73 protein-coding genes, 1 tRNA gene and 1 riboswitch are annotated in these 97,373 nt (G+C 65.6%); of the genes, 33 read left to right on the top strand and 41 right to left on the bottom strand.

The features are described from left to right. Positions 1-534: 534 nt before the first annotated feature. The 3 genes from F8S13_22070 to F8S13_22060 are packed head-to-tail and all read right to left on the bottom strand — an operon-like array spanning position 535 to position 2,139. Positions 535-1,008: a hypothetical protein gene (locus F8S13_22070; GenBank protein KAB8140930.1), complete on the bottom strand. Its 474-nt coding sequence runs from the start codon at positions 1,006-1,008 to the stop codon at positions 535-537. Positions 1,009-1,060: 52 nt separating this feature from the next. Further along, the gene (locus F8S13_22065; GenBank protein ID KAB8140929.1) at positions 1,061-1,762 is read right to left on the bottom strand and encodes an FKBP-type peptidyl-prolyl cis-trans isomerase; all 702 of its coding nucleotides are present in this window, start codon (positions 1,760-1,762) and stop codon (positions 1,061-1,063) included. 26 nt (positions 1,763-1,788) lie between these two features. Then, entirely contained in the window at positions 1,789-2,139 is a 351-nt protein-coding gene (locus tag F8S13_22060; GenBank protein KAB8140928.1) for a hypothetical protein, read from the bottom strand. Positions 2,140-2,522: 383 nt separating this feature from the next. On the opposite strand from F8S13_22060, the gene recA reads away from it, so the two are divergent. From recA to F8S13_22040, 4 genes are all read left to right on the top strand, one after another. Next, entirely contained in the window at positions 2,523-3,590 is a 1,068-nt protein-coding gene (recA, locus tag F8S13_22055; GenBank protein KAB8140927.1) for a recombinase RecA, read from the top strand. 81 nt (positions 3,591-3,671) lie between these two features. Beyond that, entirely contained in the window at positions 3,672-4,343 is a 672-nt protein-coding gene (locus F8S13_22050; protein ID KAB8140926.1) for a regulatory protein RecX, read from the top strand. 45 nt (positions 4,344-4,388) lie between these two features. Beyond that, on the top strand, positions 4,389-5,066 hold the full coding sequence (locus tag F8S13_22045; protein KAB8140925.1) for an MBL fold metallo-hydrolase: 678 nt from the start codon (positions 4,389-4,391) through the stop codon (positions 5,064-5,066). Positions 5,067-5,534: 468 nt separating this feature from the next. Then, positions 5,535-7,202 carry a CTP synthase gene (locus tag F8S13_22040; protein KAB8140924.1) on the top strand — a complete coding sequence of 556 codons (1,668 nt, stop codon included), beginning with the start codon at positions 5,535-5,537 and terminating at the stop codon, positions 7,200-7,202. A 75-nt stretch (positions 7,203-7,277) separates the two neighbouring features. On the opposite strand, the gene F8S13_22035 is transcribed toward F8S13_22040, so the two are convergent. Together F8S13_22035 and F8S13_22030 are read right to left on the bottom strand one after the other, a co-directional pair. Further along, the gene (locus F8S13_22035; GenBank protein ID KAB8140939.1) at positions 7,278-8,231 is read right to left on the bottom strand and encodes a sigma-70 family RNA polymerase sigma factor; all 954 of its coding nucleotides are present in this window, start codon (positions 8,229-8,231) and stop codon (positions 7,278-7,280) included. A 459-nt stretch (positions 8,232-8,690) separates the two neighbouring features. Continuing rightward, positions 8,691-8,767: transfer RNA gene (locus F8S13_22030), tRNA-Pro, on the bottom strand. Positions 8,768-9,177: 410 nt separating this feature from the next. Then, positions 9,178-9,309, top strand: a riboswitch (FMN riboswitch). A 166-nt stretch (positions 9,310-9,475) separates the two neighbouring features. Here F8S13_22030 and F8S13_22025 point away from each other — a divergent pair. The 3 genes from F8S13_22025 to F8S13_22015 all read left to right on the top strand — a co-directional run bounded on the left by F8S13_22025 (position 9,476) and on the right by F8S13_22015 (position 12,261). Further along, complete coding sequence (locus F8S13_22025) at positions 9,476-10,294, top strand: ABC transporter permease (protein ID KAB8140938.1); 819 nt, start codon at positions 9,476-9,478, stop codon at positions 10,292-10,294. Positions 10,295-10,406: 112 nt separating this feature from the next. Then, positions 10,407-11,441, top strand: a complete 1,035-nt coding sequence (locus F8S13_22020; protein KAB8140923.1) for an ABC transporter substrate-binding protein — start codon at positions 10,407-10,409, stop codon at positions 11,439-11,441. Positions 11,442-11,607: 166 nt separating this feature from the next. After that, positions 11,608-12,261 carry a pyrimidine 5'-nucleotidase gene (locus tag F8S13_22015; GenBank protein KAB8140922.1) on the top strand — a complete coding sequence of 218 codons (654 nt, stop codon included), beginning with the start codon at positions 11,608-11,610 and terminating at the stop codon, positions 12,259-12,261. A gap of 69 nt (positions 12,262-12,330) precedes the next feature. Here the strand turns inward: F8S13_22015 and F8S13_22010 are convergent, their stop codons facing one another. Beyond that, complete coding sequence (locus F8S13_22010) at positions 12,331-13,269, bottom strand: aldo/keto reductase (GenBank protein KAB8140937.1); 939 nt, start codon at positions 13,267-13,269, stop codon at positions 12,331-12,333. A gap of 240 nt (positions 13,270-13,509) precedes the next feature. Between F8S13_22010 and F8S13_22005 the strand changes: the two genes are divergently transcribed. Continuing rightward, positions 13,510-14,496 (top strand): glycosyltransferase family 2 protein, encoded by a 987-nt coding sequence (locus F8S13_22005; GenBank protein KAB8140936.1) that lies wholly within the window; start codon positions 13,510-13,512, stop codon positions 14,494-14,496. Then, positions 14,487-16,586 (top strand): glycosyltransferase family 39 protein, encoded by a 2,100-nt coding sequence (locus F8S13_22000; protein ID KAB8140921.1) that lies wholly within the window; start codon positions 14,487-14,489, stop codon positions 16,584-16,586. The genes F8S13_22005 and F8S13_22000 overlap by 10 nt, the downstream gene beginning before the upstream one ends. A gap of 55 nt (positions 16,587-16,641) precedes the next feature. Here F8S13_22000 and F8S13_21995 read toward each other — a convergent pair whose 3' ends face one another. Beyond that, entirely contained in the window at positions 16,642-17,898 is a 1,257-nt protein-coding gene (locus tag F8S13_21995) for a cysteine desulfurase-like protein (protein ID KAB8140920.1), read from the bottom strand. A 196-nt stretch (positions 17,899-18,094) separates the two neighbouring features. Here F8S13_21995 and F8S13_21990 point away from each other — a divergent pair, with 196 nt between their 5' ends. Then, positions 18,095-18,904 (top strand): PIG-L family deacetylase, encoded by an 810-nt coding sequence (locus tag F8S13_21990; protein KAB8140919.1) that lies wholly within the window; start codon positions 18,095-18,097, stop codon positions 18,902-18,904. A gap of 86 nt (positions 18,905-18,990) precedes the next feature. On the opposite strand, the gene F8S13_21985 is transcribed toward F8S13_21990, so the two are convergent. The 5 genes from F8S13_21985 to F8S13_21965 all read right to left on the bottom strand — a co-directional run bounded on the left by F8S13_21985 (position 18,991) and on the right by F8S13_21965 (position 25,160). Continuing rightward, positions 18,991-19,608 carry a M23 family metallopeptidase gene (locus F8S13_21985; protein ID KAB8140918.1) on the bottom strand — a complete coding sequence of 206 codons (618 nt, stop codon included), beginning with the start codon at positions 19,606-19,608 and terminating at the stop codon, positions 18,991-18,993. A gap of 6 nt (positions 19,609-19,614) precedes the next feature. Then, complete coding sequence (locus F8S13_21980) at positions 19,615-20,280, bottom strand: hypothetical protein (protein ID KAB8140935.1); 666 nt, start codon at positions 20,278-20,280, stop codon at positions 19,615-19,617. 455 nt (positions 20,281-20,735) lie between these two features. Further along, entirely contained in the window at positions 20,736-21,269 is a 534-nt protein-coding gene (locus F8S13_21975; GenBank protein ID KAB8140917.1) for a hypothetical protein, read from the bottom strand. 316 nt (positions 21,270-21,585) lie between these two features. Beyond that, positions 21,586-22,539: a translation initiation factor eIF-2B gene (locus tag F8S13_21970; protein KAB8140916.1), complete on the bottom strand. Its 954-nt coding sequence runs from the start codon at positions 22,537-22,539 to the stop codon at positions 21,586-21,588. A gap of 194 nt (positions 22,540-22,733) precedes the next feature. Then, on the bottom strand, positions 22,734-25,160 hold the full coding sequence (locus tag F8S13_21965) for a response regulator (protein ID KAB8140915.1): 2,427 nt from the start codon (positions 25,158-25,160) through the stop codon (positions 22,734-22,736). Positions 25,161-25,536: 376 nt separating this feature from the next. Between F8S13_21965 and F8S13_21960 the strand changes: the two genes are divergently transcribed. Beyond that, a complete protein-coding gene (locus F8S13_21960; GenBank protein ID KAB8140914.1) occupies positions 25,537-26,790 on the top strand; it encodes a PDZ domain-containing protein in 1,254 nt (417 codons plus the stop codon). Positions 26,791-26,862: 72 nt separating this feature from the next. Here the strand turns inward: F8S13_21960 and F8S13_21955 are convergent, their stop codons facing one another. Further along, complete coding sequence (locus F8S13_21955) at positions 26,863-27,936, bottom strand: hypothetical protein (GenBank protein ID KAB8140913.1); 1,074 nt, start codon at positions 27,934-27,936, stop codon at positions 26,863-26,865. A 1,009-nt stretch (positions 27,937-28,945) separates the two neighbouring features. Between F8S13_21955 and F8S13_21950 the strand changes: the two genes are divergently transcribed. Together F8S13_21950 and F8S13_21945 are read left to right on the top strand one after the other, a co-directional pair. Next, positions 28,946-30,472: a serine hydrolase gene (locus F8S13_21950; protein ID KAB8140912.1), complete on the top strand. Its 1,527-nt coding sequence runs from the start codon at positions 28,946-28,948 to the stop codon at positions 30,470-30,472. A gap of 205 nt (positions 30,473-30,677) precedes the next feature. Next, positions 30,678-31,937 carry a glycosyltransferase family 1 protein gene (locus F8S13_21945; protein ID KAB8140911.1) on the top strand — a complete coding sequence of 420 codons (1,260 nt, stop codon included), beginning with the start codon at positions 30,678-30,680 and terminating at the stop codon, positions 31,935-31,937. Between the two features lie 100 nt (positions 31,938-32,037). Here the strand turns inward: F8S13_21945 and F8S13_21940 are convergent, their stop codons facing one another. Both F8S13_21940 and F8S13_21935 read right to left on the bottom strand, forming a co-directional pair. After that, positions 32,038-32,928, bottom strand: a complete 891-nt coding sequence (locus F8S13_21940; GenBank protein KAB8140934.1) for an RluA family pseudouridine synthase — start codon at positions 32,926-32,928, stop codon at positions 32,038-32,040. A 26-nt stretch (positions 32,929-32,954) separates the two neighbouring features. After that, a complete protein-coding gene (locus tag F8S13_21935; protein ID KAB8140910.1) occupies positions 32,955-33,671 on the bottom strand; it encodes a PIG-L family deacetylase in 717 nt (238 codons plus the stop codon). 461 nt (positions 33,672-34,132) lie between these two features. Between F8S13_21935 and F8S13_21930 the strand changes: the two genes are divergently transcribed. Together F8S13_21930 and F8S13_21925 are read left to right on the top strand one after the other, a co-directional pair. Then, positions 34,133-34,990: a hypothetical protein gene (locus F8S13_21930; GenBank protein KAB8140909.1), complete on the top strand. Its 858-nt coding sequence runs from the start codon at positions 34,133-34,135 to the stop codon at positions 34,988-34,990. 23 nt (positions 34,991-35,013) lie between these two features. Beyond that, entirely contained in the window at positions 35,014-36,075 is a 1,062-nt protein-coding gene (locus F8S13_21925) for a threonylcarbamoyl-AMP synthase (GenBank protein ID KAB8140908.1), read from the top strand. Positions 36,076-36,683: 608 nt separating this feature from the next. Here the strand turns inward: F8S13_21925 and F8S13_21920 are convergent. Next, entirely contained in the window at positions 36,684-37,151 is a 468-nt protein-coding gene (locus F8S13_21920) for a GNAT family N-acetyltransferase (protein ID KAB8140907.1), read from the bottom strand. Positions 37,152-37,263: 112 nt separating this feature from the next. On the opposite strand from F8S13_21920, the gene F8S13_21915 reads away from it, so the two are divergent. Then, complete coding sequence (locus tag F8S13_21915) at positions 37,264-37,701, top strand: hypothetical protein (protein KAB8140906.1); 438 nt, start codon at positions 37,264-37,266, stop codon at positions 37,699-37,701. 9 nt (positions 37,702-37,710) lie between these two features. On the opposite strand, the gene F8S13_21910 is transcribed toward F8S13_21915, so the two are convergent. From F8S13_21910 to F8S13_21845, 14 genes are all read right to left on the bottom strand, one after another. Then, positions 37,711-38,001, bottom strand: coding sequence for a hypothetical protein (locus F8S13_21910; protein KAB8140905.1), 291 nt, complete (start codon positions 37,999-38,001; stop codon positions 37,711-37,713). Between the two features lie 118 nt (positions 38,002-38,119). Beyond that, positions 38,120-38,461 carry a hypothetical protein gene (locus F8S13_21905; protein KAB8140904.1) on the bottom strand — a complete coding sequence of 114 codons (342 nt, stop codon included), beginning with the start codon at positions 38,459-38,461 and terminating at the stop codon, positions 38,120-38,122. Next, the gene (locus F8S13_21900; GenBank protein ID KAB8140903.1) at positions 38,458-40,053 is read right to left on the bottom strand and encodes a UDP-2,3-diacylglucosamine diphosphatase; all 1,596 of its coding nucleotides are present in this window, start codon (positions 40,051-40,053) and stop codon (positions 38,458-38,460) included. The genes F8S13_21905 and F8S13_21900 overlap by 4 nt, the downstream gene beginning before the upstream one ends. Further along, positions 39,942-40,595: a phosphoribosylanthranilate isomerase gene (locus tag F8S13_21895; protein KAB8140902.1), complete on the bottom strand. Its 654-nt coding sequence runs from the start codon at positions 40,593-40,595 to the stop codon at positions 39,942-39,944. The genes F8S13_21900 and F8S13_21895 overlap by 112 nt, the downstream gene beginning before the upstream one ends. Positions 40,596-40,663: 68 nt before the next feature. Continuing rightward, a complete protein-coding gene (locus F8S13_21890) occupies positions 40,664-42,703 on the bottom strand; it encodes an NYN domain-containing protein (protein ID KAB8140901.1) in 2,040 nt (679 codons plus the stop codon). A gap of 439 nt (positions 42,704-43,142) precedes the next feature. Then, positions 43,143-44,606, bottom strand: a complete 1,464-nt coding sequence (locus tag F8S13_21885) for a deoxyribodipyrimidine photo-lyase (GenBank protein KAB8140900.1) — start codon at positions 44,604-44,606, stop codon at positions 43,143-43,145. A gap of 90 nt (positions 44,607-44,696) precedes the next feature. After that, complete coding sequence (locus tag F8S13_21880; GenBank protein KAB8140899.1) at positions 44,697-45,611, bottom strand: carbohydrate ABC transporter permease; 915 nt, start codon at positions 45,609-45,611, stop codon at positions 44,697-44,699. 19 nt (positions 45,612-45,630) lie between these two features. Next, a complete protein-coding gene (locus F8S13_21875) occupies positions 45,631-46,590 on the bottom strand; it encodes a sugar ABC transporter permease (GenBank protein ID KAB8140898.1) in 960 nt (319 codons plus the stop codon). 62 nt (positions 46,591-46,652) lie between these two features. Beyond that, entirely contained in the window at positions 46,653-48,185 is a 1,533-nt protein-coding gene (ngcE, locus tag F8S13_21870) for a carbohydrate ABC transporter, N-acetylglucosamine/diacetylchitobiose-binding protein (GenBank protein KAB8140897.1), read from the bottom strand. 427 nt (positions 48,186-48,612) lie between these two features. Continuing rightward, positions 48,613-50,265: an ABC transporter ATP-binding protein gene (locus F8S13_21865; GenBank protein ID KAB8140896.1), complete on the bottom strand. Its 1,653-nt coding sequence runs from the start codon at positions 50,263-50,265 to the stop codon at positions 48,613-48,615. Then, positions 50,262-51,035, bottom strand: a complete 774-nt coding sequence (locus tag F8S13_21860; GenBank protein ID KAB8140895.1) for an energy-coupling factor transporter transmembrane protein EcfT — start codon at positions 51,033-51,035, stop codon at positions 50,262-50,264. Before F8S13_21860 ends, F8S13_21865 begins: the two co-directional genes overlap by 4 nt. A gap of 53 nt (positions 51,036-51,088) precedes the next feature. Then, the gene (locus tag F8S13_21855; GenBank protein KAB8140894.1) at positions 51,089-51,928 is read right to left on the bottom strand and encodes a hypothetical protein; all 840 of its coding nucleotides are present in this window, start codon (positions 51,926-51,928) and stop codon (positions 51,089-51,091) included. A 212-nt stretch (positions 51,929-52,140) separates the two neighbouring features. Continuing rightward, entirely contained in the window at positions 52,141-53,373 is a 1,233-nt protein-coding gene (gene tgt, locus F8S13_21850) for a tRNA guanosine(34) transglycosylase Tgt (protein ID KAB8140893.1), read from the bottom strand. Positions 53,374-53,375: 2 nt separating this feature from the next. Continuing rightward, the gene (locus F8S13_21845; protein ID KAB8140892.1) at positions 53,376-54,446 is read right to left on the bottom strand and encodes a ParB/RepB/Spo0J family partition protein; all 1,071 of its coding nucleotides are present in this window, start codon (positions 54,444-54,446) and stop codon (positions 53,376-53,378) included. A gap of 203 nt (positions 54,447-54,649) precedes the next feature. On the opposite strand from F8S13_21845, the gene F8S13_21840 reads away from it, so the two are divergent. From F8S13_21840 to F8S13_21820, 5 genes are all read left to right on the top strand, one after another. After that, on the top strand, positions 54,650-55,690 hold the full coding sequence (locus tag F8S13_21840) for a LacI family transcriptional regulator (GenBank protein KAB8140891.1): 1,041 nt from the start codon (positions 54,650-54,652) through the stop codon (positions 55,688-55,690). 253 nt (positions 55,691-55,943) lie between these two features. Further along, complete coding sequence (locus F8S13_21835) at positions 55,944-57,353, top strand: sugar ABC transporter substrate-binding protein (protein ID KAB8140890.1); 1,410 nt, start codon at positions 55,944-55,946, stop codon at positions 57,351-57,353. Between the two features lie 80 nt (positions 57,354-57,433). After that, positions 57,434-58,360, top strand: coding sequence for a sugar ABC transporter permease (locus F8S13_21830; GenBank protein ID KAB8140889.1), 927 nt, complete (start codon positions 57,434-57,436; stop codon positions 58,358-58,360). Between the two features lie 20 nt (positions 58,361-58,380). Continuing rightward, positions 58,381-59,280, top strand: coding sequence for a carbohydrate ABC transporter permease (locus F8S13_21825; protein ID KAB8140888.1), 900 nt, complete (start codon positions 58,381-58,383; stop codon positions 59,278-59,280). A 70-nt stretch (positions 59,281-59,350) separates the two neighbouring features. Further along, complete coding sequence (locus F8S13_21820) at positions 59,351-61,270, top strand: glycoside hydrolase family 127 protein (GenBank protein ID KAB8140887.1); 1,920 nt, start codon at positions 59,351-59,353, stop codon at positions 61,268-61,270. Positions 61,271-62,705: 1,435 nt separating this feature from the next. Here F8S13_21820 and F8S13_21815 read toward each other — a convergent pair. Further along, positions 62,706-63,620 carry a diacylglycerol kinase family lipid kinase gene (locus tag F8S13_21815; GenBank protein ID KAB8140886.1) on the bottom strand — a complete coding sequence of 305 codons (915 nt, stop codon included), beginning with the start codon at positions 63,618-63,620 and terminating at the stop codon, positions 62,706-62,708. Positions 63,621-63,847: 227 nt separating this feature from the next. Between F8S13_21815 and F8S13_21810 the strand changes: the two genes are divergently transcribed. Together F8S13_21810 and F8S13_21805 are read left to right on the top strand one after the other, a co-directional pair. Further along, the gene (locus tag F8S13_21810) at positions 63,848-64,417 is read left to right on the top strand and encodes a class I SAM-dependent methyltransferase (GenBank protein ID KAB8140885.1); all 570 of its coding nucleotides are present in this window, start codon (positions 63,848-63,850) and stop codon (positions 64,415-64,417) included. A 152-nt stretch (positions 64,418-64,569) separates the two neighbouring features. Next, the gene (locus tag F8S13_21805) at positions 64,570-73,167 is read left to right on the top strand and encodes a DUF11 domain-containing protein (GenBank protein ID KAB8140884.1); all 8,598 of its coding nucleotides are present in this window, start codon (positions 64,570-64,572) and stop codon (positions 73,165-73,167) included. Positions 73,168-73,248: 81 nt separating this feature from the next. On the opposite strand, the gene F8S13_21800 is transcribed toward F8S13_21805, so the two are convergent. From F8S13_21800 to F8S13_21780, 5 genes are all read right to left on the bottom strand, one after another. Continuing rightward, positions 73,249-73,947 (bottom strand): ABC transporter ATP-binding protein, encoded by a 699-nt coding sequence (locus tag F8S13_21800; protein ID KAB8140883.1) that lies wholly within the window; start codon positions 73,945-73,947, stop codon positions 73,249-73,251. Positions 73,948-73,952: 5 nt separating this feature from the next. Beyond that, the gene (locus F8S13_21795) at positions 73,953-75,008 is read right to left on the bottom strand and encodes an ABC transporter ATP-binding protein (protein KAB8140882.1); all 1,056 of its coding nucleotides are present in this window, start codon (positions 75,006-75,008) and stop codon (positions 73,953-73,955) included. Between the two features lies 1 nt (position 75,009). Continuing rightward, positions 75,010-77,913 carry an FtsX-like permease family protein gene (locus tag F8S13_21790; protein KAB8140881.1) on the bottom strand — a complete coding sequence of 968 codons (2,904 nt, stop codon included), beginning with the start codon at positions 77,911-77,913 and terminating at the stop codon, positions 75,010-75,012. A gap of 6 nt (positions 77,914-77,919) precedes the next feature. After that, complete coding sequence (locus F8S13_21785) at positions 77,920-79,548, bottom strand: HlyD family efflux transporter periplasmic adaptor subunit (GenBank protein KAB8140880.1); 1,629 nt, start codon at positions 79,546-79,548, stop codon at positions 77,920-77,922. Between the two features lie 227 nt (positions 79,549-79,775). Beyond that, positions 79,776-82,580, bottom strand: coding sequence for an extracellular solute-binding protein (locus F8S13_21780; protein ID KAB8140879.1), 2,805 nt, complete (start codon positions 82,578-82,580; stop codon positions 79,776-79,778). A gap of 210 nt (positions 82,581-82,790) precedes the next feature. On the opposite strand from F8S13_21780, the gene F8S13_21775 reads away from it, so the two are divergent. Next, entirely contained in the window at positions 82,791-83,600 is an 810-nt protein-coding gene (locus F8S13_21775; GenBank protein ID KAB8140878.1) for a hypothetical protein, read from the top strand. Here the strand turns inward: F8S13_21775 and F8S13_21770 are convergent. Next, a complete protein-coding gene (locus F8S13_21770) occupies positions 83,597-84,229 on the bottom strand; it encodes a haloacid dehalogenase (GenBank protein ID KAB8140877.1) in 633 nt (210 codons plus the stop codon). The two genes, F8S13_21775 and F8S13_21770, sit on opposite strands and share 4 nt — an antisense overlap. Positions 84,230-84,462: 233 nt before the next feature. Here F8S13_21770 and F8S13_21765 point away from each other — a divergent pair, with 233 nt between their 5' ends. Both F8S13_21765 and F8S13_21760 read left to right on the top strand, forming a co-directional pair. After that, positions 84,463-85,017 carry an inorganic diphosphatase gene (locus tag F8S13_21765; protein KAB8140876.1) on the top strand — a complete coding sequence of 185 codons (555 nt, stop codon included), beginning with the start codon at positions 84,463-84,465 and terminating at the stop codon, positions 85,015-85,017. An 82-nt stretch (positions 85,018-85,099) separates the two neighbouring features. Then, positions 85,100-85,573: an NUDIX hydrolase gene (locus tag F8S13_21760; GenBank protein KAB8140875.1), complete on the top strand. Its 474-nt coding sequence runs from the start codon at positions 85,100-85,102 to the stop codon at positions 85,571-85,573. A 43-nt stretch (positions 85,574-85,616) separates the two neighbouring features. On the opposite strand, the gene F8S13_21755 is transcribed toward F8S13_21760, so the two are convergent. The 4 genes from F8S13_21755 to F8S13_21740 form a co-directional block, all read right to left on the bottom strand. After that, positions 85,617-87,173 carry a methylmalonyl-CoA mutase gene (locus tag F8S13_21755; GenBank protein KAB8140874.1) on the bottom strand — a complete coding sequence of 519 codons (1,557 nt, stop codon included), beginning with the start codon at positions 87,171-87,173 and terminating at the stop codon, positions 85,617-85,619. 264 nt (positions 87,174-87,437) lie between these two features. Further along, positions 87,438-89,108, bottom strand: a complete 1,671-nt coding sequence (gene sppA, locus F8S13_21750) for a signal peptide peptidase SppA (protein KAB8140873.1) — start codon at positions 89,106-89,108, stop codon at positions 87,438-87,440. A 3-nt stretch (positions 89,109-89,111) separates the two neighbouring features. Then, positions 89,112-89,825, bottom strand: coding sequence for a response regulator transcription factor (locus F8S13_21745; protein KAB8140872.1), 714 nt, complete (start codon positions 89,823-89,825; stop codon positions 89,112-89,114). Positions 89,826-89,827: 2 nt separating this feature from the next. Beyond that, on the bottom strand, positions 89,828-91,453 hold the full coding sequence (locus F8S13_21740; protein KAB8140871.1) for a PAS domain-containing protein: 1,626 nt from the start codon (positions 91,451-91,453) through the stop codon (positions 89,828-89,830). A 135-nt stretch (positions 91,454-91,588) separates the two neighbouring features. On the opposite strand from F8S13_21740, the gene F8S13_21735 reads away from it, so the two are divergent. From F8S13_21735 to F8S13_21705, 7 genes are all read left to right on the top strand, one after another. Beyond that, the gene (locus F8S13_21735) at positions 91,589-92,071 is read left to right on the top strand and encodes an Hsp20/alpha crystallin family protein (GenBank protein ID KAB8140870.1); all 483 of its coding nucleotides are present in this window, start codon (positions 91,589-91,591) and stop codon (positions 92,069-92,071) included. 393 nt (positions 92,072-92,464) lie between these two features. Beyond that, positions 92,465-92,752: a hypothetical protein gene (locus F8S13_21730; protein ID KAB8140869.1), complete on the top strand. Its 288-nt coding sequence runs from the start codon at positions 92,465-92,467 to the stop codon at positions 92,750-92,752. Positions 92,753-92,852: 100 nt separating this feature from the next. After that, entirely contained in the window at positions 92,853-93,347 is a 495-nt protein-coding gene (locus F8S13_21725) for a roadblock/LC7 domain-containing protein (protein ID KAB8140868.1), read from the top strand. A 65-nt stretch (positions 93,348-93,412) separates the two neighbouring features. Then, positions 93,413-94,000, top strand: a complete 588-nt coding sequence (locus F8S13_21720; protein KAB8140867.1) for a gliding-motility protein MglA — start codon at positions 93,413-93,415, stop codon at positions 93,998-94,000. A gap of 98 nt (positions 94,001-94,098) precedes the next feature. Continuing rightward, positions 94,099-94,908, top strand: coding sequence for a DUF4388 domain-containing protein (locus F8S13_21715; protein ID KAB8140866.1), 810 nt, complete (start codon positions 94,099-94,101; stop codon positions 94,906-94,908). A 137-nt stretch (positions 94,909-95,045) separates the two neighbouring features. After that, positions 95,046-96,563: a bifunctional phosphoribosylaminoimidazolecarboxamide formyltransferase/IMP cyclohydrolase gene (purH, locus tag F8S13_21710; GenBank protein KAB8140865.1), complete on the top strand. Its 1,518-nt coding sequence runs from the start codon at positions 95,046-95,048 to the stop codon at positions 96,561-96,563. Between the two features lie 44 nt (positions 96,564-96,607). Continuing rightward, positions 96,608-97,231 (top strand): bifunctional phosphoribosyl-AMP cyclohydrolase/phosphoribosyl-ATP diphosphatase HisIE, encoded by a 624-nt coding sequence (locus tag F8S13_21705; protein KAB8140864.1) that lies wholly within the window; start codon positions 96,608-96,610, stop codon positions 97,229-97,231. Positions 97,232-97,373: the final 142 nt, after the last annotated feature.

The following is a 97,373-nucleotide window of genomic DNA, read 5'->3' as shown; positions in this document are numbered from 1 at the left end:
GGTACGTGTCCGTCATGGGGTGATCCTTTCGGGGCGTTGGCAGACGGTTCCCGCAAGAATCTTACCAGATCGGGCGCGTACCTTTTTCAGCCTCGAAACCCGCACATAGTTTCTGTACGGTAGTCAATCGGGTCGTAAGTATGAGCTATATTTATGATGAAATTGGTACGAATATAGGCTATATACAACTTTGGTGGTCAGATACCTGTCGTACCAATTGGGCACGTGCTGTTCGTACAGCTCCGTATACTTGGTTTTATTTATCGGCATCAACAGAACGGTTGTTGGATGGGCGCCGGTATGATGTGCCTTTCACCCCACAAGTCACAGAAGTAAGGACACCTATGGTTTATGGTTGGAATATGCAAGTGCGGGTTTGTGGGGTTTTTGATCCAGATGGTGCCATAATGTATAGTGCCTGTGTCGTTGGTTGAAAGATATTCGTTCGCTATAGATACATTTAAGCGGTGATTATTTGGATTGATTGTGCGCATCGGTGCGTTCTATTAGGGATACTCCGATGTTTTTTGCTCCCTACCGCCCACGACGCAGTGGCTCGGGCATCTGGGCCAGCCAGCCCAGGTCGAGCACAGCCCACAGCCCCACTAGGATGGCCTCGGCGGCGTCGTGGCGCAGCGCGGTGGGCTGGCTGGCCCCCGACCACGCGATCACGCGGCGGGCCAGGTCGTCGGCGGCCAGCTTGGCCTGCGCGCCGCTGCGCTGCTCGCGGTCGTACAGCAGCACCTGCCGCCACGTCTCGGCCCCGATCTGGCGCAGGCCCAGGCCACGCCGCGTCGCCTCGCGCTCCCAGGGCGTGGCCAGCTGGCCGCCGCCCTCGATCACCAGCCACGCCAGGTCGGGCACCTCGCCCACGATGGTGGGCGCGCCCTTGCGCAGCCGCGATGCCGCCCCGAAGTTGTGCGAGCGGTACCAGCGCAGCCGCCCGTCCTCGCCATAGAGCGCCAGGCCGGTGCGCAGCCCCAGGTCGATTGCCAGAAGTGTCGACATAAGAAAAGAGGGCCGCCAGCGCCACACGGTGCGCTGGCGGCGCGAGGAGCTGCTACTTCACGTCGAGCAGCTCGACCTCGAACACCAGGGTGGCGTTGGGCGGGATGACGCCGCCAGCGCCGCGCGCGCCGTAGCCCATCTCCGGCGGCAGCAGCAGCTGGCGCTTGCCGCCCACCTTCATGCCCGCCACGCCCTCATCCCAGCCCTTGATCACCTGGCCAGCGCCCAGCCCGAAGGTGAACGGCTGCCCGCGGTTCAGCGAGCTGTCGAACATCTGGCCGCTGGTCAGCCAGCCGGTGTAGTGCACGGTGGCCTGCTGGCCCTTGCGCGCCTCGGGGCCTGTGCCCACCTCTAGGTCGGCGTACTGCAGGCCGCGCTCGCTCACGTAGCTGGCCACCTTCTGCGGGGCCTCGGGCGGGCCTGCCTGCACGCCCATCAGCTCCACGTCGAAGTGCAGCGTGGCGTTGGGCGGGATGACGCCGCCAGCGCCGCGCGCGCCGTAGCCCAGCTCGGGCGGGATGACCAGCTGGGCCTTGCCGCCCACGCGCATCATGGCGATGCCCTGGTCCCAGCCCGCGATCACCTGGCCGCGCCCCAGCACGAAGGCGATCGGCTCGTTGCGGCTGTACGAGCTGTCGAACACGGTGCCGTTGGGCAGCGTGCCGGTGTAGTGAACCGATACCACGTCGCCCGCCTTGGGCTGCGCCCCGCTGCCCGCCTCGATCTCGATATACTCTAGCTTGCCAGCGCTCATCCGGTCACATCCTTTCAAGTCACGTATTAGTCATCATCGCGCATGTCTGCGCGCTCGGCCACATAGCCTACAAGGCTGCGCGCCCCCACATTATCGGCGACCAGCTGCCACTGGCCGTCGGCGTAGCGCTCGACGGTGAAGGCGCGCGCCTGCTCGTCGGCCAGCACGCAGCGTAGGAACGGCAGCGACCCGCTGCGCGGCGGCTGCCCCGAGCGCGGGCCGATGCCAAACGTCGCCAGCATGTCCTCCACATCGCTCTCAAAGCGGCGGAAGACCTCGATCATCGTCTCGGTATACGTCACGCGGAAGCTGCTGGCGTCGGCCCTGCGGCGCACGGCGTTATCCACAGCAGCAAACTCGCGATAGGCAACAGGCATAGCCGCCCTCCTTGTCCGAGGGAGTATAGCATATTCGCATGCCCCGCTGGAACGCTCAAGAAAGCCGAACGGCGTCTATGCGTTCTCCTTGCTACCTTGGTGGCAAATCGGGCTTTGTTCTCTTCGCGCCCTCGTGATATTCATCCTTTTTCTTGGTGTCTTGGTGGTTAATGAATTTTCGAGCCTTCGCGTCTTCGTGGTAAAGAATCTCCAGCACACACAGGCCGTGCAAAGCCGAAAACTTGTTCTTGTCTTTAGCGAACACTCGTGCTATAATGCCGACATATCCAAGCGCGTTTGCCGCGTTGACAAGCCTCGCGCGGTGTAGTAGAGTAACCTAAGGAGAAGCACGAGTGAGTACTGCAAACGGAGGGCTCCCCGCGATGGCCATTTCGCCAGAGAAAGAAAAAGCGCTTGCCGCAGCCGTCAGTCAGATCGACCGCAAGTATGGCAAAGGTTCGATCATGAAGATGGGCGAGGCTAGCTCGCGGCTCAATATCGAGGTCATCCCCACTGGGGCGATCGCGCTCGATATCGCGCTTGGCGTTGGCGGCCTGCCCCGCGGTCGTGTCATCGAAATCTACGGCCCTGAGTCGAGCGGTAAGACCACGCTCGCCCAACATATCATTGCCGAGGCCCAGAAGATGGGCGGCGTGGCCGCCTTCATCGACGCCGAGCACGCCTTCGACCCGCTCTACGCCCGCCGCTGCGGCGTGGATGTCGACAACCTGCTGGTCTCGCAGCCCGACTTCGGCGAGCAGGCGCTCGAGATCTGCGAGATGCTGGTGCGCTCGAACGCTGTGGATGTGGTCGTGATCGACTCGGTCGCCGCGCTCGTGCCCCGCGCCGAGATCGAGGGCGACATGGGCGACTCGCTGCCCGGCCTCCAGGCCCGCCTGATGTCGCAGGCGCTCCGCAAGCTCTCCGGCGCGATCAACAAGTCGAAGACTGTGGTGATCTTCCTCAACCAGCTGCGTATGAAGATCGGCGTGATGTTCGGCTCGCCCGAGACCACCACCGGCGGCCAGGCCCTCAAGTTCTACGCCTCGGTCCGGCTCGATATCCGCCGCATCGAGACGCTGAAGAGCGGCCAGGAGGCCATCGGCTCGCGCTCGCGCGTCAAGGTGATCAAGAACAAGGTCGCCCCACCCTTCCGCCAGGCCGAGTTCGACATCATGGCCAACGAGGGCATCTCGCGCGCGGGTAACGTGCTCGACATCGGTGTGGAGATGGAGATCATCCGCAAGTCGGGTGCGTGGTTCTACCTTGGCGAGGATCGCTTGGGCCAGGGCCGCGAGAACGCCAAGAACTTCCTGAACGAGAACCCCGCCCTGCTGGTGGAGATCGAGCGCCTCATCCGCGCCCAGGCCACCACCACCGAGGGCGCGTCGATCGTGGCCCCCGCCGCCGAGGGCGGCGAGAGCGAGGACGACTCGCTGTTCGAGGAGTAGCGACTATCTTTCGTGAGAAGAAAGTGAACTATCTGGCCGACACCCCGTCTGGCGGCTAGGTAGCTCACTTTTTTTAATGCCATGCCTGCAGGAAAAATAACCGCGCTCCGCGCCCAGATCAACGATCCCAAGCGGGTGAACATCTTCATCAACGGCTCCTTCTGCCTGGGCGTCAGCCTCGACACCCTGTCCAAGGAGGCGCTGTTTGTCGGCAAAGAGCTGACCGCCGAGGACTACGAGCGCCTCGCTGCCGCCGAGGGTGCCGACAAGGCCTTCCAGGCCGCCCTGCGCGCCCTGGAGGCACGCCCGCGCTCCACATCCGAGCTGCGCGACAAGCTGCGGCGCAAGGAGTACGCCCCCGAGGTGATCGACCGCGTGATCGAGCGCCTCACTGGCCTGGGCCTGGTGGATGACGCCGCCTTCGCCCGCCGCTGGGTCGAGAACCGCATGCTGATGAACCCGCGCGGCAAGGGCGCGCTGCGCGACGAGCTGCGGCGCAAGGGCATCGCCCGCGACACCGCCGATGTGGTGCTGGGCGACGAGGAGCTGCTGGGAGACCAGGGCGAGCAGGCCATGGCTGTGGCCCGCGCCGCGCTGCGGAAGTACGCATCCGCCCCCGACAAGATGACCTTCACCCGCAAGCTGGGCGGTTTTCTGCAGCGGCGGGGCTTTGGATTTGATACAATTCGACCCGTGCTCGACACGCTCTGGCACGAGCTACAGGAGCAGCGCGTTGGCGAGGACGAGTCCTAGCCCGCTGCGCCGCCTGCGCTATCTGCTGTTTTTTTGGAGTATTGTATGCCTGACATCCAGTTTCTTGGCCATTCCTCGTTCCGCATCCGTGGGCGCGATGGCATTGTGCTCACCGACCCCTACGATCGCTCGGTGGGCCTCGATATTGGCAAGCCGACGGCGCATATCGTGACCATCAGCCACGCCCACCCCGACCACACCAACGTCGCCGCCGTCAAGCCCATGCGCGAGAAGCTCTTCACCATCGAAGGCCCGGGCGAGTATGAGGTGGGCGGCGTGATGATCTCAGGCGTGCAGACCTACCACGATAAGAAGAAGGGCGAGGAGCTCGGCCGCAACACCGCCTATGTCGTTCACATCGACGATGTGGTGTTCTGCCACCTGGGCGATCTCGGCCACGAGCTGTCGGCCCGCCAGCTTGAGGAGATCGGCGCAGTCGACGTGCTGTTCCTGCCCGTGGGTGGCGGCGAGACCATCGGCCCCGCCGAGGCATCCAATGTGATCGGCCAGATCGAGCCGCGCATCGTGGTTCCGATGCACTACGCTCAGGAGGGCCAGCAGCAGAGCTTCACCACTACCCAGATCGGTACGCTCGATGCCTTCCTGCAGGAGATGGGCATCAAAGAGCCGCAGGTGGAGGACAAGCTCACGATCACCGCCACCAACCTGCCCGCCGAGGGCGAGCAGACCAGGATCATCGTCATGCGCCCATCAGTCTCATAGATAGCTGCGGAACCCTGGGCCAAGATGTGCTATAATACACGTCGGAGGTTCGTCGTATGGATTACATGGTTCGACAACATTGGCGTCTAAAGCGTCCTGTTGCCGAAGTGTCGCCTGCGAACGGCACCATTTTCGAGCTAACACAGCAGCACCGATCATAGAAGCCCGTGGGGGGGAGGGTGGCAACACCTTCCCCTCCCTTTTGCGTGCAAAATCTGCGCGTTTCGTGCGCGCGGGCCGGGCGGTATAGTACATCGAGCACAGCTGCTGTCAACGAGCACTGGAAGGAGCGGCCGTCACCGGCAAACAGATGCGGGAATGCATCAGGTTCTGCTTCAGCCAAACACTCAACACATACGGGTCGGTTCAGCCGAAGGGGTGAACGACCCGTTTTTTCATGGTCAGATAATGACGGCAACGGGCCAAAAACGTGAGCGCTATCGCGTATCAGGAGGAGCAGCAGAGGCTATGACAAAGTACATTTTTGTAACAGGCGGTGTCGCATCTTCGGTTGGCAAGGGTATTACGGTCGCATCGCTTGGGCGGCTGCTGAAGGCGCGGGGCATGCGCGTTTCGATCCAGAAACTTGACCCCTACCTCAACGTCGACCCCGGCACCATGTCGCCCTACCAGCACGGCGAGGTGTTTGTGACCGACGACGGTGCGGAGACCGACCTGGATCTGGGCCACTACGAGCGCTTCACCGACGAGAACCTCTCGCGGGCCAGCAATGTGACTACCGGCAAGATCTACTCGTCGGTCATCCAGAAGGAGCGGCGCGGCGACTATCTGGGTGGCACCATCCAGGTTATCCCGCATATCACCAACGAGATCAAGTCGCGCATCGCCGATGCCGCTGAGCACTCTAAGGCCGATGTGGTGATCTGCGAGATCGGCGGCACGGTGGGCGATATCGAGGGCCTGCCCTTCCTTGAGTCCATCCGTCAGATGCGTAAGGATGTGGGCCGCGATAACGTGCTCTACATTCACGTGACCCTGATGCCCCACATCGGCGCGACCGGCGAGGTGAAGACCAAGCCCACCCAGCACTCGGTGATGGAGCTGCGCCGCGTGGGCATCACCGCCGACGTGATCGTGTGCCGCGCCGACCACCCGATCAGCGACGACGTGCGCGAGAAGGTCGCGCTGTTCGCCGATGTGGATGTGGATGCGGTCATCCCGCTGGAGACGGTGGAGACGATCTACGAGGTGCCGCTGGTGCTGGAGAAGTGGGGCCTGGGGCCGTATGTGGCCAAGCACCTGAGCCTGCCCCAGGTAAACCCCGAGCTGGCCGAGTGGGAGCGGATCGTCCAGCAGATCAAGGCCCCGCGCCGCAGCGTGCCGGTGGCCCTGGTGGGCAAGTATGTCGAGCTGAAGGATGCCTACATCAGCGTGGTCGAGTCGCTGCGCCACGCGGCGGTGGCCCAGGGCGTGGATGTCGACATCCGCTGGGTCTCATCCGAGGAGCTGGAGCGCGAGGGCAGCGAGGAGCTGCTGCGCGGCGTGCACGGCATTGTGGTGCCGGGCGGCTTCGGCTACCGCGGCGTGGAGGGCAAGATCGCCGCCGCCGACTACGCGCGGGTGAATAACATTCCCTACCTGGGGCTGTGCCTGGGCATGCAGTGCGCCACCATCGCCTATGCCCGCCACGTGCTAGGCACATCGGATGCCAACAGCACCGAGTTCGTGCCCGAGACGGCCCACCCCGTGATCGACTATATGGCCGACCAGGTGGATCTGGAGAACAAGGGCGGCACCATGCGCCTGGGCAGCTACCCCTGTGTGCTGAAGCCTGGCTCGAAGGCCGCCGCCGCCTATGGCCAGCCCGAGGTGCAGGAGCGCCACCGCCACCGCCTGGAGTTCAACAACGCCTACCGCGAGCGGATGGAGGCGGCAGGTTTTGTGATCAGCGGCCAGTCGCCCGATGGTCGGCTGGTGGAGATCATCGAGCTGGCCGATCACCCGTGGTATGTGGCCACCCAGTTCCACCCCGAGTTCCTCTCGCGGCCCAACCGCCCGCACCCGCTGTTCTACGGCTTCGTGTCTGCCGCCGCCAGCACCTACGCCGAGGGCGATCAGCGCGAGCTGCCGCTGGTGGATTCAGTGCTGCGGGATGGTGCAGCCACGCTGGTGTAGCCCTTCCTGATGCGTAGAGAAGCCCCCGCTGGCAATGCCAGCGGGGGCTTCTTAACCCACAGTTGCGGGCCTGCGCTACTCCAGGTAGTCGCGTAGGTGCTGGCCGATCTCGGGCATGCGCAGGCGTCGCAGCGCCTCGGCCTCGATCTGGCGGGCGCGCTCGCGGGTCATCCCCAGCACGCGGCCCACCTCCTCTAGCGTGCGGCGCTGGCCATCCTGCAGCCCGTAGCGCAGGTCGATGATGCGGCGCTCGCGGTCGCTCAGGTGGTCGAGCGCACTGGCCAGGTCGCGGCGCAGCAGCTGGCGCGACGCGAACTCGGCGGGCGTGGTCTGCTCATCATCCTGGATGAAATCGCCCAGGGTGTGCTCGCCATCCTCGCCCACCGGGGTCTCCAGCGAGACTGGGCGGCGCGACGCCTCAAGCACGCGCTCGATGCGGTCGGGTGTCTGCCCCAGCGCCGTGGCGATCTCCTCGGCGGTGGGCTGGCGCTCTAGCGCCTGCGAGAGCCGCTCGGAGGTGCGCTTCACCTGGCCGACTGACTCGGACATGTGTACGGGCAGGCGGATGGTGCGCCCCTGCTCGGCGATCGCGCGGGTGACGGCCTGCCGGATCCACCAGGTGGCGTAGGTGGAGAAGCGGTTGCCTTTGTGGTAGTCGAACTTCTCAACCGCACGCATCAGGCCGATGTTGCCCTCCTGGATCAGGTCGAGCAGCGACAGCCCGCGCCCTACGTACTTCTTGGCGATGCTCACCACCAGGCGCAGATTGGCCTGGATGAGGTGCCGCCGTGCGTCTTCACCGTCTAGGATATCGCGCTGAAGCGCCATGTGGAGCTGGAGGCTGAGGCTCTGCTCCTCCTCTAGGCGCTTGGCTGCGGCCTTGCCGCGCTCGATGCGCTCGGCCAGCTCGATCTCCTCGGCGGCGTTCAGCAGCGAGACCCGCCCGATCTCGGTGAGGTAGTGCTGCACCGAGTCGAGGCTCGGCTCGTGGGGCGCGGCCTCGGCAGAGTCGGACGAGAGGTCTTCCATCTCGCCGAGAACAACATCGTCTATGTTTGGAAGTGACGCGAGGGCCACATCGTCAAGATCGTCGGGGCGGTCGTCGACATCCCATGGGTTTCGCTCGTCAATTGCCATTTTCCCCCCCATAAAGACATAGCGCGGCTCCCCGCCTAGGAGGAACCGCGCCCTCATGCTACTGAGACAAATGTGTTTGACACGCGAGGTCAAACGCTGAACAGTTTCCTGTTGTCAGAGGGTGCGTTGTGATCAGCAGCGTGTGGGCTAGCCATACACTGTTGGCTGAGTATACACTGATGGTTGTGAAATGTCAACGGAGATTTTGAGAAAGCAAAGCCGAAGACATGTCCAACGCGATCTTCACTAGTAAGACGTACTAGTAGAAGAAAAGGTTGCACATGCACTTTGCCGTGTTCTACCCCACGAGGAGAGGATCCCCGCCAAGATAGCTTGTATTGTAGAGAAGAGTGGTCGGGGCGGAGGGATTCGAACCCACGACCCCAGCGTCCCAAACGCTGTGCGCTACCAGACTGCGCTACGCCCCGATGGCCAAGAAGTATAGCCGAGAAGCCAAAACTTGTCAAACCAGCGCCTTGTGATGCGCTTACTGTTGTGTTCCCGTTGGGATTATCCTTTCGCCTTAATAAGATGGTATCTGGCCTGTGGGCCTTTTTGCTGCATGGGAATAAACGGGTGCGCTCCGGCTTTTTGGGGATAGCAAATCAGATAGAACATTGCCGCTTGTGTGTAGGCTATGTTTTTTGGGGTGATCAGTGCCCGAGATATGCTAGCCTACGCTTGAATTAAATGGGGTGTGAAAAATATGAGATTCTCCTCAAAAAGCATTGTATCGCGGTAAAGTTGTGATCATACCACGAATGTTGACCAAAGGGTGCAACTTTCACTATTTGACAAGTGCTTTTTTCGATGCTATGCTTCAGGCGAACATAAAAACACAGATCTTCGGGGCAAGGTGAAATTCCTGATCGGCGGTGATGGTGGCGTGCCACATAAGCCCGCGAGCCGAGAGGCAGGACTTGGTGAGAATCCAGGGCCGACGGTATAGTCCGGATGGAAGAAGATCGCACGGCGTGCCTAGGCATGCCGTCTTCGAGCTGTTGCTTACGCGATGATGCGAGGCAGCGCCGCTTGGCGTATGCTTCGCTTTCGTTGTGTGGCGGTATGCAGTTTGTGATGCCCCGAGGTCTCTGACCTTGGGGCTTTTTGATTGGGGTGAGGCGACCATGGATGTGATGCGTGGCCAGGTGCTGACCTATAGCCGGAGTTCGGCGCAGAAGCTGGGGCGGGCGGGCGATGCCGCGCGCAATGTGCCCTATGGGGTGTGGGCGCTGCTGTCGCTGCTGGTGGTGCTGGGGCTGTGGCGCGGGCTGGTGCTCTGGCAGGATTACCCCGCGTTTATCCTGCCCACGCCCGAGGCGGTGCTGCAGCGCTGGCTGATGGAGATGCAGCGCGGCACGCTGCTGGGCCACACCATGTGGACGCTGGGCGAGTCGCTGGGCGGCTTTGGGCTGGCGCTGGCGGTGAGCCTGGTGCTGGGCTATGTGCTGGCCCACGCGCCCCGGCTGGAGCGCATCCTGGCACCGCAGATCGCCGCCACTCAGGCCGTGCCGATCGTGGCGATCGCGCCGCTGATCATCCTCTGGATCGGCGCGGATATCCGCTCGAAGACCTTGATCGCGGCGCTCGTCACCTTCTTTCCCATTCTCAGCAGCACGATCGTGGCCCTGCGCAGCGTGCCTCGCGAGGTGATCGAGGCCGCCAAGCTGGATGGTGCGAGCCGCTGGGAGCTGCTGCGCGCGGTGGAGCTGCCGCTGGCGCTGCCGGGCATCTTCGCAGGGGTGAAGGCAGGCCTGGCGCTGGCCACCACCGGCGCGGTGGTGGGCGAGTTCGTGGGCGGCAGCACTGGCCTGGGCGCGCTGATCAACATCGCGCGCGGCCTGTTTGACACGCCGCTGATGTTTGCCGCGCTGCTGACGTTGGCGCTGCTGACCATGCTCTACTACCTGGCGGCGGCCCTGGCCGAGCGCCTGCTGATCCGCTGGGAGCCGTAGCGCCCCTCCTTTCCTCCCGATGCTGTGTTTGCCGCTGGCTGCGCTGGGCCGACGCCCGCGCTGGCCGCTGGCGGGTGTTTTTTATCCTATTACGTGTGAGGAGCAAGGCTGTATGCGATGGCGGGTATTTCCTCTGATGGTGGCGATGGCGGTGCTGGCGGCATGCGGGTCTACCGCCACAGGTGCGGCGACGGCGCTGCCTAGCGCGCCTGCGGCCACGGCTGGCGCGCTGACGCCGGTGACGATTGCGATGCCCTATGTGCCGAATGTGCAGTTTGCCCACTTCTACGTGGCGGTGGCCAAGGGCTACTATGCCGCCGAAGGGCTGGATGTGAGCTTCGACTATAAGTATGAGACCGACTCGATCCAGCGGGTGGCGCAGGGCACGGCGCAGTTTGGCATGGCGGGCGGCGACATGGTGCTGCTGGCCCGCGCGCAGGGCCTGCCGATCGTGACGGTGGCGACCAACAGCCAGCGCTTTGCGACGGTGTTCTACAGCAAGGCCGACCAGAAGATTGTGAAGCCCGAGGATCTGAGGGGCAAGTCGGTGGGTATTCCAGGGCGCTTTGGGGCGGCGTATGTGGGTCTGCAGGCCCTGCTGTACGCCACCAAGATCCCCGAGAGCGACCTGAACATCCAGGAGGTTGGGTTCAACCAGGTGGCCGCGCTAAGCGAGGACAAGGTGCAGGTGGCCAGCGGCTACGGCAACAACGAGCCGATCCAGCTGCAGCAGGCCGGGCTCGATCTGAATGTGATCAAGGTGTCCGACTACTTCCCGCTGGCCTCGGATGGGATCATCACCAGCGAGAAGCTGATCAGCGAGCAGCCGGAGCTGGTGCGTGGCTTCCTGAAGGCCACGCTGCACGGTATGCAGGATGCGATCAGCGACCCCAGCGGGGCGTTTGCCGCCAGCCTGGATTTTATCCCCGAGCTGAAGGGCGCGGATGCGGCGGGCCAAAAGCTGCAGCAGCGCGTGCTGGATGCCACGATCGGCTACTGGCAGAGCGATGCGACCGTGGCCCACGGCCTGGGCTACACCGAGAGCACCAGCTGGCAGGCGACCGCCACCTTCCTGCGCGACAGCGGGATTCTGAAGACCGATGTGGCACTTGATAAAGCCTATACCAATGACTTTTTGCCCAAGTAGCGAGCTAGGGGCTAGGCGCAGGCATCAGTTTGATGCCTGCGCCTTTTTTGTGCATTTTTGCGGTGAGATACGGCGCTGGCCTATTGCTTTGCCCGAGGAAATTTTGTACGCTGATACCACGGTGCAAAAGCTGCACTGTTGCTATAGAGGGTAAGGCAATAAGTCTATGACAATCTCACATATTCTATTCGATCTTGATAATACGCTCTATCCGAGCACTTCTGGCATCATGCCGATGTTTGATGTGCGAATCGCTGAGTATGTGCGAAATTTCCTGCATCTGGATGAGGAAGAGGCGCAGAAGGTCCGCGAGAGCTACTTTAGCACCTATGGCACGACGCTGCGCGGTCTGCAGCTGAACTATGGCGATATGGTGGATGTTGAGGACTATCTGCACTACATCCATGATATGGAGATCAGTGCTTTTCTAGCGCTGGATGCCGAGCTAGACACGCGGCTGGGCGGCATCGTCACGCCGAAGTCGATCTTCACCAACTCGCCGATCGAGCACGCCCAGCGGGTGCTGAAGGCGCTGGGTATCGAGCGGCACTTTGCGCAGATCTTCGACCTGCGCTACCACGGCTTCGACGCCAAGCCCAGCCTCTCGGCGTACGAGCGGGTGGTGGCGGCTCTGGGTGTGCCGCCCAGCGAGCTGGCGTTTGTGGAGGACACGCCGCAGAATTTAGTGCCCGCGCACCAGCTGGGGATGACGACTATTCTGCTGAGCGATGAGCCGAGCGCCCCCGACCACCCGCTGGCCGACTATGTGGTGCCCGACATCCTGGCGGCGCTGGGCGTGCTGAAGGAGCTGGAGGGCTAGGCTGGCTGTGTACAAGCTGTGGGAATGCGAGCGCCGCCGCCCAAACGAGGGCGGCGGCGCTTGTGCGTGCTAGCCCTGCGGGTCGGCGGTATCGAAAGGCAGGCTGGCCAGCTCATCCCACAGCTCTTGGGGGATGGGGTGGCTGGCAAGCTCCACGGTCTGCTGGATGCGCTCGGGCTTGGTCATACCGATCACGGTTGAGGTGATGCGCGGGTCGCGCAGCGAGAACTGGAGCGCGGCGGCGGCCAGGGGTACGGCGTAGCGCTTGCAGACGCCCTCGATAGTGAAGGCGCGCTGGATGACCTGTCCCTCGGCCTGCTGGTAGGCGTAGCGCGGGTAGGCCGAGGGGCCCTTGGCGAGGATGCCCGAGCCGTAGGGCGCGGCGTTCAGCACGGCCATGCCGCGCTGGGCGGCCATGGTCAGCAGCTCGTCGGCGGAGCGGTTGAGCAAGGTGTAGCGGTTGTGGGTGATCAGGGCCTCGAACATGCCGGTCTCGATGTAGCGCGCCATCAGATCGACGGGGCCTCCCGCCATCCCAACGATGCCGATCGCGCCCTGCTCTTTCAGTCGCAGCAGGGTCTCGGCGGCCCCGCCGGTTTTCATGATTTCCTCGTAGGAGGTGTTCTCGGGATCGTGCAGGTAGACGATAGGCAGGAACTCCATGCCCAGCAGGCGCTGGCTGCGCTCGATCGATCGGCGCATCTGCTCGCCGCTGAAGTCGCCGGTGTGCAGGTCGCGGTCGGCCTTGGTGGCCACTACCACGCCCTGGGGCAGGCCGCCGCGCCGCTGGATGGCCAGCCCGATGCGGCGCTCGCTCTCGCCATCGCCGTAGGCCGCCGCCGTGTCGAGGAAGTTGATCGGGCTGTCGAAGGCGGCGTCGAGCGTGGCGATGGCATCCTGCTCGCTGACGCCGTAGCCGAAGACCTCGGGCATGCTGCCCAGCGGGGCGCAGCCGATGCAGATGGGCGTGACCTGGATGGAGGATGGGCCGAAGCTGCGCATCGGCAGCGCGGCGTTGGTCTCTGCCATGGTGGCTCCTTTCGTGGCGGGTGTGTGCTGGATTGTAGTATAGCGCGGCGCGGCTGGCAACGCGGTGATTTCATCGGATGTCAAAGGGTCGCAAACATCATCTGAACATCCTTCTGCTACGCTGACGGCAGCAAAGAAGCCGTTGAACGCGATACCTGGGAGGATGAGATTATGACCGTCATACCTTCGCAGCGCCCGGTTGCGCTGCCTGCGCTGGTGATGCCAGCGGCAAGCGACGCGCCAACATTTTCTGTTGTGGTTCCTGTGCATAACGAGGCCGAGAGCCTGCCCGAGCTGCACCGGCGGGTGGCCAAGGTGATGGCTGCGCTGGGCGAGCGCTGGGAGCTGGTGCTGGTGAACGACGGCAGCCGTGACCAGTCGGCGGCGACGATCGCGGCGCTGTGCGCGGATGATGCGCATGTGCGCGGCGTGAGCCTCTCGCGCAACTTTGGCTTTCAGGCGGCGGCCACGGCGGGGCTGGATGTGGCGCGCGGGCGGGCGATTGTGATGATGGATGCCGACTTACAAGACCCGCCCGAGGTGATCCCCGACATGGTGGCGCGCTGGCGGCAGGGCTACGACGTGATCTACGGCGTGCGTAGCGAGCGGGCGGGCGAGACATGGTTCAAGCGGGCCAGCGCCAGCGGGTTCTACCGCCTGATCCGCGCGATCACGAATGTGGACATCCCGCTGGATACCGGCGACTTTCGGCTGATGGACCGGCGTGTGCTGGTGGCGTTGCGCGAGATGCCCGAGCACCATCGCTTTCTGCGCGGGATGGTGAGCTGGGTGGGTTTCCGGCAGGTGGGCGTGGCCTACAAGCGCCAGCCGCGCTTCGCGGGCAGCAGCGCGTTTACGCTGGGCAAGATGGTGCGATTTGCGCTGGATGCGATCACCAGCTTCTCGTATGTGCCGCTGCAGCTCTCGACCTACATCGGCTTCGCGCTGGCGCTGGTGAGCGTGCTGGCCATTCTGGCGGTGATTGTCCTGCGGCTTTTTGGGGCCGACCAGCCGCTGCTGGGGCAGGCCACCACGCTGGTGGCGGTGCTGTTCCTGGGCAGCATGCAGCTGATGGGCTTGGGCGTGATCGGCGAGTACCTGGGGCGCATGCAGGATGAGGTGCGCCATCGCCCACTGTATGTGGTGGATCGGCGCTGGGGCTTCGGCGACGCCGACGAGGCGGCGGGGAGCGCGCCATGGGAGTAGCGCGCTCGACCACAAGTGCGGCGGGCCGGAGCCGCGCGCTGGCGCTACCGCTGCGGCGCGATGCGCTGCTGCGCGGTCTGGGCCTGGGCGCGATTGTGCTGCTGGCCGCGCTGCTGCGCTTTTCGTACATGCATGAGCTGGGCAATGTAAACCACTACTACACAGCGGCGATCACCAGCATGATCCAGTCGTGGTACAACTTTTTCTACGTGGTGGCCGAGCCGGGCGGCGCACTGACCGTGGACAAGCCGCCGGTGGGCCTGTGGATGCAGGCGATTTCGGCCAAGATCTTTGGAGTGAATGCGTTTGGCGTGCTGCTGCCGGGCATCCTGTGCGGCCTTGGCTCGGTGGCCCTGCTGTACCACCTGGTGCGGCGCTCGTTTGGCACGGCGGCGGGCATGGTGGCCGCGCTGGGTCTGGCGCTTGCCCCGGTGGTGGTGGCGACCGACCGCAATAACACGATCGACAGCATGCTGATCTTCACGCTGCTGTGCGCCACATGGGCCTTCTTCAATGCCGCCGAGCGGGCGAGGCTAGGCTTTCTGCTGCTGGGCGCGGCGCTGATCGGGGTGGGCTTTAACATCAAGATGCTTCAGGCGTATATGGTGCTGCCCGCGCTGTATGTGATGTATCTACTGGGCGCGCGGCTGAGCCTCTGGCGCAAGCTGCTGCAGCTGGCGCTGGCCACGCTGGTGCTGCTGGCGGTGTCGCTTGCGTGGGTGCTGGCGGTGGATCTGACCCCGGCCAGCCAGCGGCCGTTTGTCGGCAGCAGCACGAACAACACGGTGATGGAGCTGATCGTTGGGCATAATGGCCTTGATCGGCTATATGGCATGGGCGGCATGGGTGGATTTGGCGGCGGGCGCGGCGGTGGGCCGAGCCAGGCTGGCCAGAGCGGTCAGGGCAATGCGCCGAGTGGCCAGCCTGGGCAGGGCCGCGATGGCGGCCAGGGTCGCGACGGGTTCGGCAGCCAGGGCGGCGGGCCGGGTCGCCAGCCGCAGGGCGGTGGCCAGGGCTTCGGCGGGCCGGGCGGCGACACCGGGCAGGCAGGCCCGCTGCGCCTGCTCACCACGCCGCTGAGCAAGGATGCGGGCTGGCTGCTGCCAATGGCGCTTATGGGTGCAATCCTGCTGGCGTTCAGCAGCCGCCCGCGCTGGCCAGTGGCACCCGCGCACCAGGCGCTGCTGGCCTGGGGCGGCTGGCTGGGCGCGGCGGGGGTGTTCTTCAGCATCGCAGGCTTTTTTCACGAGTACTACCTCTCGATGCTGGCGGTGCCTGCGGCGGCGCTGGCGGGCATCGCAGTGGCGGCGATCTGGCACCTGCGCGAGCGGCACCCCTGGCTAGCGTTGGGCGCAGCGCTGGTGGCGCTGGTGGCGACCATGTGGCTTCAGTATGCCACCGTTGTGCGCTACGTGGGCGCGCCCTGGTGGCTATGGCTGGCCGTGGGCATGGCTGGGGCGGCGGCGCTGGCGCTGCTGCTGGGCACGGCGCTGCGGCGGGCGGTCTGGGCGCGCTGGGCCGCGCTGGCGGGGATGGCGGGTGCGGTGGCGGCGGTGCTGCTGGTGCCGGGCGTGTGGTCATACCTCACCATGCGCAACCCGGTCGAGAACGCCTCGCTGCCTGCGGCCTATAGTGGCGAGACCCGCGCGAAGGATGGTGCGGCAGACCTGACGGTTGACCAGGAGCTGCTGGACTACCTGCAGGCCAACACGCAGGATACGCGCTATCTGCTGGCGGTGCCCAGCTCGATGCAAGGCTCGGACTATGTGATTGCCACGGGCAGGCCGGTGCTCTACATCGGCGGGTTTATGGGCAGCGATCAAGTGGTGGATGGGGCTGGCCTGAGGCAGTTGGTGGGTGCGGGCGAGCTACGCTACATCTACTGGCAGACGAGCGGCGGCAGGATGGGTGGCGGTTCGAGCGATGTCTCGTCGTACCTCACAAGCTCGTGCCAGGTGGTGCGGGGCTTCGAGACGGGCACACAGAACACTGGAGCGCCGGGTGGAACTAGCCGCAGCGGCAGCCAGAACGGCGGCATGGGCCGCATGCAGATAGCGCTCTACGACTGCGGTGCGGCGGCTTCGTTGTAGCAACATCTTTCGAGAAATACGGCCCGCTCCTCTCAATGGGGAGCGGGCCGTATTTTTATGCCGCCACGATCTCGTGCAGTGCCGCCAGCAGGCGATCCACCTCCTCGGCGGTGTTGTAGTGCACCAGGCCGATCCGTAGCATGCCGCCGCTTTCCTCCAGCCCCAGCCGCTCGCTCAGATTCAGCGCGTAGTAGTTGCCATCCCATGTGAAGATGCCGCGCTCGCCCAGCTGTTGTGCCAGCTCGGCGGGGGCGATGCCATCGATGCGGATGGCCACGGTGGGAGTGCGCTGGTCAAGACGCTCCGGCTCGCGGATGCCGTAGAACGCCAGCCCCGGTATGGCCAGCAGCCCTGCAATCAGCCGCTGGGCCAGGGCTAGCTCGTAGGTGTGGATGGCTGCCATGGCCGCCTGGATGGCCTCGCGGCGGCTGGCGGGAGCGGCGGGCGCGGTGCGGCGGCCCAGCTCGGCCAGATAGTTGACGGCGGCGACCACCCCGGCCAGGCCCTCGTGGTTCTTGGTGCCGGTCTCCCAGCGGTCGGGCGTGGCGTCGGATGCGGGGCGCACCTTGTAGGGCTGGAGCTTGGTTAGGTGCTCGCGCTTGCCGTAGATCGTGCCCATGTGGGGCGCGAAGAACTTGTAGGGCGAGCAGGCCAGGAAGTCGCAATCGAGCGCGCGCACGTCGATCGGGCCGTGGGGCGCGTAGTGCACCGCGTCGATGAAGCAGAGCGCGCCGACCGCGTGGGCCAGCCGCACCGCCTCGGCCACATCGCTGATGCTGCCGACCGCGTTGGAAGCGTAGCCGATCGCCACCAGCTTGGTCTTGGGCGTGATCTGCCTGCGCAGGTCGTCCATGTCCAGCGTGCAGTCCTCGGTGTCGATGTCCACCACCTTGATCACCGCGCCGCGCTCCTCCAGCGCTTTCCAGGGCGAGAAGTTGGCGTCGTGGTCGAGCCGTGTCAGCACGATCTCATCGCCGGGCTGGATGCCGCGCCCGATGCTGCGGCTGAGCGTGAAGGTGAGCGTAGTCATATTCGGCCCAAACACCACCTCATCGGCGTCGCAGCCCAGCATGTCGGCCATGGCTTGGTGGGCCTCGGCGATGATCGCGTCGGAGCGGGCGCTGGTGGCGAACGCGCCGTGGGTGTTGGCGTTGGCGTGGATGAGGTAGTCGCGGATGGCGTCGATCACGCCCTGGGTCACCTGGGTGCCGCCGGGGCCATCGAAGAACACGGCGGGCTGGCCGCCGACGCGCTCGGCCAGGGCGGGAAACTGCGAGCGGACCCATTCGATCTCAAAACTGGGGCTGGACATGCACAAACTCCTCGCTGTGTGCGGATGACGGCGCATAGTGCCTGGCTATGATACGGCCTAGGTTGTGAGCATGCAACCAATGCGGGAAATTGACGCCGATTTATTTGTTGACAAATAAAATCAACTATATTATATTTAAGCTGAGAATGGTGGACAGAACACCATCTTGTGATTAGTAAGGTAGACGAGGTACCCTATGCAATCTCTGCTGAATGCCCCCGTTCCCGAAAGCGTGCTTGTAGTCGCTGCTCACCCCGATGATATCGAGTTTATGGCCGGGGGCACGCTGGCGTGTTGGGGCATGCAGGGCGCACGTATCCACTACCTGCTGGTGACCGATGGCGCTGGTGGCAGCCGCGACCCCGAGCAGTCGCCCGAGGCGCTAGCGGCGCTGCGGCGGCTGGAGCAGCGCGAGGCCGCGCGGCGGCTGGGCGTGGCCTCGGTCACCTTCCTGGGCTACGCCGACGCCCATGTGGACGCCACCTACGAGCTGCGGGTGGCGATCGCCCGCGTGATCCGCCAGGTGCGCCCCGAGGCCGTGCTCACCTTCGACCCGCACCTGCGCTACCGCGCCAACCTGCTGAACCACCCCGACCACATTGCGGTGGGGGCCAGCACGCTGGGCGCGGTGATGCCGCTGGCCAACACCCACCTGGCCGCCCCCGAGCTGGCCGCCGAGGGCCTTGAGCCGCACGATGTTGAGCGCATCTACCTGTTTGAGACCGCCAGCCCAACGGCGTATATGCCGCTGGAGCAGCACCACCTGGAGCGCAAGCTCTACGCCTTCCAGGCCCACGCCTCGCAGCTGGAGAACTGGGATGGCGAGTTCGCCATCGCCGAGCGGGCCATGGACACCGCCGACGCCGCGCGCGCCCAGGGCCTCGATTGCATCTACGCCGAGGATTTCACCTGCGTGCAGCTGGCCGCGCCGCGCCGCACCTCGCCGCGCGCGGTGGTGCTGGAGCAGGTGCTGCGGCGGCAGCCTGCCCTAGCCGAGCTGCGGTGAGCTGATGCGCCTAGCCTGATAGGTATGCGAACGGGGAAGCCTGCGCGGCTTCCCCGTTTTTGCGTTTGGTTGAATGATGCGCTTCGTTAGGGAGAGGTCGTCGCACCATAGTCCAGCGGGTTCACATTCACGCCATCTTTCCAGACCTGGTAGTCTAGGTGCGGCCCGCTGGAGAGGCCCGTCGATCCTACGTAGCCGATCAGGTCACCCGCGCTCACCTGCTGGCCATCCGGCACCGCAAAGCTGGACAGGTGCGAATAGCCGGTTTTGAAGTGCGTGCCGGTGACCCAGATATGGTTGCCCGCCGGATAGGTGTTGGCAGAAATCTTGACCACGCCGCTGTGGGTGGCGTAGATCGGCGTATTGAGCGTGGCGTCGCGGTCGGCGCTGCCGTCGCCGTTGGCGTCGATCGCTAGGTCGACCGCGCCCCAGACATCGGCGGGGGCGTGGGTGCCCACCCCATAGCCCTGGGTCATCACCGTGTGCGGGCTGCGCAGCGGGCTGCCTGCGGGGGTGTCGTCGCCGCCCCAGGGCTGGGCCTGCCCGCTGAGTGGCTGGGCCTGCCCGCTGATGCCGCCGACCGAGCTACCGCCCCACGCGCTGATGCTGGGGGCGGGCTGGGCCTGAAAAAGGAGCAAGAGAACGGCCACAAGCGCCACGCCGATGGCGACCGTGCGGCCAAAAGATGGGGTGCTATCGATCATAGGCTACTAGCTGCGCCAGGCCTCCACCAGCTTCTCAACGCTGTTGACATAGTTATCGACATCATTTTCAAACGAAGGCGCGTAGATCGGGATGATCTGCTCGACCGTCTGCAGGCCGCGCCCGTTGACATACTCGACCGAGATCAGCCGATACCAGTCCTCGATCCCCTCTTGCCAGCTGCCATAGTCGCGGAAACGGCCATAGCACGTGTCGTAGCCAGCGCAGATGATGTTGCCGATGTTGTGGGTGGATGAGCCGTCGTCCTTCCAGCCCGCCCAGCCCTGGGCGGTGCCAGCGGTGGACTCGACCACGAAGAAGGCTAGCGCGTAGGCGGGGTCGATGTTGTACTTCTTGCCCAGCTCCACCCAGTCGTTGCCGGTGCCCTCGGCGGGCGAGCCGTAGTCGCGCAGCACGCTGTCGATCTTGCTGGCCGAGATGGTGGGGGCGCGCACGATCGAGTGCTCGCCCGCCGGAACGTTGCTGCTGGCCACCGCAGGCTCGGCCTCGTTGGTATCGGGCAGGTAGCGCCCGCTCATGGAGAGCTGGGGCGGCATGAGGTACATGATGATGATCGCCGCGCTGACGAAGGCCACCACCAGCATCACCCATGGCTTGCGGCGCATGTGGTCGTAGAGCGGCGGCTCGGGCACCGACGAGGCCCAGCTTGGCATCCCAAGCGAGTCGGGGCGCGGCAGCGCGGCGCGCGACTCGGCGATCGACCGGGCGCGCGGGCGCTCGACGGGCGTATCGAGGATGTCGCGGGCTGGGCGCGGTGGTGCCACGCGCTGCGGCTGGGGTGCGGCATAGGGTGGCTGCGCGGGGCGCTGCTGTGCTGGTGGTGCGGCGTAAGGCGGCTGCACCGGACGCTGCTGCTGCGGCGCTGGGCGCTGCTGCGGCGGGGGTGGGGCGTAGGGCGGCTGCGGCGGCGGGATGGGGCCGCGCCGCCGCTGCTCGGGCAGATCGTCGAGCAGATCCCAGGATGGGCGCAGCACCGATGGTGGCGGGCGCATCTCGGGCGTCTCGCGGTTGAGCATCCGGGTAAACTCTTCGCGCACCGCCTTGGGGTCGGCGGTCTCGGTGCGCAGGTCGGTTTTGGGCGGGGTGCGCTTGGGGCGATGTGAATCGCTCATTGCTGCCCTGCCTGGAGCGCGGCGCGCTCGTCGGCGGTCGGCAGCCGGAAGGTGCCATCCCGATTCAGGTAGACGATCTGCTCGCGCCGCACATCGACCAGCAGGTCGGGCAGGCCGTCGCCATCCATGTCTTTGATCGAGAGCGTCACCGGGGTCAGATCTTCATCTGCGCCGAAGAGGTAGGGGCCTGCGAAGCTGCGGGTCTGCGATGGGTCGCCGCCGGGGATCTCGATCACGCTCACCTGGCGGTTGAGGTTGACCGCCATCAGGTAGGTGGGCTTGCCGGGGGCATCGCCGTGCTGCACATAGGCCTCGATCCGCGAGGTGCGTGGCCGCCCGTAGCGTATATCATCGATAGTTAGGCTTACCTTGCTAACCAGCAGGCTCATGATCGCGTAGATCGCGATCGATGCGAGCATGAGGGTCAGCAGATACATCCCAACGTGAAGCTGCTCGCTCTGAGGGCGGCGCTTTGTCTGCACCTGCACTGCCCGCTGCGCCGAGTTCAGGTTTTTACTTGTGACAGCCATTGTATTTCCCTCTCCCGGTGCCGTACCGTGGGCTTGGTGCCTCGGGTGTGCTCACGGGGTCGAGCAGGATCAGGCAGGTAGAGCAGTATTATACTAGAACATGTGTTCGGAGTCAATTCATACCCCGCATACCCCGTACATGCAAAAGCGCATTGGAATGCGGAACCTGTATTATAGCGAGATCCTGAACATGAGTCAAAACATGGCGTGTCGCCCATCCCCTACGGCCTATCGGATTATAACAAGACATAAGCACCATGGTGCGATCTTGGCGGGCTACGGCGTCAGGCGGCGTGCGCGCAGCCCGCCGTGGGTGCTAGTATCCTGGCACCAGGGCCTGCTTGGCCAGCGCCGGGTGCAGCTTGGTGACCGCCAGCCATGCCTCGATCGCGGCGGCGGGCAGCACGCCCTGTTCGGTGACGATGCCGGCGATCTGGTGGAGCGGTGTGAAGTCGTAGTAGCGGTTCCACAGCTCGATGCCGGTAGGGGCCTCGGGCCAGATGCTGTCGCTGGCGCGCTCGCGCTGCTGGGGCATGGGGTAGCCAGGCGGCAGGAACTTCTCGCTGCTGCAGAGCGTGTACATGGGTACGCCGCTGTGCTTGGCGGCCAGCGCCAGCGCCATAGTGCCCACCTTGTTCACCAGGCCTTTGGTGGTGACCATATCGGCACCGGCCAGCACCACGAAGTTATCGCCGCGGAACGGGTCGGCGTTGGCCACGGCGGCCACAGCGGCGGTGTCCACCGCGAACGTCACCTGGATGCCGTGCTCGGCCAGCGTGGCAGCGGTCTCGCGGCCCTCGTTGGCGGGGCGCGACTCGGCGCAGATCACGTTGAAGCGGCGGCCAGCGCGCTGCGCGTGGAAGATCGCGTGCTGCACCGTGCTGGACTGCGAGAGCGTGACCACCGTGCTGCCGTCGGTGATCAGGGGCAGCGTGCCCTCGGCCACCCGCAGGGCATGGTCTTTCAGCTGGCGTTTGAACTGGTCGGTGGCCTCGACCACGGCCTGCTGAAGCTCGTGCGGGGTATCGTACTGCTCGATCTTCCAGAGCACGGTGTTGACCAGATTGATCAGCGCGGCCATAGTGCTCTGCGCCTGGATGAGCGCCCAGCCGGTGGCCAGGAGCTCTTCACGGAAGGCGTCGGGCGATGCGGCCTCGCCGGTGGTCGCCCGACGCAGCAGCACATCGGCGGCGCGTGTGGCGATATAGGCCGCGCCCGATCGTTTGTCGGCGGCGAGTGTGTTGATGGCCTGAGCTAAAGCTGTATCCACGTCCCTTCGATCTCCTAACTGCGCTTATTGCACCATTGTAGGAGCGCAGTGTCGTTGCACAGGCAACACCCCCGTTGGCTTGGTGTGCGGTATGCGATGTAGCGTCGTATCTTTCACATATGTGCTTCACGGCACTGCGCGTGGTGCGGTGTGTTCTCTGGCGCTGCGTGGCCGTTATCGGTTGTTTGCGAGTGCTATGGTGTTGATTGACGGGTGAGCAGCGATCGTACCAGAGCTTCAAGCTGTTCGATCTTAAACGGCTTTGCGATGAACGGGTTGCCGCTCTGGGCGATCTGCGCCTGGGTCGCCGCGCTGAGCATGTCGCCAGTGACAAAGACCACGCGGGCGGCCAGATCGGGATTGCGCCGAGCGATCTCCTGATAGAGGTCGAACCCGGTCATACCAGGCATTTTAACATCAGTTAGCACAAGATCAAATGGCTCCTGCCCCAGCCTTCGCAGCGCCTCGATGCCGCTGTTCACCACCACGGGCGTATGCCCCAGGTCGCGCAGCAGCCGGGCCAGCAGGCTGCTGACCGGCTCCTCGTCGTCGACGACCAGGATGCGGGCCACCTGCTGCAGCTCCTCGGCGGGTAGGGCCTGCTGTTCGGCGGTGGTGCTATCGGCAGCCTGGGGGGCGCGGATGGGGATCTCGACAAATACCGTGGTGCCAAAGCCCTGCTCGCTCTCGGCCCAGATCCGCCCGCCGTGCTCTTGCACGATGCCAAAGCAGATGGCCAGCCCCAGGCCGGTGCCTTGGCCCACCGGCTTGGTGGTATAGAACGGGTCGAAGATACGCGTGAGGCTGCTGGGCGGGATGCCGATGCCGGTGTCGCTGACCGAGAACTGCACCATCGGTCTGCCGCCCGGCATGTCGCTGGCATCGCGCTGGCTGAGCGCAGTGCGCAGGGTCAGGCGGTTCTCGCCGCCGCGTTCGACCATGGCCTGGTGGGCGTTATTGATCAGATTGAGCGCCACCTGCTGCATCTGGTAGGGGTCGGCCACCGTCTGCGGCAGGTTGGGGGCCATGTCGAGCTGCACGTGGATGTTGTCGACGCGCAGCTGGTACGAGCGCAGCGCCAGGGTATCGCGGATGACATCGTTGATCACGATGTTCTTGCGCTCGGGCTTGTGCTCGCGGGCAAACACCAGCAGGTTTTGCACGATCCGGGCGGCGCGCTCGGCCTGGATGTGGATGTGCTGCAGATCTTCGCGGGTGTTGCCGGTGATGCCCTTCTCGCGCAGCAGCAGCTGAGTGTAGCCCGAGATGCTGGTGAGCGGGTTGTTCAGCTCGTGGGCCACGCCCGCCACCAGCTGGCCGATCGCCGAGAGCTTCTCGGCCTGCAGCAGCTGCTCCTCCAGCCGCCGCCGCTCGGTTAGATCGCGGGCGATGCAGTGGATGCCGCCGATGCGCTGGCCCTCGCGCAGCAGCCGCGCGCTCACCTCGACGGTCAGCTGCTCGCCGTTCTTGTGGGTGAGCTGCAGCTCGAAGGGCTGGATGGGGCTACCTGTGATCAGGCTGGAGAACTGCTGCAGGGCCTCGCTCCAGAAGGCGGGCGGGCAGAGGCTGCGCAGCGGCTGGCCCTCAAGCTCCTCGGCGCTATAGCCGATCAGCGCGGTGCCCACGCGATTGATGCTCTGGATGTTGAGCTGGCGGTCCAGCGTGAAGATCAGATCGTAGGCGTTGGTGAACAGGTCGCGGTAGCGCGCCTCGCTGCTCTTCACCTCTTCATAGAGCCGGGTGTTCTCGATCGCGATGGCGGCGTAGTCGGCCAGGGCGGTGAGCAGGTACTGATCGTTTTCGGTGAAGGCCCGGTCGCTGACCTGGTTGTCCACCCCCAGGATGCCGATCACCTGCTTGCCCACGATCAGCGGCACCTGCAGCAGCGAGCGCACCAGGAAGCCGGTCTTGACCTTCAGCGGGTTGCCGGTGCTGGCTTTGTCCAGCCGGATGGGCTTGCCCGTGCGCATCACCTGCCCGGCCAGCGTGTCGTCGGTGGGGATGCGCAGGTGCTTGGCCCGCTGCTCGCCCAGGTTCTTGGCGGCGCGCAGGTACAGCTCGTTGGCGGCGGGATTGTGCAGCAGCAGGAAGCCTTCTTCGGCGTGGGTGATGTAGACACTGGCCTCGACGATCCGCACCAGCAGCTCGTTGTTGTCGATCAGCGAGCTGACCGACTTGCCAATCGACGAGAGCACTGTCAGCTCTTGCACGCGCTGCTGCAGGTTGCGGGTCAGCTGGTCCTTCTCGCGGGCCAGCCGCCGCTCGCGCAGGGCCACGTCGATCACGGCCTTGGCCTCAACCTCGGAGAAGGGCTTGATCAGGTAGTTGCGCGCCCCCAGCCGGAAGGCCTCGACCGCGATGCCCTCGGAGCCGTGCGCGGTCATCAGGATGACCGGGACATCGTAGCCCTCCTGCGCGATCGTGCGCAGGAGATCGAGGCCGCTCATATCGGGCAGCTGAAGATCGAGCAGGATGAGGTCGGGCAGCTGCTGGCGCAACTGGCGCAGCCCCTGTTGGCCAGTGTGTGCAGAGGAAGACCGATACCCCAGTTCCGGAAGGACGTATTCTGACAGCATGGCACAGATCTGCTGGCTGTCGTCGATGATGAGGATTTCTTCCATGTGTCACATGTTGCGGGCAGTGCATTTGTACGGCAAGATTCTGCCCACATGAGCGCGTAAGCATCTCATTCTACAATGAAAGATGTTGTTGGCGCAAGGTTGGGCTTTTTAACCGGGTACGATGGGCTTTCGTAGGTCCATGCGGCCCGCGCCATGGGTCGCGCGCAGCTATTAGCTGGTTCTCATTTGTGTTTCACGGCGTCTTCACGAAGGTCTGGCATCATGTTTGGCGTAGGGCTGGGCAGCCCGCCCGGATCGTTTGGAAGTGAGGCTTCCGATGTGGCAGTATTGTTATTGATAAACCAGCGCAGGCGGCAGGCCGCGCGCTGGTGCTGGCGAATAGATGCATAGCTCGATTGCAGAATCGCGTAGGAGGATGAAGATGGAACGCAGATCGCGTGTGATAGTCGGGGTGATGCTGGTCTTTGCGCTGCTGGTGGGGGTGGTGGCTGGCGGGATCATCGGCGGGGGCGTGGGCTACATGGTGGCCAGCCGCGCCGATACGCCCGCCAGCGTGGCCTCCGCGCCGGTGCTGGGCGAGCCGGTGTCGAGCACCTCATCGAGCGCGGCCACGGGCGCGATCACCAGCGATGCCGCCGTGACCGCAGTGGTGGGGCGTGTCTCGCCCGCCGTGGTGACGGTGGTGAATACACTCAAGGCCAGCGCGCAGTCCAACTCGCAGCAGGAGCTGCCCTTCCCGTTCGAGATCCCCGGCCAGGGTGATGGCAATGGCAACGGCGACGGCCAGCAGCCGCAGGAGCAGCCGAGCCAGCGCGCATCCGGCTCGGGCGTGATTATTAGCGACAAGGGCTATATCATCACCAACAACCATGTGGTGGATGGCGAGAAGTCGCTGGCGGTCTACTATGCCGATGGCACCCGCCACGATGCCAAGCTGGTGGGCACCGACCCGCTGATGGACATCGCGGTGCTGCAGGTTGCCGACAAGGTTCCGGCCTATGTGCCGCTGGCCGACTCGGACAAGATCCAGCCGGGGCAGACGGCGATCGCGATCGGCAGCCCGCTGGGCGATTTCCGCAACAGCGTGACGGTGGGCGTGGTCAGCGCGCTGAACCGCCAGGTCTCGTCGATGGAGGGCCTGATCCAGACCGATGCGGCGATCAACCACGGCAACTCGGGCGGGCCGCTGCTGAACCTGCAGGGCGAGGTGATCGGCATCAACACCCTGGTGGTGCGCGGTAGCGGCATCACCAGCGATCAGGCCGAGGGCTTGGGCTTCTCGGTGCCCAGCAACGTGGTGAAGATGGTGAGCGACCAGCTGATCGCCAGCGGCAAGGTGACCTACCCGTTCCTGGGCGTGTCGTACGTGCAGATCGACGCCGAGAGCGCGGTGGACCAGGATCTGCCGGTGCAGAACGGCGCGCTGGTGAAGAACTCGCAGGGCAATGGCTCGGCGGTGACGGCTGGCTCGGCTGCCGATAAGGCGGGCATCAAGGATGGCGATATCATCACAGCGGTGAATGGCGTGAAGGTCGGCATCGACAAGTCGCTGCGCCAGATCCTGCTGCAGCACAAGCCGGGCGACACGGTGCAGGTGGAGATCCTGCGCGGCAAGGAGACCCTGACGCTGGATGTGACCCTGGGCGAGCGCCCGGCGGATCTGCAGTAGCGCGGGGCGTCCAGAGCCGCAGCTGGTAGCGAAGGCGCGGGGGCAGCGTGGCCCCCGCGCCTTTTTGCGCGCCTAGCCCACCAGCTCGAAGGGGTCGGCGGTGATCACGGCCATGCCGTACAGCTCCATCACGCCCAGGTCGCTGCGGATGGACAGCGCGTCGCCCCGGTCGCCCACCCGCGCGAAGGCGGGCAGCCCGCCCCAGTCGCGGCCATCGGGGCGCAGCGGCGGGAAGGCCAGCGCGGCGTTGAAGGCGCGCACGCCGCGCTGGTCGCGCAGGGCCAGCAGCGTGGCGGCCAGCGCCCGGGCCAGCGCGGCGGCGGGATGGCCCTGCGCCGGGGCCAGCATCACCATCTCGCGGTTGCGGGCTGGTGCGAGGTGGGCCAGGCGGCGGCAGCCCGCCACCGGCGGCAGCGCCAGCCCCAGCGCGGCGTGGGCCTGGTGCATGTCCTCGGCGTAGGCCCGCCCGTGCTCGTGGCGGTAGCGCTGCGCCGCCTGCCGCCAGCGCTCGACCTGGGCGTAGGGCTGGCCAGCGCCCAGCGCCACCTGCAGGTGGCCGTGGGCCAGCGACGCGCCGCTTTTGGGCAGGCAGTTCCAGGTGATCAGCGGGTAGATCGCGCTGGGGTCGGCGCGGTGGGCGGCCTCGATCCAGCGCCAGGCGGTGGCGATATAGTCGACGATCTGCTCGGCGTCGAAGCGCAGCGGGTGCGGCTCGCGGCAGATCACCACGCCGTGCCAGCCGTCGTACTTGGCGATGTTGGACGCGGTGATGCAGTGGCGGCCCTCGATCCGCCCGAAGGGGTCGGCGGGGGTGGTGCGCAGCGGCTGGGCGAAGATGTCCTCGCGCAGCTCGGCGGCGACCCAGGCGTCGATGGCGGCGTCGCCGGTGTGGCCCAGGGCCGGGCGGCGGGCGCGGGTGGGGTTGAACAGCGCGCCCTCCAGCGTCCAGCAGTTGGTGACCTTGAGCATGTGCTGCTCGCGCACGGCCCCCAGGCTGCCAAACTGCCGCTCGGTCCAGGCGTGCATGCTGGGGGGCAGCTCCAGCCGCCCGGCGGCGGCGCTGATCTCGTAGAGGCGCTGGCAGCAGGCCTGCTGCTCGGGATCGAGCGCGGCGATGCGGGCGGGGATGTCGGTGATCTGTGGCATTGGCTCCTCGTGTGGTGTGTCGGCCTGTGGGTGTTGTACCACAGGCCGCTGGCCAAGGCCACAGGCCGCATCACGCCCTATGCGTTCTCGATGCCACGAGGATGTTCACCACCAAGACTCCAAGACACGAAGGGCAAAAAACGGACGCACACCACTAACATACAATGATGCGAAACGGCGTCAGATAGAGCGCATAGCCCTCACAGGGTCTCACTTTTGAGGCTGCTTCCGCATCGTTTTGGGTCGCCCCAAGCGTAGGCAATGCTTGGAGCGTTGCACGGTTGGGGCGACCGGCTGCGGCTTCGATGATGAGGGTTGCTCTTTTCGCTGGGTGTGTGCCCTGCGTGGGCGGCGGCTCGGGGCAGGCCCCTAGCAACCCCGCGAGGGGGCATCGCCCCCTTCGATCCCCCTATTTTGGGCGTTCCTGTGCTCTTCCCTGGCGGCTGTTGTTCGTGCATATGGCCATCAAAACGCTAGCGGCACCTTCGCCGCATGGGCCCGGTGGGTAAGGTTCGTTTTGTGCCCTTCCTGTGCATGGTTTGGCACATCGTCTTACTCCATGTGGCGCTTCCCAATGCCCCTCTCAAAAAAGTGACACCATGTGAGGGTATGGCCCCTTGGAACAATCCATTTTGAGTGTTCCCGTGCTGTAGGCTCATGTTCGTGCATATGGCCTGCAAGACCGCCGTGTTTTGGGTTCTTCGTGGCAAAGCGTTCTTGTTCTCCCCTTCGCGTCTTCGCGCCTTCGTGGTATTCGTTCCCGTTTTCTTCCCTTGGTGTCTTGGTGTCTTGGTGGTAAAGGGTATGTGTTCCTTCGCGCCTTCGTGGTGAAGAATCTTCCCGCCGCGCTTGTCCATCCGGTGCACTTCGACTATACTACACGGCGCGACAGCCAGGGTCGGCGGCACGCGCGTGTGCCACAGGGCCGAGCCTTTCGGCCCCGTCGTAGCGCGCCGGCGGGCTGTTTGGAACATTGGTTTTTGGATTGCTTACAGAGGATAGATCGCCCATGGCTGCTTCGTTCCGCCGCGCGACCTCGCTTGTCGCGCTCTCGCTGCTGCTTGGTGCCTGCGGCCCGCAGGCCCAGGCCACATCCCACCCCACCGAGGCCCCGACCAGCGCGCCCACCGCCACCCTCGCGCCCACCGCCACCCCCGCGCCCACCGCCGTGCCGCTGATCGCGGATGGCGTGACGGCGGCGGGCGTGAAGCTGGGCGGCATGGATGCCGAGCAGGCCCGCGCCGCGCTGGCCGATGTTGTGAAGGATGACGCCGAGCCGGTGACGCTGGTGACGGGCGGGGTGACCACCACGCTGGAGCCAGAGGCCATCGGCCTGGCCCCCGACGTGGATGCGATGGTAGCCAAGGCCCTGACCGCCACGGCGGGCGACGACATCCCGCTGGTGCTGATCTACGACGAGGCCAAGCTGAAGGCCGCGCTCGACGCGCTGGCCCCGGCGGCCAGCAACGCCAGCAGCGGCGTGGAGGCCATCCGCGACACCAAGGCGATCTCGGCCAGCTTCGTGCTGCACGCCGCCGAGTCGCTGGATGTGGACGCGGCCCTGCCCAAGGTCGAGCAGCACCTGGCCACCCTGGCCTACACCCAGCCGCTCACGCTGGAGCTGACCCTGGCCCCGCCCTCGCCCGACGCGCGCCCCACCAAGGAGCAGCTGCAGCAGGAGCTTGAGGCCCTGGCCGAGGCCTACGCCGCCACGGCCAAGAAGACCACCGCCGTGCTGGGCGTCTACATCTACGATCTGAAGAGCGGCGACGAGCTGGCCAGCGTGAACAAGGGCACCGCCTTCAGCACCGCCAGCACCATCAAGGTCGGCATTCTGCTGAACGCCTACGCCCACGTCGACTCGTTCACGGCCAAGCAGATGAGCGCGATCGAGAAGATGGTGATCGACAGCGACAACCTGCGCGCCAACGACGTGATGGCGATGTCGGTGGGCGGCACCTCCACCGAGTCGGCCTTCGAGGGCATCCAGCTGATGAGCGATACCCTGGCCGACCTGGGCCTGACCACCACCTACCAGTACACGCCGTTCGAGGCCAACGACTTTATCAAGCTCTACAAGCCCAAGTACAAGGTTGGCCCCAAGAAGGCGGGCGAAGCCCCCTTCACCAACTCTAGCCCGGTGCAGCGCACCACGCCCTACGAGATGGCCCAGATCTACGTGCTGATCGACCAGTGCGCGAAGGGCGGCGGCAAGCTGGTGGAGAAGTTCCCCGAGACGATGACGGCCAAGCGCTGCGCCGAGATGATCGAGCTGCTGAAGCGCAACGCCGACACCAAGCGTATGGTCTCGGGCCTGCCCGAGGGCACCGAGGTGGCCCACAAGAGCGGCTGGGCGCAGCCCGAGGTGCAGGGCGATGCGGGCATCGTGCGCACGCCGGGCGGCGATTTTGTGATCGCCATCTACGCCTACCAGTCAGGCGAGGTGTACAAGGACACCTTCACGCAGCGCCTGCTGGGCAATGTGGCGCGGCTGGCCTACAGCTACTACAACCCGCTGACGGTCAGCGGCGAGTAGCAGCCACGCCCGCCCAGCGCGGCGCATTCCAAAAGCCTACAGAGAGCACCGGGCGGCACGCCCCGTGCTCTTTGTGTTCGGCGGTGCGGCACCGCCCCTGCAGGCGCATGGGCGTGAAAACAAAACGTTCTTTTGTACGTAGCAGTTGTTGGTGTGGCGGCCCCACGGTCGGGCCGCATATGGTGATGTGAGGATACTTGCGGCCATGCGAGTTGCGATGCTGTGCGCCCACTCTAGCCCCCTGGCGAGCCTGGGCGGCAAAGAGGCGGGCGGGATGAATGTGTATGTGCGCGAGCTGAGCCGCGAGCTTGGCCGCGCCGGGGTGGCGGTGGATATCTTCACCCGCACGCAGGATGAGCGGGTGCCGCTGAAGGTGGACATCGAGCCGGGGGTGCGCGTGGTGCACCTGCGCGCCGGCCCGCCGGTGCCCTACGACAAGAACTGGCTGATCGAGCACATGCCCGAGTTCGTGAGCCGCGCCCGCTGCTTCGCCGAGGGTGAGGATCTGAGCTACGACGTGATCCACAGCCACTACTGGCTCTCGGGGCTGGCGGCCATGGAGCTGCGGCGGGCCTGGGGCGCGCCGATGGTGCATATGTTCCACACCCTCGGGGCGCTGAAGAACCGTGTGGCCCGCAGCGACGAGGAGCGCGAGACGGTGCGGCGGGTCGAGATCGAGCGGCGGATCTCCGCCGAGGCCGACGCGCTGGTGGCGGCCACCTCGCGCGACCGCGCCGACCTGGTGTGGCACACCGGGGCCGAGTGCGCCAAGGTGCACACCATCCCCTGCGGGGTGGATCTGCGGCGCTTCAAGCCGCGCTCGCTGGGCCAGGCCCGCGAGGCCCTGGGCCTGCCGCCCGCGCCGCACCGCCTGGTGCTGCTGGTGGGCCGCATCGAGCCGCTGAAGGGCATTGACGCGCTGATCGAGGCGGTGGCCATGCTGCACCAGCGCCACCCTGCGTGGCGCGAGACGCTGCACGCGCTGGTGGTGGGCGGTGGCGGCGAGGGCGAGCGCCGCCAGTGGAACGCCGAGCAGCGCCGCCTGCACGCCCTGCGCGCGCGCCTGGGGGTCGAGCAGGCGGTGCGCTTCGCGGGCGCGCAGCCGCAGGACCGACTGCCGCTCTACTATGCATCCGCCGATATCGTGACCATGCCCTCGCACTACGAGTCGTTTGGCATGGCCGCGCTGGAGGGGCTGGCCTGCGGGCGGCCTGTGGTGGCCACCAGCGCTGGCGGCCCCGCCCTGATTGTGGAGGATGGGGTGAGCGGCCTGCACACCCCGCCCGACGACCCCGCCGCCCTGGCGGATCGCCTGGAGCGGCTGCTGCTGGATGCCGACATGCGCGAGGCCATGGCCCGGGCCGCACGCGAGCGGGCCACGCAGTACGGCTGGTCAAGCGTCGCAGGCGAGATCCTGAGCGTCTACCGATCCCAGCTTGAGCGGCTGGCGCAGCGCGTGGCGTAGGGTTGATTTTTGGGAAGAGCGAGGCCGAGATCGGGTAGATCTCGGCCTTTTGTGTCCCCTTGGTGTCTTGGATCCTTGGTGGTAAACGGTGCGCCTTGAGCTAGCCCCACCACACAGGCGCGGCGGCGATCTCCAAGGGCTGGCCGGTGCGCGGGTGTGGCATGCGCAGCAGCTCGGCGTGCAGCAGGTGGTAGGGCAGCGGCTGGTCGCGCCAGGCCGCCGGGCCGCCGTACTTGGTGTCGCCCAGCAGCGGGTGGCCCGCGTGGGCCATGTGCAGGCGGATCTGGTGGGTGCGGCCAGTGGCGGGCAAGGCCCGCACCAGCGCGCTGTCGCCATCGCGGCGCAGCACCTCCAGGCGGGTGCGCATGGCCTTCACGGTGCCGCCGCCCTGCGGCAGCTCGCGGCCCACCTCCTCGGCGGGGTAGACACGGAAGCGGCCCTTCGCGCCGCGCCCGTGGCCGGTGGAGAGGTCGTAGGCATCCTGGGCGGGCGCGCCCTGGCAGCGGCAGAGGTACTGCTTGTGGGCCTCGCCGTGGGCGAAGGTGGCCTGCAGGCGCGGGTTTACCTCGGGGTTTTTCGAGAACACCAGCGCGCCGCTGGTGTCGCGGTCGAGCCGGTGGGCTAGGTGCAGCGGCGGTGCTGCGCCATCGCGCCGGGCCAGCAGCTGGCCTACGGCGGCCAGCAGGTGCCCGCCCACATCCCACGGCGTGGCCTCCACATAGGCCCCGGCGGGCTTATCGATTACGATCAGGTCGGCGTCCTCGTACAGCACCTGCTCGGGCGTGATCGCCGCCTGGGCGTAGCGTCCATCGGGCGGCTGGCTGATGGTGAGCAGCTCGCCCTCGGGGGCGGGGCGGGCCGCATCCAGCACGCGCTCGCGGCCCAGCCACAGGCCGCCGTGGGCCTGCACCACGGCGGCGCGGGCCGGGTCGCCCAGCAGCCGCGCCGCCAGCTCGCCCACGGGCTGGCCAGCGTCGCCCGCGCCCACCACGTGGCGCGTGGGGCCGTCGCCCGCCGTCACTCGGCGGCCTGCTCGCGCACCAGGGTCATCACGCGGAACGACTCGGCGTAGGCCATCTCGGCGGCCTTGCCGGTCTCCTGCGCGCCCTGGCGCACCCACTCGGCCACCTCGGGGCCAACCTGCGAGCGGTGGGCCTGCACGGCCTCGGCCTTGCGGTCGATGGTGCTGGTGATGTCCAGATAGGCGTTGGGCTGGAGCGCCCCCGAGATGTAGACATCGCGCACCTGGTGCGGCTCGTAGCCCTCGGCTAGCAGCTCGGGGAAGATCGGGCGGCTGACGGCGCTGGGGAACACCGCGTAGAGCGCGGCCTCGCCAGCGGCGCGGTGGTCGGGGTGGTTGATGTAGCCGTCGCCGTAGAAGATCGCCGCCGGATCGCCGCAGACCACGCGGTCGGGGCGCAGCTGGCGGATGATCTTGGTTAGCTCGCGGCGCAGCTGCAGGCTTGGCTCCAGCATGCCGTCGGCGTAGCCCAGGAAGATCACATCCTTCACGCCCAGGATGGCGGCGGCGGCGCGCTCTTCGGCCTCGCGGGTCTTCACCAGCTGGCGCAGATCCTCGCCAGGGGTGTTGCTGCCCGCCGCACCGTCGGTGATCACGCAGTAGGTCACCTCGGCCCCCTCGTCGGCCCAGCGGGCCACGCTGCCGCCGACCATGAACTCGAAGTCGTCGGGGTGGGCGTAGATGCAGAGAATGCGCAGTGGTGTCTGTGCCATGGGTGTCGCTATCGCTTTCTGTGGGCGCGCTGGCCGGGCGGGCTGCGCGCAGATTGCTTGGGTTGGCTGAAATTGTACCACTTCTTTTTTGTATGCTACTGGCCTTTCGCTGGGTCTGCGGCAGGATCTTTTTCTGGCCATTTGGCGGATTTTTAACCACGAAGACTCCAAGGCGCGAAGTTTTTCTGGTGTGGGCGGCTGGTGCTCGTACATATGGCCATCAAGACGCTATCGGCACCGTCGCCGCACGGGTGTGGCGGGGTGGCTGCTCGCCTTCTCTCGCGTTTTTTGCTCCCTTGGAGCCTTGGCGTCTTGGTGGGAAATGCGCTTCGTACTGCCTTCGTGTCTTCGCGCCTTCGTGGTATCCATTCTCTTTGTGTTGGTGCGATGTGCGGTGGTTTGACACCATGCCTAAAGCGGGCTAGAATCGTCTGCTGATACCAATGCAACTGAGGAGACCAATGGTTCCATCGCCTACCCCCCGCTATGACCGCATCGTCTCGCTCGTCATCCTGGTGGTGCTCGGCATGGCGGTAATATTTGCGATCGACGTCAACCCGGCCATCTTCCGCGTGTGGCTCGGCGGCGACTTTCCGGTCATCACCGTCTCGTGGCTGCTGATCGCGGCGCTGGTGCTGATCACCAGCACGGGTGCGGATGTTTTCATCCGCTCGCACCCGGCGATGCAGTCGCGCAAGCTGCCGACGCTGCGGCTCGGGCGGCTGGCGCTGGAGGTGGCCCCGGCGTTCTGGATCTTGCCGTCGATGTCGATCGTGGCCTCGTTTGCGTTTTTTCGCCTATTCAGCGAGTCGCTGCAGACGCTGGCCTTTATCCTGGCGCTTAGCGCGGTGGGCGTGCTGGTGTTTGGCTCGCTGGTGGCGCAGCACTACGCGCTCGACCGCGTGGTCGAGAACCGCACGCGCGCCCAGCTGGCCCTGCAGGTGATCGTCTACACTCTGGGCTACGCCTGCTTCTGCGCGATCTACTACGCGCGACTGCGCTGGCTCTACTCGGGCGCGCTGGTGGGTGGCGCGGCGGCGATGCTCTCGTACGCCCTGCTGCAGTGGTCGGCACCGCGCGCGGGCCATTTCCTGCTGGCGCTGACGGTGGGCGTGGTGCTGGGCGAGTCGCTGTGGGCGCTCAACTACTGGGCCGCGCCATTTTTGCTGGGCGGCGCTATGCTGCTGGTTATCTTCTATATCGTGTGCGGGCTGCTGCAGCACCACCTTCAGCAGTCGCTGACACGGCAGGTGATGGTGGAGTACGCCGCTATCGGCACGATCATGTTCGCTGGCGTGGTGGTGGTGACTTTCCGCTAGGGCGTCGGCCTGACTTCTTCCCAATGACAATATCCTACGAAACCCAACTGCTGGCGGTCGACCCGCTCGGTCCCGCGCCGGAGCGCGTGGCGCTGGCCGCCGATGTGCTGCGGCGCGGCGAGCTGGTGGCCTTCCCGACCGAGACGGTCTACGGCCTGGGCGCGAACGCCTTCGACCCCGAGGCGGTGGCCCGGATCTTCGCGGCCAAGCGCCGCCCCACATCCGACCCGCTGATCGTGCACATCCACGCGCTCGACCAGCTTGAGGCGATTGTGCGCGCGGTGCCGCAGGGCGCGCTGGCCCTGGTGCGGCGCTACTGGCCCGGCCCGCTGACCCTGGTGATGCCGCGCGGCCAGCGCATCCCGCCCAATGTCTCGGCGGGCATGGACAGCGTGGCGGTGCGCATGCCCGACCACCCCGTGGCGCTGGCGCTGCTGCGGGCCGCTGGGCTGCCGGTGGCCGCGCCCAGCGCCAACCTGTTCACCCGCCCCAGCCCCACCACCGCCGCCCATGTGATGCACGATCTGGCGGGGCGCATCCCTATGGTGCTGGATGGCGGCCCCACGCGGATCGGCCTGGAGTCCACGGTGGTGAGCCTGCTCGGCCCGCGCCCCGAGCTGCTGCGCCCCGGCGGCATCCCGATCGAGGATCTGCGCGCGGCGCTGCCCGACCTGCTCTACCAGCCGCGCTATGTGGCCGAGGACCACGCCGCTGCCGCGCCCGGCCAGATGCTCAAGCACTACGCGCCCGATGCCCCGGTGCTGCTCTACCGTGGCCCGCGCGCGGCGGCCCTGGCGAGCATGCTGGCCGAGGTGCGCGCGCGCCTAGCCCAGGGGCAGCGCGTGGGCGCGCTGGTGGGCGATGAGGATGCCGCGCTGTTTCGCGAGGCGGGCGCGCTGGTGGCCTCGCTCGGCTCGTGCGCGAACCTGGCCGAGGTGGGCGCGCGGCTGTTCGCCGGGCTGCGGGCCTTGGAGAGCACGGTGGATGTGATGGTGGTGCGCTCGTTCGAGCAGGGCGGGCTGGGGCTGGCGATCTGGGATCGGCTGCTGCGCGCCACCGAGGGCCACGTGATCGAGGTGGGCTAGCGCGGGTAGCGTTCGAGCATGAAAAAAGCGCGTGGGCGGTGTCGCTCGCGCGCTTTTCTATCGGCAGGTTGTCGGTAGACTACGCGGCATCGCGGAAGCGCTGCTTGCTGAGCAGTTCGAACACCAGCTGGTCGAGGATGGTCTCGGCCTCGTGGTAGCTGCGGGCGAAGCCGATAAGCTCGTCGTCCAAGTACATCGCGTAGTCGTGGGTCTCACGGTCATAAACTATTCGTTTGGTATACATATGCTCTTCCCTCTGTGTAGCAACCGTGTGCCAACTCTGGAAAGATAGTATAGCACATGCGTTCGTATAGATCAAGCATGAATCTTTAAGCCAGGGTCTATGCATGCCCGATCGGCAGCAGCTGTGTACCACCAAGAATCCAAGATACCAAGCAACAAATCGGCCAGTTCATCATCAAATCGCGAAGGCGCGAAGGCCGGAATGGTGCATTATGATTGTGAGGCCTGCGTCAAATGTGCTGGGGTTCAGGTTTCCAGCATGAGATTAACGCATCCGGCCTGGGGTTCAGAAGTTCGTATATAAGGTCAAAATATCAGCCTCGCCTTCGCGTCTTCGGGGTGAACTGGTTTCTTTCTTCGGATCCTCACAGATCGAGCCGCCACGCCGTCTCTTGCTGCAGCTTGCCAATCGCCTGGAAGCGCCGCACCTGGGGCACATCGGCCAGGGCGATGGCCAGCTCGGCGATGGGCACGCCCACAAAGCCCATACGCTGCCAGTAGGCCCCCGCGCGGGTGCTGAAGCAGTAGAGCGCGGGGTAGCCCAGCCGCCGCGCGAAGCCGATGGCGTAGCCCGCCAGCCGCGCGCCCAGGCTGCCGCCGCGCTGGCCTGGGGCCACCGCCACGCTGCGCATGATCGCCGCCCGCGCGCCGCACTCGATCCCTGCCGAGCCGTAGAGCTGGCCCCCGCCGTCCTCGGCCAGCCAGTAGTGCGATCGCGGGGTGATCAGATCGTCGGTGAGCAGATCGACAGACTGGAGCAGGCCGCGCAGCGCCGTTGCATCGCTGGGAGCGGCGGGACGGATGTGCAGGCTGGGAAGGGCTGGGTGTGTCATTGTGAGCGTTCCTCTCCACAAGAAATGGGCTTGCCGCAGAGGATTATACTAGAGAGCGTGGCGCTCCCTTCCGCACTGCATGGGCGCGTCCCGCCCAAGAAAGGAACAACCCATGGCGAACCCCGAACCGCAGCTGCCGCTCTGGCGGCGCTGGGCATCCTACTTCTTCTACGCGTGGGGGCTGAGCATGACCCAGTGGGGGCTGTTCACACACGAGCGCGGCTTCTTCGGGCTGGCGCGCGGCTCGTTTGGCCGCGCACTGGGGCTGCGGCCCAGCTTTGCGGCGGCCTACCTGCGGCGGGGCGTGCTGCTCTGCCGCGAGCTGGGCGAGGTGGCGGTGGGGCTGGAGGATCTGGATCGGGCAGTGGCCTGCGCGCCCGAGTGGGGCGAGGCCTACCTGCAGCGCGGGCTGGTGCGGCGGTTTCACGGCGACCCACAGCAGGCCGCCGCCGACCTTGAGCGTTTCTTGGCGCTGGAGCCAGGCTCGCCCTGGGGCGGCGAGGCGGCCAACCAGCTGGCCCAGCTGCGCCAGGTGACACAGGAGCAGTAGCGAAGATCGTTAGGGGCAGAACGTCTCGGGGGGGAGTGGGTGCGCCTGCTCGATCGTGGCAGAGAAGCGCTCGCTGCCGACATCCACATGGCTGATCACGCCCTCGACCAGCACCGCGCCCTCGCGCCAGCGCACGATATCGCCGGGCCGGATGTCGTACATGGCCGGGCGGACATACGCGCCCGTGCAGTCGATCGTAAACGAGCCGCGGTCGAGCGAGTCAACCGGCAGCCAAGTGTAGCGCCTACCAACGCCTCTCCGCTCGATATCGATCGTGCGGTAGGTATATTCATTGACCATAGTGCCGTTCTCTGCGGGGCGTTCGGCGTGCTTCCCGAAGCCCCAAAGCGCCGCGTCTCAGCGCAAAGAGAAGCCGGAAATCGCGTGTGCGGTCTCCGGCTTCTGTCCCAGGCATCGTCTAGTGGGCGATCAGGCTCTCGTCCTTGTTCTTCTCGCCCTCTTCCAGCAGCATGATCGGGATCCCATCCTCGACGGGGTAGCGGAACCCGTTGCGGCGGTTGACCAGCCACTCTTTGCCGTTGTCGCTCACCAGCTCCACCGGGCCTTTGTCGCCCGGGTCGGCCAGGATGGCCAGCAGCTCGGGGCTGATGCTGCGCGAGCTGCCGTAGCCGCCCGAGGTTGCGCCAGCGGGGGCCAGGTCGAACACGCTATCCTCGCGATACTGCTTGATCGCACGCACCACCACGAATGCGAAGCCGGTGAGGGCGGCGAGGCCCAGAATGCGCCAGAACCATTTCATTGGGTGTCCTCCTTAGTAGGCATGGTGATAGGGGTCTCCCCCTCAGAACCCTCGATATCATTCCACTCTTGCGGCTCGCTCTCGGCACCGTACCAGACTAGCAGCCGCCCATCGGGTGAGTCGCTGCCATCGGGGTAGGTGATCTCGAGGAATGGGAACCGCCGCGACTCGTACAGCCCCGAGGCGATATTCCATACTACCTCGGTCCATGTGCCGGTGTTAATATACGTCTTTTTGTCGCCGAGCGCCACTACCTCGGCGGTGTGGGTATGGCCGCAGATAAACAGCGTGTTGTGGCCATGCTCGTCGCCGGATGCGATCCGCGCCATGGCCCGCTGGGTCTGGGTTTTGAAGGCCCGGATCTCCTCGCGCAGGTTGCGCTGGGCCTCGATCTGCAGGTCATCTAGGGCCTGGCCGCGCGCTCTGGTGAGCCGCTTGGTGACGCCCTGGGCCACGCGCTGGCGGATCTGCAGCACCGGCTCCTGCCCGCCGTGGCTGGCCGCCGCTGCCGCCCGCAGATCTGGCTCCAGCTCGTACAGCTGCTGGATGGCCATCTCGCGGTGCAGGGTCTCGCCGGGTGCGCCCAGCAGCTCCTCGCGCACCATCAGCACCGGGTGGGGGCTGTAGGTGGTGGGGATGGCCACGGTGCGAAACATGCGCAGCAGGCCACGGGTGACGTACCGGCGTGCGTCGGGGTTGCGCAGACGTGGCAGCGAGAGCATGTACCATAGGAACGCCGATGTCGGCTTGACGTTGTCGATCAGGGTCGCCACATCGAGCGGGTCGCTCTCCAGTGGGTTGATCACATCCTTCACTACGCGGGTGCCGCGCACAATCTCGAACGGCTGGGTGATGCCGCCGAAGTGCACGAAGGTGTTCCAGCTGTCGAACTGGTTGCCGTGCTCGATATAGACGCCGCAGCCCTCGTAGCTGATGCAGAAGCGCAGGCGCTGGTCGTTCTCGGCCAGCCCCAGGGCCTCGCGCAGCAGGTGTTTGGCGCTCGCATAGTGTAGCTCAAAATCATGGTTGCCGATCATGATCGTGAGCTGGTTTTCCGGGCGGGCCACAAAGCTGCGCAGCGCGCCGATGGCCGGGGCGTGCGCCGTCAGGATGGCGTTCAGGCGGGCGTTGGCGGCCCGGCTCGAAAACTCGTAGTCGCCGATGCCTGGCAGCCGCACCTGCAGGAACTCGAAGGTGTCGCCAGCGAGGATAAGCTCGACCGGCTCTTCGCGCTCGACATAATTGTGAATGAACGAGGCCAGTTCATCGTCGTCGATAAAGTCGTCGGCGCGGTCGCCAGCGCCCATGTGCAGGTCGCTCACCACGATCCGCCGCATCCTGGCCACCTGATCGGCTCGGATGTGCTCGGTGGTGTCGCCGGTAGGCAGCAGCAGCACGCGGCGTAGGCGCATCACCGCCCAGCGTATGATCGCCGCGATCGCGATCAGCTGGAGGATGCGGCGGATGAGGCCAGCGATCTTCACGGCTGAGCCTGCCAGGCGGCCTGCCGCGCGTTGGACACAAAGCTGCGGATCAGCTCGCTGCTCTTCTGGCCATCCTGCTCGACACCGCTGCTCACATCCACGGCCCAGGGCTGCACCAGGGCGATCGCCTGGGCCACGTTGGCGGGCGAAAGCCCCCCGGCCAGCATGATCGGGCGGATGCGCGCCAGCGTCGCCGCGCGCTGCCAGTTAGCCATTGCGCCGGTGCCGCCGTAGCTGCCCGGCACGTGGGCATCCACTAGCGGCGTGAAGTATTCGGGCGACAGATCGAGCCATGCGGCCTCGCCGTGGTCATCGGCCAGCCGCAGCGACTTGAGCACGGGCAGCGGCGGCAGCTGGGCCAGCACGTCGGGCCGCTCGTCGCCGCTCAGCTGGATGAGGTCGAGGCCGCACAGCTGGGCCGTGCGGGCGATCTCCTCGGGCGCGGCATTGACGAACAGGCCCACCAGCAGCGGCACAGCCACGCCGCTGGCCCGCAGGTCGCTGGCGATCTGGGCGGCCTGCTCGGGGCTGATCTGCCGCCGCGAGGGCGCGAAGACCAGCCCGATCATGTCGGCCCCGGCCTGGGCGGCGGCCAGCGCGTGCTCGATGGTGCGCACTCCACAGATTTTGACGATGCCCTCGGTTCGCATGCTTGCGCTCTTTTGGCTAGGCTACGCATAAAGGGGGCGGCGTATGAGGCCGCCCCCGCCGTCTATTCCTACTCCTCGGTCGCCGTGGGCTTGCGCCGCCGCGTGGAGCGCTTGGGTGCGGCCTTTGGCTCCTCGGGGGCGGCTGGCTCGGGCGCTGCGGCCTCGGGCGCTGGCTCGGCCTTGGGGGCCGCCTTGCGGCGTGTGGAGCGCTTGGGTGCGGCCTTTGGCTCCTCGGGGGCGGCTGGCTCGGGCGCTACGGCCTCGGGCGCTGGCTCGGCCTTGGGGGCCGCCTTGCGCCGCCGCGTGGAGCGCTTGGGCGCTGCGACCTCGGCGGCTACCTCGGGCTGGGCCCGCTCGGCGGCTGGCTCGACCTGGTCGGCGCTGGGCGTCTCCTCGGCGGCCTGATCGATCACCGAGACCAGATCATTCGACTCAGGGGCGGCCTCGGCCACAAGGGGCGCGGCCTCGCCGAGCCGATACGAGATGCGGTTGCCCTTGCCCTGGCGCAGCAGCAGGCCGTTGTTGATCGCCTGCTTCACGAGCGAGCGCAGCTCCTCGTTGGTGCGGGTGATGCTCTGCTGATTGCGCGCCCCGCGCAGCAGATCGTGGATCTGCGCGAAGGATGCGGGCTTGCCGTAGGCGCTGATCACCGTGCGCAGGAACGCCCAGTCGCCCTCCTCGAAGGGGCGGGTAGGCAGCGTGGGCTGCTCCTCGGCTGCGGGCGCTGCGGCCTCGGGCTGCTCCTCGGCTGCGGGCGCTGCGGCCTCGGCCACGGGCTGCTCCTCGGCTGCGGGCTGCTCCTCGGCGGCCTGGGCGAGGCGTGCGTCCTCGGTCTCGATCCGCTCCAGCAGCTCCTCGAAGACCTCGTCGGAGCGGGAATCGCTGGGCAGCTCGGGCAGCTCGGGCAGCGTGGCGCTCTCCAGCGACTCGGCCTCGAACTCCTCGGTGGCATCCTCGAAGCTGCCATCGCCGTTGCGGTCCGACTGGCGGCTGGGGCGGCGGCGGCGGCGGCGGCGTCCGGTGGAGCCAGCGCGCTCGCCGCGCTGGTCGGTGGTGGGCACCGTGGTGGCCTCCACGGTCGGCAGGTCAGTGTCGGCATCCACCTTCAGCTCGGCGGCGAACTGCGAGAGCTTGTAGGGATCCTCGCCGGGCAGGAACACCTCGTTCACGGTGCCGTTGGTGAACACCTGCACGCGGCCACGGCGCTCGCCCTCTAGCACAAAGTCCTTGAACTTGGCGAACGGACGGCCCTGGACATCCTTGTAGCGGCTCTCTTTGAAATCGCCGCCCATCAGCTCCTTCATCAGCAGCTTGAGCGAGCCGAACGAGCAGACGTAGCCGCGCTCGCGGGCAAGGTGGATGGCCTTGACCAACGTGTCGTAGATGTCGGGCTGGGCTGGCTCGGCGGGAGCAGGGGTGGGCACGCTGACCGCCGGGGTGGGCGCGCTGTGCTCGCGCTCGTTGGGGCGGCTGTTCTCGCGCTCGCCACGGCGAGGGGGCGTCGGGGCGTCCTCGCTGTTGCTGCTGCTGCTGTGCTCGTAGCCCTCGCGGCCCTTCTCGGGCATCTTGGCGCGCGGCACATCGTCGATCGTGCCGCCGGTCTTCTTGCCGACCAGCGCCTCGTAGAAGATGAACTCGTCGGCGCTCTGGGCCAGGTGGGCCGAGGCCGCGCCGCCGATGCCGATCACGATCACATCCTTGCCCTGCTGGCGGATGGTGTTCACGAGCGGGATGAAGTCGCGGTCGCCGGTGGCGAGCACAAATTTCTCGATGTTGGGGTTGGTGTAAAGGGTTTTCATCGCATCGACGCAGAGGTTCATGTCGACGCTATTTTTGATCGGGCGGCCGGTGCGGCCCATCTCGCGATCGTAATAGTAGGTCGGCACGTACATCGGCTCGATGCTGTTGGCGTACAACGCACTTGTGACGCGAGGGTAGCGGTACCAGTCGGCGTAGGCGCGGGCAATCACCACGCGGCCTAGATCCTCGCAGCGATCCATGATCGATTCGAAGTTGGGGTTGGCGTCAAGTTTGTCGCGAACACTGACGTAGACGTTTTCGAAGTCGATGAAGACCGCAACATCCGGGCGATGTGAGTCATTCGGCATTGGTTGTGTACTTCGCTCCTTGTCAACATGAGCGGGCATGCTGGTGCCGTGGGCGGGTGTGGCGAGCGTACCTTGCTCGGTGTGGTGTCGCGGAGGCCAGGGATGGACATGTGCCATTCCAAAGCCATATGCTGCGCTACCATGCTTGCCATGTGCCCTAGAAACCCCAGTGCATCTCGCGCACGCCCAGAGCATGGGATGTGGCGGCCAACACGGTACGCCTGTTGCAGATGCACAGGGTATGGTGCGGCTCACATCGAGACATGCCAGGGTGGGCGCACTGCCGGGGTGTCTATCGTCGGCGTGCCAGCCCCACTTGTTTAGGTTCTTGAGATCCTGATAAAACTGTGGTTGGAGCGCCCCTATCGCTTTCTGCCGCCAGTTTCGCGCTTACTATAGCACTGGACGTTGAAAATCGCAACCACGAGATGTGATATGGCTACAGTTCGTGGCTGTTTTGGTTGCCGGTCACATGGTAGAGCGCGATGGCGCGCGGGCGCTGGGCGGCGTGGTCGACCACGGGCGCGGGGTAGGTTTTGCCGATCTGGAAGCCAAGCTCGCGCGCGAGCGCGGGCGGCATGGCCCAGGGCTGGTGGATGTAGTCGCTGGGCAGGCTGGCCAGCTCGGGCACGTGGCGGCGCACGTAGGCCCCGTCGGGGTCGAACTTCTGGCCCTGGCTGGTGGGGTTGAAGATGCGGAAGTAGGGCTGCGCGTCGGTGCCGGTGCCCGCCGCCCACTGCCATCCGCCGTTGTTGTTGGCCAGGTCGCCATCCAGCAGGTGGCGGAAGAAGAAGGCCTCGCCCCAGCGCCAGTCGATCAGCAGATCTTTTACTAGGAATGATGCGGCGATCATGCGGGCGCGGTTGTGCATCCAGCTCTCGTCGCGCAGCTGGCGCATGGCCGCATCCACGATCGGGTAGCCAGTGCGGCCCTCGCACCAGGCCTGGAACAGCTGGGGGCTGTTCTCCCACGCGATCGTGTCGTACTGGCGGCGGAACGCGCCGCGCCGCACGTGAGGGTGGTGCCAGAGGATCTGGGTGTAGAAGTCGCGCCAGGCCAGCTGGCGCACCCAGCTCTCGATCTGGGGGGCCGCAGCGGGCGCGGCGCACTGGGCGGCCTCTAGCGCGGCGCGCATGCAGGTGGGGCCATCCACGCAGCCTAGGTGCAGGTGGGCCGAGAGCTGCGATGTGGCGGGCAGCGCTAGGGTGTCGCGCTGGCTGGCGTAGTGGGCGATGCCGTGCGGGTTGTCCAGATCGGTGAAATGGGCCAGCTGGGCCAGGGCCGCGCCCTCGCCGCCGCGCGTGGGCCGCGCCACGGGCGCGTGGCCCAGCTCGGCCAGCGTGGGGATGTGACCGTGGTCGCAGCCTGGCGGCAGCGCGGCCAGCGCCGCCGGGGCGGGCAGCGGGGCGGCCAGGCTATGCTCGGCCTGGGGCCGCCACTGGCGGTAGTAGGGCGTGAACACCGTGTAGGGCGTGCCGCCCTTGGTGAGCAGGTCGGGCGGCTCGATTAGGCCCTGGTCGGCGAAGCTGCGCGCGGGGATGCCGCGCTCGCCCAGCACCTGGGCCACGCATGCGTCGCGCGAGCGGGCGTAGGGCGTGTAGTCGCGGTTGAAGAAGACCGCGCTGGCATGGTGCTCGGCGGCCAGCTGGGCCAGGGCGCTGGCCGGGTCGCCCTGGCGCACCACCAGGGCGCTGCCGCGCTGGCGCAGCGCCGCATCCAGCGCCGCCAGCGACTCGATCAGGAACTGCACCCGCGCCGGGGCGGCCTTCTCGGGGCGCAGCAGCGCGTGGTCGAGGATGAACACTGGGATGACGGCCCCGCCGGACTCGCGGGCGGCGGCGCTGAGCGCGGGGTTGTTGGCCAGCCGCAGGTCGCGGCGGAACCAGTGGATGTGGGTGGGCATTCCTGCTCGCTCTCTCTACACGGGGCAGGGCGCAGCGAGATCTGCGCCCTTGGTGGAGATACGAGGCAGCGGCGCGGTGCGGATGTGCGCCTAGCCCTTGATCGCGCCAGCCGTGAGGCCCTTCTGGATCTGCTCGTTGAAGATGATGTAGACCACCAGCGTGGGGATCATCACGATCGTCACGGCGGCGAACAGGCCGCTCCAGTCGTTGGAGTACTGCTGCTGGTTCTGCAGGTAGTAGAGGCCCTGCGAGAGCACGTAGCGCGTCTGGCCGTCATCCAGCCCGGCGTTGTTCATCAGCGCGTTGGGCAGGATATACTGGTTCCACATGCCCAGGAAGTTGAAGATGCCCACCGTCACTAGGCCGGGCTGGGCCAGCGGCAGCATCACCTTGAAGAAGATCTGGTACTGGTTTGCGCCGTCGATCGTGGCGGCCTCGGCCAGCTCCTTGGGCAGGGTGCGGAAGAAGCTGGTGAGGAAGAACACCGTGAATGGCAGCGAGTAGGCGATGTACACCAGGATGAGCCCGAAGAACGAGTTGAGCATGCGCAGGCTCTGCATCACGAAGTACAGCGGCACCAGGCCCAGGAAGATCGGGAAGGTCATGCCGATCAGGAAGGTGTAGAAGATCACGTCGCGGCCAAAGAACTCGAAGCGGGCCAGCACATAGGCCACCATGGCCGAGAGCAGCAGCGTGAAGAACAGCGCGGGCACCATCACCAGCAGGGTGTTGCCCACATACGCGCCCAGCTGGGCCTTGGTCCACGCGCGGGCGAAGTTCTCGAACAGCAGCTGCTGGGGCATGGACCACGGGCTGAAGAAGATCTCCTGGTCGCTCTTCAGCGAGCTGAGCACGGCCCAGCCCATCGGGAAGATCACGGCCACCGCCCAGGCGGCCAGCACGGCGTAGAGCAAGATCTTGCCGATGAGAGCGATGGGGCTGACTCGCCCCGAGGCGATCGCGGGGGCAGGGGATTTCTGCTGGGATTTGGTGATGATAGCCATACCGGGTTGCTCCTCGGGGTTAGAACTCAAGCGAGTCGCGGGCGGTGAGGCGCATGCTCACCAGCGAGATGCCCAGCACGATCAGCAGCAGCACCAAGCCCATGGCCGAGGCGTAGCCGAACTCGCTGCGGGTGAAGGCGGTCTGGTACATGTAGGTCGAGAGCACATCGGCCCCCCGGCTTGGCCCGCCCGAGCCGTTGGTCATCACGTTCACCAGCGCGAACAGGTCCATCGCACCGGCGGCCAGGAAGATGATTGCGGTGCGCAGCGTGTCCCACAGCAGCGGCACGGTGATCTGCCAGAACAGCACCCAGGGCGTGGCCCCGTCGATTTTGGCGGCCTCGTAGTAGGATGTGGGGATGTTCTGCATGCCGGCCACAAACATCACCATGTAGAAGCCCACGGCCTGCCAGATCGTCACCGCCAGCACGGCGGGGAAGACCGTGGAAGCGTTACCAAGCCAGGGGAAGCCCTTCAGGCCGCTGATGCCCAGCGCGGTGGCCGTGCCGTTGATCAGGCCGATGGTGGGGTGGAAGATGAAGCTCCACAGCACCGCCACCACCACGGTGGACATAACCTGTGGAAAGAAGAAGGTGATGCGGAAGAAGCGCGCGAAGCGGATGCCCTGCGTGAACAGGAAGGCGAAGAACAGCGCTAGCCCCACGATGCACACCGGCAGCACGATCAGGGCGACGCCGTTGTGGCTCAGGGCGTTCAGGAAGTTGCTGTCATTCGAGAGTTTGATAAAGTTATTGATGCCATTAAATGAAATATTTGCCGAGAGGCCGCGCCATTTTGTGAAGGCAAACACCATTGCGGCGATATACGGCACAAGCACAAACACGCCGTACAGCAGCAGCGGGACAGCGAGGAAAGAAACAATCAGGCCTCTTTTACCCTGGTTCATACGACCTCCGCGCGGGGCTTTTGGGAGCGAGATGGCTGTGTTGAGTATGCCGCAGAATCGGCGCTGCGACATGTGGGAATCGGCTGGGAGGCGGGCGCGGCGGGGGTGGGGCAGGCCGCCGCGCCCGTGCTCGGCTAGGCCGAGCGGGTGTACTTCTTGGTGTCGGGGTCTTTGGCGATCTCGTCGGCTAGGCTCTGCATGGCCTGGATGAAGTCGGCGGGCTTCTTCACGCCCGTCATCAGCTCGCCCAGGTAGACATCGCCCTCATCGTACAGGCGGCGATACCATGTGCCGTAGTTCAGCCGCACGATCGCGCCGTTGGCCGTGCTGGCCAGGTCGAGCGAGGACTGCATGCCAGCGGAGATGTTCGCACCCTCGGTGCCGTTCAGCACCGGCATCACCGAGCTGACGTTCTCGGCGAACCACTTGGCCGAGTTCTTCGAGAGCATCACGCGCAGGAACTCTAGGCCGTGCTGGGGGTGCGCGCCCTTGGAAGGCACGAAGAACGGCTCACCGCCGACCGCCTGCACGCCATTCTGATCGCCCTTGCCATCGGCGTAGCCGGGGATCGCGCCGATCACCATAGTGAAGTCGGCGGGGGTGGTGGTCTTCATCTCGTTCTCAAGCCAGTTGCCCGAGGGGATGAAGAAGGCCTTGCCCTGGAGCCACGCGGTCTGCGCCTCGGTGTGGGTCATACCGGCGGTGCCCTCAAGGATGTAGCCCTTGTCCCACAGCGCGTAGAGATCCTCGACGGCCTGCACCACCGACGGGTCGGACCAGGCGCTGGCCTCTAGGTTGTCGATCTTGATCAGCGGGGCGTTGCCGCCGTTCTTGTAGATCAGGGTTGGCAGCACCCACTCGCGCAGGTAGTAGGGGTACTTACCCTGGTAGGTCCACGGCGCGACGCCGCCCTTCTTGATGTCCTCGCAGAGCGTGAGCATCTCGGCCCAGGTCTTGGGGTAGGTGTAGCCCGCCTTCTCAAAGGCCGTCTTCGAGTACCAGAGCCCGAACACGGTGTAGGCCATGTTCAGGTACATCTGCTTGCCCTCGTACACGCCGTCATCCTGCGAGCCGGGGATGAGCGTCTCCTTGAAGGTCTTGCCGGGGGTGTCGAGCGAGGGTGCGTCCATCAGCGCGCTCAGGTCGAGCAGCTGGCCCTCGTTCAGCAGGCCCACCGTGTCTAGGTTGTTCGCGCCGCTGTTGCCCACCACATCCGGCGGGTTGCCGGCCACGAAGCGCGGCTGCAGCTGCGGTCCGACCTGCTGGATGCCCTGCACCTTGACCTTCAGGCCGGGGTGGATCTGCTCCATCCACGTGCCGGTGTTCTTCAGGTAGCCATCGCCGAAGCCGCCTGCGAAGAACACGCCATCCACCTCGACATCGGTGGCCAGCTTGAAGGGGTCGAGCGCGTCGGCGGCCACGGTGAAGGGCAGCCCGCCCGCTGCGGCCTCGGCGGTGGCTGCTGCGCTGGCTACCGGCGCAGCGGTGGCCTCGGCGGCTGCTGCGCTGGCTACCGGCGCAGCGGTGGCCTGGGCAGGGGCGGCGGTGCTAGCGGCGGGCGTGGATGTGCCACATGCAGCCAGGAGCGAGCCAGCGGCGGCGGTGCCACCGGAGAGCATCGCCAGCTTGAGGAATTTGCGACGAGAGAGAAGGTCGTTCCGTGCCATGGGTTTCTGATTCCTTTCGTCAAATCAGCCGTGCAGGGCAAATCCTCGGACGAGTGTGGAGATGATGTGAACGGTTAGACCGGGAGGCGCGCTTGGCTCTCCTTTCGCATACCCAGGGCATCCCGGCGATGGCTGCCTGTTATGGGTTGTGGTACGCACACATCGTTGTTGGTGCATTTGTAAGTTTACTGAACTTATAACGGGGTGATGAAGGGCAGTCTATCTTCTTTGGTGGAAAGCAACAACGGCAGAACTGCCTAATCTTGAGGGCTGAGGCGGTGGCAATTACCTAGGTAGTTTGGTCGGCATGTATACCGCAGCTCCACTATGCCTACGCTGGCTGCGCATGCGGATTGAGGGGCTTGTGAAAAATATCGCTTTTGGTGATTAGGAAGGCAAAGGATTTTGCCAAAGGGTGGGGCTGCGGCTAGGCTCCCGCCTCACGATGCGCCGTGGGCTGGTCAAGGCGCAGCGCCAGTGGCAGTCCAGCAATTGTACGAAGCGTACGAATATGCTGCTCGTCGAACGCTTCCCAGCGCAGATCGAACACGATTTGACCCTGATCAAGCAGGATGACGCGGTCGAGCGCCTCGTATGAAAAGTCCAAATCGTGTGACACCACCAGGGTGCTCTGGCCTGCACGCATGCGCTGCTCGCACAGCGCCCGGATGCGCTGGGTGGAAGGGCCATCCAACCCGGCGGTCGGCTCATCGAGCACCAGCAGCGGCGGCTCCATGGCCAGCACCGAAGCGATGGCTACCAGCCGACGCATCGCGGGCGGCAGATCGTAGGGGTGCTCGGCGGCCACAGCGCGCAGGCCCAGCGCATCCAGCGCGGCATCCACCAGCTGGGCCACGCGGGCTGGGCTGTGGCGCAGGTTCTTCGGCCCAAAGGCCACCTCGTCGCGCACGGTGTGGGCGAACAGCTGGTTGCGCGTGTCCTGGAACACCACGCCGACCGTGCGGGCCAGCTGGGCCACGCTGCGGCGGCGCGCTTCTTGGCCGCCGATCTGCACCTGGCCTGCGCTGGGGTGAATAATCCCGTTCAGGTGCCGCACCAGGGTGCTCTTGCCCGCGCCGTTCGGCCCCAGCAGGGCCATGCGCTCGCCCGGTGCGATCCGCAGGCTCACGCCGCGCAGCGCCTCCACGCCCGTGGGGTAGCGGTAGCGCACCATGTCGAGCGCGACGATGGGCGCGGCTGGGGCGGGCGGCGGCGCTGGCAGGCGCGGCGGCAGCGCCAGCCCATGCAGCGCCTCGATCGCGCCCTGCTCGGTGATGGGCAGGGGCGTGTGGGCGGGCAGCGCGCCCTGGGCGCGCATGTGGGCCACCAGCGCCGTCGGGCGCGGCCAGCCGATGCCGCGCTCGACCAGCAGCGGGCTGGCCAGCACCTCGGCGGGCGGGCCGTAGGCGATCGGCTGGCCCTCGTCGAGCGCCAGCACGTGGTCGGCCAGCTCGGCCAGCCACTCCAGCCGGTGCTCGGCCACCAGGATGGCGGTGCCGCTGCGGGCCAGCGCGCGCAGTAGGTCGGCCAGGCGGTGCTGGCCCAGCGGGTCGATCTGGGCGGTCGGCTCATCCAGCACCAGCACGGCGGGGCGCAGCGCCAGCGCGGCGGCGATCACCAGCCGCTGCTGCTGCCCGCCCGAGAGCGCATAGGGCGAGCGGTCGCGCAGGTGGCACAGCTCCATGGCGTCCAGCGCCTGCTCGACCCGCTGGTAGATCTCGGGGGCGGGAACGCCCAGATTTTCCAGCCCGAACGCCACCTCCTCGGCCACGCTGAAGCGCGCCCCCGAGATCTGGCTGTAGGGGTCGGGGCGCACCAGCGCCACGTGGCGCACCAGCTCGGCCACGCTGCTGGCCAGCAGATCGCGGCCATCCAGCAGCGCGCTGCCGGAGATGCGGCCCTGGAAGAACTGCGGCATGAAACCGGCGCACAGCGCGGCCAGGGTCGATTTGCCCGCGCCGATCGTGCCCACCACGCCGCAGATCTGGCCCTGGCCAATGGCCAGCGAGATATCGCGCAGGGCTGGCTGCCGCGCGGCTAGGTAGGTGAAGCTGATATTGTGCAGCGACAGCGTGCTCATGATCCCACCACCAGCAGCGCGCAGCGGGCGATCACCATCATGCCGATCAGCGTCAGCGCGCCCCAGCGCACCCCGCGCTGGCGCGGCGAGTCGTGCGGGCGGCGCAGATCGGTCTTTGGCCCCTCGGCCAGGAAGGCCCGCGACTCGATGGCCATGGCGCGCTCCTCGACATCGGCCAGGGCCCCCACGATCAGCGGGCCGACCAGGGCGGGCAGCGCCCACAGCCGCCGCAGCCCGCGCACATCCAGCCCGCGCGACTGCTGGGCGTCGAGGATGCCCTGGGCGCGGGCCAGCATGTCGGGGATGATCTGGATGCTCACCAGCACGATATAGCCGATGCTGCGCGGCATGCCGATCTGAGCCAGCGCGGCGGTGAGGTCGGCGGGGTGGGTGGTGAACATCAGCAGCATCAGGCCCGCGCAGAGCATCAGCAGCCGCGTGGCGGTGGTGAAGGTCAGCAGCAGGCCGCCGTCGGTGAGCCGCACTGGCCCAAGCTGGGCGATCGCCTGCGCGCCGATCGGCGGGAAGAGCAGCCCCTGGATGAGGAACAGCGAGCAGAACAGCGGCAGCAGCGTGCCCGCGATCACACGCAGCAGCGCGCCCGCCGCCTGGATGCGCTGGGCTATGAGCAGCAGCAGCGCGAAGATCAGCGGCGCGAGCCAGAGGGTGGGGAAGAGGTAGACCGTCATGCCAAGCGTGGCCACAATGGCCAGCTTGGTGAGGGGGTGAAGCTGATGCAGCAGACTGGTTCCCGGGCGGTAGATCATCATAGGCGTAGCATGAGCTTGTGCAGGCGAGCCTCGTCGCTGGCCTGCATGCTGATCTATGAGAGACGACTGGCCAGCGGTTCTGCCGGGACGTGCTGATCGTCTGCTGTTTCTGGCAGGCCATAGGGGAAGCGCGCCAGGATGCGCCGGGGCAAGGCCTGCAAAATCAGCCAGACCAGCATAAACGAGGTCATCTTATCGAAGGGGTCGGATGTGGTGCTCTGCGCCAGCACCGAGCCCATGATATTGGCCCCGCTGGCCCGGTAGAGCGCCACCAGCATGTCGGTGCCGCCACCGGTCACGCCGCTGAAGAAGTAGGCCGCCGTCGGCGCGGCGATGATCGCGCAGAGCACGCCGGTGAGCAGCCCGATCATGCCCGCGTAGCCGCCACGCTGCAGCACGGCGTAGCCCGCCACCGCCCCAGCCGCCAGCGCCAGCACGAAGATGAACCAGTTGCTGACAAACAGATCTTGCATGGTTGGCAGCACCGAGTTGCCTTCGCTGTCGATGGTGCGCCCGATGAACATCAGCACGAAGAGCGTGAGCGCGAACAGGAAGATCGCGCCGACCACCGCCGAGAACCAGCGGGGCGATGCGCGCAGGAACAGGCGCTGCTTGCCTGCGAACCCGGCGATCAGGCCGATAGTGCCTGCCACATAGAAGAATGAGGCCGTGGGGACGCTGCTGGTCGCCGCCCCCCAGATCAGGTTGCTGAGCATGCCAGTGAGCGCGCCCATCAGCGGCCCCATCAGCGCGCCCACCAGCACCGTGCCGATGCTGTCGAGGTAGACCGGGGTGCCTGCGGCGAGCTGGCCGATCGCGATGTTGATCACGATCGCGAGGGGGATGAGGACAAGCGATGTGCTGTTCAGCCTGAGGCGTCGGGTGGTTTCCATCAGGGCTCCTTTCCTGACTGCGAGTGCGCCCGAGAATCTGTGTCACCATAACACATGGGTGTCGGCCATTATAGCATAGCGGCTGGCCTATGCCTGCAGGATAGCGCATCTGATTCAGGCAAACGCCCTGTAAGGGTAGGCATGGGGTATGGCAACACCCCCGCAGCGCTGCGGGGGTGTTGTGTGCCCAACGGTCGTATGGCGCTGCCGCGCTAGAGGCCCGCGATCGGCGTGGCGCTCTCGCCCAGCCACTCGCGGCGCAGCTCGCCGAAGCAGCCCGCGCGGATGCTCTCGCGGATCTGCCGCATCAGGTTGCAGAGGAAGGCCACATTGTGCAGGCTCACCAGGCGGATGGCCAGCAGCTCCTGGGCGCGGAACAGGTAGTGGATGTAGGAGCGGCTGTAGTTCTGGCAGGTGTAGCAGCCGCACGCGGCGTCGATCGGGCCGGGGTCTTCGCGCAGGGCCGCGTTGGAGAGGTTCAGCTTGAAGCGCCGCGCGCGGTCGCGCACCAGCGCGGTGCCATGCCGGCCCAGCCGCGTGGGGCTGACGCAGTCGAACATGTCGATGCCGCGCGCCACGCCCTCGATCAGGTCATCCACATCGCCGATGCCCAGCAGGTGGCGGGGCAGCGCATCCGGCATGTGCGGGATGGTCATGTCCACCACCTCGTAGATCTGGGCCTTGTTCGCGCCCAGCGAGCCGCCGATGCACAGGCCGTCGAAGCCCATGGTTCCCACCACCTCGGCGCTCTCCTTGCGCAGGTCGGGGAACACACCGCCGTGCACGATCCCAAACAGCGACTGGTCGGGGTTAGGCTGGGCGAAGGGCAGGCCCTCGCCGCCGCGCGTGCGCTGGTGGAAGTCGAGGCAGCGCTGCGCCCAGCGGTGGGTCATGGCCATGGACTTCTTGGTGTAGTCGTAGCCCTGGCGGAACGGCGGTAGCTCGTCGAAGCACAGGATGATGTCGGCCCCGATGCCCTTCTGGATCTCGATGCTGCGCTCGGGGGTGAACAGATGCTTCGAGCCATCCAGGTAGGATCGGAACATCACGCCGTCGCTGGTGATCTTCACCATGTTCTTCATGGCCTCGGGGTGGGCCGGGCGGCGGCCCTTCACCTCGTCGGCGATGCCGCCGTAGACCAGCGAGAACACCTGGAAGCCGCCCGAGTCGGTGAGGATGGGGCCATCCCAGCCCATAAACTTGTGCAGGCCGCCCTGCCGCGCGATCAGCTCGTGCCCCGGCAGCAGGTAGAGGTGGTAGGTGTTGCCCAGGATGATCTGCGCCCCGGCGTCGCTCACCTCCTCGGGGGTGAGCGATTTGACCGAGCCGCGCGTGCCCACCGGCATGAACACCGGCGTCTCGACCACGCCGTGGCCGGTGCTGATCAGGCCCACGCGGGCGCGGCTCTCGGGGTCGCGGTGCAGGATGTCAAAGCTCAGCGGCATTGCTACTCCTCATCCCCCGTGGCCCAGCCCTGCTCGCTGGCGGTGTTCTGCAGCGCGCGCAGCAGCGAGTTGAGCTGCTTGATCAGCAGACGCACCTTGAAGGATGCGCCCTCGTCCGATTTCACCCACTTCTCCAGGTCGCCCTCGACATGGGCGCGGGCCAGGCGGTCGGTCTCATCCACCATCTGGTCGAGCGAGCGGATGCGGAACACGCGCGACTTGTTCTTGGGCTGGTTCTCGATGGTGACCGACTCGATGTTGATGCCGTCGCCGTCGTCCTTGGGCTGCTCGTCATCGTCCCACAGGTCGTCGTCGCTCTCCTCGCGGGTGGCGAACGAGCCAGCGCCCACCTTGGCCAGCGGCCCGCCGCCAGCGGCCACCGCAGGCGCGTGCTGCTCGCGCACCTCGACACCCTGCTGCAGGGCCTCAAGCGCGGTGTCTAGCGAGATGCCGGGGTTGGCGGCGAAGTAGCTGGAGAGGCGGCTCAGCTCGGCTGCCGACATGCCCTCTTCCACGGCGGCCTTGGCCAGCTCGATCTGGGTGCGCTGGTTGCTGATGCGGCGCAGGTGCTGGGCCTGGGTCACGCTTAGCTCGCCGGTGCGCAGCATGTCGTGGATCTCCTCGGGCAGGTCGAGCAGGCCCATGTAGCGCCGGATGGTGCGGCCTGTGAGGCCCACCGCCACGCCCACCGCATCATCCAGCTCGGTCTCGCCGGTCAGCTCGCCACGCTCCTGGATCAGCTCGCGCAGGCGGGCGAAGGCCTTGGATTTCTCCAGATCGTTCAGATCCTGGCGCTGCAGGTTCTCGGTCAGCTGCTGGAGCAGGGTGTGCGGGTCGTCGTTTTCCAGCACGATGCAGGGCACTTTCTCCAGCCCCAGCTTCAGCGATGCCTCGCGGCGGCGGTTGCCGTAGACCACGCGGTAGCGCCCGCCGCCGCTTTCCACCACGCCCAGCGGCTGCAGCAGCCCCTGCTCGGCGATGGTGGCGGCCAGCCCGGCGATGTCGCCGGGGCTCTCGCGGACCCCCGAGGGGTCGGCATCGATGGTGCGTGGGTCGAGGTAGAGAAGTTTCATCAATCGCTCCAAATGCACAGGAGCGCCGCACCAAAATGGGCGCGGCGACACTTAATTCAAAACGTCTGTTCGGGCCAGAGTATACCAGATCTGCGCGGTTCTGCACAAGCGCTTTTTCGCGCCGCGCGGGGAAAACTATTGACAGCATCGTGGCCTCTGTGCTATAGTTGCTTTGGCACGCAAATCGATTAGAATAGAGAACCATGGTGCGACCTAAGAAGCGGGTGACTCATCAGGATGTGGCGCGGCTGGCTGGCGTCTCCACGGCGGTGGTCTCCTATGTGATCAACAATGGCCCACGCCCCACCTCCCCCGAGGTGCGTGAGCGTGTGCTGCGCGCCATCCACGAGCTGGACTACCACCCCAGCGCCTTCGCCCGCGGGCTGCGCGCCCAGCGCACCAACACGGTTGCCCTAATTGTCAATGATTATTACGCGTCGAGCGTGTTTACCGCCGCCTACTCGGCTACCATCCTCACTGGCCTGACCATGCGCCTGAAGGAGCACGGCTACTACATGCTGGTCTACCCCATGCTGGTGGGCGAGGATCTGGGCGCGGTGGATGCCCTGCTGCGCAGCGGGCGGCTGGATGGCGTGGTGGTGCGCCTGGTCGAGGAGGCCCCAGCCACCGATGCGCTGCTGGAGCGCGTGGCCGCCACCCAGCTGCCCTGCGTGTGCATCGAGCAGCCCGGCTCGCCGCGCTTCGGCCTCAGCTCCATCCGCTACGACGACCGGCGCGGCAGCTACGAGGCGGTCAGTCACCTGATCGCCCAGGGCCACCGCCGGATCGCGCACCTGGCGGGCGATCGGCGCTATGGCACGGCCCAGAGCCGGATCGCGGGCTACCGCGACGCGCTCGATCACCACGGCATCGCCTTCGACCCCGCGCTGGTGGTGGGCGACACCTGGGATGCCGGGCGGGCGCTGCCGAGCATTCGACAGCTGCTCGACATGGAGCTGCCGCCCACGGCGATCTTTGCCGCCAACGACCATCTGGCCGTGCGGGTGATCGAGGAGACCCGCCATCGCGGCCTGCGCGTGCCCGAGGATGTGGCGCTGTTCGGGTGTGATGATATCGATCTGGCGCGGCAGGTGGTGCCGCCGCTTTCAACTATACATATTCCGCTGGCCGACCTGGGCGAGCGGGCGGGCGATCTGCTGCTGGAGCAGATCGAGGGCGATGACGATCTGCAGCCGCAGGCGGAGGTGATGGGTGTGACGGTGGTCCAACGGGCGTCGGCATAGCAGCATAGGCGTGCGGCATGCGGCGGCGTATGCCTGGGGGTGGCTTGGCGATGCGGCGTGGCCAGAACCCGACTTCTTTTATAGCCATATTCTAATCGATTAGAAATCTATTCTTTTTTATGGCCGCATTCTAATCGGTTAGAAATTCCATATGGCCACATGGCGGTGGCCACGGTTTCCATAGCGCTGGCTTGTTCCCTTGTGGGCCACGGCGGCCCCTGAGATCGCGAATACAGCAAAAGGAGAAACCCCGATGGAATCGCGTCAACGACGACCCATGTCACGGCGACAGCTGCTGCGGTTTGCGGCGGGCGCTGCCGGTGCGGCGGCCTTTGGCCCGGTGCTGGCCGCGTGCGGCGGCAGCCCAGGCACCCAGGCGGGCGGCACATCCGGCCCCGCCGCGCAGGGCGGGCAGACCACGGTGAGCATGCTGGGCTGGGGCACCGTGCTGGAGAAAGAGAACGTCGACAAGTCGCTCCAGCTCTTCCAGCAGCGCAACCCCGACATCAAGGTCGAGTGGCTGCACACCCCCAACGCCGACTACGAGACCAAGCTCAAGACCATGCTGGCCGGTGGCACGCCGCCCGACATCTTCTGGACGGGCAACATGCTCGACTACGTGATCCGCGATCAGGTGCTGGACATCACCGACTATGTGAAGGCCGACCCTGTGATCGGCAAGGCCGACTACTTTCTGCAGCCCCAGGAGACCGACCGCGCCACCTACAACGGCAAATGGTACGGCATCGGCTCGTGCTACGTCATCCACCATCTCTACTACAATGTCGAAATGCTGGAAAAAGCGGGGGTTCAGCCGCCTTCTACCGATGCGGTGAAAGCCTGGACCTGGGAGGAGTTTGTCGAGAACGCCCGCAAGCTGACCCTGGACGCGGCGGGCAAGCACCCCGGCGAAGATGGCTTCGACGCCAACAACATCCAGCAGTGGGGCGTCAGCTGGGCCACCTGGAACCTGCCGCGCGATGTGGTGGCCTACATGAACGGCGGCGATTTCATTAGCAAGGATGGCGTGTGCAAGGCCAGCGACCCGGCGACCGTGGAGGCCTACCAGGCCCTGGCCGACCTGATGAACAAGCACCACGTGGCCCCGCAGACCGCCCAGCTCGACCAGCTGGGCATGAGCGCGGTGCAGATGATGGCCTCGGGCAAGCTGGCCATGCTGGCCGACGGCTCGTGGTCGGTGATGGATATCGCCACGCTGGGCTTCAAGTTCGGCTGCGGCGTGCTGCCCAAGATCAAGACGGCGGTGACGGAGGCCCAGGCCCACATGCACGTGATCGCCAAGGGCACCAAGAACCCCGACGCCGCCTGGAAGCTGCTGTCCTTCCTCTCCTCGGATGACTACCAGCGCGGGCTGTGCAAGGTTGGCCTGTGGCTGCCCAGCCACACCAGCCTGCTCAGCGAGGAGGGCCTGAAGAGCTGGATCACGCCGGGGGTGCACCCCGATGGCTACGAGCAGATCGCCACCGACTACCTGGCCAAGCACTCGCGGATCTACCCCTACCCGCCGGGCTACAGCGAGGCCAACACCATCATCACCGCCGCGCTCGACCCGGTGTGGATCGGCCAGTCCAGCGCCGCCGACGCGCTGACCGCCGATGTGATCAAGCAGGCCGAGGAAGCGCTGGCCAAGGCCAAGGCCTAGCGCCTGCGGGGCCGCGCCACCACGGGCGGGCGCGGCCCCAGGCTCGACACAGCGTGGTGTATACAACCATAGGGGGCGATATGCTCAATCTCTCATCGTGGAGCGTGGTGCGGACGTTCCGCTCGCCAAATGCCCGCCGCGAGGCGCTGTTTGGCTACCTGTTCACCGGCCCGGCCATCCTGGGCTTCCTGATCTGGATTGTGGGGCCGATGCTGTTCTCGGCATGGCTGAGCCTGACCGAGTGGGATCTGCTGCGCCCGCCCGAGTTCGTGGGCCTGCGCAACTACCAGGACATGTTCCGCGACCCGCTGTTCTGGCAGTCGCTGAAGGTGACGGCCTACTTCACGCTGGTCTCGGTGCCGCTGTTCCAGATCGCCGCCTTCGCGGTGGCGCTGCTGATGAATGTGAACGTGCGCGGGATCTCGGTCTTCCGCACGCTGTTCTACCTGCCCAGCATCGTGCCGGTGGTGGCCAACGCTATGCTGTGGGCCTGGGTGTTCAACTCCGACTTTGGGCTGCTGAACGCGGGCCTGCGCACGCTGGGCCTGCCCAAGATCCTGTGGCTCCAGGACACCCACTGGGCCATGCCCGCGCTGATCACCATGAGCCTGTGGGGCGTGGGTGGCTCGATGCTGATCTACCTCGCCGGGCTTCAGGGCGTGCCACAGCAGCTCTACGAGGCCGCCGAGCTGGATGGCGCGGGCTACTGGCACCGCTTCATCCATGTGACTATCCCGCTGATGTCGCCGGTGATCTTCTTCAACCTGCTGATGGGCCTGATCGGCGCGCTGCAGACCTTCACGCAGGGCTACATCATCACCAACGGCGGGCCGCAGAACTCCACGCTGTTCTACGCGCTCTACCTGTACCGCCGCGCCTTCACCGATTTTCGCATGGGCTACGCGGCCTCGCTGGCCTGGGTGCTGTTCGCGATCGTGGTGGTGCTGTCGGTGTTTGTGTTTCGCTTCCTGGGCCGCCAGGTGCACTACGAGGATGATGGCCGCTAGGCGGCGCAGGAGGAAACCACATGTCAGCTCATGTGAAAGACCTACGCCCCGGCGCGACCGAGGCGGCCCAGCCGAGCCTGGCGGCCCAGCGCAGGCGGCAGCGGGCCGGGCGCGCGCTGGTATGGGCTATGCTGCTGGGCGGCGCGGCGCTGATGCTCGCGCCCTTCCTGTGGCTGGTGAGCACCTCGCTGAAGACCCAGCAGCAGGTGTTTCTCTACCCGCCGCAGTGGATACCGAACCCGGTGCGCTGGCAGAACTACCCGGATGCGCTCTCGCAGGTGCCGTTTGGCCAGTTCAGCCTGAACACGCTGCTGATCACGCTGGTGACGATGGCGGGCGTGCTGCTCACCTCGTCCATGGCGGCCTACGGCTTCGCGCGGCTGCGCTTCCCAGGGCGCGATTTCTTCTTCGTGCTGCTGCTGAGCGCGCTGATGCTGCCCTACGCGGTGACGATGATCCCGCAGTACATCATGTTCAAGTACCTCGGCTGGATCGATACCTATCTGCCGCTGACGGTGCCGCCGTGGTTTGGCGGGGGCATTTTTAACATCTTCCTGCTGCGCCAGTTCTTCCGCACCATCCCATCCGATCTGGTGGAGGCGGCGCGTATCGATGGCGCGGGCGAGATCCGCATCTACGCCCAGGTGATGCTGCCGCTGGCTGGTGCGTCGCTGGCGGTGGTGGCGATCTTTACCTTCATCAACTCGTGGAATGATTTTATGGGGCCGCTGATCTACATCTCCTCGCACGACAAGTACACGATCGCGCTGGGGCTGGCGATGTTCAAGGGCCTCTACTCGACCCAGTGGCAGTACCTGATGGCGGCATCCACCGTGATGATCACGCCGATCATCGTGCTATTCTTCCTTGCGCAGCGCTACTTTGTCCAGGGCATCGTGATGACCGGGACAAAGGGCTAGCGGCACGATCTGACATCTCCCCGCGCCGGTGTCTCTGGCGCGCTATGGCATAGGCTAAAGGAAAGATCCAATGACCCCAACGACCCCAACCTCCCACAGCATCCGCCGCTCCTCCGTCTCGCACACCCAGGTCACGCTCACCGGCACGTTCTGGGCCGAGCGCCAGCGCGTCAACCGCGAGCGCACCATCCCGCATATCTACCAGCAGTGCCGCACCACCGGGCGCGTGGACGCGCTGGTGGGCGACTGGCCGCAGGATGTGCGCGAGGGCGGCATCAAGGCCAACTTCCCGCTGCTGTTCTGGGACTCGGACATCGCCAAGTGGATCGAGGCCGCCAGCTTCAGCCTGGCCACCCACCCCAACCCCGAGCTGGACGCGCTGGTGGATGAGGTGATCGTGGCGATCGGCAAGGGCCAGCTGCCCGATGGCTACCTGAACAGCTGGTTTGGCCATGTGGAGACCGACAAGCGCTGGACCAACATGCGCGACTGGCACGAGCTATACGACGCGGGCCACCTGATCGAGGCGGCGGTGGCGCACTTCCAGTCCACCGGCAAGCGCAGCCTGCTGGAGATCGTGTGCCGCTACGCCGACTACATCGGCTCGGTGTTCGGGCGCGAGCCGGGCAAGCGGCGCGGCTACTGCGGCCACCCCGAGGTGGAGCTGGCCCTGGTGAAGCTGGCCCGCGCCACCGGCGAGCAGCGCTACATGGACATGGCCCGCTACTTTGTGGATGAGCGCGGCCAGCAGCCCCACTACTTCGACCAGGAGGCGATCGCGCGCGGCTCGAAGCCCAGCGACTACTGGTTCAAAAACTACGAGTACAGCCAGTCGCACTGCCCTGTGCGCGACCAGCACGAGGTGGTGGGCCACGCCGTGCGCGCCATGTATCTCTACAGCGCCATGGCCGATCTGGCTGCCGAGGATGGCGATGCCAGCCTGCTGGAGGCATGCCAGCGTCTGTGGACGCACCTCACCACCAAGCGCATGTACGTGATGGGTGGCATCGGCTCTTCCAAGGATAACGAGGGCTTCACCAGCGACTACGATCTGCCCAACAAGAGCGCCTACGCCGAGACCTGCGCGGCGATCGCCCTGGTGTTCTGGGCGCAGCGCATGCTGGAGATCGAGCTGGACGCGCGCTACGCCGATGTGATGGAGCTGGCGCTGTACAACGCGGTGCTCAGCGGCGTCTCGCTGGAGGGCACGCACTTCTTCTACGACAACCCGCTGGCCAGCGACGGCGGCCACCACCGCCAGCAGTGGTTCCACTGCCCGTGCTGCCCGCCGAACCTCTCGCGTATCTTCTCCTCGCTGGGCGGCTATGTCTACGCCCAGGGCCAGGATGATGTGGCGGTGCATCTCTACGCCGCAGGCGAGGCGCGGCTGCACGTGGCCGGGCGCGACGTGACGCTGCGACAGGCGACCAGCTACCCCTGGGATGGTGTGGTGAGCCTGACGGTGGGGCTGGCGACGCCCGCCAGCTTCGGCCTGCGCCTGCGCATCCCGGCGTGGTGCGCCGCCCCGAGCCTGCGCGTGAACGGCCAGCCGGTCGATCTGGCCGCGAGCGTGGAGCGCGGCTACGCCCTCATCCAGCGCGAGTGGCGCGACGGCGATGTGGTGACGCTCGACCTGCCCATGCCGGTGCAGCGCGTCTACGCCCACCCCGATGTGAGCGACGACGTGGCCAGCGTGGCCATCCAGCGCGGCCCGCTGGTCTACTGCCTGGAGCAGGCCGACCACGGGGTGCCCATCCGCCGCATCCGGCTGCCCGCCGATGCCGAGCTGACCGCCCGCTTCGACGCCGAGCTGCTGGGCGGTGTGGTGGTGGTGGAGACCACCGCCAGCGCCCTGGCCGACGCGGGCTGGGAAGGCGCGCTCTACCGCGCCGCGCCGCCCACGCTGGTGCCCTGCGCCCTGCGCGCCATCCCCTACTACACCTGGGACAACCGCGAGGCTGGCGCGATGACCGTCTGGGTGCGCGAGTAGCGCCCATGCCGCCCAGATGTGGCATAGGAGTGAGCTATGTCACATCTGGGCGGTTTCAAATTGTTGGGCCAGCTCTCTATCCTCGTTTCATATAGTAGGCTGCGGGTTTCGGTAGTGACTAATCCATCGTTGGGCTAAGGGGTAGAGAACTTCTCCAAGGCAGGGGAGAAAAAGAAATACTATCAGGCCGACACTTGTCCATTTTGGGAAAAGATACCAGCACCAGTATTGGATCCATGATGCGATGACCAGGAGCATGAGGCTCTGCCTCGATGATGGTATAACAAAGAGCAGCAGATAATCATAGAATGCTCGAAGTGGCACAAGCGAATACAGGAAAAGGTATCGCCCTCTGAGGTCTCGCCAAGCCAGACCAGCGAGCAGCAGTAGTATCCCGCCAGGTAAGAGAATAGCAGGCCGTCCGGCGTATGCCTGCACATTATGTATCCATTGCGCTGGCCACGACGGCATGATGATGAGCGATACGATGACGAGTGCACCAGCCACCAGAGCACGTCGCCACGTTATCTGGGTAATGGCTATTGGTACTGCAATATGAGGTTTTACTACAAGCAGCGGATAGAGCACAGGTGTAAGCGCTACTGCGGTGATGAGGATAGACCAGTTTGCAACCTGAACGCACTGCCAGAATGGGTAGCAGGCTAGCATCCAGAGCGGCCAGTATCGCCCATCGCGTGTGAGCCCCCAGGTGAGCAGCGCTGTCGATAGGCCGATAAATATGCCCGCCGCCCATGCGTCTGGAAACAAAACCAAGGGCATCGCAGCTATTACAGTGGTCATAGGGTAGCTGACTATGCCATAGGGGTATGTTCGGGCATAGGGATTTTCTCCATGCAACATATCTCGCGCTGCCACCAGTGGCCATGTGAAATCTCCTGCTCCCCACCCTGGAAAATCCCAGCTGATGCCAAATACGCCTGCTTGATATAGCCCACTGCAAAGGCCTGCGACTACACCCGCCAAGATAACGATAGCTAATCGCCGTTTCATATGGTTCCTTGTATTGAAAGAGTACGCTAAGGTGCGTTTGGAGCTGCAATTATTAGGAATAGATTATATATAGCCATATAGTATGGCAATTTTGTGTAGTGAGATAGCTTTGTTTGAACTCTCCTTCTGATCTATGAGCTCTTGTTTAAAGAGTATGATCGCTACCGAAGATTCAATATATCAGCGGTTAGAGTGGATCAAATGCCACTAAAGTGCAAAGGCGCACAGGAAAGAAACTAGATTCATCACCAAGATGCGAAGAAACATCATACAGAATACGTATGCTCTACGTTTTGCGTTGCGGTGGCATTTTGCCCTGCTGATAATCTTGGATTGCTACGATCAATCAGTTTTATCGTCCCGCGTCTTCGTGGGATTCTTATCCCCTTGGAGTCTTGGTGGTGAAGAATCTTCGTGGTGGAAACTAAAAGAAGATCTCCAGCGCCGCAGGCAGCACCGCCGCGCGGATCTCGCGCGCGCTGATCGAGATGACCTCGCCATCCACCGCCACCGGCAGGCCCTGTCCGCATGCGATCTGCACCTCGGCGGTGCGGCCCATCGTCACGTGCTTGATCTTGGTGTGGGTGCCATCCATCACCCTGGGGATGTAGCGGATGATCTCGTCCAGCCGCATGGTGTTGATCAGGCACAGGTCGAGCAGGCCGTCGTCGATCTGGGCCTCGGGGGTGACGTAGAAGCCGCTGCCCTCGCAGCGCCCGTTGCCGACGGTGGCGAACATCAGCCGCCGCCGGATGCTGCGCCCGTCGTGCTGCACCTGCATGGGCGCGGCGCGGTACTTGGCCAGCGCGCGGATGATCGCCAGCAGGTATACCGCCGTGCCCTTGAGGTTGGTGATCTGGCGCGCCTCGAAGGCGATCTGCGCATCTAGGCCCACGCCCAGGCCGTTCAAAAAGTAGCGCGGCTCGTAGCCAGCCACCTCCACGCGGCCCAGGTCCACCCGCCTGGTGCGCCCCTCCACGATCCGGCGGATCGCGCCGGTGATATCGCCCGCATCAAAGCCATCCAGCGACTTGATAAAGTCGTTGCCGGTGCCGATCGGGATGATGCCCAGCGGCACGCGCTGCCCGTGCTCGGCCTCGGCCCCCTTGATGCCGTTCACGATCTCGTTGAGCGTGCCGTCGCCGCCCGCCGCCACCACGTGGGTCGCCCCCGCCGCGATGGCCTGCCACGCCAGCTCGGTCGCGCCGCCCTGCGCGTGCGTGGTGAGGATGGTGTAGGGCACGCCCGCCGCACCCAGCGCGGCCTCTAGCGCGCCGCGCTGCGCCCCCGCCGCTCCCTTGCCCGCCCACGGGTTCAGGATGATCGTCCACTGCTGCATCGCGCCCTCCCTGTGCTCGGCTTCGCCGTGCTATGATACCAAGATCTGCCGCCCTCGTGATAGCGGGCTTTTGCCTGCGGCAGCAAGGAATATTGCCTTTTCGTATGCTCGCTAGTTTGGCCAAGCCAAACCCAGCGAGCATACTATTCAAGGGGGCAGCCTTGCATGGGATGGCTGTGTGGCCAAGAGCCGATCGTCAGAACAGCTGCATCGATCAGGAGATAGCTATGTCAGAAGATTATGAGGATGAGTCGGTCCGCCACGCTTACCAGCGCTATGGTGTGGAGGGCTTCTACCGCACCCAGGGCGACACCTACCGCAACCCGCACGAGGCGGCGCTGCGCCGCGCCATCGCCGCTGTGGCCCGCGCCCACCGACTCGACCTGGGCCACGTGCTGGATCTGGCCTGCGGCAGTGGCGAGGCCACCCTGGCCCTGCGCGAGCTGGGCGCGGCCCAGGTAGATGGGGCCGACCCCTACACCGCCCGCGCCTACCAGGAGCGCACCGGCCAGCCCGCCGAGCCGCTCTCATTCGAGGATGTGGCGGCGGGGGCCATGGCGGGCCGCCGCTACACGCTGATCGTGTGTAGCTTCGCCATGCATCTGGTCGCGCCGTCGTGGCTGCCGCTGCTGTGCTACTGGCTGGCCCAGGCCAGCCCGCATCTGCTGGTGCTGACGCCGCACAAGCGCCCGCAGCTCCGCCCCGAGTGGGGCTGGGATCTGCAAGATGAGATCGTGGTCGAGCGCGTGCGCGCCCGCCTATATGCGGCGCACGCAGGAGCCGAGGGCGCTCTATGAGCCTCCGTAGTATTGATCAGCGCCTGCCGAGATTCAGATAATTTTGTTACCATCCCGCTGCTGCTTAGTAATGGATGCATGCCGCTGCCCCCGGTATCTTTATCTAGCTATTACATTACCTGTGGTATTACGCAAGATAGGGGTTGATCACCATGCGACAGTTGCGGCATCGCATCACTCATGGCTCGTCGGCAGCTTTTGGGAATCGGGCTCAGCGGCGCTTTTCAGGGTGGCTGCGCTGGGTTATGGTTGCGTTCCTCTGGTCGCTCTTCATCCCGCAGAGCGTCTTCGCGCTCAGCAGCGGCGATCTCACCTTCACGCTTGTAACCCCCTATCTCACCCAGGATAGCAACAACTCGTGCGCAGCTGGCCCCAAGGCCATGTACATCGAAGTTCTTGTCACCAATCCGGCGGGCGGCACCGGGGCGATCACCAACCTGACCGCGAACCTCAGCGCGTTCGCTGGTGCGGCTGGGGTCGTGTTGGATTCAGGCGAGAGCAGCTCGCGCTATATCGGCACGCTGGCCGATGGCGCGTCGTTCCCGCTCTACTTCTACGTGAACTACCCCTGCCAGGCTGGCTCGAACCCGCCTGCGCTCACCAGCGCCTTCACGGTGACCGTGAACGATGGTGTGACCGCAGCGCTTACCAGCAGCACGCTCACGCTCACCACGCGCTCCGAGGTGTCGGCAAATGCTGGCGGGCAGGTGCTCAACTCGGTGATCGGGCCGGGGGCGGTGATCGGCCAGATCATCCCCATGACGGTAAACTACGACTTTGGCAATCCGGGCGGGGCCCAGCTGGCCATGATCCAGCCCGCCGGAAATGTCAACTTTGACAGCGGCTGCTTCCGGCTTATGAGCACCGATATCACGGCGGTGACCGGCTTCACCGCCGGGTTGACCACCGCTGCCGATGATCGGCTCTACTTTACTGGCGTGAGTGGTGCGTCCAGCAACACGGCCACGGTGGTCTACTATTTCAAGATGCTCTGCCAGGGCGCGAGCACCATCGCCAACCCGTATTCCGATCTGACCAGCGGCGGTCAGCTCAAGTATACCGGCAACTTCGGCTTTTGCTCGTCGGCCAACGCGGTGTGCCCATCCTACACCCCGCCGGCTAACCCCTTCACCATCACCAAGACCGTCTCCCCCACCAGCCTGCCCACTGGCGGCACGGCGACCTACACGGTGGTGATCGCGAACCCATCGGCCTATGCCAGCAAGATCGACCGCATCACCGATGTGCTGCCCGCAGGCGTGAGCTTTGGCGCGCTGAGCGCGGGCAGCCAGGTAACGGTGGCGAATTCGAGCAGCACGCCCAGCGCTGGGGCTACCGGCACGATTAACTTCGTCGGTGTGCCGACCACCAGCTGCGTCGGCGGTAGCTGCAATGGTAGCTACGATATTGCGGCGAATGGCACGCTCACCCTGGTCTACACGGCCAATGTGCCGAACACCGCAGGCTCCTACACCAACTCGGCCTCATCCACCATCGGCTCGGTCTCGATCGGACCATCTTCGGCTACGGTCGCGGTGGGCAGCGCCGACCTCTCGGTCGCCAAGAGTGCGAGCGCCAGTGTGGTGAATGTCGGCTCGAACGTGACCTTCACTATCCAGGTGACCAATAATGGCACCGGAAATACCAGCGGCGTGGCGGTCACCGATCTGCTGCCAGCTGGCCTGACCTATGTCTCATCGACGCCGAGCAAGGGCACCTACACCGCTGGGACCGGCATCTGGAGCGTCGGGGCACTAACCAATGGCGAGCAGGCCACGTTGACCGTGGTCGCTACGGTCGCGCAGGCTGGCACGCTTGTCAACACGGCGACGATCAGCGCATCGAGCCTGCCCGACCCCAATAGCGCAAACAACACATCCAGCGTCACCGTGACCGGTCAGCAGGCCGATCTGGTGGTGACCAAGACGGTGAGCAATGCGAATCCGAATCTGAATGATCAGATCACCTATACGGTCCAGGTCAAAAATAACGGCCCCAGCACAGCGACTGGAGTGGTGATCAGCGACCCGCCGCCGATGGGCTACAGCTTTATATCGGCTACGCCAAGCGGGGGCACATCCTACAACAGCGCTACTGGCGCATGGACCGTCGGGACACTGGCCAATGGTGCCAGCGCCACCCTCCAGATCGTGATGCAGGTCGATGTGGTGACGCCTGTCACCAACACCGCGAGCGTCAGCGCGGTCAACCAGTCCGACCCAAACCCCGCCAACAACACCGACAGCGTGACTACCCCATCGGCGCTCGCCGATCTGGCGGTGACAAAGGTGGCGAACACCGCAACCCCCAACGTGGGTGCGAATGTCACCTTCATGGTGCAGGTGGCAAACAATGGGCCAAATGCTGCCACAGGCGTGCAGATCAGCGATGTGCTGCCTAGCGGCCTGCTCTTTGTGTCGGCCAGCGGCGCGGGAACCTACACCAGCGGCACTGGCGTCTGGAATGTGGGCAACCTTGGCGCTGGGGCGACCGCCACGCTCACGCTTGTTGCGACGGTCACCAAGGCTGGGGCGCTGATCAACACCGCCAGCGTTCTGGCCCTTGACCAGATCGATACCAACACGGCGAATGATCAGGCCAGCGCCACCGTGACCGGCCAGCAGGCTGATCTGGCAGTGGCCAAGACCGTGAGCAACGCCACGCCCAACGTGGGCAGCAGCGTGACCTTCACCATCCAGGTGGTGAATAATGGCCCCAGCAATGCCACCGGCGTGGCCGTGACCGACCTGCTGCCCGCTGGCCTCAGCTATAGCTCGCATACCGCAAGCGCAGGCACCACCTACACCCAGGCCAGCGGCGTGTGGCAGATCGGCGCGCTCAGCAAGAGTGGCGTGGCGACGCTGCAGATCGTGGCTACGGTGACGCAGCCTGGCAGCATCACCAACAGCGCCAGCGTGAGCGCCGCCGACCAGCCCGACCCCGATAGCAGCAACAACACCAGCAGCGCGACACTGGTTGGCCAGCGCGTCGATTTGGCAGTGGCCAAGACGGTGAGCAACGCCACGCCCAACGTGGGCACGAACGTCACGTTTACGGTGCAGGTGGTGAATAATGGCCCGAGCGCCGCCAGCGGGATAACGCTCGGCGACTTGCTTCCGGGCGGGTTGGCGTTTGTCTCATCGACGCCGAGCCAGGGGGTGTATAACAACACAACCGGGCTGTGGAGCATTGGCAGCTTGGCGAACGGCGCGAGCGCCACGCTGGCTGTGGTGGCCACTGTTACGCAGGCCGGTGCGATCACCAATGTGGCCAGCATCGCGGCGGTGGCCCAGCCCGACTCGAACGCTGGGAACAATACCGCCTCGGTGGTGGTCACGGGGCAGCAGGCCGATCTTGTTATCACCAAATCGGCGAACCGCCCCACCCCCAACGTGGGCAGCAATGTGACCTTTACGGTGCAGGTGGTGAATAATGGCCCCAGCAGCGCCACTGGCGTGGTGGTGAGCGATCTGCTGCCAAGCGGCCTGAGTTTGGTTTCCGCGACGCCGAGCCAGGGCAGCTATGCCAGCGGCACCGGCCTGTGGTCGCTCGGCACGTTGGCGAATGGCGCGAGCGCCGCGCTGACCATGGTGGCCACGGTCACACAGCCTGGCAGCATCACCAATAACGCATCGATCAGTGCCGCCGATCAGCCCGACCCGGTGAGTAGCAACAATACCACCAGCGCGACAGTGGCGGGGCAGCAGGCCGACCTGGCGCTGGCCAAGTCGGTGAGCGATGCCACCCCGAACGCAGGGGATAGCGTGACCTTCACGGTGCAGGTAAGCAACAACGGCCCCAGCAATGCCACGGGTGTGGCCGTGACCGATCTGCTGCCTGCGGGGCTTACCTTTGTCTCCGCGACGCCGAGCCAGGGCAGCTATGCCGCTGGAACGGGCGTGTGGACTGTGGGGGGCCTGGCAAATGGCGCGAGCGCCTCGCTTGCCATCGTGGCCACCGTCACCCAGGCGGGCGTGCTGGTCAATACGGCGTCGGTCAGCGCCGCCGACCAGCCCGACCCAGTGAGCGCCAATAACACCGCCAGCGCTGGCCTGAATGGCCAGCAGGCCAATCTCGCCGTCACAAAAGTGGTGAGCAGCGCGTCTCCTAACGTCGGAAGCAATGTGACCTTCACGGTGCAGGTGAGCAACAACGGGCCTAGCACCGCCACCGGCGTGGCGGTGACTGATCTGCTGCCTGCGGGGCTTACCTTCGTGTCTGCGGCACCGAGCCAGGGCAGCTATACCGCTGGCACTGGCCTGTGGAGCGTGGGCAGCCTAGCGAATGGTGCGAGCGCCACGCTCACGGTGGTGGCCACGGTGGTGCAGCCAGTCACCATCATCAATAGCGCCACGATCACCGCCGCCAATCAGCCCGACCCCGATTCGACTGATAATACCGATTCGGCGACGGTCACTGGGCAGCAGGCCGATCTTGGCCTTGCCAAGACGGTGGATACGGCCGCGCCAAATGTTGGCTCGAATGTCACGTTTACCCTTCAGGCCACAAACTATGGCCCGAGCGCTGCGACAAATATCACCATTCAGGATGTGCTTCCAGCGGGCCTGACCTTTGTTTCGGCAGGCGCTGGCTACAACAGTGCCACGGGGGTGTGGTCGATCCCGAGTTTGGCGAATGGCGCGACCGCCTCGCTTCAGATCGTGGCGACGGTGACGCAGGTCGGCACGATGGTCAACAGCATCTCGGTTATCTCTGCCGATCAGCCTGATGCCAACGCCACGAATAATACCGCGAGTGTCAGCATCACTGGGCAGCAGGCCGATCTTGCCCTAGTCAAACTTGCCGATGTGAGCGAGCAGGATGTCGGGTCGCTCGTTCATTTCAGCATCCAGCTCACCAACAATGGGCCAAGTGCTGCCAGCGGTGTGGTGGTGCAGGATAGCCTGCCAGTTGGCCTAACCTACGTTTCGAGCGTGGCGGGCCAGGGTACCTACAACAGCACAACTGGGGCATGGACCGTCGGTAGCCTTGCGAGCGGCAGTAGCGTGGTGCTCACCATTGTGGCCAGCGTCGCTCAGCCTGGGGCGCTGACCAATAGCGCCAGCATCTTGGCTAGCGATCAGCCCGACCCCAATGCGGCCAACAACACCGCCAGCGCCAGCGTCACTGGGCAGCAGGCTGATCTGGCGGTGAGCAAGACCGTGGACAACGCTACGCCGAATGTGGGCAGCAACGTGATCTACACCATCCAGGTGGTGAATAATGGCCCAAGCCAGGCCACCCATGTGCAGCTTCGCGATCTGCTGCCTGCCGGGCTACGCTTGGTGAGTGCAACGGCAGGCCAGGGCACCTACACCGCCGGGACCGGCATATGGAGCGTGGGGGATCTGGCGAATGGGGCGAGCAGCACACTGACCATTGTTGCCACGGTTGACCAGCCCGGCCTGATCGTCAACCAGGTCGCCATCACTAGCGCCGATCAGCCCGACCCCAACGGCGCAAACAACACGGCGAGCGCTAGCCTCATCGGCCAGCAGGTCGATCTGGCGGTGAGCAAGACCGTGGATACAGTAAACCCAGTTGCGGGTAACACGATCAAATACACCATCCTGGTGAGGAATAATGGGCCGAGCAATGCCACTGGGGTGCAGATCCTGGACACGCTTCCAGGGAGTGTCACCTGGGCGGGCACCAACGCTAGCCAGGGTACTTATAGCACCGGCACTGGGGTTTGGGATGTTGGCTCGCTGGCAAATGGGGCGACGGCTACGCTGGAGCTTACGGTGACGGTAAATGCGACGACGGCGATTCTTAACACCGCAAGCGTGAGCGCAGTTGATCAGCCCGATCCCAATAGCGCGAATAATACCAGCAGCGTCTCGACGCCTCAGTCACTGGCCGATCTCGCGGTGACCAAGGTTGCAAGCGACCTAACGCCGAATGTCGGCGACATGCTCGATTTCACCATCCAGGTTACAAACAATGGGCCAAATGCCGCATCCGGCATAGAGGTGAGCGATCTACTTCCGGCGGGTATGACTTTTGTCTCGGCCAGCACCGCATCGGGCAGCTACACCGCCGGGAGTGGCCTGTGGGTTGTGGGTAGCCTTGCCAATGGCGCGAGCGCCAGCCTTATCGTCACCGCGCGCGCCGACCTCGCTGGGTCGATAACGAATACAGCGGGCGTCTCGAAGCTGGCTCAGATCGACCCCACGCTTGGCGACAATAGCGCTAGCGCGACGGTGGTTGTGCAGCAGGCCGATCTGGCAGTGCAGATAGCGGTCGATACCGCAACCCCCAATGTGGGCGGGCAGGCAACCTATACCATCACACTCACGAACAATGGGCCGAGCGATGCTTCGGGGGTGAGCCTGCTGGCCCTTCTCCCCGCAGGCCTGACCCTGGTATCGGGGAGCACTGCTGCTGGCAGCTACGACAGCAGCAGCGGCATCTGGACGGTGGGGAGCCTTGCGGTCGGGGCCAGCGTCACGCTGACGCTGGTGGCTACGGTTGAGCAGGCTGGCCTGATCACCGTGACTGCCTCGGTGGCCACGGCCGACCAGCCCGACCCAGTGCTTGCCAACAACACGGCGAGCATCGGCATCACTGGCCAGCAGGCCGATCTGGCGCTGAGCAAGAGCGTCAACACCGCGCAGCCCAGCGTGGGCAGCAATGTCACCTTTGTGCTGGTGCTGACCAATCTTGGCCCGAGCACGGCAACAGGCGTGGAGGTGCTGGATGCCCTGCCCGCAGGGTTGAGCTTTGTTTCTGCTATGGCGAGCCAGGGGAGCTATTCTAGCGGGACGGGGCTATGGTCGGTGGGGAACGTGCTCAGCGGCGGCAATGCGACGCTTCAGCTGGTTGTGACGGTGACGCAGGCCGGCACGATAACGAATAACACCACAGTGAGCTATTCTGATCAGCCCGATCCCGATGCCTCGAACAACGCGAGCAGCGCGTCGGTCACTGGGCAGGTGGCCGATCTGGGGATCACCAAGGCGGTTGATATTGCGGTGCCCAATACGGGCGACAACGTCACCTTTACCATCCAAGTGGTGAACTATGGCCCAAGTGCCGCGTCGGGTGTTGTGGTGTCGGATCTGCTGCCCGCAGGCCTGAGCTTTGTCTCGGCGGCGGCGAGCCAGGGGAGCTATGACAGTGGGACTGGTCTATGGTCGATTGGCGCATTGCCAAGCGGCTCCAGTGCGACGCTGTTTGTGGTAGCTACGGTCACGCAGCTGGGTACGATCACCAATAATGCTGCGATCCAGACATCCATACCGCCTGACCCGAACGGCGCCAATAACACGGCGAGCGCGGCAGTGGGCGGGCAGCAGGCCGATATTGTGGTGGTGAAGACGGTTGATGTGGCGACGCCGAATGTGGGTAGCAATGTCGTTTTCACCATCCAGGTGACCAATAGCGGCCCGAGCACTGCCACCAATGTGGCTGTTACCGATGGGCTGCCTGCTGGACTGACGTTTGTGTCAGCGAGCGCCAGCCAGGGTTCGTACGCTGCTGGAAGTGGTATCTGGTCGGTGGGGTCGATCGCCAATGCGGCGAGCGCGACGCTGACGCTGGTTGCAACCGTTGCACAGGCCGGCAGCATCACCAATAGCGCCGCTGTCAGCGCTACAGATCAGCCCGATCCTAACTCGGCGAACAACAGTAGCAGTGCGACGATCACTGGGCAGCAGGCCGATGTGGTGCTGTCGAAGACCGTGGATGTTGCGGCTCCGAATGTGGGCGACCAGGTGGTCTTCACCATTCAGGTCAGCAATAATGGCCCAAGCACGGCATCTGGCGTGGAGGTGCTCGAATCCCTGCCGAGCGGCCTGTCCTTTGTATCGGCAACTGCGAGCCAGGGCGCCTACGCCAGCGGCTCGGGTCTGTGGACGGTCGGATCGTTGGGCAATGGGGCAGGCGCGACACTCCAGGTGACGGCCACTGTCGCTCAGATCGGCACGATCACCAATACGGCCAGCATATCGGGGGCCAATACGCCTGATCCCGATCCGAGCAATAACACAAGCAGTGCGACCGTGGGTGTTCAGGCTGCCGATCTGCAGCTGGTGAAGACCGTGAATGCCCCAACCCCAGCCGCAGGCAACCAGGTGCTCTACGTGATCACGCTGGCCAACCATGGGCCGAGCACGGCTACCAATGTCTCGGTCTTGGACATGCTGCCAGCTGGGCTTGATTTTGTGTCGGCCACCGCATCGCAGGGCAGCTATGACAGCGCCACCGGCGTGTGGGATGTGGGGACGGTTGGCAACGGCGCGCAGGCCGAGCTGCGGATCACGGCGAGCATCACCGGCTCCGGGGTGATCGTCAATGTGGCGCGCGTTCGTGCCGCCGACCAATTTGACCCGAACTCTACACCTGGGAATAATAACGGCGCAGAGAATGATCAGTCGGCAGCCCCGGTGAGCGTTGCCCCTACCGTTGTGAACCTCATCTCGTTTGGGGCGAGCCTGACTGCGGCGGGCGTGCAGATCTCCTGGACGACGGTCTATGAGCGGGATGTGGTGGGCTTTCACCTGCTGCGGAGCACAGATTCAACCCGTGCCCATGCGGCTCAGGTCACAGCGGTGCTGATCCCAGGGCTGGGGCTGCAGGGCGGCAGCTACACCTGGCACGACGCGGCTGCCGACAGCGGGGTGCGCTACTACTACTGGCTGCAGGAGGTGGATACGGATGGCAGAGTGTTCGAGTATGGCCCAGTGAGCTTTGTCCCTGGAGTTTCCGCGACGCGCTCTTCGGTCTTCCTACCTATGGTTTTCCGCTAGGCGCTCAGGGCTGGCTAAAAAAGCGCTGCTGGAAGAGAAATCTTCCAGCAGCGCTTTTGCCATGCGTGGGGCTGTTGTTGGCTACGCCCGCACCTCGTGCGCGGCCACCGCGCCGTCGCGCAGCTGGTACACATCGGTGGCGTAGGCGGTGGCGGCGGGGTCGTGCGTGGCCATCACGATGGTGACCTGCTCGTTGTCCACCAGCTCGCGCAGCAGGCCCAGCACGGTCGCGCCGGTCTTGCTGTCCAGGTCGCCGGTCGGCTCGTCGGCCAGGATGATCTGCGGGCGGATGGCTAGGGCGCGGGCGATGGCCACGCGCTGCTGCTGGCCGCCAGACAGCTCGTAGGGGCGGTGGTCGATCCAGGGCAGCAGGCCCACGGCGGCCACGCAGCGGCGGATGCGGGTGCCCCACTCGCCGCGCGGCACGCTGCCCGAGATGCGCAGGCCCAGCTCGACGTTCTCGTACACCGAGGAGGTGGGGATGAGCGCGAAGCTCTGGAAGATGAAGCCGATGCGGCGGCGCAGCGCGGCCAGCGACTCGCCGCCTACCTCGTCGAGGCGCATGCCATCCACCAGCACGCTGCCCTCGCTCGGCTGGTCGAGCCCGCCCAGTAGGTTGAGCAGCGTGGTCTTCCCGCTGCCCGATGGCCCCATCAGCACGATGAACGAGCCGCGCGGGATATCCATATTGATGCCCTGGAGGGCGTGCACATCGCGCCCATTGACGTGGAAGGTGCGCTCGACCTGCTTGATCTGGATGATCGATTCGTTCGCTGTCATAGTTTCTACTGCTCGGGTGTGGGCTTTTTGCTCCACGGGAAGATCCGCCGCGGATTTCTTTTGGGCTTCTCGGTGTGGAGCGGCTCGCTGCTGTAGAGCAGGCTGGCGCTCGGGCCATCGGCGTCGGTCTGGGCGGGCATGGATGCGCCGCGGTCATCCTCTACCGCGCGGATGAGGATGCCCTGCTCGGTCAGTTCGACCTTGGCGCGCCGCCCGATCCCGGCCAGGGCGCGCTGCTCGCCGGGGATCTGCAGCCGCCCCGCGCCGTCGAGCACCACCATCTCCTCGTGGGTGATGGGTGCTGCGGACAGGTGCTGGGTCTCGTGGGTGGCGGGCGCGCTGGCCAGATCGGCCTCGTCGCTGATGCGCACGGTCTCGGTGCTGGTGCGCCCGTCGCGGATGGCGATGGTGCGGTCGGCCCAGGCCGCCACGCGCGGGTCGTGGGTCACCATCACGATCGTCAGGCCGAAGCGGTCGCGCAGGTCGCGCAGCAGCTTGAGAATCATCTGCGCGGTCGGCCAGTCGACCTCGCCGGTCGGCTCGTCGCCCAGCAGGATCTGCGGGCGGTTGGCCAGAGCGCATGCGATCGCGATGCGCTGCTGCTGGCCGCCGGAGAGCTGGGTGGGGCGCGAGCGGGCGTAGCTGCTCATGCCCACCGCCTCCAGCAGTTCGTCGGCCCACTGGCGCTTGGCCTTGCCGCTCTGGCCCGCCAGTGTCATCAGCAGCTCGATGTTCTCGCGGGCGGTGAGGTAGGGCAGCAGGTTGCGGGCGGTCTGCTGCCACACAAAGCCGATGGTCTCGCGGCGGTAGCTGGCCAGCTCCGAGGCGCTGAGCTTCAGCAGGTTTTTGCCGCCAACCTCCAGCTTGCCCGCCGAGGGCCGATCGAGGCCGCCCAGCGCGTTCAGCAGGGTCGATTTTCCGCTGCCCGATGGGCCGACCAGCGTGAGGATCTCGCCCTTCTCGGCCTCTAGGTCGAGGCCCTGGAGCGCGACCACCTCCAGGTCGGCCACCTGGAAGATCTTGACGAGGTTGGAAGCGACGATGAAGTGTGGTTCTGTCATATTAGTTCATATCGCCCAGCTTGACCGCCTGGAACAGCCGCAGCCGCCCGAGCGACCATGCCAGCGCCAGCAGGGTGAGCGTGAGCGCGGCCCCGAACACAAGGTAGATGATGGTGACCTGATCCCAGGCGATCTGCGGCTGGAAGCTCGGCGTGCCGGGGTGTGGCGGGATGCCCACCTGGAACAGCGGCACTACGTATGCCGAGACTGCGAGGCCGATGCCGGTGCCAGCGGCCAGCCCGGCGATCACCAGCGTGACCTGCTCAAGCACTAGGGCCAGCCCCACCTGCAGCCCGCTGAGGCCCAGGGCGCGCAGCACGCCCAGCTCAATCGAGCGGCGGCGGGCGGTGATCAGCGAGGCCAGCAGGAAGCCGATCAGCGTGAGCCCGCCCGAGGTGATGAAGCCCACTGAGAGCAGCCCGAACAGGCCCTGTCGCTGCGGCTTGGCCTGCTCGGCGGCGATCTGCTCCTGCGCATCCACCGCATCCACCACGGTGATGCCCAGGCCGCGCACGCCGTTCATAATGTCCGTCACCTTTGCGCCTGGCTCGCGGGCGATCCACACGTCGTAGGGGTACTGGCCGCCCATCGAGTCGAAGATATAGTCGAGATTGGCCACCATGATCGGCGCATCCTGCGGGTAGAAGCCCGGCCACAGGTCGGTGGCGGCGATGATGCGGAACTTGACCTCGCGCTGGTCGCCCGCGATCTTCACCGATGCGGGGATGGTGTCGCCGATGTTGAGGCCTGCGGCCAGCACATCCTTGCTCACGATCACGCCGTCGGCATTGCGGGCCAGCAGGTTCATCAGCGCTCCTAGCGACTGGCCGCCGCCCCACTGCTTGGGGAAGCCGGTGATGACCTGCGGGAAGTTGATCCGGTCGATGCCCAGCAGCTGCACCTGCTTGCTGGCCCCGCCCAGGTTCACGGTGGTCTCGTCGTAGATGCCCACACGGCTGGCGGCCTTGATGCCTGACACGGTGAGATGCTCGGTCACGGGCACAAACAGGAAGCGCGGCTCTTTCTGGATGTCCTTCTTGTCTGGTGTTCCGCCGCCGCCACCGCCGCCACCGCCGCCACCGCCGCCGTTCTGGCCACCGCCGCTGCTCTGCTCGGTAGATTCGCCCGTCTCCAGCAGCTGGGTCTGCGCGCCGACCTTGTAGTTGATCGCGGCGCGCATCGCGCCGTCGAGCGTGGCGGCCATGGATGCCGAGAAGGTGGCCAGGCTGAGCGTCAGCACCAGCAGCAGCAGCGGGCCGCGATAGTTGCCGGGCTGTCGCGCCAAGGCCTGGAAGGCCACCAGCGGGCCGACCCAGCGCGGGCCGCGCGCGGCGCGGGCCAGCAGCTCGAACACCCACGGGATGATGCGCACCGCCAGCAGGCCCAGCGCGAAGCATAGCAGCACCGGCACCAGCACCAGCAGCGGGTTGGAAAACGGGTCGGACCCAGCAACGCCGCCCAGCTGAAGCCCGCCGGTGCGCTGGAGCTGGTAGATGCCGTAGATCGGCGGCAGCAGCAGCAGCACATCCAGGAAGGAGCGCTGCCAGAAGGGCGGGCGCACCGAGCGCGCGGCCTGCTGCTGCTCATCCACCAGGGTGCGGCGCGTGGCGAACGCGGCGGGCACGAGCGCGGCCAGCATGGCTAGGCCCACCGCCACTAGGCCGTAGCCCCAGGCGTTCTCGTTGACGCTGATGGTGAGCGGCGCGACATCGTTGGATATATTCAGGAACGAGACGGTGCGGCCCATGAACTGCGCGAAGGTGAGCGCCAGCGGCGCGCCCAGCGCCAGCGCGCTGCCGCCGATCAGCAGCCACTCCACCACCGAGATGCCCAGGATCTGCGCGTCGCGCACGCCCCTGGTCTTCAGCAGGGCGATCTCGGCGCGCTGGCGACCCAGCAGCAGCGAGGCCACCAGCGCCGCGAAGTAGAGCACCAGCGCCAGAATGGGCACGCTGAACACCAGCAGTTGGTTGGTAAGCGTGCTCACGCCCGTCTGGTAGCGGCCCAGCGCCTCGGCGGGGCTCTGCACCAGCTTGAGGCCAGGCACTGCGCCCGAGGCGCGGGCGCGCACCCGCTCGACGCGGCTGAGCAGCAGCCCGGCGTTGTCGGCGTTCAGCCCGCTGCCGTCCATACGGGCGAACCAGATCACCAGCCCGACCTCTTTCTGCAGCGCAGCCGCCACCGGGCCGGTGTAGCTCTGCTCGTTGAGCAGGATGACATCCTTGAACGAGCTGGTGGGGTAGAACCACGCGGGGTCTTCGGGGTTCACGGCCTGCCAGATCGCGCTGACGCGGATGGGGATGGGCACCACCTTGCTGCCCGCGCTGCCCACCACGCTGAAGCTGTCGCCCACGTTGATGCCGACCTCGTCGGCCATGTCGCGGCTGACCATCACTTCCACCGCATCGCTGATGCCGCTGGCCGCCTTGGGGCGCTCGCCATCTACGATCTGGATCTGGCCATCCATCCCGCTGAGAAAGCCCAGCTTGATGTCTTTGAGGTACTGGTTCTCGGTGGCCGACGACTGTGGCAGGTACAGCTTGAGGATGTCGGTAGTGACATAACGCCCCAGGCCGTGCAGCGGCAGCCGCAGCGAGTCAAGCCCGCGCCCGCTGATGTAGTCGTCGGCGGGCTTGACTTTATCCCACTCCAGCGCGCCATTCCACGAGCCGATGTACTGGAACAGCAGCGCGAAGGCCGATCGGTTGTTGCGCTCCTCCTGCTTCTGGATCTCGTCCTTCAGCAGGCGCAGGTTGGATGCCTCGGCGTACATGGGGATGCTCATCGCCAGTGCCACCGCAGCCGTCAGGGCGATCAGGGCGCAGAGCGTGAGGCCCCAGTTGGCCCGCAGCCGCTTGAGCGCCGTGATCAGCACGGCCAGAATCGCTTGGGGTATTTTTAGCATAGTGGATTACTGCCCGACGATAACATCGCCCTCTTCCACGCCCTCGGTGATCTCGACCTGGTCCTGGGTCTCGATGCCGACCTTCACGGTCTGGCGGCGGTCGCCCTGATCGGTGCGCACCACCACGAAGCGCCGCCCCTCGAACGAGCGCACCGCGTCGGGCGGCAGCCAGAGCGCATTCTCCTTGCTCTCCAGCACGATCCGGATCTTCACGTTCTGCCCGCTCTTCAGCTCCAGCCCTTTGAAATCGGCGATCTCGAACAGCGTGCGCCGATCTTTCGACTCGACATTGCCGCTGGAGCCAGAGCCATACGGCTCGGGCATCTGGCGGATGCTGGCAGGCATCACCACGTCGGGGCGCGAGAGCAGCGTGATCTCGGCGGGCTGGCCCTCTTGGAGCTGGCGCATCTGCTCGGCCCCAAGCTCGGCCCCCACCTCCAGCCGCGAGGTGTCGGCGATCTCGATCACGAAGCTATCGGCCTCTACGGTGTCGCCCTCGCCGATCGAGATCGAGATCAGCTCGCCATCCTGCGGCGCGGTGATCTGGCCGTCGGTGACTTTTTTCCTGGCCTTGTCGAGGGCGCGCTTGGCATCTTCCACCGCCTTGGTGGCGGTGTTGAGCGTGGCGGCCTCGGCCTCCTCAAGGGCCAGCTGGGCGCTCTTCACGGCCTTCTGGGCCGAGCTGAGCTCTTTGTTGCCGCTGCCGCTGATCATGTCGTTGAGCTTGTTCTGGGCCTCGGCCACCTTCTCGGTGGCGTCGCCGTTGCCGTCGATCTCTTCTTTGCGGGCCTTCTCAAGCGCACGCTCGGCCTGGGCCACGGCGCGCTCGGAGTCGCGCAGGGTGCGCTGGGCCTCGGTATACTTGTCCTTGATCGCCTGCTTCTGCTCGTCGGTCAGCTTGTTGGGCTTGCGGATGATCTTGCCGTTTTCATCGGTGGTCTCGGTGAAGGGGTTGTCGGGGTCGGTGCCATACTTGTCGACCCAGACCACATCCCAGTAGGCGGCACTCACCTGCTTCTGCGTGTCCGAGAGCGCCTCGCTAGCCTTCACCAGGTTGTACTCGGCCTCGGTCTTGCCCTCGGAGCCGGTGGTGTTCTGGGTGTCGGCGGCCTTCTGGGCTTCCTCCAGCTCCTTCTGTGCGGCGCGGATGGGGTCGTCAGCACCGCCGGGCAGCACGCGCTTGAGCGCATCCTGGGCGTCCTGAAGGTCGAGCTTGGCCTGGGCGATCTGCTTATCGCGCTGCACCTTGGCGCTGTCGAGGTCGCGCTGGGCCTGGGTCACACCGTCCTCGGCCTCGCGCAGGGCGTCGACCTCGTCATCCTGCTTCAGCTCGGCCAGCACATCGCCAGCCTTGACCTGCTGGCCCTTGTCGGCGTGGACGCTGGCCACGGTGCCCGCGCGCTTGAAGGCCAGGGCCTTGAGGTCGACGGGCGAGACGCGCCCGTTTACATCCAGCGGGTTCTCGATCGTGCCGCGCTTGACCACAAAGGTGGGCCGCTCGATCTCGGCGGCGGGCGGCAGCGGGGTAGGGGTGGCTTCCTCGGTCTGGGCGCTGGATGCCGCGCCGCACGCGGCCAGCTGGAAGGCCAGCATGCTCGATAGGAGAGCGGTGCCGATGTATCGCACACGTCGCATAGAGATTATTTCCTTGGCAGGGCTGCCGCGCTTGCAGCCATGGTGGGGCCATCGCACGGGCATCGGGTCGGTAGAGATGAAGTTGTCAATAGACATAGTGTAGCAAACCCATGTTCAGTCTGGCAACGCCGGTGCCATCGCGCTACGACTGTGGCCCGTGCGAAGGATGTCTCTGGTGCGGTAGGCATGCTAGAAGCATGCCTGCCGCACTCCGCTTGTGCCTGCCGCTAGCCGCCCCACCCTCGCTCGATGCCGATCGGGCGGTTCGGGTCGGGGTCTTCGGTGTTGTAGCCGTCGTACTCGGGGTCGGTCTGCTTGGCGCAGGTGGCCGGCTTCTGGGTCTCGGCCACGCACTTCATGTTGGCCTTGGTCAGCTCGTCGGCCTTTTTCAGCTCCTCGGCCAAGTTTGCATCCTTCTCGATCGCGTCGTCGATGGCCTTGTAGAACCAGTAGGTGTCAAATCCAAACTGCGACGAGCTGTACAGGGCGTTCAGGCCAGGGTTGTTCTTGCTGGGCTGCTTGAGCGCCTCCTGGTAGATCTTGATCATCTGCAGCTGGGTCTCGTTGGCGCTGCTGGTGAACTCCGCCGAGCTGGCCACCGAGATCCGGGCGGGCAGGTCGCCATTGAGGTTGTTCACATTGGAAGTGACAAACTTCAGCCACTCCCAGCAGCCCTGCTGCTGCTCAGTCTTGGCCGAGACATAGAAGCCGCGCACCCAGAGGTCGCCGCTCTGCATGCCTGCGCCGCCGAGCGGCAGCGGTGCCAGCCCCGGCTGCCAGCTGAGCCCCGAGTTCACCCCATCGACACCTACCGGGAACGAGCCGTAGCCGCTGTCCAGCCACATGGCCCCCAGGCCCTTCTGGATCATGTCGTACGAGTTGTCGCTGGAGTTGTCGCTGGGACTGTAGGGCAGGGTGAACTTGGGCGTCACGCCGTGGACTTTGGCCAGATCGATGTACCACTGGATGGCCTTGACCACGGTCGGGTCGCTGAAGTTGGGCTGCACATCCTTGCCGCTGCCGGTGGAGAGCTGGCCGCCAAACTGTGTGATGAAGAAGCTGAGGTCGCTGATCGCGCCGCCCAGCGGGATGTAGCCGTACTGCTTCTTGTCGCCGCTGCCGGTGGTCAGCGCCTTGGCGGCGGCCAGGAAGTCGTCGGGCTTCCAGGTGTAGGTCGGCGTCTCGATGCCTGCGCTGTCGAATATGGTCTTGTTGTAGCCCAGCACGCGGGTGTTGAAGGTGTAGGGCAGGCCGTAGATGCCGCCGTTGGATGTGAGCTGGCTCAGCACGGCGGGCGGGAAGTCATCCTGCTTGAAGCTGGCATCCGCCGAGAAGAAGGGCTGCAGGTCGAGCAGCGCGGCGAAGTCGTTGGCCGACTGGGGTGCGTTCCACCATGCGAAGCAGTCGGCGCTCTTGGCGGCGTCGGCCAGCGTCACCGGCGATGTGGTGACGTCGGTGGCCTTGATCTGCACAAAGTAGCCGTTCTTCTGGTCGTTGAAGGTGCGGGCCATCTTGCGGAACGACGAGGTGTCGTAGCCCAGCGGGTTGAAGACCAGCGTCGCCGCGCCATCGGGGGCGGTCTGCGGCACCGGCGTGGACACCACCACCGGCCCGGCCTGCGGCGTGGGCGTGGGTGTAGCCTTGGCCAGCTCGTCCACCTGGGCGGTCAGCTGCTCCTGGGCGCTCTTGAGCGCGTCGGCGGGCTTCTTTCCGCCGGTCGTCACATCGTAGATCGCCTGGCTCAGCGGCCCCAGCGTGGTGTAGTCGGGCGTCTTGGTCATGCGCACCACCTGCTGGGCCAGCGTGGTCTGGTAGGCAGTCTTGGCCTCGTCGTCGACGTTGTCCCAGAACTTGCTGGCCTCGGCCACGCTCTGGCGTGCGGGGATACGGCCCGTGCCCACCATCATCATCCTGCCGTTGGGGCTATCGTCGGTCTGGCGCGAGAGGAACTCGACCCATTTCCAGGCCTCGTTGGGGTGCTGCGTCCCCGAGCTGATCACAAAGCCCTCGACGTTGCTGTTGTTGATGGTCGAGAGCAGCGCGTCGGATTTAGGGTAGTTGATCTTGCCCATGGTGAAGGGTAGATCGGCGGCGGTCTGCGGTTTGCCGATGTCGGTGGCGCCCTCCATATAGGATGTGGTCATCTCGGGTGGGAAGATGCCCACATGGCCGTCGCGCACCACCTGCTGCGGGTCGCTCTGGTTCTTAGAGCCCTTGGAGACGCCGCTGTAGATCGTGCGGTTGGTGATCAGGCCCTGGATCTTCTCGATAGCGCTCACCAGCTCAGGCTGGGTGAGGTCGGCGTCGGCGGCAGACACATCCAAGACGTTGATCTTGCGGCTCTCGATCTCCGACAGCAGGCTGTAGAAGCCGCTGCTCGGGTCGTAGAAGCCGTAGGCCTTGCTGTCGAACGCGGCGATCTGCTCGGCGGCCCCGAACAGGTCATTCCAGGTCCAGTCGGATTTCGGCTCGGGCACGCCGGCATTCTTGAACAGATCCTTGTTATAGGCCAAGATCTGCAGCCACACGTAGCGCGGCAGCACCAGCATGCCCTTGTCGTAGGTGCCGCGATCGAGCACGCCGGGGTAGAAGTCATCGCGCTTGAAGCCCGCGTCGCTCTCCATCAGCGGCTTCATGTCTAGCAGCAGGCCCGATGCGGCCACCTCGGGCGAGATGCTGCTCTGGGCTGCGGTGTCGGCACCGCTCACCACCCGCCGCATGCGCGAGACCTCGTCCTGCGGGGCGTCGCTCTCGCCGCTGCTCGACAGCTCGTCCATCGATACGATCACGACGTTGATGCCGGGGTTTTCCTCGTGGAATTTTGTCGCCAGCGTCTCGTAGGTGCTCATCTCGTATTCCCATGCGGCAAAGGTGATAGTTGCGCCGCTGGAAGTGCCGTCGCCGCTGCCCTGGGCCGTTGGTACAGGGGATGTGTCAAGCCCGGGGATGGGTCCATCATCTTCGCTGTTGCCTGGCCCGCAAGCAGAAAGCAGCAGGCTGCAGAGGCATAGGAGCGAGAAGACACGTCGCATGATTTCTTCCTTGCAGGTTGTCTAAAGGTTGAGTGCGTATGGTCTGGACGTCGCAGACGCGCAGAAAGTTCCACGGCTAGTGTAGCAGAATGCAAGTGCGTGCGATTATGAGAGCGGCCTGATACGATCCTGTAGCGGCTGGCACGCGGCTTGCATAGCAGAGCGGCAGAGCAGGCGGCTGCGGTGCCGCCTATCGGTAGGAGGACAATCATGAACTACGTGACTATTCTTGGAGTGTTCGACACCCCGCAGGCCGCCAAGAACGCCCTTGAGTCGCTGCGCGCCAGCTCGATCCCGCTGCACGACACCTCGCTGATCGCGCCCGACGCGGCCCACGGCGATCAGCTGAATGTGGGCGAGGGCGCGCTGGTGGGCGCGGCCTGGGGCGGCCTGGTTGGCCTGGTGGCGCTGGTGCTGCCGGGCATCGGCCCGTTTATCGCGGGCGGCGCGGTGGCGGCGGCGCTCACGGGCGCGGCGGCGGGCGCGGTGGTGGGCGGCCTGGCTGGCGCGCTGATGCAGAGCGCGGGCATCACCGAGGAGGAGGCCCGCCGCTACGAGCAGGCGGTGCAGAGCGGCAAGACCCTGGTGGCCGTAAAGACCGAGGATTCCTACGCCTTCGAGGTGCGCAAGCTGCTGGCCCACGACGGCGCCGGCTCCATCCGCGAGAACGAGACCGACATGCTGTCGAGCGGGCCGGTGGATGTGGCGATCTACGACGATCAGGGCCACGCCGTGCCTATGGCGGGCCGCTATGGCGACGCGACCATGATCGACCGCCCGGCCAACGCCGCCACGCCGGTGGCCGCCGTGCGCACCCCGGGCGGCGCGGTCTCCGACCGCGAGCTAGCCCTGGGCGATGCGGCCCCGCCCGAGCGCCCGCTCGGCGGCGAGTCCTCGTCCGGCGGCGTGGCCAGCTTCGACGATGAGGAGACCGCCCAGCCCAGCGCGCCCGGCGAGCACTACGCCAACGGCGCGCGCGTGGTCTCCTACGACGATGCCAAGAAGAGCACCCAGCGCTAGGCTGGCGGCAGCCGCCGCTCGAAGTCGCGCAGCGCGGCGGCTAGGGCCTCCTGGCGCAGCGCCGAGGTCATGTCGCCGCGTGTTCGCTCAAGCACGGCCCGCAGCGCGTCGGTGGTGCGCCGCAGCCCGCCGGTGATCGCGTCGGGGAAGTCGACCGTCACCAGCAGGCTATAGACCTCGTCCATCACGCCCAGCAGGGCTTCGCCACGCGCCACCTGGCCATGGCGCAGGCCATCCAGGATGGCGCGGCGCAGCTCGGATGCGGCCTCGGCCAGGCCGTTCAGGTAGGCCGCAGGCTCCACGCCCAGCGACGCAGGGCCGGGCGCATCCTCGCCGCGCAGGAAGGCGTACACCAGCGCCGCCTCGGCGTACTCCTTCAGCGCATCCTGGGTATAGCCTGCGTGCAACAGGCCAGGGTGGCCGCGCAGCGCCTCGCGCAGTGTGGCCGCCGTGGCCCCGGCCTCGGCCAGCAGCGCCTGGGCCTGCACGAACTCGGCCCGGTGGCAGGCGCGGATGCTGTTGGCGCACTGCCGGATCAGCCCGCGCGAGAGCGCCAGCGCCCGCTCGCGCGTCGCGTGGGTCTCCTCGATCACCCCGGCGGCCTGGGCCACGATATCCTCAAGATTCATCGTGTCACCTCCTTCATCATCGGTTTTCTGCCCGCTGGCCATGCATGGCCGTGGCGGCGCATGCCCTTACGATCGGCATGGGCTGTTTGGCAGCTAGGTGCGCCGCATGGCATCTAGAGCGTACATGGTATAATAGCTTGTATCTGGCAGCAATGCGCTGCTGTCCGTGCGAACGCAGGGCGGGCCACACCCGCCCTTTTGTGTCACACCGATGCTTGAGAGGATGATGAGAGATGAATCTGTGGCACGAGCTTGAGCCGGGGCCTGCGGTCCCGGACGTGATCCACGTTATTGTCGAGATCCCCAAGGGGTCGCGCAATAAGTACGAGTATCACAAGAAGACGGGCGCGTTTAAGCTCGATCGCGTCCTCTACTCACCCGTTCACTACCCCGGCGACTATGGCTTCATCCCGCAGACCTACTATGACGACGGCGACCCGCTGGATGTGCTGGTGATGACCAACCTGCCCACTTTCACCGGCTGCATCGTCGAGGCCCGCCCGATTGGCGTGTTCCGTATGACCGACCGTGGCGAGTCCGACGACAAGATCCTGGCGGTGCTGCACTACGATCCGTTCTTTGCCGACATCCACGACTACACCGACCTGCCCGCCCACTTTATCAAAGAGGTCGAGCACTTCTTCACGGTGTACAAGGATCTGGAGGGCGCACGCGTCGAGCCGATGGGCTGGGAGAATGCCGCCACCGCCAAGCAGCGGATCGGCTACGCGATCAACCACTACTGGGACATGCGCGCGGGCCGCATCCCCATGGACAAAGAGTCGTAGGCTTCTGGTTCCGTATTGCGTGTTGCGTGATACGTCATCCTCTCCATGTCAGCAGCGCATTGCGCAACACGCACGAGGCAACATGTCATCATCGTCGCCAAAATCGAATACCCCCCCAGAGAACGATCGCCGGATCGCCTACTCGGCAGGCGGCGTGATCTACCGCGCCAGCGATGGCCAGGTGGAGGTCGCCCTGATCGCCACCAACGGCGGCCAGCGCTGGGGCCTGCCCAAGGGCCACGTGCGGCGCGGCGAAACCGCCGAGGCCGCCGCCGTGCGCGAGATCGCCGAGGAGACGGGCCTGAGCGGCGAGGTCGACCGCTGGCTGGCCACCATCGACTACTGGTTCCGCGCTGGGCCGACCCGCATCCATAAGTATGTGGATTTCTTCCTGGTGCGCTACCTCGATGGCACCCTGGTGCCCCAGCAGGCCGAGGTGGATGATGTGCGCTGGTTCGCGCTCGACGAGGCCTTCAGCCTGGCCAGCTTCGAGCGCGAGCGCGACATTCTGCAGCAGGTGCGCCAGCTGTTCGACGATCCGTCTTTCTCGCTCTAGGGCGAGTGGCGCAGGCCAGCCTGCGCCGCCCTCTTCCTGTGCCCTAGATCCGCACCTCGGGGTGGTACTCGCCCCACACCGCCCGCAGCACGCCGCACACCTCGCCCACCGTCGCATAGCTCCGCAGCGCCTCGCGCATGGGGTAGAGCACGTTCTCACTGCCCTGCGCCGCAGCCCGCAGCGCATCGAGCGCCGCGCCCATGGCCACGTTGTCGCGCTCGGCGCGGATCCGCGCCAGCGCCGCCGCCTGCTCCTCGGCCACTGCCTGGTTGGGCGTGAAGATCGGCGGGGCGGCCTGCTCGGCGCTGGCGAAGCGATTCATGCCCACCACCACCTGCTGCCCGCCCTCCACGCGCTGCTGGTAGGCGTAGGCCGCGTCGGCGATCTGCTCCTGCACCCAGCCCTGCTCCACCGCCGCCACCGCGCCGCCCATCGCGTCGATCTGGCCGATCAGGGCGTAGGCCTCGCGCTCTAGCTCGTCGGTCAGCGCCTCCACCGCGTAGGATCCGGCGAAGGGATCGGCGGTCTCGGCCACGCCGCTCTCGTGGGCGATGATCTGCTGGGTGCGCAGCGCCAGGGTGGCGCTCTCGGTGGTGGGCAGGCCCAGGGCCTCGTCGAAGCTGTTGGTGTGCAGCGACTGCGTGCCGCCCAGCACCGCCGACAGCGCCTGGATGGTGGTGCGCACTACGTTGTTCAGCGGCTGCTGGGCCGTCAGGCTCGACCCCGCCGTCTGCGTATGGAAGCGCAGCATCTGCGACTGCGGCTTCTTGGCCCCAAACCGCTCTTTCATGATCGTGGCCCACATGCGCCGCGCCGCCCGATATTTTGCCACCTCCTGCAGGAAGCCGTTGTGGGCGTTGAAGAAGAACGATAGGCGCGGTGCGAAGCTGTCCACATCCAGCCCGGCGCGGATGGCGGCCTCGACGTAGGCGATGCCGTCGGCCAGCGTGAAGGCGATCTCCTGCGCCGCCGTGCTGCCCGCCTCGCGGATGTGGTAGCCCGAGATCGAGATGGTGTTCCAGCCGGGGATGTGGTCGCGGCAGTAGGCGAAGGTGTCGGTGATCAGCCGCATGGATGGCTTGGGCGGGAAGATGTAGGTGCCGCGCGCGGCGTACTCTTTCAGAATGTCGTTCTGGATGGTGCCGCCTAGCTTCTCCGAGGGCACGCCCTGCTGCTCGGCCACCAGCTGGTACAGCAGCAGCAGCACCGAGGCCGGGGCGTTGATGGTCATTGAGGTCGTCACCTTGTCCAGCGGGATGCCGTCAAACAGCGTGCGCATGTCCTCCAGGCTATCGATCGCCACGCCGACCTTGCCGATCTCGCCCTCGGCGCGCGGGTCGTCCGAGTCAAGCCCCAGCTGGGTGGGCAGGTCGAAGGCCACCGAGAGGCCGGTCTGGCCCTGGGTCAGCAGGTAGCGGTAGCGCTGGTTGCTCTCGCGGGCCGAGGCGAACCCGGCGTACTGGCGCATGGTCCACAGGCGGCCCTTGTACATCGTGGGGTAGATGCCGCGCGTGAAGGGGTACTGGCCGGGGTCCGGCTGCGGCGTGCCGCCGTCCTCGGCGCGGTAGACGGTCTTCACGGGGGTATGTTCATCGCTCATGGCTGCCTCACATCGTTGTCGCGTGTCTTGCGGCCATTATACTCCGGCACCGCTGCTTGGCAGATGTGCCAATGTCACATACGGATAAACAGAAGCAAAAAATGTTCGATGGAGGGTGAAAAATGTTCGACGGAGGGTGGAAAATGCTCGACGGAGGGCGAAAAATGTCCGACGGAGGGCGAAAAATGTTCAACGGAGGGCGATTATTCTTTAACCGATAACGACGCACATAATCGGGCATCGCTATCGGTTCACTATAAGAAGCTACAGCCCCACGAACGGTAGAATAGCCCACAGGCGCGGCCTCAGCCCATCCTCGGCGCAGGCCAGCAGCGCGGCCAGGCCCTCGGCGGGGAAGGGCTGGGGCGGCAGCCCCGCGCCGCCGCGCAGCACCGCGAAGGGCGCGCGCTCGTCTGGCGGCAGCCCGGCCAGCTCCTGGGCCTTGCGGATGCCCTCGGGCAGCCCTCCCAGCGCGTCCACCAGCCCGAGCCGCAGCGCGTCGCTGCCCGACCACACCCGCCCGCCCGCGATTTTCTCCAGCTCGGCCTCGGCCATGCCGCGTCCCGCCACCACCCGCTGCCTGAAGTCGGCGTAGATCGTCTCGATCAGGCGGTGCCACGCGGCGCGCTCGCCCTCGCTCAGCGGCTGGGTGATGCTGTACATGCCGCTGTTCGCGCCGCGCCGGATGTTGGCCGTGTGGATGCTGGCCTTCTCCAGCAGCCCGCCCACTACCGGGCGCATCGCGATCACGCCAATGCTGCCCGTCACCGTGCCCGGCTGCGCGAAGATCGCCGAGGCGGGCGCGGCCAGGTAGTAGCCGCCCGAGGCGGCCATGTCGCCCATCACCACCACCACCGGCTTCTTGGCCTTCAGCCGCAGCACCTCGCGCCAGATCAGGTCGGATGCGAAGGCGTCGCCGCCCGGCGAGTTGACATATACCACGGCGGCGGCGATCTGCCCGCTTCGCTCGGCGGCGCGCACCGCCTGGGCGATGCTGTCTGACCCGGCCTGCACCTGGCCCAGCAGCGGCAGTGGCAGCGGCAGCCGCTGGCTGGCCCCCGCCACAATCGTGCCCTCCACCGGGATGACGGCGACCACACCCTTGCGGTAGCGGGCCATGGGCAAGCGCAGCGCGCCCTTTGCCCTGGCCCACGGGAGCAGCTTGGCCTCCTGGCCCGCGCCCAGGTGCCGAGCCAGTTCATCCTCGTACAGCCGCGCGTCGATCAGGCCCGCCGCCTGCGCATCGGCGCTGCCCATGGGCGCGCGGTCGATCAGCTCGCGGGCCGCCTCGGGCGTGGTGCCGCGCCCCTCGGCCACGGCGGCCAGCAGCGCATGGTAGCGCTGGTCGATCAGCCGCTCCAGCTGGGCGCGGTTCTCGGGCGACATGTCGGCGCGGGTGAAGCGCTCGTAGGCCGCCTTGTAGGGCGAGACGGCCTCGACCTCGGCCACAATCCCCACGCGGGCCAGCGCGTCGCCCAGGTACTGCACCTCGCTGGCGAACCCTGTGGCCTGAAACACCGCGCTGGGCGGCATCACGATCTCGTCGGCGGCGCAGGCCAGGTAGTAGCCCGGCGCGTCGAGCGCGGTGATGTAGGCCACCACGCGCTTGCCCCGCGCGCGGAAGCCCCGCAGCTCGTCGCGCAGGCTCTGGAGCGTGGCCCAGCCCGTGGCCAGCGCGCCGATCTCCAGCAGCACGCCCGTGGACTGCGGGTCGTCGGCCACCTGGGCTAGCTGGCGGCGCAGCGCCGTCAGGCTGGGCTGGGCTGGCCCGCGCCGCAGCAGGCGCTGCCAGCGCGGCGCGTGGGGCGGCAGCTCGGGCAGCGCGCCCCGCAGCGGGATGCGCACGTAGTCCACACGGCAGCGCAGCAGCGCCCGCCAGCCGTTGCGCACGGCCCGCGTGGTGTTGATCAGCGCGGCGATGATGTGCCCGATCATAGGCTACTCGCCGCGCTTAAAGTCGACGAAGCGGTAGCCCACGCCTCGCTCGGTCAGAATGTAGACCGGGCTGGATGGGTCTTCCTCGATCTTCTGCCGCAGGTAGGTGATGTACAGTCGCAGGTAGTGCGACTCGTCGTGGTACTCCGGCCCCCAGACCTTGCTCAGCAGCTGCTCGTGGGTCATCACATAGCCCGCGTTCTGCACCAGGTGGTAGAGCAGGCGGTACTCGGTGGGCCGCAGGTTAATGCGCTCGCCGTTGATCAGCACCTCGCGGCGGGCGAAGTCGATCGTCAGGCGCTCATCCACCTGCACCAGCGTCTGCGGCTCGGGCGGCTGGGTGTAGTGGCGGCGTAGCACCGCACGGATGCGGCTGATCAGCTCGCGGTGGCCGAAGGGCTTGCCGATGTAGTCGTCGGCCCCCAGCTCCAGCCCGCGGATGCGGTCCTCCTCCTCGTCCTTGGCGGTCAGAATGAGCACCGGCACCTGCGAGAAGGTGCGGATGCGCCGCAGTGTCTCGTAGCCGTCCATCCCCGGCATCATGATGTCCAGCAGCACCACGTCGGGCATATCCTCGCGCACGCGGTCGAGCGCCTCGCGCCCGTTCGAGGCGCTGATCACGCGGCAGCCCTCCAGCTCCAGGTTCATGCGCATGAAGTTGACCAGCCGCTGCTCGTCATCCACCACCAGCACCAGTTTATCGCGTATCTCAGACATAGCTATTCCTCATGGGTCAGCAGGCCAAATGGCTTGAAGGGAACCTCGGGTGGCTCGGGCGGCGTGGCGTCGGTCAGCTGCGGGGTGGCCAGGGGCAGCGTGAAGAAGAAGCGCGAGCCGCGCCCCGGCTGGCTCTCGACCCACATGCGCCCGCCGTGGGCCTCGGCCAGCGCCTTGCTCAGAAACAGGCCCAGCCCCGTGCCCGGCGTCGAGCGGCGCAGGCGGTTGTCCACGCGGTAGAAGCGGCGGAACACCAGCGGCTGCTCCTCGGGGGGGATGCCCACGCCCTGGTCGCTGACCGCGATCACGGCGTAGCCGCCGTCGGCGCGGGCCGTCAGGCGGATGGTGCCGCCATCGGGGCTGTATTTCACCGCATTGGAGAGCAGGTTCTCCAAGATCTGGCGCACCCGCTCGCGGTCGGCGTGCACGCTGGGCATGTCCTCGGCCAGCCGCAGCTCGAAGCTGAACGCCTCGCCCGCCTGCACCTGGAAGCGCTCGACCAGATCCTTGGCCAGCGGGGCCAGCGCAAAATCCACCGGGTCGAGCCGCATGCCGCCCGCCTGGAGCCGCGAGGCATCCAGCAGGCCCTGGATCTGCGCGGCCAGCCGGTCGGACTCCTCGGCGATCACGTGCAGGCCGTCGAGCATGGTTGCCGCATCCCAGTGCGCATCCTCGCGGGCCAGCGTCTCGGCGTAGCCCTTGATGATGCTCACCGGGGTCTTCAGCTCGTGCGAGACCACGGAGATGAAGGTGTTCTGCATCTCCTCCTCGATCCGCTGGCGGGTGATGTCGCGCACATTGGCGATCGCGCTCTGGAACTCGCCGCCCGCGCCGCGCTGCACCGCGTAGCGGCTCTGCACATAGCGCTGTCGCCCGTCGCGCGCGCCGATCCAGCCCTCCACCACCGGGTCGTCCGGTGCGGGCTGGCGGTGCAGCGGGCAGTCCACCTGGCAGATATTCACGCCCTGGGGCGTGCAGATGCCCAGCACCTCGGCGCAGGGGCGGCCCATGGCCTCATCGCGCGACCAGCCGGTCAGCCGCTCCATCGCGCGGTTGAACGTGGTGATCCGCCAGCGCGCATCAAGGATCATCACCCCGTCGGCGCTCTGCTCGATGATCGCATCCAGATGCTGCTTCTCGCGTAGCACGCCCTGGTACAGCCGCGCGTTGGTCACGGCGATCGCGGCCTGGTCGGCAAACGCGGTGAGCAGATCCTGCTCCTCGCGGGTGAAGGCCACGTTCACGGCGGCGCGAAACACATAGATGATGCCGATAGCATTGCCGCGAAACACCAGCGGCAGCGCAATAGCCTGGCGCAGCGGCAGCGCGGTGGTGCGGGCGATCTCGCCCAAGGCGCGGCCCACGGCGTAGCTCTCGGTGGGGGGCAGCGCCAGCAGCGGCTCGAAGGCCGACCATGTCTCTCTAGGCAGGCGGGCGGCGGCGTGCACGCGCACCTGCCCATCCTCGTCGCGCAGGCCGATCAGGCCGGATGTGCCGGCCAGCAGATCCACGGCCACATCGATCACGAGGTTGAGCACGTACCCAAGGTCGAGCTGCTCGGTCAGGGCGCTGCTGATCCGCAGCAGCAGCTCGCGCTGGCGAAGTCGTTTGTCGGAGGTATCTAACATTGCTCTAGCGCTCCACAGACGCTATTCTAACATACGCTGAATATACTAATACACGTACGGCAACGCGGCAGATGGACAGCAAAAGTCGAGCCGCGGGCCACCTGACATAGATAAATGATACAAGGAGAAGTTGCCATGACAAGCCTGAATCGCTGGGACCCTGTCCAGGACATGATGACTCTGCGCGAGGCCATGCAGCAGCTGTTTGAGGATAGTGTCGTCTCGCCTGCTGCCGCCCCGCGCCGCCCAGGCGCTGCCTTCGCCCCCGCCATGGATCTGAGCGAGACCAAGGACGCCTTTGTGGTCGAGGCCGCCGTGCCCGGCCTGAAGCCTGAGGATCTGGACATCACCGTCGAGAACAACGTGCTCACCATCCGTGGCGAGGTCAAGCAGGATCAGGAGAGCAAGGAGCGCAGCTACCACCGTGTCGAGCGCCGGTTTGGCGCGTTCCAGCGCAGCATCTCGCTGCCCACCACGGTCAACGCCGAGGGCATCCGCGCCAGCCTAGAGCACGGCGTGCTCAACCTAGTCATCCCCAAGGCCGAGGCGCTCAAGCCGCGCAAGATCAGCGTGAGCGTGGGCGCTGGCCAGCCCGAGCTGGCGGCGAGCAACAACTAAGCTTGGCAGCATGCCTGGCCGTTTGGCGGCTAGGCACCCGCGCTGGGGCGCGGCCACACGATCGTGTGGCCGCGCCTTTTTTGTTTTGCTGGGCAAACATTTACACTTCGCCGCCAGCTTGGGCCAAAGCGGCGCTGTAAGTGTCGGCCCTCGCGGCCACGATCTGCTGTGCATCTCGATTTCGCACAGGCTAAGCCTAGGTCATCGCTATGCTTTGTAGTGACATGAGTACTATGCTATACCTATGAGCGCACCCGCCGATTACTATTTACAAACAGTACTGGACAGCCCGTGGTGGGTATGATATGATGACAAACAATTCCGACCCGATATCCTGTCTTCCGTGTCCGACGGCAGGGCTGCGAATCAGCACATGCGGTAAGGAGGGCGCATATGCGCCTGGATCTGAGTAGCAAACGTGCAAAAAAGCTTATCCGCGATCATAACCTCACCGAGGAAGAAATCCTTCAGATTGTGGCATCGGCGCGGATTAACCTCGCAACGTTTGATCCTGAATACCGAACAAATGTTACTCAGATCGCCGACGATCTCAGCAAGAGCCGCCCAACCATCTACGGGTGGGCAGATCGCGCAATTTCTGCTACTATTCACTCGCTGCGGAACATCCGCACTGGTCGGCCGCCGAAAGAGAAAGAGCGCGCGAATGGCGCCGAGGCATGATCGCAGGCGCGTCTCGCTGACGAATGTAGTATAATAGCAGCGTCGGGCAGGATCGCGTTTCCCCGGCGCGGGTACCACAGCAAACAGGATAGGATACGCCATGGATCCACAGCTCACCAGTGTCATTGTCCCGACTGAAGAGGTAGCCCAGATCGAGGAGTGTCTGGCGCACCTTGTCGAGGATACGCAGGGGAACCATGCTCTGCTTCTCGACAAAAGTGGGCAAGTCATTGCATCTCAGGGCGATAGCAGCCGCCAGGATATTACCGCGCTGGGCGCGCTGATAGCTGGTACCTTTGCGTCCTCGCGCGAAGTCGCAAAGCTGCTGCGTGAGAAAGATTTCCGCATGCTCTTTCAGCAGGGCGTGCGCGAAAACATCTTCATTGCTCTGATCGAAGAGCAGTGGATTCTCTGCATTATCTTCAACAAAGGTACGCACATCGGCCTTGTCAAGGTGCTGACCAAGAAGGCCACCGACGAGCTGAGCGCCGTGCTCGAGCGCGTGCGGCAACAGCACAAGGCCCGGGATGATGTTCTTGGTTCGTCTTTCCGCACTTCTATGGAAGATACGATCGATCTGCTGTTCCGTGATTAGCCGCGGGGCCGCCTTCTAATGACGCTTGTACTTTCCCTGAGAGTTATGGCATACGAGAGGACCGTATGGCCCTGATTAACGTTGCAGCACGCGAGATCCACTGCAAGATTGTCTACTATGGCCCTGGTATGGGCGGTAAGACGAGCAATCTGCAGTACATTCACAGCGCCGTCCCCAAAGAGGTCAAGGGCGAGCTTCTCTCCATCGCAACTGAAACCGAGCGCACCCTTTTCTTCGACTTCCTGCCGCTTGACCTCGGCAAGGTGCGTGGCTTCCAGACGCGATTCCATCTCTACACCGTGCCTGGCCAGGTGCTCTACGAGCGCACCCGTGTGGCGGTGCTCAACGGCGCTGACGGCGTGGTGTTCGTGGCCGACTCGCAGCGGCACAAACTTGAGGAAAACCTCAAGAGCCTGCGCGAGCTTGCCCAAAACATCACGAAGATGAATAAGAACTTTCGGGAGTTCCCGATCGTCCTTCAGTACAACAAAGCCGATCTCCCCAATCGCCTGCCTTCCGACAAGCTCGATCAGTTTCTCAACCCGCCATCGCTTGGCACCAACTGGCCGCGCATTGAGGCAGTGGCGACGCGCGGCGACGGGGTCTTTGATACCCTGAAGGCAATTAGTCGGTTGGTCATAAGCAAGCTGTGATCGAGCTTTGAGTTTTGAGCTCGCAGGTTCGATCCCTATCGTCGATACCATTGCGATGCCCGCTCAGCAACTCAAAACTTAGAACTGAGAACTGTCGTATGGCGCTTGAAGGCGATCTGAGCGAGTTCCACCTGACCGATATCATCCAGCTGGTCGATCTGAGCAAGAAGACCGGCGGGGTGTTTCTGCAGGGGGCGCGCGGCGCAGAAACACTTGAGGGTTGGCTCTACTTTCGCGATGGAAAGATCGTCGGCGCACAGCTTGGCAATCTGCCCCCGCTTGAGGCGGCGTATACCTTCTTCACCTTTTCCTCTGGTCCGTTCCGCTTCCACGATGACGTCTCCATCGAAGGCTCGCCGATCACGCTGAGCAATGAGATGATGATCATGGAGGGGATCATGCGCCAGGAGGCGTGGGAGAAGCTGCAGTCGCAGCTGCCCTCGCTGTCAATGGTTCCTCGGCTGGTCACAAACCCCTCCTCGACAAGCAACGAGATCAATATCGAGGCCGAGGAGTGGCGCGTCCTAACTATGGTGAACGGCAAGAATACAATCGCTCAGATCTCTCAGCGCAGCGGCCTGGGCGAGCTTCGCACCTGCGAGATCATCGCCCGCCTGCTCAGCAACGGCCTGATCGAGCGGCGCGAGACCAACCTGGTCGACTCGCTCTACCCCGAGCTTGAGCGGATCGTCACCAGCGCGCTTGGCCCCTCGGCGCGGGGCCTGCTGGAAGACGCCTACATCCGCGCTGGCATCGAGAACCGCTCGGTGGTGACGCAAGATCAGGCGCTCTCGGCAGTGAATGTGTTTGAGGCCAGCGCCAACCGTGTGTTTGGCCCCAACCGCGTGCGCCAGCCCGCCAATGATGTCCGGTCCTATATCCAAGAGGTCTTCGGGGCTATCGCCTAGAGCCTTATTGGTCATCCTAAGGCTATTCGTGCTATAATCGCGGCCCTGCCCCTGCCGTTGGGGGCAGGGCCGTTGCCGTTTGTTGCGGCCATGGTTTCCCTAGGCGTTTGGCCGCATTAGAGACCAAAGGTAGTACCGTGCGCGCACTCATTAGTGTTTCTGCAAAAGATGGTCTGGACGCGTTTGCGCGAGGGTTGCACGAGCTGGGGGTTGCTATTGTTTCGACGGGGAATACCGCCAAGGCGCTGGCCCAGGCCGGTATCCCCGTCTCCAAAGTGAGCGATCTGACGGGTTTCCCCGAGATCCTTGATGGCCGCGTGAAGACGCTGCATCCCAACATCCACGGCGGGATCTTGGCGCGGCGCGATCTGCCCGAGCACATGGACACGATCAAGGCGCATGGGATTGGGCCGATCGACCTTGTGGTGGTCAACCTCTACCCCTTTCAGCAGACCGTAGCCCGACCCGATGTGACCTTCGAGGATGCGATAGAGAATATCGATATCGGTGGCCCCTCGATGGTGCGCTCGGCGGCCAAAAATCACCAGGATGTGCTGGTGGTGGTGGACCCTGCCGACTACGTGCCGGTGCTGGATGCGCTGCGTGCCAACGCGGTGACGCCCGAGCTGCGGCGGCGGCTGGCGGCCAAGGCTTTCTCCCACACCAGCGCCTACGATGCGGCGATCACCCAGTACCTTGGCGGCGATGCTCTGCCCGCGACGCTGAATGTGGGGCTGCCCAAGGCGCAGGAGCTGCGCTACGGCGAGAACCCGCATCAGCAGGCTGCGCTCTATGGCGACTTTGGCCAGTTCTTCGAGACGCTGCATGGCAAAGAGCTTTCCTACATCAATATCCTCGATATCGCCGCAGCCCAGGAGCTGACCGAAGAGTTCCCTGCTGCCGAGGGCTGCGCGCTGACGATCGTGAAGCACACCAACCCCTGTGGTGTGGGCGTGGGGGCGACCCAGCTGGAGGCTTGGGAGGCTGCTTTTGCGACTGATCGTGAGGCACCGTTTGGCGGGGTCATCGCGATCAACCATCCCATGGAGCTATCGCTGGCCCAGGCGATCGATGAGCTCTTCACCGAGATCTTGATCGCGCCCGATTTCACCCCCGAGGCGCTGGAGCTGCTGCGCAAGAAGAAGAACCGCCGTCTGGTGCGCGCGCTGCGCCCGGTCTCGGCGGAGCGCAGGCTGATGCTGCACAGTGTGCCCGGCGGCCTGCTGGCCCAGGAGTGGGACCGCGCGCCGCTGGCGGGCGAGGAGTGGCAGGTGGTGACAAAGCGCGCGCCCACGCCCAGCGAGGAGCTGGCCATGCGCTTTGGCTGGCGGGTGGTGAAGCACGTGAAGTCGAACGCCATCGTGTACGTGGGCGCAGACCGCACGCTGGGCGTGGGCGCTGGCCAGATGAGCCGCGTCGATAGCTCGCGCGTGGCGGTGGAGAAGGCGGCCCGCGCCGGGCTGTCGCTCCAGGGCTGCGCGATCGCATCGGATGCGCTCTTCCCCTTCCCCGACGGGGTGGAGGTTGCGGCGGCGGCGGGGGCGACGGCGGTCATCCAGCCGGGCGGGTCGGTGCGCGACGACGCGGTGATCGCGGCGGCGGATCGGTTGGGGCTGGCGATGGTGTTTACGGGGCGGCGGCACTTCCGCCACTAAGCAAGCGAGCGGCATGGGGCGCATGTGCCCCATGCCGCTCTGGTCTGGAGAGATCGGTGAAATACGACGACAACGGCCTCATCCCGGTGATCGTGCAGCACGCCCGCAGCGGCGAGGTGCTGATGCTGGGCTACATGAACGAGGAGGCCCTGCGAAGGACGCGCGAGACACGGCAGGTGACATTCTGGAGCCGCAGCCGCCAGAGCTACTGGACCAAGGGCGAGACATCGGGGAATGTGCTGGATCTGGTCGCGATTCGCCAGGACTGCGATGGCGATGCGCTGCTGGTGCTGGCCGAGCCACACGGCCCGACCTGCCACACCGGCGAGCCGACTTGCTTCCACCGCGATCTTGAGGGCGAGATCCACCACGAGCCAGTCCCTGCGCTGGCCGAGCTCTCACGGCTGGCCGATGTGGTCAAGAAGCGCAATGCCGAGCGCCCTGAGGGCTCGTACACCACCAAGCTGCTGATCGGCGGGGTCGATCGGATCGGCAAGAAGATCGGCGAGGAGGCGACCGAGGTGGTGATCGCAGCGAAAAATGCCTCGCACACCGAGCTTTCTTGGGAGCTGGCCGATCTGCTCTACCACAGCTTGGTGCTGCTAGAGGACCAGGGCTTGCCGCTTGAGTCGGTGCTGGCCGAGCTACGTGGGCGGCACGGCGGCTAGGCCACACGGCTGCGCTGGCCTGGCTTGTGCGCTGTGGGGGCACGCCGCGTTGCGACGCGCCCCCAATGCTATACCTCTATCTCTGGAGGCTGCACTCTGGTGTTGCCCGCCATGCTTGTGAAGGGTAAAGGTCACAGAACCC

This window comes from Chloroflexia bacterium SDU3-3 (genome assembly GCA_009268125.1).
GTDB lineage: Bacteria > Chloroflexota > Chloroflexia > Chloroflexales > Roseiflexaceae > SDU3-3.
Note: the sequence above shows the minus strand (reverse complement) of the source record. Positions and strands in the feature narration are given on the sequence as shown.

Coding starts and splice junctions, on each gene's coding strand:
- F8S13_21865 (KAB8140896.1), bottom strand. CDS start 50,265: ATGAGCACGCTGTCGCTGCACAATATCAGCTTCACCTACCTAGCCGCG.
- F8S13_21775 (KAB8140878.1), top strand. CDS start 82,791: ATGAACTACGTGACTATTCTTGGAGTGTTCGACACCCCGCAGGCCGCC.
- F8S13_21755 (KAB8140874.1), bottom strand. CDS start 87,173: ATGAGCGATGAACATACCCCCGTGAAGACCGTCTACCGCGCCGAGGAC.
- F8S13_21810 (KAB8140885.1), top strand. CDS start 63,848: ATGTCAGAAGATTATGAGGATGAGTCGGTCCGCCACGCTTACCAGCGC.
- sppA (KAB8140873.1), bottom strand. CDS start 89,108: ATGATCGGGCACATCATCGCCGCGCTGATCAACACCACGCGGGCCGTG.
- F8S13_21935 (KAB8140910.1), bottom strand. CDS start 33,671: ATGGCACAGACACCACTGCGCATTCTCTGCATCTACGCCCACCCCGAC.
- F8S13_21795 (KAB8140882.1), bottom strand. CDS start 75,008: ATGACAGAACCACACTTCATCGTCGCTTCCAACCTCGTCAAGATCTTC.
- F8S13_21945 (KAB8140911.1), top strand. CDS start 30,678: ATGCGAGTTGCGATGCTGTGCGCCCACTCTAGCCCCCTGGCGAGCCTG.
- F8S13_22015 (KAB8140922.1), top strand. CDS start 11,608: ATGACAATCTCACATATTCTATTCGATCTTGATAATACGCTCTATCCG.
- recA (KAB8140927.1), top strand. CDS start 2,523: ATGGCCATTTCGCCAGAGAAAGAAAAAGCGCTTGCCGCAGCCGTCAGT.
- F8S13_22065 (KAB8140929.1), bottom strand. CDS start 1,762: ATGAGCGCTGGCAAGCTAGAGTATATCGAGATCGAGGCGGGCAGCGGG.
- F8S13_21770 (KAB8140877.1), bottom strand. CDS start 84,229: ATGAATCTTGAGGATATCGTGGCCCAGGCCGCCGGGGTGATCGAGGAG.
- F8S13_22000 (KAB8140921.1), top strand. CDS start 14,487: ATGGGAGTAGCGCGCTCGACCACAAGTGCGGCGGGCCGGAGCCGCGCG.
- F8S13_21780 (KAB8140879.1), bottom strand. CDS start 82,580: ATGCGACGTGTCTTCTCGCTCCTATGCCTCTGCAGCCTGCTGCTTTCT.
- F8S13_21790 (KAB8140881.1), bottom strand. CDS start 77,913: ATGCTAAAAATACCCCAAGCGATTCTGGCCGTGCTGATCACGGCGCTC.
- F8S13_21805 (KAB8140884.1), top strand. CDS start 64,570: ATGCGACAGTTGCGGCATCGCATCACTCATGGCTCGTCGGCAGCTTTT.
- F8S13_22005 (KAB8140936.1), top strand. CDS start 13,510: ATGCCAGCGGCAAGCGACGCGCCAACATTTTCTGTTGTGGTTCCTGTG.
- F8S13_21890 (KAB8140901.1), bottom strand. CDS start 42,703: ATGCCGAATGACTCACATCGCCCGGATGTTGCGGTCTTCATCGACTTC.
- F8S13_21950 (KAB8140912.1), top strand. CDS start 28,946: ATGGCTGCTTCGTTCCGCCGCGCGACCTCGCTTGTCGCGCTCTCGCTG.
- F8S13_22020 (KAB8140923.1), top strand. CDS start 10,407: ATGCGATGGCGGGTATTTCCTCTGATGGTGGCGATGGCGGTGCTGGCG.
- F8S13_21740 (KAB8140871.1), bottom strand. CDS start 91,453: ATGTTAGATACCTCCGACAAACGACTTCGCCAGCGCGAGCTGCTGCTG.
- F8S13_21910 (KAB8140905.1), bottom strand. CDS start 38,001: ATGGTCAATGAATATACCTACCGCACGATCGATATCGAGCGGAGAGGC.
- F8S13_21985 (KAB8140918.1), bottom strand. CDS start 19,608: ATGATCGATAGCACCCCATCTTTTGGCCGCACGGTCGCCATCGGCGTG.
- F8S13_21875 (KAB8140898.1), bottom strand. CDS start 46,590: ATGTCGCAGCGCCGATTCTGCGGCATACTCAACACAGCCATCTCGCTC.
- F8S13_21885 (KAB8140900.1), bottom strand. CDS start 44,606: ATGCCCACCCACATCCACTGGTTCCGCCGCGACCTGCGGCTGGCCAAC.
- F8S13_21980 (KAB8140935.1), bottom strand. CDS start 20,280: ATGCCAAGCTGGGCCTCGTCGGTGCCCGAGCCGCCGCTCTACGACCAC.
- F8S13_21715 (KAB8140866.1), top strand. CDS start 94,099: ATGGCGCTTGAAGGCGATCTGAGCGAGTTCCACCTGACCGATATCATC.
- ngcE (KAB8140897.1), bottom strand. CDS start 48,185: ATGGCACGGAACGACCTTCTCTCTCGTCGCAAATTCCTCAAGCTGGCG.
- F8S13_22060 (KAB8140928.1), bottom strand. CDS start 2,139: ATGCCTGTTGCCTATCGCGAGTTTGCTGCTGTGGATAACGCCGTGCGC.
- F8S13_21820 (KAB8140887.1), top strand. CDS start 59,351: ATGACCCCAACGACCCCAACCTCCCACAGCATCCGCCGCTCCTCCGTC.
- F8S13_22040 (KAB8140924.1), top strand. CDS start 5,535: ATGACAAAGTACATTTTTGTAACAGGCGGTGTCGCATCTTCGGTTGGC.
- F8S13_21745 (KAB8140872.1), bottom strand. CDS start 89,825: ATGTCTGAGATACGCGATAAACTGGTGCTGGTGGTGGATGACGAGCAG.
- F8S13_21840 (KAB8140891.1), top strand. CDS start 54,650: ATGGTGCGACCTAAGAAGCGGGTGACTCATCAGGATGTGGCGCGGCTG.
- F8S13_22035 (KAB8140939.1), bottom strand. CDS start 8,231: ATGGAAGACCTCTCGTCCGACTCTGCCGAGGCCGCGCCCCACGAGCCG.
- F8S13_21960 (KAB8140914.1), top strand. CDS start 25,537: ATGAAGATGGAACGCAGATCGCGTGTGATAGTCGGGGTGATGCTGGTC.
- F8S13_21915 (KAB8140906.1), top strand. CDS start 37,264: ATGGCGAACCCCGAACCGCAGCTGCCGCTCTGGCGGCGCTGGGCATCC.
- F8S13_21845 (KAB8140892.1), bottom strand. CDS start 54,446: ATGAAACTTCTCTACCTCGACCCACGCACCATCGATGCCGACCCCTCG.
- F8S13_21925 (KAB8140908.1), top strand. CDS start 35,014: ATGACAATATCCTACGAAACCCAACTGCTGGCGGTCGACCCGCTCGGT.
- F8S13_21990 (KAB8140919.1), top strand. CDS start 18,095: ATGCAATCTCTGCTGAATGCCCCCGTTCCCGAAAGCGTGCTTGTAGTC.
- F8S13_22070 (KAB8140930.1), bottom strand. CDS start 1,008: ATGTCGACACTTCTGGCAATCGACCTGGGGCTGCGCACCGGCCTGGCG.
- tgt (KAB8140893.1), bottom strand. CDS start 53,373: ATGCCGCTGAGCTTTGACATCCTGCACCGCGACCCCGAGAGCCGCGCC.
- F8S13_21880 (KAB8140899.1), bottom strand. CDS start 45,611: ATGGCTATCATCACCAAATCCCAGCAGAAATCCCCTGCCCCCGCGATC.
- F8S13_21825 (KAB8140888.1), top strand. CDS start 58,381: ATGTCAGCTCATGTGAAAGACCTACGCCCCGGCGCGACCGAGGCGGCC.
- F8S13_21930 (KAB8140909.1), top strand. CDS start 34,133: ATGGTTCCATCGCCTACCCCCCGCTATGACCGCATCGTCTCGCTCGTC.
- F8S13_21800 (KAB8140883.1), bottom strand. CDS start 73,947: ATGACAGCGAACGAATCGATCATCCAGATCAAGCAGGTCGAGCGCACC.
- F8S13_22025 (KAB8140938.1), top strand. CDS start 9,476: ATGCGTGGCCAGGTGCTGACCTATAGCCGGAGTTCGGCGCAGAAGCTG.
- F8S13_21905 (KAB8140904.1), bottom strand. CDS start 38,461: ATGAAATGGTTCTGGCGCATTCTGGGCCTCGCCGCCCTCACCGGCTTC.
- F8S13_21730 (KAB8140869.1), top strand. CDS start 92,465: ATGCGCCTGGATCTGAGTAGCAAACGTGCAAAAAAGCTTATCCGCGAT.
- F8S13_21720 (KAB8140867.1), top strand. CDS start 93,413: ATGGCCCTGATTAACGTTGCAGCACGCGAGATCCACTGCAAGATTGTC.
- F8S13_21920 (KAB8140907.1), bottom strand. CDS start 37,151: ATGACACACCCAGCCCTTCCCAGCCTGCACATCCGTCCCGCCGCTCCC.
- F8S13_21835 (KAB8140890.1), top strand. CDS start 55,944: ATGGAATCGCGTCAACGACGACCCATGTCACGGCGACAGCTGCTGCGG.
- F8S13_21735 (KAB8140870.1), top strand. CDS start 91,589: ATGACAAGCCTGAATCGCTGGGACCCTGTCCAGGACATGATGACTCTG.
- F8S13_21760 (KAB8140875.1), top strand. CDS start 85,100: ATGTCATCATCGTCGCCAAAATCGAATACCCCCCCAGAGAACGATCGC.
- F8S13_21815 (KAB8140886.1), bottom strand. CDS start 63,620: ATGCAGCAGTGGACGATCATCCTGAACCCGTGGGCGGGCAAGGGAGCG.
- F8S13_21830 (KAB8140889.1), top strand. CDS start 57,434: ATGCTCAATCTCTCATCGTGGAGCGTGGTGCGGACGTTCCGCTCGCCA.
- F8S13_21955 (KAB8140913.1), bottom strand. CDS start 27,936: ATGCCACAGATCACCGACATCCCCGCCCGCATCGCCGCGCTCGATCCC.
- F8S13_21725 (KAB8140868.1), top strand. CDS start 92,853: ATGGATCCACAGCTCACCAGTGTCATTGTCCCGACTGAAGAGGTAGCC.
- F8S13_22045 (KAB8140925.1), top strand. CDS start 4,389: ATGCCTGACATCCAGTTTCTTGGCCATTCCTCGTTCCGCATCCGTGGG.
- F8S13_21765 (KAB8140876.1), top strand. CDS start 84,463: ATGAATCTGTGGCACGAGCTTGAGCCGGGGCCTGCGGTCCCGGACGTG.
- F8S13_21975 (KAB8140917.1), bottom strand. CDS start 21,269: ATGGCTGTCACAAGTAAAAACCTGAACTCGGCGCAGCGGGCAGTGCAG.
- F8S13_21860 (KAB8140895.1), bottom strand. CDS start 51,035: ATGATGATCTACCGCCCGGGAACCAGTCTGCTGCATCAGCTTCACCCC.
- F8S13_21995 (KAB8140920.1), bottom strand. CDS start 17,898: ATGTCCAGCCCCAGTTTTGAGATCGAATGGGTCCGCTCGCAGTTTCCC.
- F8S13_21965 (KAB8140915.1), bottom strand. CDS start 25,160: ATGGAAGAAATCCTCATCATCGACGACAGCCAGCAGATCTGTGCCATG.
- F8S13_21895 (KAB8140902.1), bottom strand. CDS start 40,595: ATGCGAACCGAGGGCATCGTCAAAATCTGTGGAGTGCGCACCATCGAG.
- F8S13_21785 (KAB8140880.1), bottom strand. CDS start 79,548: ATGCGACGTGTGCGATACATCGGCACCGCTCTCCTATCGAGCATGCTG.
- F8S13_21855 (KAB8140894.1), bottom strand. CDS start 51,928: ATGGAAACCACCCGACGCCTCAGGCTGAACAGCACATCGCTTGTCCTC.
- F8S13_22050 (KAB8140926.1), top strand. CDS start 3,672: ATGCCTGCAGGAAAAATAACCGCGCTCCGCGCCCAGATCAACGATCCC.